Source organism: Saccharicrinis aurantiacus, assembly GCF_001660705.2.
GTDB lineage: Bacteria > Bacteroidota > Bacteroidia > Bacteroidales > Marinilabiliaceae > Saccharicrinis > Saccharicrinis aurantiacus.
The window spans coordinates 230,687-346,029 of the sequence record NZ_LYBV02000001.1 but is presented as its reverse complement, the minus strand read 5'-3'; the positions used below and the strand labels follow the sequence as shown (position 1 = coordinate 346,029).

The following is a 115,343-nucleotide window of genomic DNA, read 5'->3' as shown; positions in this document are numbered from 1 at the left end:
CTTTTGAAGCTGACAAAAAATTTGCAGCTCGTCTTCTTGAAAAGGTAATTGCATATTTTGAGCCAATTTATCCAACATTCGAAGAGCAAAGTATCTATTGGAATGATGAGGTTGAATTTGTTTTGAGTATGGTTGTTAAAACCATAAAAGGCATAAATGAAGGTGATGAATCCATTAGCTTAATGGGACAATTTAAAGATGATGACGATGAAGACTTTGTAAAAAGATTATTCAGAAAATCAGCTGTAAACCATTCAGATTACCATACACTTATTAAAAAACACTCAAAAAACTGGGATGTAGAGCGTGTAGCCTTTATGGATATTGTACTTATGGAAATTGCTTTAGCAGAGATTGTTGAATTTACCAACATTCCATTAAAAGTTTCTATCAACGAGTATCTAGAAATTGCAAAACACTACTCCACAGATAAAAGTAACGTTTTTATTAACGGTATTCTCGATAAAGCTTTACAAGAATTAGAAGCTGATGGCAAAGTTAAAAAAGCCGGTAGAGGATTAATTGATAATAAATAACTATTATTGTGCGAACCTTAATTGTATTTCTTCTAAGCTTAGTGCTAATTTCGTGCGGAACTAGTGCTAAGGAACAGAATAAAATAGCTACAAAGTCAATTCAAAACCAAACAAAAATTAAGTTTGATAAAGAGTTACATAATTTCAATTCAATAAAGAATGGTGAAATTGTGGGATGTTATTTTAAGTATACGAATACAGGGGAAACACCATTGCTAATTAATAACGTTAAACCAGGCTGCGGTTGTACAACAGTCAATTACACAAAAGAACCTGTATTACCAGGGGAAGAAGGTGAAATTGAAATACGATTTAACAGCAAGGGTTTCTCAGGCAAGCAATACAAAATAATCAAAGTAGAGGCCAATATACCCAATCAATTTATTGAGTTGGTCATATCGGCTAATGTTATAAATTAAACTAAATTTTTTGAAATGAACTTACAGTCGTTTTTATTACAAGCAGCCCCAGCAGAAGGGCAAAGCGTTGTAATGCAATTATTGCCATTTATATTAATTATTGTAGTTTTTTACTTTTTCATGATTCGTCCACAGATGAAACGTCAAAAAGAATTAAAAAAATACCGCGAAGAACTTAAAAAAGGTGATGCAGTAATTACTACAGGTGGTATTTATGGTAAAGTAGCAGAGATTAAAGAAGCGCATGTTAACGTTGAAATTTCTAAAGGTGTGGTTATCAAAATTGATAAATCTGCCATTATAATGGATATGTCTGACGCAAATGCGAAACGATAATTTTTTTTTAGAAAGCCAATGACTAAATTTATGGAGTCATTGGCTTTTTTTATGCCATGAATTATTCTTATTATAAATATTATGGCTATAAATTTCAGATATCATCCTTACATTACCATCAATAAATACTATTTATGAGGATGAAGCACAATGTTGACAAATTAAAAAATTGGAGAACATACCTTGTTTCAATTTTAAAGAAGATAAAAGAAAATAGAGACCTATTTATTTACCTCATATTTTTCTTAATTGCCACTGCATTATGGTTCTTAAATGCATTACGTAAAGAATATGTAACGAATATTTCGTATCCTATTAAATATTCGAACTTACCTGATGATTATATTTTACATGGCACTACCGATGATAGATTACAATTAAAAATCCGTGCTCAAGGATACTCTTTACTCCCCTACTATTTTGGTAAAGATGAAGCACCGCTATTCTTAAGTGTTTCAAATTTCAAATTAAAATCAGAAGGCGAAAGTCAATTTGCTTACGTGTTATCACGCGAATACCTTAATGCTGTATCATCGCGCCTAGCCAATAATATTGAATTAATCGAAATCTTTCCGGATACCCTTTCCGTTTCACTTGATAAAAAGCAACGGAAAATTGTTCCTGTTAAACACCAATCAACATTTACATATGCAGCAGAGTATTATCCTTCAGGAAATGTTGACATAGATCCAGAAAGAATTGAAGTGTCTGGACCTTCTTCAATAATAGACACACTTAAATTCGTTGAACTTATTCCTAAGGATTTCGCTAACCTAAAAGATTCTATTGATGAGTTTGTTGCGATTAGGCCAATTAAAAATGTAATTCTAAATCCTGAAAAAGTTAATTTAAATTTACCTATTGAACCCTTCACTGAAAAGAAGATAAGTATACCTGTATTAGCTATTAACCTACCCGACAGCTTAAAGGTGAGAACATTTCCTGCAAAAATAAACTTAAGTTGTAGAGTTCCGGCGAGTAAATTTAATCAAATTGATGACGTTCTGTTTCATGCAGTTATTGATTATGATAATTTTACCGGCGAAGGTTTACCTGATAAATTAAAAGTTAGATTGCTAAGGCAACCCAAATGGATTAACACAGTTAATTATTCTCCTCTGTTTGTTGAATGTTTATTTGAGAAAAAATAATGTTAAAAGTTGGAATTACCGGTGGCATAGGTAGCGGAAAAACTACTGTATGTAGGATATTTGAATCATTAGGGATACCTGTATATTATTCTGATTTAGAAGCTAGAAATCTAATCGATAAAGACTATACAATTATTAGCCAAATAAAAACACTTTTTGGAGCGAATAGTTATGCCGATGGCAAATTAAACCGCCCTTTTATCTCAAATATAGTTTTTAAGGATAAGCAAAAATTAGATCAACTAAATAAGGTTACCCACCCTGCTGTTGCATTACATTTTAAAAAGTGGTATCAGCAACAAACAGCTCCGTATATTCTTAAAGAGGCAGCTATTCTTTTTGAAAGTGGAGCATACAAAACCGTAGACAAAATAATAACCGTAACTGCGCCCATTGAGATACGAGTAAAGCGCGTTATTGAGCGCGATGGAATTAGTAAAGAAGAAATACTTGATAGAATAAATAATCAGATGAACGATGCCGAAAAAATTGCACGTGCTGATGAAGTTATTTATGCCGATGATACGCATCTTGTAATTCCTCAAATATTAGAAATAGATAAAAGATTAAGAAAATAATGAAGAAATTTAGATTATCTGGAAGCTCACTACTTGGAGCTGGATTAGGATGGTGGTTATTAGGACCCGTTGGCGCATTACTTGGTTTAGTTTTTGGATCAATTGAATTTGACGAGCGCGAAGCAGAACAATATGAAGGCAACCCACGAGATGGATTTGTTGCATCACTTTTAGTTTTGATGGCAGCTGTTATGAAAGCCGATGGTAAAGTTGTAAAAGCAGAACTTGACTATGTAAAACTATACTTAGTTCGTTCGCTTGGAGAATCACACGCCTCTGATGCATTGTTATCATTACGTGAGATATTAAAACAAGACATTGATACAAGACAAGTTTGTAACCAAATAGCGAATCATGTTGATTATGATTCAAGAGTTCAACTTGTTCATATGCTATTTGGCGTAGCAAGTTCTGACGGTAATATTCCAGAGAGTGAAAGAAATGAAATCGCGTTTATCGCAAGAATGCTTCTCATTTCTTTGCCCGATTACAACTCTATTGAGGCTATGTATTACAAAAATGTAGATAGCGCATATAAGGTACTTGAAATAGCAGCGAGTGTTTCTGACGATGAAGTGAAGAAAGCTTACAGAAAGATGGCGGTTAAATTTCATCCTGATAAGGTAGCTCACTTGGGTGAGGAATTTCAACAATCAGCTAAAGAGAAGTTTCAAAAGGTGAATGAAGCTTTTGAGCAAATTAAAAAAGAGAGAGGTATCAGATAATTGTACCAAATATCATATCTCATATTTTTTAAGTTTTAAACCTAAAAAATTGCACATTGTTTTATAAAACTTCTATTTTTGCAGCAATTAATAAAGTTGAATAATTAAGAGGTATTACCCTTAATAAAATAATAAACATGAGTGAAATGTTAAAGGGAGTTCTTGCAGTATCAGGGCAAGGAGGATTATTTAAGTTAGTATCACAAGCAAAAAATAGCATTATTGTTGAGTCATTGCTTGATGGCAAAAGAATGCCAGCTTACGCAACATCAAGAATCAGTGCACTAGAAGATATTTCTATTTTTACTGAGGAAGCTGATGTTAAGTTAGCTGATGTTTTTAAAAACATCTCTGATAAAGAAAATGGTGGAGCATCAATTAGCCATAAAGTATCGGCTAAAGAACTAAAAGCCTATTTTTCTGAAATTTTACCAGATTACGATCAGGATAGAGTTTATGTTTCTGATATGAAAAAGGTAATTATGTGGTATAACTTACTTCAGGAAAAAGAGTTATTAAACTTTGATGCTGTAGAAGCAAAAACAGAGGAGAAGGAAGACTAAGCTTCTCCTTATTTAAAATATTAAATACCGAAAGAGGTATTTACAGAAAAAGGCTGCAAGATTAATTCTTGCAGCCTTTTATATTTATGCATTACAATACCTCTAAAACTTAAAACCCACTTTAATTAAAGGCTGCGTTAAAAAAGATGTATTATGCGAATAAGTACTTTGAGCTTCTAATCCTGTTTGGTGATAAATATTCTTAGTAGTTTGTAGGTAAGAAGCTGCTTTAATTTCAACTCCTAAGAAAAAACCTGGAGCCAAATAATAATCTACACCTCCAACTAAACTACCTCCAAACCCATACGATTCACCTTGGCGAGTATCATAAGTTGGTAGTACTTCACCATTATCATCAAGACCTCTATATCCATCTGTTAATTCTAATGAACCGTAGATAAAATTACCTTGAATTCCGATATAAGGATTTAAGCGATCAATACCTGTTACAAAATAATAATCAGCCCCTAAATCAACATAGTAATTTTGTGTGTTTCTTCCTTCTGTCATTGCATACGAAGGCACACTTGCACTCGGGTCATTAGAACCAGTTAAATCATCAATACCTTCAATATAATCTTGAGAAGGAGCACTTGAAATCATTCCAGCACCACTTAATCTAACTGCAATTTGCGACGTTACAAAATACTTAAACTCAACACCAATAGCATTAGATACATCGTTAGTATAACTACTTATATAAGTTGGTTGAGATAAATAACCTGTATTATCGTAATTATTAACGGTTCTGTTAACGTCATATTCGCTTACATAGCCGTAATTTACTTTGCTACCCAAGTTAAGCGAAATTATTTTATCGCCTGCTTTAATACCATAGTCCTGAGCAAAAGCAGAAACAGATAGCATTAAAGCCATACTTGAAATACCTATTTTTTTAATGAAATTCATAATCTAAAATTTATTTTACCCTCACTACAAAAGCACTAGGTATTAAATGATTAATTATTTCACGATTGAACCTATTACAATTCAATCGTGGTTCTATTTGTGTAGAACATTATTGTATTGGGACTAAGAATCATAGTCCCAATAATATCAATCATTATAAACTTAAAAGATCATCAATTTCAGCTTTAACACTTGCTGCTTGATTTTCTAAAACCTCAAGCTCTACCTTTAAAGTAGCAAGTTCTATTTCTTTAGTTTGAGTTAATGCTGCCCATTCTATTGCATTTATTTCAATAGCCTGTAATTGCTCTTCAACATCAATTAAATCTTCTTTTGCATCACGAATTAATTCTTCAACATTTTCTTTTGTACCATATAGTGCGTCTATATATTCGTTGTTGTAATTATGATTATCCTTAACTAAAGAAATTTCTGTTCCCTTATCAGCAACTGCATCATTAGCATCTTCATATAATTGAACTGCTTGAGTATAAGCAGTAGCAGCATCTAAATAATCTTGTCGTGCTACATCATAAGTAGCTTTGCGATCTGAAACACTCCAATATGTAGATAAATAATCTCTAACTTTTACAGCAAAAGCTTTTTGTGCGATATAATCAGCCTCATCATCAGTTCCTGAAGTAGCATCAATCATATCTTCGTAATATTTTAAGCTATAAATTGTGCTTAAGCCATTTACATAATCATTTAATTGATAATCTAACATTAAAACAAAATCAAATGTTTCTCCATCTTCATCCTTAAGACTTGATAAAGAAACAGATTTAACATCTGTAGTATTGCCTAAATCAGTTACATAATCTTGATTTGCTTTAGCTACATAATATAGATCATTTGCTTCATCCATTGCATCTTCTAAGTCATCCATTGCGTCAGATGCATTATCTTTATCATCTTCCGCTTTGTCAGCTGAATTCTGTAATAATACTTTCTCCTCTTCTAATTTAAGAATCTGGTTCTCAAAATCGATTGAATCAACTCTAGCAGCTAAATAAAGCTGTTCGTTATCATTAGAAACATTAATAGCTTCATAATCAACAATCCATGCTTCAATAATTTCTTTTCTACCTTCTAATTCCGCTTTATTTAGCTCGATTATTTTTTTATCTTGCTCACTAGATAGACCAAAACCTTCATATATCGCATAGTAAGCTAATTCAGTTTCTACACCAATAATTTCATTTTGTTTATTTACGATATCACCTAAGAATCCAGCATATTCATCTTTTAATAAAGTTAAAGCCTCTCTATTCTCAACACTAGCAGCTGCAATTGCTACTTCTAATGAAGTTGTAGCTGCAATCATCTTTTCTTCAGCTTCTAAAAGTGCGATATTTGCCTCATTAGTTGCTTTTTCTATAGCTGCATTAGCCTCTACTAAAAGTGCTTGTTGTTCTGCTTTTTGAACCTCTAATTGCATTTCTATTAGAGCAATCTCTGCTTCAGTCTCGGCACTAGCTAAATCTAACTCTAACTGTTTTGTTTTAAGCTCAATTTCTTTAATTTGGTTTTCTAATAATACATTCTGTAAAGTAGCTTGGGCTAGCTCTGCATTTGCGCTTGCTAATGCAGCATCAGCTTCCGCTTTTAATCGTTCTGATTCAGCTTTTGCTGTAATTAAATCAGCTTGTGCAACTCTCATAGCGTTTACTCCATCAGACTCTGTATTATCAACACAATTTGTGAATAATAGGCCTAGTGCTAAAGCACTCATCGGAATAAATGATTTCAACTTGTTCATGGTTTAAATTTCTTTTGTTATGTTTAATATTGCTTGCAAAAATAAATACAGAAAGAATATAATACAAGCTGGTAATTCATGGAGTAATATAAAACTAAATGAAAATAATTAACCTTTCACAAGGCAAGTATTGAAACCCAACACATTATATATATTCAATAAAATTTAAAAATAACAAAAACTAACTCCCTATTTAATAAGACTTAAGACCACTTAAACAACATCAATTTTAACAAATAAAAACACATACAGATTGATCCATATTTATAAATATGATAATTTCATCCATAAAATTGCACCATTCATCAGGACAATAATTACAAAAACCATCAAGGTTCATACAATTTAACAATAACTACCTATATACTAATGATAACTTATTAACATAACTCAATTTAAGAATCATTTCTGACTAAAAACGTCATTTTTTGCTTTTATACAGATAAGCAACTGAAAACATTGATTATTAAAAAAAATACCTGTCCCTAATTTCATTTCGAAATTAAAAACAGGTATATAATCCGTAATTTATTTTATTACTCTTTTATTTCAAATGCAAAATCTGCTCTTAGATTATTTAGCATTGCATCAATAGATACCTCACCAGATTCATCTCCCACTCTAACTAAGGCTGTGGCTATTCCAGCTTCACAAATAATAGGTCCAACATTTAAAACCTTGACGTCAGCATTTGTGTCGATATGCAATTCTCCTTCAAAGTTAGGCACGATAGTACCATTGGCATCAACTGCTGCAACGTATAAAAATACAACATCATTTAAGTTGGCTTGAGGTGCTTTACCACTTTCGTCAACCCAAATTTTTAAAGCCGTAGCTTTACCAGGTGTTTGTACTATATTGTCAGCGACTTTTTGCTCAGTTAGATACCCCTCTGCACGCAACACTCCGGGTTTAAACGCCCCTAAATTAAATGTAAAAGGCGGATGGTTTAAGTTTTTTGTGATACTATCAGCATCAGGCAATTGTTTTGCTATAAGTTCATTATTTAAATAAAGTGCAACCTCATCGCAATTGCTATAAACTTTTAGATCTAAAGGAGATTCTTCGTTCCAATAACTAGCAATATCTAATATTATTGTATCACTTACATCCCTCTGACTCTGATAAAATGAGAATCCAAACTTTGGCAAACGAAATATATCCATTACACCTGATGATTCAATATTATCATGATATCCTCTATTGTAATCATACATTACCCAATAACCATCGCCAAAAGCAGCAGTAGCTAGGTTATCATTATAAGCTTCTTGCCAATTCGTAGCTTGTTGTAACATTCGTTTTTCTCCATCACCTCGTAGCTGACGGCTACTTTTTTCGGCCCTCATAATATCATTAAATTGATGCTGGTTTAAACCTGGGTTTTTAGAGTGATATTCCCAATCTCCGTATTCTGACACAAAATAAGGTTTAGCCTGAATTGAATCGTAATGATGCATTATTCTGTGCTGACGAGCCTGAAAGTAGATATCATAAACATCATTCATCCAACCACAAGAATACGTTAAAGCGGATGGATACTCAGCGTGTACAATATTGTGTAGTTTTTGCATGAAAAATACGGGCATCTTAGTTTCATTAAGAGATACCTCCCATGATAGAACCGATGGGTGATTACGATCTCTGCGCACCAATTCAGTTGCTGAACGGTAACAATATTCTCTGAATGAATCACTATCGAGATAATATTGCCAACCTAAAATAGCATCAATGGTAATTAAACCAAGCTCGTCACATGCATCCATAAATGCGGAAGAATGTGGATAGTGAGATAGACGAATACAATTAAAACCTGCATCCTTAATTTTTTTAGCATCTCGAAATTGGGCATTGTCTGATAAGGCATACCCAATAAATGGATATTCTTGGTGCCTATTTACTCCCCTTAAGTAGGTTTCAACACCATTTATATACAATCGATTTTCTTTAAACTCAAATTTTCTTATTCCAAAACGATTTATTTCTTCATCAACAATATTTCCGGCAATCAAAACTTTGGTATGCACTGTATATAAATTTGGTTCGTCAGGCGACCATAGAGCTGGCTCTTCAATACAAAACTGCTCAACGAACTCAACAGATTTTTTAGATCCTATACTTTGACTCGAAGCGAACTGAGTTTGAATCTTTTCTCCATTAAAAGATATAACATGCTCAAGAGCTACCTCTTTATCGTGATAACTTTCATTATTAATGTGCGTTTTTATGTTTACAGATGACCTATCGGAAGAAACTTCTGGTGTTGTGATAAATATTCCACCTCCTGCTACTTTATCTGCTAAAATAGGATGTGAGATATGCACCTTCTTTTTAGTGATTAACCAAGCATTACGATATAGCCCGCCGTACATATTAAAATCAAGCTTAGCAAGTGGCTTAGGCCCTGTTATGGCATTGTCTGTATTATTTAGTCGTACTGCAATTAAGTTAGACTTCCCTTTTCTAACATACTTAGTAACATCAATAACAACAGGAAGGTAACCTCCCTGATGAACAGTCAGCAGCTCACCATTCACCCAAATTTTAGAATGATTCATCGCAGCTTCAAGCTCAATAAATATCTGCTTCCCCTTAGTTTCTGGCACCTCAAAAGTTTTTCTGTACCAACATGTACCTTGCCATTGATCATTTACCACTAGAGGTTCGAGATGAGCTGTATGGGGTAAGCTAACATTTTCCCAATCAGAATCATTGTAATCACTTTTAAATAAAGATGACTCAGAGTCTGCATCGTCTAGTAGCTTAAATTTCCAATTACTATTAAAGTTTAGTTTTGCTTCATTCGGATTTTGACAGGATGAATGAAGTATTAATAAAGCTATAATTATAAAATAAATATTTTTCATAAATATCAATTTAGATTCAATGTTTTATTAAAATCAAAAACATTGTAGTTGCCAATAATAAGGTTCAATAAAACATTGCAATTTCGAGGGTGAAACAATAGCATGCTTCACCCATAATAATCTTATATCAAAAACATCATCAAATGATTGATATAAATTGTTTCTATAAAGATTCTATTGCTTCATAAAATATCAATGTAGCTATGGCTATAGCTCAATTTTATTCATCGTAGAATCTATAAATAATTCAATTTCTTATCATTCATTCAATAATGCATTTGGTATTATTTTTTCTTCTTTGCCTTCATGGCCTTTTTATATTCGGTTGTATACTTCTTAAAACCAATCTCAACTCCTGCCAGCATTTGTTCATAAGCGTCTGGTTTTTCTGTCTTAAGCCATTCTAAAACATCTACTGATACAGGAGCAATAGGTTCGTAAATATTATTAACGGGTACGTACTCTGAGTCGAATTCTTCCGTAGCTTTTCGCATTTTACTCAACTGCTTTGCATATTCAGGATTATTCGCGAGGTTAACTAGTTCTTGAGGATCATTCTTAAGGTTGTACAACTCTTCTTTTGGCTTTGTTGAATTAAAGAAGAATTGTTGCGTTTTAGTAAGTTTTCCTTCTTTATTCAATTCGCGCATAATATGCACTGCTGGGCGATAAAACTCAAGATAAGCTTGGTGTGCATCCCACGCTAAGTCGGTTTTATCATTTCTAATATACTTCCATTCACCATCGGTAATTGATCTCATTTTTTCTTCCACCTCATCCCAAAGATCTCGGGCACCATAGGAATACTCGCGCTTAAATTTCTTATCAAAAACAGGCATCCCTGTCATATAATCAGGAATTTCTACCCCTGCCCAATCCAAAACAGTTGCAGTAATGTCTGTTGCTGAAACTACATCTTTACGCACTTTTTTTCCGGGTAAACCTTTAGGATTATATGCAATAAAAGGAATATGTAAACCTGGATCATTTAAATACCCCTTTCCTTTTATGTTACATCTACCATTATCCCCAATAAAAACAATAATGGTATTGTCGGCAAGGCCTTTATCTTCAAGTTCCTTCACAATCATTCCAACTTCGCCATCCATGTACTCTACCTGGTCTAAATACTTAGCCCAATCTAATCTAATCACTGGATGATCTGCCAAATAATCTGGTAATTCAACATCATCTGGATTGACAGGATGAGCTGATTTTTCACGGATTTCATTCCACCAATCGCCACGATGTGTAACTACTAACTGAATATGAGCATAGAAAGGCTGATCTTGTGCTTCAAAATTATCATACTTATCAAAAAGTCCGAATTTTGATTTACCATCCCACTCACCTAAGGCTTCAGTTTTAAAATTACAATCTATTTTGCGTCCATTCTTCATCACACTATGGTGACCTAAAATGCAAGTGTATCCTGCTTTACGCAGATGATATGTAAATGGCTTGAACTGCTCATCCAAAGGTACATTTCTGTTACTTCTGTGATTTCCGGCATTTATTCTCACTTGGTGCGTACCAACCATCATAGCTGAACGACTAGGCGAACAAATAGGGTTGGTTACAAAACACTCATCAAAACGTACACCTTGTTCTGCAAGCTTATTTAAATTTGGTGTCTTTACAGCTTTCATGCCGTAACACTCTAAATCGATACTCATATCCTCAGCCATAATCCAAATGATATTAGGTTGATTTTTAGCTGACATATTTAAAACTGCAGCTAAAAGAAAGGATAGAACTATTAGACTTTTCTTCATCGGTTTATAAATTATAATGTGTATTCTTTTCTGCTATACAGAAAAGCCTAAGCTGTTAATAACAACCTAGGCTTTAATTATTTAAAAAACTCTAGAAACTTACTTTAGGATTTTTAGGAACTGCCTCATCTTCCCAATCTTGCAACTTCTTTTTTAGTGGATTCGCAATTTTAGGGTTAACAAAAATCAAGTTACTTACTTCGCTAACATCTTCTTTCAAGTTAAAAAGCTCATAATTTCCGCTTCTATACTTAATCAGCTTCCAATCGCCTGAGATTATTGCAGCGTACTGATCTTCGTAAGAACGATAAAAGAATAAATCTCTATCAGCAACTTCTTCACCTCTAATCAATGGCATTAAACTAACACCATTTACTTGAGGATCTTTTTGATCTTTACCTGAGGCAATTTCTACCAATGTTGAATAAACATCTAAGGTTTGAATTGGAACCTCGCATTTTACAGGCTTAGTAACTCCTGGATAATAAATAATAAAAGGAACACGTGCGCCACCTTCACCAAGTGTGTTACCACCATTCTTTTTACCTCTCAAAGGGTAATTTGTAAAGTATCCTCCTTGATCTGAAGTAAATAAAATAACTGTATTATCTGCAATTCCTTTTTCTTCTAATGCGGCACGCACTCGCCCTACTGATTGATCCATAGCCTCAACCATAGCTCCATAATTTGCAAAACGCTTTTCCATACCTTTTGCTTCATACTTTTCAATTAATTCCTTTTTTCCAATATGCGGACCATGAACATCGTAATACCATAAATTAAGCATAAATGGTTGTTTCTTTTTGTAGTTCTTTATTAAGTCAACTGCTTTATCAGTTAATATATCAGTTAAATATTTGTCCTTTGGAAATTGACCTTCTTCAAATGGACTAGCGTATCTGAAATAAGGCTCGTAATAAGAAGTTGGATGACCATGATTACTTGTTCCAAATTGCTCATCGAAACCTTGGTGTATTGGGTGATATTCTTCGTGACCTAAATGCCATTTACCCACAAACATATTATAATAGCCATACTCTTTTAAGCGCTCTGCATAGGTAATTTCTTCAAGTGGCAAACGAGTTATTGATGGTGTTTGCGCTGGATCTCTCTGCCATAAATGATACTTATTTTCATTGCGCCCTGTTTTTTTATCTTCCTCAGAAATATGACGAACCATTTGAAAGCGTACAGGCTCTTTCCCGGTCATTAATGATGCTCTTGAGGGACTACAAGTAGGCGTTGCAACGTATGCACGCTCAAAGTCCATACCCTCTTCACTTAACTTATTAACATTGGGCGTATCAAATAATGGATTGCGGTAACCTAAGTCGGCCCATCCTAAATCATCAACAAAAAGTACTACAATATTTGGTTGATCTTGTGTTTTTTTAGCGAAGCTGCCAACAGCTATGCATAATACAATTGCTAAAATGAATAATTTCCTCATCCTGATATATTAATTTAAGTTATTCTTTAGTGAATAGTTTATTTATTTTATCAACGTAAAGTAATTCAATTTTGCCTAGCCCATTGTGTCCATAAGTACGTTCTGTGTACCTGAAAGTAAATAGCCATAGTAGGTATTGTACACGTTAGTACAATTACCCACAAAAAAAGTCCTTACAATTAAAACCTGTAAGGACTCGATAATCAGATTATTTTAAAGTTTATTCTTCAATTTCTTCTACAACTGTTTTATTTATTTCTATTATGCCAGGTTCTAAACCAACAGCTGATACTGTAAGTTTTACATCGCTAGGCTCCTTGCCCATTTTTAGAATTAAAAGACACTTGCCATTATGCGCAAAACTTTTTGTTTTATCCGGATAAATAGGTGCTCGGTTCATATTTCCATTTGTTACACCAAGTATTTTAGCATCGCCTTCAATCTCAAATCGAAGCACATCGGAATAAATTGGAAGAACAAAATTGTCCTGATCAACAACTTCAACCTCAACATGAACTATATCCCATGACTCTGGCATTTCATTATCTGCTTTAACATTAACTTTTTCAGCTATTCCTGCTGTATGAATCTCGAACTCGCAAACCTCTTCTCCTTTTATCTTACCTATAGCTTTAACTACTCCAGGTTTATAAATTACATCTTTCCATTTCATAATATGATTTAAAGAATCGGCCATTTGTTGCGTTCCAACTTTACGTCGGTTTACGTATAAATCAATTTCATCACAGTTAGTGTAAGTTACCAAGTTTAATTGATCTCCTTTTAAAAAGTTCCATGCCTGCGACATTGAAGGCCAGCCCCAACGACCTGAGTTTGAAAAATCATCAGGATCATCGTCGTACACAAAAATTTCTACCATAGGCTCTTCAGTCCATAAGGATTGGTAAAAACGCCCCCTTTCCTTAATATTTCCTCCAATATCGAGAAGTCCACTATCAGATCCGATTTTTGGAAATTTCTTCGACTCTCCTAGGTAATCAATTCCAACCCAAAGAAATAATCCGGCATTGAAATCATTTTCGAGCACATCAAACCACGGACTCCTTTCGTTGTTGGCAAATCTCTTTTCAGGATCACTTGTGAAGTAAGTATAGCTCTCTGTACTGATATAAGCTTTTCCTGGTTTACGCTCTCCAATTTCACTGCACCATTGCTCTCCATAATTAAGTGCAATTAAATCCATATACTTGCAACTCTCAATAATAGCATCAACTTTTGCAGCAACATCAGTATCCTTTCCCCTTTCCATTCCTGAAACTACTGGTCTGCTTGGGTCCAATGATCGTACATAGTTACAATACTTTTTTAAGCCTATTGTTTGGCGAATATCTTCGGGCGAATAATTCTCATTTCCTACACTCCAAATTATAACTGAAGGATGGTTATGATCGCGGGCAATGGTACTGGCAAAATTCTTTTTCCATTCCATTTCGAAGAATGGATTTGCCCATTTTTCATCATCCCATTTATCAACAAATTCATTCATAACCAGAAAACCAAGTTCATCGCATAAATCCAAGAATTCAGGAGTTGCAGGATTATGAGCAGTACGAATTGCATTACATCCAATTTCTTTCAAATTTTCAAGCCTTCTGCGCCAAACAGCCTTAGGCACAACTACACCCAATGGACCACCATCCATATGCACACAAACTCCTTTTAGTTTTATATTCTGCTCGTTTAATAAAAAACCTTTATCTGCATCAAAACGGATGGTACGCACTCCAAATTCTGATGTATAATCATCAATTATTGTATTACCTTCTTTTATTTGAGTAACAGCAGTATAAATATTAGGTGTTTCAAGCGACCATGGAAAAGGATTACGAATTACGATGGCACTAAATTTCTCAACCGATTCAAATTGACCAATCTCGAATGGCTTGGTTTTTCTAAAACCTACCTTAGTTCCTTCAGGCGTATATATAGTAGTTTCTAATACTATTTTTTTGCTTTCGCCCATATTTTCAATGACGGTAGTAATGTCAACTTCTGCCTCTTGATTATTAACGGTAGGCGTTGTTATGTATGTTCCCCAATGCTTTATGTGTAAAGGATTCACTTTATTTAACCACACATTTTGATAAATCCCAGAGCCTGTATACCACCTTGCATTAGGTTGATCAGAATTATCTACACGTACAGCAATTGTGTTTGGCTTATCAAAATGAAGGTAATCTGTGATATCGTAATAAAAACTTGTATACCCATCGTATTGTACACCTACATATATATCATTAATCCAAATTTTTGCATGTCGGTAAATACCGTCAAATTGCAACTCAAAATGCCTTCCTTCTTCTTCCGGTAAAAGCGAAAATTGTTTTCGATACCATCCGATTCCTCCGGGAAGCCATGCATTTCTGCCACTCAGTTTTTTAGAAAAATCAGCTTCAATACTCCAATCATGAGGTAAACTTAACTCCCTCCATGTGCTATCATTATAAGTGCTACTGCTATAAGCAATACTATCACCTAAACTAAACTTCCAGTTATAATTAAAGCTTTGTCGCTGACGAACAGGATTATCCTGAGCATTAACACTAAGAAATAATATACTTAGTAAGGATACTAATAGATATTTACAACTATACATATTGTTTTTATTTGGACTATTTGGGAAACCCAATTTAGGTTTCAAATATTTATATTAATAACTAATAAAGTTAATAACTAGTTCAGATTTATTTTTAGTTTTTACGGTATGCTATTTAACACTTATTATCTTCATATATAAGCATAGATGATTTTTAAACTGCAAACCATTATCAATAATCACACATTCAACAACTTAATCATTGCACCTAACAATATCCTAGAAATTATTGAGAATTCAAAACATAAAAAAGCCCTAATCTGATATTAACAAATTAGGGCTTTCAATAATCAGGCCTACAATTATGATTACCTAACTATCTTTCAATTAATCTTCATTTATTATAATTCTTTATCCATACTAAGGTGTTTTATAATAAACCGAGCTCCTGAGTTTCTAAAGCTCTCAACAAGCAAGGTAGAGGTGGTAATGCAGTTACAGCATCACTTAATTCGCGTTTCGCATCTACCTTACTTCATGTTGATTGCGATTTATCTCTAATTATGGCTTCTACCAACTTTGGAAGAAATCCATTTATTTCCGTTATACGTTTAAACTTGGTGTCACTAAGCAACAGGTCTTCATGAATATCTAACAATATTTACGTACAAAGACCTACTATTTAAGAGTTACGTGTGTAACTCACAAGCTTTTGCAACTTTGCAAGACAATTTTTTTCCACCTTCAATACTCAAAAAGTAAACACCCGTTTTATTATTTGCTTTCACATATGTTCTAATATTTACTTCATCAAAATCTGAAATTAGTGCAAAAGAAGGTAGGTTCTTCGGTCTTATCTTTTCCATTGTAAAAGCCACAACAGAAACCCAAGGTTTTCCGCCATAAAGGTCAATTTCAAGTTCTTTTGGAACAAACTTTTTCAATTCAGATAACTCTACTTGCCAATGAAGAAATATTACGTTATTCCATTCTTGATAAAATTTCCATTTTTCAGTCGGCATTTTCCAAGGCCTGCGTTCAGTCGTATTTAATATTTCTCGGATTGTCATTTTTTAAAATTAGCTAACGGTGAGTATATGAGTAGTGCGGGATTTAACCCACAACTGTCTCAAATAACTAAGTAGCCAAAACTACGATTTTACAGTTAACTTTCAAATTTTAATTAGCACGTCAAATCGTAGTTTTAGCGGGGCTACAATACCGCACAAACCTCCATAAACACTGCGTTCCCCGCATTACTTATGATGCATTGTTACAAAACGTTATTCTTTACAAGTCCATATGGTATCTTTCCTTTCTTTTGGGTGATTACAATACCACATATTGGGATTATCTACGGAACGGTGATAACTATAAAATGCGATACAGTCCTCGCTACAATCACCATTTCTACCTGTGCCATCACCATATATTTCGTGCTTTTTATCTTCTCCATTATGCATATAATATTGGGTGCAAGGAGTTTCTTTGAAGAATGATATATAGAAACTCTTGATATCTGCTGTGGTATCACAAACAAAAGAATCGGTTGCTAAATAACTACGATTGTATAAATAATCTATTATAATGCTGTCATAGATATAGTTCTCTTTCTGTTTTTTTAGTAGAACAGTTTCATTTAAACTATTGAAACCATAAATTTTCGTAAGATGTCCCAATCTCATTATATCATTTTTCATTCTTTCCTCTGGAGTACAGGAAGCTAAAACTATAACTAAAATAAAAATAACTATTTTCATAAGTCTCTTTACAAGGATTTAAAACTAGGTAAATTATCAATTCTCTCTTTTGCTTGTTTTGTTTTTATAGCCTCTCTCTTATCATTACGCTCTATTTTCCCCTCATTTATATTACCTTGAAATTCTTTGGTAAAAGTCATTTTAGTTATAAATGGTTTGTATCCTCTTAGGTGTTGTAATGCAAACCAAGCAGCAAAGGCTTCCTTTGCTACAGGAATAGTATTAGGGATATCTTCAATATCTGTAATGTCCAACCCAAAGTGATCCCATAAGGTTACCTCATAGCTTACTTTATAGTTATCATTGTCGAACTGAACCCCTGATATATATACTTCAGTTGCCCATATATCATTTAAAGCAATCGTTTCCCCTCTTATAGTATCTAAAAGAGAACCAAATGTTGGTTTTGCAAACTTTGCTCCTTTCGCTGTTGTTTTACCTTTATCTCCTCGGTGTTGATAGGTGTAATCAATTCCAGTTTCAATTATGTTGGATAATTTTCCTTTGCTTATCTTTATTTGCTCGGCAATAAAATCTTCTACATTTGAGCAATATTCCAATGTACTTTTATGGTTTGCTATATCTTCTGTTAATACAGAATCTTCATAAATACCTCCTTCGTTGCGTTTGAATTTGGCTATCATTCGTTTTATATTTCCTTCAAGATTACCATAGGAGTAACATAGTGTAGCCCAATCTTCAAAGGCTTTAAAAATATTCTCGTCACTTGTGTCCCAAAACATTAAATTGCCTTCGTGATAATCTTTAACATCCTTACCTGATGCTTCAAAAACCCAATTCTCAATTAACCAAGCTCTGGCATTATATATTCTTTCTTTTGAATAAATGGCTTTAGGATAATTGGCCTTATCAAATTCATCAGCTATTTTCATCATTTTTGCATTGTTTTGAGCATCAATATCTCTTTGTACATTAGCAAAATGGTCAGAACCTTCAGATGGACTTGAATAATTAAAAGGCTCATCAAATGGATTTTCTTTTAAACCTTCAATATTTGCAAAAGCTGCATGCTTATCAACATCAAAACCACTCTTAATATATTCCTTTATAAATTGTTTGACAGAATCTACATCATATACATTATCTATGGTTTTAGTCGCAACCCCTTTGCCATATGTCAAATCCTGTGAAATATTTGTTCCTGATGGATTTAAGCCTGGAACTTTAAATCTGTCAACACAAAACGGAAACGAAACTATCGGAACTTCAACACTAACCCTTTCAGCAGGACTTACTACATAAGCATATATCCTTATCTTTTTACCTTTTTTTGCTTTGTATTTAAAACATACAACTTTCTTATCATCTAAATATGGATTCTCACCTTTTTTATATTCTAAGTCAGTTATTTCTCCATCATCAATTTTTTCCGCCCACCAAATATGTTTTATAGGTGACATAGTAGATTTTTGAAATTCCGTAGCCTTAAAGATATACTCTTGCCCCTCTATCATTTCTTCAACAAGTTTTCCTTCTTCAATAAATGGTCCTTCTACTTTTTTCACTAAAGGCTTTGGCATTTTCAATGAAGTACTTTTACATGTTTTATCGTTCTTGGGCTCTCCATTTATGCTTACTGTAATTGTCAGTTTACTAAACTCTTCTTTCTTCCTTGGCGGGTTTTCTTTTTCCCGAATTTGAATCGTATTATCACTCATTACTTTATTGTTTGCAGTCTGTTTTAATGTTTTGTAACTAATTATATCCTCACCATATGCGTATATCATTCTACCGTATGTTCTATATACTCACCCTATGCATATATCATCATAGAGTATATCTGTATACTCACCTTAAATGGCAATATATACGCAAGTGGGATTACACAATTTGGCTATGAAAATAGCAAAACTTTAATTATGTACATCTACATATGTTAATTTAGAACTAAAATAAAAATGCCTTTATCACATATTCGGGTCGTCTAAAGCTGAAAAGGTAAGGTATGAGGCTGTAAAGTTGGGGTATGGTAGCAAAAAGCGACTCTTTGTCAGTAAAAGGCGAGGTATGATCATAAAAAGGCAAGGTATGGTGGTACAAAGTTTAGGTATGGTGGTAAAAAGTGACTCTTTGTCAGAAAAGTGAGTTTTCTTAACTTAATGACATTGAACGCGCGAACGTGTGGGGTATTCAAAACATAAAAAAGCCCTAATCTGATATTAACAAATTAGGGCTTTCAATAATCAGGCCTACAATTATGATTACCTAACTATCTTTCAATTAATCTTCATTTAATATTTTTCTTTATCCATACTAAGGTGTTTTATAATAAACCATCCTCCTAAAATAACGGCAAGTCCAATTCCAACAGAAATAGATAAAACATAAGGCAATCCAAAACCTTCAGGTGCCACTAAAATATAGGTTGATACAACGGCCGTCATAAACATGGATGGTATTAATAAAAACCACGCCTTTTTCTTTACCGTATGCATATATACTGTTGCTGCCCATAAAACAATTGTTGCTAATACTTGATTTGCCCATCCGAAATAACGCCATATTACCGCAAAATCGATTTGGGTTAATGCTAGAGCCACAATAAATATAGGTATGGTTACCCATAGTCTTTTAAGTAAACTACCCTGATTTAAGTTTAAAGAATCTGCGATAGTAAGTCTTGCACTTCTAAAAGCCGTATCTCCCGAAGTTATAGGTGCAGCCACTACTCCTATTAATGCCAAAACTCCACCTATCTTGCCTAACATGGTATTACAAATGGTATTAACTGCCCATGCGGCATTATGACCAGGCTCGGCCATTGTTGCACCTAATTCACGCACACCACCAAAAAATGCCATGGCAACTGCAGCCCATATTAATGCAACAATACCTTCAGTTATCATTGCTCCAAAGAAGATTATTTTACCATCTCTTTCATTGGAAATACAACGAGCCATCAATGGTGATTGCGTGGAATGAAAACCAGATATAGCTCCACATGCAATTGTAATAAATAACATTGGAAAGATTGGGTACTTCTCAGGTGACGGATGAAAATTTTGAAAAGAACTTATATTCAAATTAGGAATGGTGTAATCCTGATAAAGAATGGTTACCAATAAACCTACAGCCATAATTAATAAGGACATCCCAAATAAAGGGTAAATTTTTCCTATTAGTTTATCAATAGGAATCATGGTTGCTAATAGGTAATAGGCAAAAATTGCTACCATTATTACGGTTAAATCTCCACCTGTTATGCCCTGCAATATTGTGGCAGGTCCTTTAACAAACACAACACCTACAATGATTAGTAAACCCACTGAAAATATTCGCATAAATTGTTTAACACTTAGGCCTAAATACTTGCCAACAATTTCAGCAATACTCTCTCCCCCATGACGAATGGAAAGCATACCTGAGAAATAATCGTGCACAGATCCTGCAAAAATACATCCGAATACAATCCACAAAAAGGCCACCTGCCCCCATAAGGCACCTGCTATGGCACCAAAAATTGGCCCCAGACCAGCTATATTTAAAAACTGAATTAGAAATATTTTACTCAACTTAAGAGGTACAAAATCAACACCATCGTTTTTGGTAATGGCAGGAGTTGGTTTATTTGGATCGGCGCCAAAACATTTTTCAATATAGGTTCCGTAAACAAAGTATGCAACTATGAGAGCTGCGATACAAATTAAAAATGTGATCATTTTTCAATAGATTTTAGATTAACTATAATTTTGTTAGAGTCTATAAATAGTCTTTATTCTTTTTATAAAACTTATTAAGCTGCTTTGATTGTTCCTTATTAAGCTGTTGATTAATTAGAAAATAATAAGCTCTTCGGGCTACAAGAATTTCCTTATCTAAAAGTAAAAATACATTTTGAAGCACCTCACTGTTTATTTCATTTTTATCTTCAATTAAACTAATTAACAAATCTACTTCTTGATAATTGAGATAATCGGCTAATTGAGAACTGAGTTTTGTGTAATATCCATTAGGGATTGAATAGCTAGTCTTTCGAAGCGAACTAAGATAAGAAACGCGTTGCTTTGAATTTGCCTTTGGCATTAATGCATCAATCATATTAAAATAAATATCATCAGGAGCTCCTTCTGCGTATTTAACAAACTCATTTAAATTTACTTTTGATGCCTGAGAAGAATAAGCCGTCATCTGACGTATAATTTTCTCGCCATAAGCCTTTCTAACTGTGAGATGCTTTATGGCAAATGATTGATAAGCTTCACTATTATTCAATAAATGTAATAGCTGATTTGAGCTAATATTTTTGGCTGTAATTTCTTGAATTTTATCTTTTATACTACCATTAGCCCAATGCCAAAGGGTATAACAAGTTAAACTTGAACCTTCAATGGTTGAACTTTCATCTAAATCAACAATGGTTGCTCCAGAAATTGCATCAATTCCTTCTTCTATGTGCCTTGAGTAAGAAGCTGTAATTTCATCAATCTTCAAATCTTTAAAGGGCGAATTTTCATCATGAAGAATGCGATCTAATTTTTCGTAATCTGTTTTTACAAAAGCCTCACCTTCATATTTCTCAAGATATACATCTGGCGGTAATTCGTAACGAAGGTATTCGCCAATACTATTCCAGTAAATTGTAACCGGATCAATTTTACAAACCTCATCATAACAATAAACTGATTTCACCACTGCATAATACGCAGAGGGCATATTATTACTGTCTTTGATTACCCTCAAACCAATAGAAGTACCTTTTTCGATGCTCCCTGGGTGACTTATGGTAACTCGATAAGAATCAGAATTGGGTGTATCCTGAAAAGATGAAAATTGCCATGCTGAGGACAATATTATTACAATTAGACACTTTACAAAAACACAAACTCTCATACTCAGTTAATAAAAAAGGTGTGTGCAAGCACACACCTATAAGCTTTAATCAGTTAATTAAGAATAACAACGAACTTCGTAAAGTTTTGCATTTTCGTATCCCCAAGTTTCTTCAAACTTTATACGAATAGCTGTTGTTTTAACTTGTTCAAAATTGGTCTTCATCAAGCGTGTAATATTATCCTCTATTTTCGCCACTTTAATCCACTTCCCTTTTACTCTAGCCTCAATACTTGCAGTCTTTATAAGTTCTGGTGGCACGGCTTTTATTTGTCCTTGTCTTGTATACTTTTCAGGATTTTTATGCATCATCATTTTACGCGACACAACAGTTTCTCCTTTTAATTCAACCTGAGATATCTTAACAGGTTTTTTCCATTCTAAAGTTAATTCGGCGTTTAATCCTTCAGCCTCCCAATGGTGTATTGCATCTTTCCTATCGCGCGACATACCATCAACTAGCAATTTAGTATCGCCCGAAAGCGTTGATGAACCAATAATTGCATCGGCTATTCGAGCCAAATCATTAACATCCTTAGCTGGTCGTTTAGGTATAAATGCATCATCTCTTAATAACTGCTCTTGCAACTGATTGATATGTTTATTGCGAATATCGCGAGGATTTAAACCTTTAGCTACACACATTGCGGCAGCTGTTCCGGTGGCCTGGCCCATTGTGGAACAGGTTCCAATAATACGCGTAGATGATAATGCCATGTGCGTTACACTAACATTTCTACCTGAAAGGGAAAGGTTATCAATATTACGCGAATACAAGGCTGAGTATGGAATTTGGTACAACTCTTTAATCCCTTTATGAAAATAACTCGCCGGTTGAGATAAATCTTCAATCCCGCCAGGATTGTGTTCATCAAAAGACCATCCGCCAAAAGCTACGGCATCATCAAATATTTTACCCGATGATAAATCAACCTGATTTAAAAGCGTATCGCCTATAAAACGACGCGACTCGCGACGACCAGGAATTGAACCTACCCAATCCAATGCTATATTTTCGGCCTCAGGGTGGTTTCCTGAATTTTTAATGTAATCCCAAACGCCATAAAAATAAGCCATTAACTTATGTCTGATATTTTCGCGGTCGGCAATAATATCGAACTCATTACCCACTTCAACCCACCAATAACCTTCTTTAACTTGCTTAATTCTGCGGTGTTTATCTTTAAATGCAGCTTCATAATCAAATGGAATTGCATAATCAGGAGCTTTAAAAGGTACAGGAACTCCCATATCTTTTGTAACCATCATAATACAATCGCCCATTGTCCAACCATCGGCTTTTTCAGGTGCATGATCTTCGCCAAATTCAGACTTTGACTCGCGCCCTGTTCTATACTCTGCACCAGCCATGGCAGCTAACAAGCCATCGCCTGAACAATCGATAAATTGCTTGGCATTTATGGTAAATTCTGTTTCGTTAGTACTTCCCCAGCAAATAGCACTTTTAATAACATTCCCATCCATTGTAGCGTCAATCGCTTGGGTGTTTAGCATTAAGGTTAAGTTTTGCTGACGTGTTACAAATCCGTAAAGCACATGATCCCAAATAGGATAAGAATCCTGAGGGTTATAAACCCAGTTTTCAATTAATATTTCTTCAACAATACCCGACTCACGTTCCTTATGGCTTCCTTGATTTACAGTAACACGCATTTCACTAGATGCATTTCCTCCTAAAACAGGTCTATCTTGCACTAAAACGGTTTTGGCGCCATTACGAGCGGCCGAAACAGCTGCTGAAATACCTGCCATTCCGCCACCAATTACAGCAACATCGTATTCAAGGGTTTGCTTACGATCAGGCTTTGCCATTTTGCCGGTAGCAACTTGGTACCATTTATCATTTTTTCGGTCACCTAAAAGCTCAGGAGCAGGGGCTGCTTTACCAATAACAGGAACCATAGTTGCTGCTACAGCACCCGCGCTTGCCTTCTTAAAAAAATCTCTTCTTTTCATGTGTTTAATATTTGCTTTCGTGTGGGCTTTTGATGCATTTCTTCAAATCCAATAGCATACCTCTAAAACTCTAAAGTGGTATCTTTTTAAACCGAAGATTTACTTCATAAAAACATTTTTTTCATTCATTAACCATCCTGCAAAAAACTATTGCTTAAAATGGTTTAACAAAAAAGGCAAATGATGCGCACAAAGACTTACTCGTACATAAAGACTAGTTACTCCCGAGTAAAACAGGAACACAAATCACTATAATACATGCATCTATGAAAATAAATATTGTTAAAACACGATTCACAAAATAATAAGAACTTATTCTTCTGACAGCTTATTTTTCATATACTGACTTGGAGAAACTCCGTATGTATCCTTAAACATTTTATTAAAATGAGCACGACTTTTAAAACCAGTTTGTTCAAAAGTTTCTTGAACAGATAAACGCTCATTTATCATTAAAAATGCAGCTTTCTTAATTCGGTAAGATTTTAATAATTCGTATGGTGTTTGATTGGTGAGTGCCTTTACTTTTTGATAGAAAAAGGTACGATTTAAAAATAATGCACTTGCTAAGCTATCGAGTTCAAGCTCTGTATTGGATAAATTCTCATCTAATAATTCGTAAAGTTTTGTGAGGAAAGAATTATTCTCTGATTGTTTATCTCCTCTATCTAGTTTTAAAGGAACTTCCATTTGAAAACGCTCCCTTAATTGTACTCTGCTCTTTAATAATGCATCGATACTTGTAACCAAATACTGCATATTAAATGGCTTTTTAATATACAAATCTGCTCCTTTTTCTAATCCCTTTATTTGATCGTTAAGAGAAGACGAAGCGGTTAGTAAAATAAAAGGGATATGATTGGTTTTTATTTCTGCTTTTACATTTTTACAAAGCTCAAACCCATTTAAATTTGGCATCATTAGATCACTAATAATAATATCTGGCCATTGATGATTCATTGCCTCCAACAAGCGTTGTCCATCTTCAAAGGCTTTTATATTATAAAACTGGCCTAAGGTATCTACCACAAAACGACGTAACTCAGTATTATCTTCAGCGAAAAAGATGAGCGCATCTGCGAAATCAGAATTCACCTGTATATTTTCATCCTCAGTATCTCCCGACAGGAAACTATAGGTGACAGAACTCTTTTCAGTGGATAACACCTCATTTTCCATCTTCTTAATAAGGTCAATATCCTCATTTTCAACAATGGGTAATCGCACTGTAATACATGTTCCTTCCGACAAAACGCTTGATGCACTAATGCTTCCATAATGCATCTCAACCAACATTTTTGCAAATGCCAAACCAATGCCAGAACCACCTGCATAAGACTTACCTGCTTTACCAGCCTGGTAAAAACGATCGAAAATAAAAGGCAATGCATCGGGATCTATCCCACAACCAGTATCCGTAACTTTAAATAACAAATCGGAATTACTCAACTCAAACTCAAATACAATAGTATCACCAGAATCGGTGAACTTAAGTGCATTGTTTAATAAATTATTAATTACTTTTTCTAACTTATTTTCATCGGCCCATACATATACATTACTTGGTCCCTTTAAAACAAGCTTTTTATTATCGGTGGTAGCAACAAACTCAAATTGACTGACTAACTGTTTTATAAATTCATCGAATTTGAAATGCGACTTTTGTAACTCTAACTGATTGGCATTTGAACGTTGAAAATCGTGAACCTGATCAACCAACTGTGCTATTTTTATGGATTGACGCTGAATCATATCAAGCTTATCCTTAATATTTGGTTGTGCCTTAAACCGATCGAGCAAAACACCTACTGGTCCAGATATTAAAGTAAGTGGCGTTTTAATCTCGTGCGAAATATTAGAGAAAAATCGCAGTTTTGCATTGTTTAAGTCTTCTACATTTTTCTTCTCTAGTTGCTCTAATTCAACCTTGTGGTTTAACTGAATTAATTTAAATCGGGTTTTAACCGCAATATAGATTCCTAGAACTATTATAAACACCACTAATAACCTTACCCACATTAACTCCCACCATGGAGCCTTAATTCTTATATGCAAAGTTTTTGCCTCTGACCATTCTTTGTTAATGTTTGAAACTCTCACCTCTAAGGTATAATCGCCATGAGGTAAACCGTTGAAATTAATATATCTCTGACTGGTTCGTTCTTCAATCCATTTTTTATTCAGAGGTAAGAGCCTATATTGTAAATAATGTGAATTAGGAGCTGATAAGTGTAAAGGAATTGCCTCTATAGAGAATACATTTTCGTTATAATTCAATTCAATTTTATCAAGCTCATTCAATCTTTTATCCAATAGAACTCTATTTGCGACAGTATCTCCAGGATGAATAATTCTATTATTGAGTTTTAAAGCACCAAATTCGAGGTTCGGAATATCTTTTTTAGTATTAATATCATCGGGGTTAAAGTAGAAAAAGCCCTTATAACCCGAGAAGAACATTGTACCATCCTGAAGTTTAGCAGCCCCCAATCGAAATGAATTAAAGGGTAAGCCATCATCGGTATTTAATTTGGTAATAGCCGCATTATCGGTATTTAATATGTTTAAACCATTATTTGTGGCAACCCAAAGTGTATTGTGTTTCGTAAGAATACTTCTTACAATATTATTGCTCAAACCATCGCGCTCAGTAAAGGCCTTAAAACTAGTTTTATTATTGTTTGTTTTAAGCTCGCACAAACCACCACCCTCAGTGCCAATCCACAGCTGCTTATTAGGTAATCGTACAATGGATGTAACAAAATTACTAGGTATGCTTAAGCTATCGTTTGGAATATTTACGAACTGCTCAAATGCAAATTCGTCCTTATCAATATTCGTAATTCGAACCAAACCTTCATAATATGTAGTTAGCCATAAATCAGGATATAGTGGATCTACATATATGTTATTGATATGATTAAATGACTTCTCCTTGAAAACTCCTGCCTCTTTTAATGATAACACATCAACACTTTCACCAACCACAATTCTGAAAACATCACTCTCCGTAGCTAACCAAATTTGCCCTTTATCATCTTCACTAATAGCTTTAATACTATTTAAAGATGGAAATTGAGCGGTTAAATTAAACAAAACCTCTCCTGTTGCATCAACTAAATATAGATATTGCGTACCCACACAAACCCATTTTCTATTATTCGAATCGATAAAAACTTTACTAATTTGTTTCTTCAACCATTTGTAGAAGTTAATATCTGATGACTCAAATTCGTTATTTTGCTTATTGTATTTTATGAGTTTACTATTGCTTGCCAGATAAATTGAACTAGAGTCTGATTGAGTAATATGCTGAATTCTATCAACTCTAAAATTTTCATTTGACGAATTGATATATTTATAGATATTGGGCTGATACGAATATTGAAACACTCCCATATCAAAACTGCCTACCCATATACTATTATTACTAAGTTTTATAATACTGCTTACCCTACTAATTCCTTTTGAAAGTTGTTGCTTTAATAAGGTTTGATCTTTCAATATTGAAGATACATCATCAACAAATAATAAACCCGAGCGCAAAGTACCTAGCCAAAAACTATTATTTGCACCTTTCAAGATTGAAGTAAAACAATAGTCTTTCTCAAATTGATTATGAACCAACCATTCACCAGACTTTTTTTCATTTTGGAGATGTATAATTCCATTAGAAGAAGCTAACAATAAGTTGCTATCATTAAGAAATACTAAATCTTGAATTTTTCCGACTGATGATGTTTCAATAAGTCTGCATGTTTCTGAAGCCTTATCAAACTCTATTAAGCCCTTTGAACCTCCATAGTAAATATTGGACTGACTATTCTTTCCGCAAATAATGTAACCCAAATCATCTGAAAACGATATTCTGTGAGAAAAACTATAATCAGATTCGTATACTAAAATCCCACTCTTTTCTGTAGCACAAAATATCTTATCGGTTAACTTATCGAATACAATGCTCCTAACTATAAGACTTTTTGATGCATAAGCTTTGGGTGTTTGAAGCGTAAAGAAGAAATCTTTTTCGTAATTGTATACAGAAACACCATACTCGGTACCAATCCAAATATTTCCTTTTGCATCCTCGCAAAAAGATCGAATGCGCCTGCCTGCTAAAATTTTCTTGTGAGGTGTATTTTTGTAAACTTCAAATTCGTAACCGTTATATCTATTCAGTCCGTTATAGGTACCAATCCAAACGTATGATCTACTATCCTGAAAAACAAGGGTTACTCCATTATCCGATAGACCATCTGCTATGCTATATTGTTTATTAAAATTAAGTGTACTAGATGCACTGATAGGTTCTATTGCTAAACAAAGAAATATAAGGATACACTTAATTAAAAGATGAGATTTTTTGAACATATAATCGCGAATGGTATTGATCAGTAAAAATATTGAAATTATCTAAATATTTACTCATTCGGCATCTAACATCAAGAAATTTGGGCCATCTCAAATCAAACATTAAAACATAGTTCGAAGTGTACGATCCTTCTTCCTGCAACTCGTGTCATTTAGTACAAGAATTTCTTTTTCTTCTTTTTATTTTGCTTAACCGAATATATCTGCGTGCCTTTAGTTTTACCTTTGAGCTTTATATTTCCTACTTCCTTAAAATCAAAACCATCTTTCGGATCTAAGCCTTCGTACAATAGCCCTGATAATAATATACTCTGCTTATATTCATTGCACATAGATTCAATACGAGCCGCAGTGTTTATAGCATCTCCATTATACGATATGTCTCTTTTTACATTACCCACCTGAAGCACCATAGTATCACCATAATGTAAGCCGGCTTTAAACTTAGGTTCAACATCGTATCTTTTACTATAATATCTTTTACGCCTTTCAATAACTCTTAAAAAAGCAAAATAGGCTCTTATACAATTATTGTTTCTTGTTCCACTCTTTTTGCTCCAAGTTATAATGGCCCCATCACCCAAGTACTGATATATTTCGCCCTCATAATTATCAACAATTGCGAGGTCGTTAAAAACATCTTGCACCAAATGACTAAAACGCTTATGCCCGAGTTTCTCCGCCAGTGTAGTTGACGATTTCATATCAACAAACATAAATATTCTCTTTTCTTCGCGCGGTTTATTTAATTGCCCTGTAACCCAATACCGAAAGTTGGCAACTCCAATTTTTTTATACATCTCTTTAAAGAGGTAATTGATAATAAAGGCAATGGCAAAAAATACCAGAAGTTTGATGTGATACAGGGTAAGTTCAGGTGTTAAAGCTGCAAAGTCTTCAAGTGATCTGATTTCGGCAACCAGTTTATAATTTGTGGTGGAAAAAAAGATTACTGCATAAGCTATAAAAACATAAAAAACGCCCCTTGGTAATACAATCATAAAATTTGGAAGTTTTCGCATTACTCTATCTGAAAATAGAGATTCAGAAATGGCAATTAGCGTTGCAATAATATAAGCTACACTAGATATTTGCAAGTATACAGGCAACTCTGATTCTTCAACAACACCGCTAAAAAAGTTAGAGAACAATGAAGCATCTCCCGTAAGGAATACGAAAAGGAATAAAGCCAAATTCCAAAAAGCCAAATGATACCAAAACAAACGCCATACTTGCCTTCTCCAAATTTTTATCTTTTCCCGTAGAAACATAGAATATTAATGAACATGTGTGCACAAGTCTACCTAAAAAAGTTTTTTTTGTTGCAGAAAACTTGTTAAAAAGCAACATGCAAATGTTCGCTACTCCATAAGTAATTCATTTATAACACATCTTTCAAAGCTAGAGATATCATTCCCCCTACTTCAATATTCATTTGCCCCCCTAGGTATAAAACAATTCAAAGCATGTCTAGTTTTTATCTATTCACACAAGAAAACCATACTCAGCTTTATGTGGTAGTATTGCACAAGACAAAACTTAAAAGAAATAATACATGAAGCTTTCAAATTTATTAGTACTAATCTTAGCGATTGCTTTTGCATCCTGCCAACAGCAAGAAAAAGTAGAGCGCGAAACAGATTTCAATTTCGATTGGAAATTTAGTCTTCAAAAAGACACTACCATTCCAACAAAAATTCCGATGGCTGATGCCGATTGGAGAGATATTCGTTTACCACACGATTGGAGTGTTGAAGCATCTTTCGATTCTACTTTAGAAGGATGTACTGGTTACCTACCAGGAGGCGTTGGTGTATACCAAAAACATTTTGCTACACCTGTTGATAAAAACGAGAAAAGCACTTTTGTGTTATTCGATGGTGTTTATAATAACGCTACATTTTGGTTAAACGGAACCAAACTAGGTGAAAACCCTTATGGATACTCTCCTGTTTATTTCGACTTAACGGATTTGTTAAGCTCTGACGGAAGCGATAATATTATTACCGTTCATGTTGATCACTCAAGATATGCAGATAGCCGCTGGTATACAGGTAGTGGAATTTACCGTAACGTAAAATTAATTACCGTTGATAAAACACGCATTCCAATTTGGGGTACTTACTTAACAACTCCTGAGGTAAGCAAAGATGAAGCTACTGTTAAATTAGAAGTAAGTGTAGAAAACGACTTAAACAATAAAAGTGAATTTACTATAACTACCCAACTTATTAACAAAGCGGGTACAGTTGTAGCAAGCGCTAGTCAAGATGCGCAACTGGGGAAAAAGAATAAAAAGGCCTTTACTCAAAACTTTAAAGTAAGTAATCCTGCGCTATGGACTCCTGATACACCTAATATGTATAAGGCCGTAACACAAATTTCAAAAAGCGGCAAAGTAGTTGATGAGTACACAACGCCTTTTGGTATTCGCAGTCTTCGTTTTGAGGCACAAAAAGGCTTCTTCTTAAATGGTGTTGAAACGGATGTTAAAGGTATTTGTATTCACCACGATGGTGGATTAGTAGGAGCCGCAGTTCCAAGAGGCGTTTGGGAACGTCGTTTTAAGGAGTTGAAAGCTTGTGGTGTTAATGCCATCAGAACTTCGCACAATCCTTTCTCAGAAGAGTTTTTAGACTTATGTGATGAAATGGGCTTCTTGGTTCAAGATGAGATTTTCGATGAGTTTGATTATGCTAAAGATAAGCGTCAGAACTATCACGATAGACACGATGATTATATTACTAGAGGTCATGACAGACATTTTCAAAAATGGGCAAAAAGCGATTTAACGCGTACTATTCTTCGTGATCGTAACCACCCTTCGGTTTTCCAATGGAGCATTGGTAACGAAATTGAGTGGACCTATTTACATTATCGTTATGTAACCGGTTTCTGGAAAGATCCTAAGCAACCACAAAACTCAGGTAAATATTGGGGAAGTGCTCCAATGTATGGTCCTGAGGAATTGAAAAAACGTTACGATAAAATTGAAAAAACAGAATACAAACTACACGAAACTGCACAGAAACTAAATGGTTGGGTAAAAGAGCTTGATCCTAGTAGAACCACAACTACCAACCTTGTGATTCCTCACGTGAGTATGGTAACTGGTTATGGACACGCCGTTGACGTTCCTGGTTTTAGTTACAGAAACCTTGATATTCCATGGTCGCAGAAGCATTTCCCTAACAAACAAGTAACCATTAATGAGTGCCCAGGAACATGGGACGATTGGAGAATGGTACTTGAGAATCCAGGGGTATTTAGTATTTATATGTGGACTGGTATTGGCTACATTGGAGAACGCCATGGTGATTGGCCATCAAAAAGTGGATGGTCTGATTTATTAGACATCGCAGGATTTAAAGTTCAAGGATGGAATTACTTTAAAAGCATTTGGGTTAACAAACCACATATTTCACTTGGTACATTACCATTGAGTGAATCAGGTTTTAAGAGAACTAGTATTTCAGGACAGCAGTTACCAGAAAACAGTGGTGCATATCGTTGGAGAGATTCAAACATGCACTGGAATTACGAAGAAGGCGAAATGGTAACTGTTGAAATTTGCTCAAACCACACAATTGCAGAACTATTGGTAAATGGTCGCTCAATGGGTCGTAAAAGTATGTCAGAATGCCCCGACCGTATTTTCCGTTGGACCATCCCATTCGAAGCAGGTACTATTACTGCTAAAGCAGGATTTGAAGGGCAAGAAGTCATTGCCGAATTACACACAACAACAAAACCTGTTGGTATAAGGGTTACTCCAGATAAATCAACATTAAAAGCTGACGCATATGATGTATCGCACTTAGTTGTTCAACTAGTTGATGAAAAAGGAAGAGAAGTAAAAACCGAGAATACAAAAGTTGAGTTTGAGATTGTGGGCGACGCTCGTTTATTAGGAGTAGATACTGGTGCTGACCATAACAACCAAGATTTCCAATCGAACTCTATAGTAACTGATAAAGGACGTTGTTTAGCAATTATTCAAGCTAATAAAACTAAAGGAACTCTAAAAGTAAACGTTAAAGCTGAAGGTTTTGAGACACAAACCATCTCTTTAGATTTGAAATAAAATTCAGATTTATATTAAATAAAAAAAGCTGCTCTATGCAGCTTTTTTTATTTATTAATGTCTTATCTAATTACTTATACTTCCCTACTTTATCATCTATAGTTACATCATTATTCAATACCGATTGAATTTTAACATAGCACATCACTTTTTCTGAACCTGCCAAATAACAAGCATTCTGAACATCCTTCACGATATTCATCAACTCTGGATATTTTCCTTCCATCACAGTTTCAAAAGGAGTTACAATATATTTCACTCCTGAGTTTTGAATAATCTCAATGGCTTTATCAACCAAATCATAAGAGTCTTTAGTTTTTGAAACCGGTAACACTTGTACCGCAATATTTACAGTATTCTCATTTATATAATCTTTCATAAAGTATATCTTTTATTAATTTCTGTTCACAAACATATTAATAATCCACATCTTCTTTAACAAAAACGCAAAATCACTACATATAGGTATTGCCATACTAATAGTAGATGTGTATTTTTGTGGTTCTCACTAAACCATCAAAAAACATATTTTTGAATTCTTAATGAAGTTATCAGATTTACAAACAGGAGAGAGTGCAGTCATTGTAAAGGTTAAAGGCCATGGTGCCTTTAGAAAAAGAATCCTGGAGATGGGCTTTGTTAAAGGAAAAAAGGTTACCGTAATAAAAAACGCACCCTTTAAAGATCCCATTGAGTATGAGATAATGGATTATAAAATCTCTTTACGAAGAAGCGAGGCCAATTTAGTAGAAATTGTTACTAAAGAAGATGCGCAACAAATTCAAGAGACACCATTTTTCGGTACCATAAGCGATAAGATTCTACAAGAAACTGCTTTAGAAAAAAGAAAATCAATAAACATTGCTTTAGTTGGAAACCCAAACTGCGGTAAAACAACACTTTTTAATTATGTAAGTGGTTCAAAAGAGCACGTAGGAAACTATAGTGGAGTTACTGTTGAATCAAAAAAGGCGAACTTTACACACAAAGGATACAAATTTAACATTGTTGATTTACCGGGAACCTACTCGGCATCAGCCTACTCTCCTGAAGAATTATACGTTAGAAAACACATTATTGAAGAGTTACCTGATATTGTAGTAAACGTATTAGATACTTCAAACATTGAGCGTAACCTATTTTTAACTACCCAGCTTATCGACATGGATGTTAGAATTGTAGGTGCTTTAAACATGTTCGATGAGTTTGAGAAAAAAGGCGACAAATTTGAATATGAAAAACTAGGCGAAATGCTTGGTTTTAATTTTGTGCCAACCATTAGTTCTAAAAATAAAGGTCTTGATAAATTATTTGATAAAATTATTGATGTTTATGAAGATACAAACCATAACAAACGACATGTTAGAATTAACTATGGTAGAACAATTGAAGGTGCCATTGAAAAACTAAGCCAAGAATTTCAGCTTAGTGGAAATATACCAAACAACATATCGCATCGATTTTTAGCTATTAAATTGCTCGAACGCGATAAAGAACTATATGGAAAGTATTTAAATCAACCTATAAATAGTCACCTTAAGGAGATTACTGAAAAGGTTATTAAAGATATTGAAGAGGAATATAACGACACTTCGGAAACTATTATTACAGATGCCAAATATGGTTTTATTGCAGGTGCTTTAAAAGAAACTTATCAAGAAAGCTCTAAAACAAGGGTTCGCAGGTCAGAACTAATTGATGCTTTCTTAACTCATAAACTATGGGGTTTTCCTATATTTTTATTCTTTATGTGGCTCATGTTTCAGAGTACCTTTACTTTGGGGCAATATCCAATGAATTGGATTGAGTTAGGTGTTGAATCCTTAATGAACTTGCTAAACGGCATTATGCCCGATGGCTCGTTTAAAAGCTTACTGGTTGATGGCGTAATAAGTGGTATGGGCGGTGTAGTTGTTTTCCTTCCCAACATACTCATTCTGTTTTTCTTCATATCCTTTATGGAGGATTCTGGTTATATGTCGCGAGCCGCCTTTATTATGGATAAACTCATGCATAAAATGGGCTTGCATGGCAAATCTTTCATCCCATTAATAATGGGATTTGGTTGTAATGTGCCAGCCATTATGGCAACCCGTACTATTGAAGATAAAAGCAACAGGTTGATTACAATTTTGATAAACCCATTTATGAGTTGTAGTGCAAGACTACCAGTTTACATATTGTTTTTGGCAGCGTTCTTCCCTGAACATTCTGGTACTTTATTATTTGCCATATACGGACTTGGCATTTTACTAGCCATTATAATGGCAAATATTTTCAGACGATTTTTATTTCGCGAGAAGGACGTTCCGTTTGTAATGGAATTACCTCCTTACAGAATGCCTACTTTAAAAAGTACCATTAAGCACATGTGGAATAAAGGTGGCCAATACCTCAAAAAAGTAGGTAGCATAATTATGGTTGCCTCAATTATTATTTGGTTTTTGCACAATTATCCTAAAGATGTAGTTTTCTCTGAGGATTTTGAGGCTCAAAAAACAGAATTGAATAATCATTTTGAGAAAGAGGTAAACTATAATGAACAAGAAAGTGATATTAACAGTTTTACTTTAGAACACAGCAAGCAAGTTAACGAAATAAACAAACGCATTACGCTTGAGAGACAAGCGCATTCGTATATTGGTAGAATTGGAAAGTTTATTGAACCAACCATTCGTCCGTTAGGGTTTGACTGGAAAATTGGGGTTAGCATACTCAGCGGTGTGGCAGCAAAAGAAGTGGTAATAAGTACCATGGCTGTAATTTACCAAGCTGATGCAGATGATGAGACCAACTCACTAACCACTAATATTAAGAATGCCGAAAATGCAGATGGCAGTAAAACATTTACTCCTATCGTTATTTTTAGTTTCTTAGTTTTTATCTTAATCTACTTCCCTTGTATTGGTGTTATTGCTACAATTAAACGAGAATCAGGCTCGTGGAAATGGGCCATATTTACAGTAGTATACACCACAGGCTTGGCATGGTTAATGTCGTTTGCCGTTTATCAAATAGGAAGTTTAATACTATAGTTATGATACAAGATATATTAACCGGAATTAGTGTTTTAGGAGCCTTTATTTACGTAGCTATTTCGTTTGGAAAAGTTATTTATAACAGCTTTATAAGCAAAACTAGTTTGAGCTGTGGCGGTGGATGTTCAGGATGCTCAGCTAAAACAGAATTACTTCAGGAGGTGAAAAAATCGCATAAATACGAATCGCGAAAGTGGGAAATCGCTAAAACAAAATCACATTAACAAGTTGATAACACTAATCAAAGCTGAAAATTAGGATATTTGTATATGGCTTTTAAGAATTTAATAAAACGAGGTATTGCATTTTTATTGCTGGGCTTATTTTTAGTAAGTACTAGTGGTATGGTAATGTATTACCATTTTTGCCAATACTCTAACGAGGTTGTGGTAAGCGTTTATGTAGATTCTACGGCTGAGAGTTGTTCTGAATCAGCACATCATAAAATACACGAAGATTTACACACGTGTGCTGACTGCTGTACTGTTCATGAAGAAGATAAGTGTTGTGATGATCACCAAACTAACAGCAAAACGGCTAAGCTGGATATTCCTCTTTCTTTTTCTAACGAGGAAATAGCTATTGAGCCTTCAACTCTCGAATTGCCATTTGAGAATATTAAATTAGAATTAAGAAGCGAGATTGTTACTCAAAACAATTCTCAGTATTACAATTTTAAGGAACATAAACCTATTCCGATTTACGGTCGTGATTTGGTAACCTACCTGAATACATTTAAAGTTTACTGCTAATTATTTTATGAGGTAACACGTGCTGTGTTACAGAAATACCAACACACTTCTATGGTTGGTATAACAACCTATGCATATAATTATGCGAAGGGGATATTCTATTTATTTTTTTCTGTATTACACTGATTTTACCGTAAAGTGATTTTAAAATTATTAATGGTAATAGTTGGTATTAGAGTGGGATTTGGCTTAGGGATAGAAGCGGCATCCTTTGTGAGCCCTTTGGGCGAAACAAAGATATAGCGGATAGCCCGCCCCACAGGGGAAGCCCCTAACAGGTTTCTAAAAACAGAGGAGATTTTAACCACATAAAACTTATTAGCAAAATGCTTAAATCTATTATAACATTGAGTATTGTACTTTTTTCGTTTTCGGTATATGCCGAAGACTATAAAGGCAAGGTACTTGAGAAAAAAGACAATAAAGAATTGCCACTTATAGGTGTTAACGTTTATTGGGCGGGTAGTACAACGGGCTCAATTACAAATGCTGATGGCAAATTTGAGGTACCACATGCACCTGAAAATACAAACCTTTTGGTTTTTAGTTTTGTAGGTTACCAAAACGATACGCTAGAAATTAATAGCCATAAACCCATTACGGTTTATTTAAATCAGGGTGCGGATATTGAAGAGGTAACGGTAACACACAGAACGGCTGCACAGAGTATTTCAAAGCTTAGTCCGCGTATGGTGCAGAATATATCGGGTAAGGAGCTGGAACGCTGTGCTTGCTGTAATTTATCGGAAAGTTTTGAAACAAATGCTTCGGTTGATGTGGCTTTTGCCGATGCCGTTACTGGCGTGAAGCAAATTCAGCTTTTGGGATTATCGGGTCGCTATTCGCAAATAGCCATGGGCAATATTCCTACCCTAAGAGGGGCGGAAACGGCATTTGGTTTAGAATATTTTCCGGGTACATGGATGGAAGGTTTGCAGGTTTCGAAGGGAACGGCAGCCGTTAAAAATGGCTACGAATCAATCACTGGTCAGATAAATATTCAGTTAAAAGAACCTGATGGTAAGGAACGTTTGCATGTTTACACTTATGGGAATTTGGATGGCAAAGCGGAGCTAAACTTTGGATATTCTTTTGATTTAAATGAGAAATGGAGTACCTCGATAATGGCACATACCAATGGCAATTTCCGCGAAATGGATTTGAATAACGATGGCTTTTTGGATAAGCCGATGTCGCAGATGACCACTTTTATGAATCAGTGGAATTACGATAGCGATCACTTCAGTTCTAAATTTGGTTTTTCATACCTCAACGAAAAAAGAGAAGGTGGACAGGTTGGATACAATCATAACAATTACGCGTTTAACGACAGCGATTTATATGGTATTTATGTTGATGTGGAACGTTTTTCGGCTTATGCCAAAAATGGTTATATATTCGATAGAGAGGCTACCAGCTTGGGTACAATATTTTCGTACAATTACTTTGATAGAAATTCGTATTATGGTAACGATACTTATGATGTGCTGCAACAGAATGCTTATGCCAACATTATTTTTCAATCGTATATTGGCGACACACGACATACCTACAACACGGGTTTAAGTGTGGTGTACGATAATAATGATGCTATTTACAATGGTTCGAGAGATAATGTGGGTTATGAAGAAACTACCACAGGTGTATTTGCAGAGTACAACTACATTCCGAGTGAGAACTTTTCTTTTTTAGCTGGTTTGCGTTACGATTATAGTACGCTACACGGTAGCTTTATAACGCCGCGTGTTCATGCAAAATACAATGCCACGGAGCATATAACCTTTAGAGCAAGTGCCGGAAAGGGCTACAGAACACCTGATGCTATTGGTGAAAACTCGAAATACATGGCCAGTTCAAAATCTTTTAATTTTGATGAAAATTTAAAACAAGAGGAGGCTTGGAATTATGGACTAAGCATGGTAAGCGAGATACCTGTGGGTGAAAAGCATATTAATGTAAGTGTTGAGTATTATAGAACCGATTTTCAGAATCAGTTAATTGTAGATATGGATCAGAACACACACGAGATACATTTTTATAACTTAAATGGAGAATCATTCTCAAATATTTACCAGATTGAAGCTAGTTACGAACTCTTTAATCGCTTTGACTTGAGTGCTGCTTACCGATATAACGATGTACAAAGTACTTTTAATGGCGAATTGCAAGAAACGCCGTTTACTAATAAATACAAAGGCTTGATTTCGGCATCGTACCGAACTAATATGGATAAATGGCAATTTGATTTTACCGCGCAATTTAATGGCGATCAGCGTTTGCCATCAACCCAAGATAATGCCATTGAAAATCAACGCGAAGATAGATCAGAAAGCTATGTGGTTTTATTGGCTCAAATTACCAAGAATTATAAAAATTGGAGTTTCTATGTTGGAGGCGAGAATTTAGGTAGTTACACTCAAAAAAATGCTATTATTGCTGCGGATAGTCCATTTGGGTCTGATTTTGATGCCAGCAGAATTTATGCTCCTTTATATGGTGCAATGGCCTATGTAGGCGTTAAGTATATTATTGGAAAATAGACTTTAAGACATTAAAATAATAACTAATAAAATAATAAATCAATGAAAAATTTACTATTAGTATTACTATTTACACTTAGCGTTAACCTTGTAAGCGCAAAAGAAAAGGGAACTGTTAAACAAGTAACTTACGAGTGCAGTATTGATTGCCACGATTGTAAAGAAAAAATAATGAAGAATATTTCTTACGAGAAAGGCGTTAAGTCTATTCAAGTAGATATTCCTACCAAATTGGTTAAAATTAAATACCGCGACGATAAAACCGATAGCGATAAGCTTAAAAAAGCACTTGAAAAGTTGGGTTACGAAACTAAAGTTGTACCAGCTAAGAAGGGGTAACTACCATATAAATTGAAAAAAGAGGCTGTCTCAATATAGAATGATTCAGCCTCTTTTTTTGCCTTCCTTACTATGCTTGATAAAAATGGCACTAGCTTGAAAAAGCACAACAATAGTTTTTTCGAAAACTTTTGTGCCATTGATTTCTATCAATTATCCGTTCAAAATATCCCCATAAGGACTTCTGCTTTCTTTGGTAAATAATGAAGTAATTTTGGATGTTGGATTTACAATTCTCTCTGCTTCAGGATTCCATTTTAACGAACCCTCTCCTGAACGCACTAAAATATCACATAAATGGCTAATGGTATCCGATCGAATAGCCGATTCAATAGGACTAACTGTTGGCGTCCCATTTTTAATGGCCTCAATAAAATTTCGCATATGATCAGAACTTTTAACTAATCTAATATCACCTTCCGTAAATTGGTGATTTAGCCACTCGGAATTACTAACATGAACTCCTTTTCTATCAACACTTACCCAGCCTTTACTGCCAAAAAATGTGGTTCCATGTCCCATAAAAGGTCTATACTTGCTCACAATAGGCTTGGCCACATCGTAACTACAAAAGTGCATATCAACCCCATTGGCATACTTTGCATGAATATCCCAAGAATTCATGGTATTAAAAATGTTATCCTCGGCAAAGAAACTTCCTGTACCGGAGTATTCTATTGGACTAGTTTCATCAGTGTTATTTCCCCACTGAGCAATATCTAAAGGATGTGCACCCCATCCAGCTACAAAACCAATAGCATAATCATCAATAAACCATGCGCCTTTATTTGAGGCCCTGACTTTTGAATACGGGCGTTTTAATGCTGGCCCTTGCCATAAATCGTAATCAAACCCTGCAGGAATAGCTTCCGCTTCAGTTGGTATAGGTGCAAAATTATTTTTACCACTATCGCACCAGGCTTCAATACGCTCAAGTTTACCTATCACTTCATTTCGCGTAAGTTCACAGGCGTGCCTAAAATTTTTACCAGAACGCTGTTGCGTGCCATATTGAAATACTACACCACTATCATTAATTGCCTCTCGCAGTTTCTGACCTTGCGGAATACTAAGTCCAACTGGTTTTTCAAGATATACATGCTTTCCCGCTTTAGCAGCAGCAATAGCGATTGGCACATGCCAATGGTCGGGTGTTGAAATAACAACAGCATCCACATCCTCTCTATCTAAAACATCTTGAAAATGATTATATGCCTTACATCCCTTATAAGATGTTAAACCTTTTTGCTTTGCATAAAACTCATTTACCTTTTGAGCTTTAACTGTTCTTCTATCTTCATACGGATCGCAAACAGCAACCAATTGGGCAATAGCTGCCAACTTTAGAACTCCCACAACATGGTTACTTCCTCGGCCACCAACACCGATTGAAGCCACGTTAACTTTTCCGTTAATCGATTTCTTTTTTGTATTACACGAACTAAAAATTGAAGGAATTATCGCAGTACTTGCTGCAATAATTCCGGTATTTCTAATAAAATTTCTTCTTGAAATATTCTTTCCGTTAATAGTCATATCAATTGTTCTTTATAATTAAATAGCACCTAGATTTTTCAAAAACTGAAAGCTTTTTAAAACAGCTTCTTCACCCGCAATTTCAAGGGTTGTATAACCATCAAACCCCGATTTTACAAGTGCCTGATAAATGGATTTGATATCGATGACCCCATCACCCAAGGCGGTAGCTGACATGCCGCAACCATAAACTTTGCCTCTCTGCTCTATCATCTCCTCTGGCAGATCTTTCCAATGTACATGTTCAATTTTAGAACCTAGTTTCTCAATCATTTCTAAGGATTCCCCTCCTCCTAACCATAGGTTACCTGTATCTAGGTTAATACCTAAAGCATCGGAGTTACAACGATCTAGTACATCACTCATCAAATCAACGGAATCAGTAATATGACCATGGGGTTCTAAAAGAATTTTAACGCCATAATCTTCGGCAAACTTTAAGGGTTCGTATAATTTTTCTGTTATTGAAAAGATCGATTCTGATACCGTAAGGTTCTTACCAAATGGTGTTTTAGCATCTCCTTCTGCTGTTATTACATGCTTAACTCCAATGGCACCCGCCATTTTTACCGCCTTAATTAATTGTGCAGTACCATAGCGCGATGGAGCTGTTGGATCTAACAAATTGGCATGCGCACAAATACTTGATAAGGACAGGTCTCTCTCCTGGAACATGCGTTTTACATCAAATGGATTGGCATCAAGGCTAGCCAAAGCGGTAAATCCATACTCGGCACCTAAACAAGCACCGTCCGAATTATCTGTTAAATCGGCACTTGAAAAGCCCCATTCCTTTATCTGGTCGATCTGCGCATCGAGTTTGCTAAAAGGGTTAATTAACGCAAAACATCCTACTTTAATTGCCATAGAAATAAATTTAAATTGATTTGAGTTTTAATAGTAGAGCAGTAAAACTTAATAATTACTAATGGTTTACTGATGTAGATTTTTTTATTGTAACACGTATTCATCATAAATCTGCTGAATATGATGTTGGCTTAAGTCTTTATTATTCACTAATAATCGATATTTTAGTGTGAATTTTTCTCCTTTCTTTAGTACAAGTTTGTTGCTAAACAGCACTGCCGGACTGAAATAATAAAAAGGCACTTCTGGATTGATTGTGATATACCATTTATTGGGATGATTCATATTCTCAGGATGGTCGAGAATCACCAAAGATGCTGGCTTTCCTAATACACTCTTCATCTGAAAATTAATCCATTTTGAAGTGCTACCATGTAAGTTATTCTGTTCTGATTTATCGTTAATAGCCACCACATTGCTCAGTTGGGTATTTAAACGAGCTGAAAAACCCGCATATCCACCAAAGGCTTTGCCCTTATCTTCACCTAAAATTGGTGTTCTATCCAAAACTACCTCATCCGCCATAGCGATGCTTGTGCTTTGCCAATCGATATAATAATTTCCATTTTCATCAGGAGGTGATACTTTTATGATACGATCTTCTCGCAGAATATCAGCTTCGCCTGGTAAATGAAATCCAATACTTAATTTGAATTCAGCACCAAACTGTTTTGTTTTTGTATAGGATACTGTTTTTATCTCGGTAGTACCTTCTGATATACCTGTTTTGCGGTCTTCTTCCCAGTAGTTTATTCCGTTAATATATTTCCAAGAGTGCCATATTCCTCTATGCCAAGGGTGATCTAATGGCTTTAGCGCTGTTAACAATGTTCCATCAGAAGTTGAAAGCGGATGAAAATAAGGCTTCCCCTCATCCACATCAAGATTGTACTGCCAAACTACCCTCTCGTTATTCATTAATGATAAACTACTTTTCTCTTTCTTCCAAGATAATTTGGTATAAGCGCTTGGGGCTTTAAGTTCATCTGGGATAGCTTGTTTTACCTTTCCGGTGGCGGCCCATTCTGCACCACGTAAAAGCAAGGTTTTAAACCCGATGTTTTTCATCACCTGCTCATTGTGCCCCAAAATCAGATTAAACGAACGCCCTTTTGCATAAGTACGCTCAAACATAACAGGCTCCATTTTATCCATCCCCTTATTACTTTTAGGAGCAAATGCTTCGCCCAAAACATTACATGTATTTGTATTATACATATTAACCCATAGCTCATCGTGAATAAAAAAGTTACTCATCCCTTTGGTAATAGGATGATTTACATCCCTAATATTCACTTCAAACTGGGCCATTTTACCATGCCTGGTTCCTTTTCGCCAACTCGCTCCAGATAATTCCTGAAAGGCCTTCCAATCTGTATGCGCACTGCTAGCTGAGTGGATAAAAAGAATACCACCTCCTTGCTTTATAAAATTAAGGATCGCGCTTTTTGTTGTTTCAGACCACTTGCAATTCTGATTTGGAAAATCATTCCAATTACTCAATATAAGTTGGTAATCACTTAGCATGTCAGTATTTATTTGTTCGGGCTTCTCGGTAACAACCACCTCAAACAACTGACTATTTGTAAGTATATTTTTAAGGGCTGGTGTAGTTTTTTTCCAGTTATGGTTATTATTTCCACTCAGCAATAAAACTTTAATTTTCGACTTTGCTTCAACCTTTATTAAGGGTATCCCAATAAAAAACCAGATTAATATAAATGCAAAAAAACACTTCCTCATCGCGCTAACTACTTATGTGAATTTTGTTTAAAATAAGAGATCCTAACACTTGTTATTTAATGTCTACAATTATAATTGTTTAGTGATACAAAATATTCCATTATCTTACACTGAAATATTTTACAACACCTATTATCCTATTCATGAACGATAATACACTTTACACATCTACCGATGGTATAATTCACAATCCCGATTCGTGTGAACCATTAGAGCAAGCATGGCTAAATAATGAGATAGAGTTGCAAGCTTTAAAGCGCGGAACGTATGCCGGATATCCATTAAATGACAATGATCTTACAAGCATAAAAAATATCGGTTATTGGAATGCAAGTAAAAAACAAATTTGGGGTTTAGATTGGCATAGAAATGAAGGTATTGAAATTTGCTTTTTAGAAACTGGTAGTCTTGAATTTGAACTTAACCAACACATCCATCATCTAAGTCCAAATACCTTAACCATAACACGCCCTTGGATTCCTCACAGATTGGGTAACCCTAATATTGACTCAAGTAAATTACATTGGTTTATTATTGATGTTGAAGTGCGCCAACCGCATCAAGAATGGATTTGGCCTGATTGGATTATTCTCAATAAAGAAAACCTCAATACGCTCACTAACATCCTCAGAAGAAATGAACAGCCTGTTTGGAAGGTTGGGCCCGAAATAAAAAAGTGCTTTGTTCAAATTGGCCATCATATTAAAGAAAATAAAAAAGCGTTTTTAGACTCTAAAATTAAAATCCTCATTAATGAGATACTTATTCTGCTTTTAGAGTTATTTACCCAAGAAAAGCCCCTATTGAATGATTCACTTATTAAAAGCCAACGAAGTGTAGCTATATTTCTTAAAGATTTAGATTCGATGCTTACAGAACCTTGGAGCCTAAAAAGGATGGCTGAATATTGTGGCCTTGGGAGTACGCAATTCTCAAAGTATTGTCACGAAATTACCAACTCAACACCTATGAACTACCTTACTCAATTAAGAATAAAAAAGGCCCGCGATCTTATTATTGAGCATACCAATAAATCAATAACCGAAATTGCTTTCGATTGTGGTTTCTCTTCGAATCAATACTTTACACAAGTTTTTAAGAAACATTATAAAATAGCTCCTATGGAATATAGAATAAGTAAGTTAAGAACTCCAAAATAGGAATTCCGCCCTTACTTACTAATATATTAACCTATACCTTAATAAACTTAGCTAAGCGCTTATTATCAATAATAATATAATACATACCCGCTATTAATACGCTCACATCAATACTATTTGAATTCACAAATCCATTTATAATTGGATTGCCACTTGCGTTATAGATGGTATAATTATTACTATAACTACTGTTGCTAAAGTGCAATTTATCCCCTGTTACTGGGTTCGGGTATAATTGAATTGTTTCATATTTATGGCTAGCAATACCGTTATCCATAGGATTAATCCAACAAGTATCACTGATTACTTCATTACCTTTATTTATATAAGCCACAATACCCACTTTGTCTTCTTTTAGCAAAGTCACTTCGCCTGCGCTAGATACTGTTGCGACATCTTCATTTAATGATTTCCACATGGGTGTTATTGGCGTAACCCCCAAGGGATACACATTACAGTGTAAATTAATTTTCTTGTTTAACTCTACATTAGTGTCAATTTGTTTTATGGCAATACTGTCAACTTCACCTATTTTTGATGTATTTATTAAAGCAGTATAAGTACCTGATGATTCGCACGAGCACCACACTCTGTTAGGATTTCCTGTATCAAAAGCAATAGACCCAATCATCATACTTCCGCGACCCGTATTAAATTTCGTCCAAGCGCTATTATTGTTTTCAGAACCTCCGCTTAAGGAATAAAAAGTACCTGCATCCTTTTTATTATTTCCTGTGGATTCGCGCGTAACTACTAAAATATGCTCTGCATTATTCGGACTAGTTCGCACTATTGATGCAAATGGATGTTCAAATATCTTTTGCCAATCTGAAACCGTATAATTTCCGTTTGCGTTATAGTCGGCAACCCAAACACCGCCTTCGCCCCAATTTGAAACATCACTTTCGCCTCCGCCAGCTATAAATATTTTACTACCCATTCCATCATTTGTATGAATCCAAACATCCCATAAAGATTTTATGCCTTCAGGAATTAATATTTCAGACCATTGAGCACTCGCATTCCCTGTTCGGTAAAGTCCTCCTTCTACCCAACCTGATTCTCCTGCCGGTGCACGATATCTTTTTACGGCAGCATATAAACAATCCTCATCCGAAGGGTCAATAATTAATGCTTTTACACTGGCACTATTATTTCCTCGCGTTAAACCCGAAGCATTTCTACCTCCTGCTGTTTTTGGCAAACCGCTATTCATACACATCCAGGTGTGTCCTTCATCATTACTCTTATAAATCCCTTTTTGAGAATCCGGATTAAAAATTTTCACCTGCCCCATTGGCCGATTATCTGTATCAATAATTTCAGCAATGGCATACATGGTCTTTCCATCTGAAGCAATACGCAAATCAGACCAATACGCACACTTCATGTTTGAGATAATTGTGGTATTGGGCACTTCAATTGGTTCTCCCATTATTTCGTGTTCAGTTTCACCTACAGTACATTTACTAATATCTCCCGTGCGGGTAGACATATAATAAAATATATTAGGATCTGTGGGATGACTAGCCAATGTGGATGGCGATAAAATTGGCTGACCAGGAGCCCACTTGGGACCTATATCTATTAGCTCAGGTACGCGTTTTACGCCTACAATACCCGGATAATCAGGATGCGTTTGCGTAGTAGACTTATAAGCAGAAGCTTCGTATTGAAGTAAAAACATTTCTCCTGGGCGTTGAATATCAGGCACAACCGAAAATGCACCTGTATTGGCATTGCCATGTCCGTAAAACAAATCACCATCTTGTGTATTATCTAGGCTAAGCCATTCATCCTCATCAGCATTATACTTTATAGTTAAATATCCCTTAATGGCACTTGCATACAAGGTTCCGTCAACAGCAATGGCCATTGAGCGCACTCCACGCTTGCCATAATTAACAAAGTCTGGGAATTTTTTATCATGCACACCAATTTCAACATTCTTATTTAAATGCTCAGGCTGTTTATCTTTCCAATACGCATCATTGGTAAAACCATTACCTGGGCGTAAAGCAGCATACCAACTATTGCCTCCATCTTTAGAAGCCCATACAGAACCTGTGATGAGTTTAGCTATAGTACCTCCCCATACAGACATGTAAACTTTATTAGGGTCTGTGGGATCGCATATTATATCAGCATAATCATGCAAATAAGACTCTGGTATTCCAACCAATTCCTCTTCGCCATTTGAATAGCCAAACCAAGCCTTTACCATTGATCTGTAATGCGTTTTATTAATATCTAAGGTCGATAAATCAATGTGCAGGCCTTCTGTTTTATCAAACCACCCAGAATTAAGGGTAGCTATTTCGGGAGTAGTACTTTTAAAAACACCTCCATCTGATAAAAGTATATTATCAACTACCTGATAGGTTGTCTGCTTCAAAACAAAAACACTCAAGACACTACCGTCCCATTGAAAATCGGCTCTTGAACATCCCGCTGATATTTTTAACCAAGCTGCAGATGCATTATCCTTACGGTAAAAACCTGTTGAAGTAGCAGCAAATAGCATATCAGGATAGTTTTCAGTATCGGGATGACAAAATAAATCAAATACTGCCGATTGTGCATCCATTCCATTGTCCGACACAGCTTCAATGGTTCTTGAGCTTGTAGTAATGTTAGTAATTTTCCAAACCTTGGGCTGGTTAACATCAATATTAGTGAGTGGGTTTGTATTTACCCCCGTACGAAGGTATCTGTTAGCAAGTCCATTGGCCACATACCATGTTCCCCCTTCTGTGGGATGCGCTGCTGCAGTATACCAAACAGAGTTTGGCTCTTCACCAGATGCGTAATCGTTTATGGTACTAAATGACTTCCCTCCATTGGTGCTAAATTGAATGTCTTTCTGACGCAGATTCAAAACAATATTATTGTCCTTAAAATCGCTCATCACACATTCATCACTTAAGGTATTGCGCCAATTCCATACTCCATCAAATGGGATAATACTCTCCCAATGTTTTCCACCATCGTTAGATAAATAATCATTACCCATATCGGGTGCTACCCAAACTTTTAAAGGATCAACTGCATCGGTATAAATGGCGCGGTTACTCCCTGCCATTCCCGGAGCCACTTGTCGCCAAACTCCTGAAACATCTTGGTTGTAATGCGGTAAATCCACAAGATTAACTTGAGCATGAACAATACTGAAAATGTTGGGCAATAGCATCGCTAAAGATAAATAGAGTAGTTTAAGAGTTCTTTTCATGGGAAATATTTTTTCGTATTAATTATGGCTCTGTATCTCAAGCACAATAACATTCGCTTTTTCTTTCTTCAAGAAGTATATTTTTAAATTATTTAGCTCGTACTATGTCCTAGTAAAATTTATCAAGCTCATGTTCCCAAAAATGGAGAACTAACGAATATTTAATTCGCAATAATACTTCCTGATGATTCAAAGCTTTAAATATTTAAAAAAATAATTGAGGGATATTTTTTATTGATAAGAGTGGTAAATATTCCATTTAAAAAAGAAATGCCCATTGTATATTAATACTATAGTCTGGTTTATACAGCATTAATCAAATCATTAAGGTGCGGATACAACTTGCCCTTAATGTTAAATGTATACACAAAATGCAAATGAAGCTTGCCCTTGAGTTAACAAGGCATATTCAACAAAAAAGGTACTTGCCCTTAATGTAAATAAATGCCTAAAGTTGAAATGAGCCTTGCCCTTGAGTTAACAAGGCATATTTAGCAAAAAAAGTGCTTGCCCTTAATGTAAACGCATGCCTAAAGTTGAAATGAGCCCTGCCCTTGAGTTAACAGGCATATTTAACAAAAAAAGGTACTTGCCCTTAATGTAAATGAGCCCTTACAGCTTAAACTAGCTTGCCTACGGACTTTATTTGATGCCTTATGGCTCAATTTCCGTAAATATCTTACTAAACTTTGCGTGTATTGGTGCCGATATGCTGAGTGCTTCATCACTAATGGGGTGTTTAAACTCAATTTTATGCGCATGCAAGTATAAACCCTTCCCCTTAAGGGCTAAATTTTCCTTGGCATAAAGTAAGTCGCCCAAAATAGGATTACCAATATGTAACATATGCTTGCGCAACTGATGCCTTCTGCCTGTATGCGGCTCTAACTGAACCAAATTCAATTGCGCAAAACGAGGCGATGCTACACTTTGAATCACTTTGTAAGTGGAGTGCGAGGGCTTCTCGTCCACCGGCTCTTTTATTTCGGCATATGCAGATGGCATTGCTCCAATGGTGATGGCTAAATAGTATTTCTGAATTTCTTTGTGCTCAAACATCTTACTGAGCGCAATTACCATGCTCGCCGTTTTTGCAACTATCAGAACTCCGCTAGTGGGATAATCCAGTCGGTGCACCGGTTGTGCTCTGTTTAAAGCATCTGATAAATTACTTTTTGAAATGTGATTGGATAGAGCATTTTCGAGCGTCCACTTTTTATTGCCACTTACCTCAATGCCTGCAGGTTTATTAATTACAGCAAAATATTCATCTTGAAAAAGAACCTGGAGGGGAATATCAATTACTGGTTTGGGTTTGGATAATAAGGGTTCGAGCAGTTGAATACGCTCGCCACCGCTAACAAAATCGGATGTTTTTCCAATTTTACCATTCAATAGAACTTGATTCCTCTTGATGGCTTTTTTTATCCCACTATTAGTGGGATAACTTTTAAACCTACCCAAAACATATTCAGATAAACGCTGCTTATCTGATAATATTTCAACTATGTGGGTTTCTATTATATTTTGTTTCGAAGCTTCGATAATTACGAGATTACACCTGAACCTATCAACTCATCCTCAACATACCAAGCAGCAAACTGACCCGGAGCAATACCTCGCTGTGGCTGATCAAATACCACATACATACCATCCTCACGGCGATGAATGATACCCTCCTGCAAAGGCTGACGATAACGAATTCGTATTTGTAATCTTCGACTTTCTCCAACTTTTAATTTTTCGTCAGGGCGAATCCAATGCAACTCATCTTTATCAACCTTTAAAACTTGTCGGTATAAACCTGGGGTTTGCTTACCCATACCAACGTATATTTGATTGTAATCGATATTTGTACCTATAATAAAAAGCGGCTCAGGAAAACCACCAATATTTAAACCCTTACGCTGACCAATAGTATAAAAATGTGCACCTCCGTGCTCACCAACTTTTTTACCATATTTAGGATGAAACATAAAAGGCTTCGATAACTCTTCTAATACCTCATCAGTAGGGTTATCAATTGCTTGTTGCCAATCTCTTTTGTAAAGATCAGAATCATTATCAATTAAAAAAACCTTCCCTTTTTTAGAAGTTAACTTCTGCTGCAAAAATACAGGCAAGTCAACCTTACCCACAAAACAAATTCCTTGTGAGTCTTTTTTATGCGCTGTAATTAAGTTCAACTCATTGGCAATTCTACGTACTTCGGGCTTTACAATATCTCCAACAGGAAACAATGCCTTAGACAATTGCTGCTGCGATAACTGACAAAGGAAATAACTCTGGTCTTTATTGGTATCGCTACCTGCCAATAAACGATGGTATTCTTGTCCATCTTTCATAATGGTTTCCTTACGACAATAGTGACCAGTAGCTACATAATCAGCACCTAATTCAAAGGCTTTATCTAAAAAAACATCAAACTTAATTTCTCTATTACAAAGCACATCGGGGTTTGGCGTTCTACCTTTCTCGTACTCGCTAAACATATAATCGACCACACGCGCTCTGTACTGCTCACTTAAATCGACAAAGTGAAAAGGAATATCGAGTTTTTTGGCTACTGACATGGCATCAAAACGATCTTCAAGCCATGGGCAATCCGACTCAAGCAAACCAGTTGTATCGTGCCAGTTTTTCATAAACAAGCCTATAACTTCGTACCCCTGCTCCTTAAGCACGTACGCTGCAACACTTGAATCAACACCACCTGATAAACCTATAACTACCTTCTTCTTTTCCATGAACTTTACTTCTTTATTCTGATAATAAGCCATTAACAAACCAATACAATATGTACCTATTTGAGAATTAGCGCACAAAGATACAATAATTGAACCAATTACAATCAGCAAGCTATATAAAAGAAAAAGCTTGCTCTAGAATACTAGCAGCAAGCTTTTTATTATCTTTTAAAAATAAGGATACTATTATTGAAGGTATGCAGCTACTTCCATGGCCGACTTTTGGTTAACCTCCAATGCCAATGTTTTATGATTTACTAAATCTACAATTGTTCCTATAAAACACAAACCTCCTGTAAAGAAATACAATAATCCCATTCCAATTTGATTTGCATAAAAACGATGAATGCCTGAAAAACAAACAAATCCGGCTAAAGCCAATAACAAAAATGTTTGTGGATCTTTTCTGCGTACACGATACACATTAGCAAAACTTTTAATTTGCTCATCGTCTTTGTCTTTTAACAAGTTATCTATGAACAGAGCTTCTTCTAGATCAACTTCAGGTAATAAGTTAATAATTTTCATGTTTTTTTTTAATTGTTTAAAGTCCGCATAAAACAACCCAAACTTAAATACAAGCACCAACAAGTGCTCAATGGCTTAGAATTATTTCACGATGGTCTGTTTATTTATAAATAATGGGTTCTGCCTAAAAATAATAAAAATACGATACAATAACATAAGAATTGCAAAAGCTCCCAAGGGATGATAACTAAAGGCTTGCAAAAAATCGCCTCTTAATGTACTCGATATGGAATGGCCGATACCACAACCCGGACAAAAGTCGAAACCTAAATTGCTTAATAAACAAAAGGTATAATGCTGCTCTGCCGTCGGATCCATATTAGCCAAACTTATTAGAGCTACTATCCAAATCAGTGCTTCAAGGTGAAAGCGCTTAGGTGTAAATTGCAGGTTACTTAATGTCATCTTTGGTGATTATTTACTAGTAAGAAAAACTACTACCCCCTAAAAACTCTCTTATTATAGAAGTGGGAGGGATGTTCTTCTCTGCCATCTGCTTAAAATAACTAAAAAAATAAAGCAGTCTGTTAGCCTCAGCAAATTCAGCTTTATTATTTTCTACCTCTAACAATATAGGCTCGGCATAATGCTTTAAAATTGATAACTCATACAACAAAGCTGTATTAAACATCACATCGGCTTCTTCTTGATAAGGGAAGATATGTTTTTCTTCTCCCCTTCGAACACTTTGCCATCTTGAAATGGTATCTGCCGCAGAATAATTTCGATACCTATAATCTCTTACTATTCGTCTGATTAATCTATTGTCTGTAGTAGGTATCCTATTATGGTCATCAATATTAATAGCCGTTAAAGCAGATACGTATATTTTAAATTTATGACTATCCTTAATTGAGTGTGTTAACTGAGGATTTAAACCATGAATCCCCTCAACCACAAGAATTTCCCCTTCGTGTAGCTGCATTTTTGTACCATCGTAAAAACGTTTTCCTGTTTCAAACGAAAATTTAGGCACTTCAATCTCATCGCCCTTAAGAAGACTACTTAGATCGGCATTGAATTGTTCTACATCAATGGCTTCTAGTGCTTCAAAATCAAACTCGCCATTTTCATCAAGTGGCGTGGCTTCTCTATCTACAAAATAATCATCCAACGACAGGTTCTTAGGGCGTAAGCCATTTACCATTAGCTGAACAGCAAGCCTTTTGCTAAAAGTTGTTTTACCGCTAGACGAAGGTCCACTTATTAAAATAATCTTCACCTCTTCTTTTCGCTCGGCTACTTTATCTGCAATCTGGCCAATCTTCTTTTCATGAAAAGCTTCAGACACTTTAATTAAAGTCTCAGAATCACCATTTCTCGAAAGCGCATTAAGATCATTGATATTTGTGATATTCAAAACCTTATTCCAATGGCTATACTCCTGAAATATCTCAAACATCTTATTCTGAATCACCAAAGGCTCCACCTCTTCTGGCGAGAAACGCTGTGGTAATAACAACAAAATTCCTTTATAATATTTTTGTAAATCAAATACTTTCAAATACCCTGTGGAAGGAACCAAATGGCCATAATAGGAAGCCGCCTTTTCTTCTAATGTATAGTAAGTTGAATAACTTTGTCCTCGGCTGGTAATTAAACCAGCTTTATCAATAAATCCTTCTTCAACAAAGATATCTCTAACAGTACTTGCTTCTTCTTCAATACACTGAAAAGGGATATTGCGCTTCACCAAATTACGCATACACTCGTATACTTCAGCTACTTTTTCAATATCAAGTTCATCGGTGTTAGCCAACTTACAATACACCCCTTTGGATACGGAATGCTCAATTCGCAACTTAGCACCTGGAATGGTTTTTTCCAAGGCCACAAATAATAGAAACGATAAACTACGTATATACATACGCATCCCATCAGGATGTGTTATATCAATAAACTCAATTGTTTTAGGATGAAAGAGCTCGTAATCTAATCGCTCTAACCTATTATTAACTAATGCCCCCAGTATATCACTTTGTAGTGTAATATTTTCTCTGTTAGCGATCTCTTTTAATGTTATTCCACGATCAAGCTCAATATAATTATTACTATTGATGCACTTTACTCTTATATTCCTTGCCATAGTTTAAATCATTTCAGTTCAGAAAAACTTTAGAAAAGCAAATTACATAATTTTAGATAGTAAACGGGCAGCTTTGGCATAATTATATCGGTATAAGAACATATATGCCGCTAAACTTTCGCAAAATAAAAGAGCTTTGTACTTTTGCCCATCAAAGCTTTACTGACTGATGAAATAATTAAATCACAGTAAAGGGTAGTTGTAAATAATACCAGGTATCTGGATTTTACTAATTTTAGAGAGATGAGAAAAAGGGTTTTATTGGGTATGAGTGGTGGAGTGGATAGTTCGATGTGTGCATGGTATTTGCAACAAATGAACTTTGAGGTAGTGGGTATCACCTTTAACACACTTTCGCCTCTTTCTTCAGAAAAGTCAACTCAGTTTATTCAGGATGCCAAAGATTTGGCAGCCAAACTAAAAATTGAACATCACACCATTGATGTTTATGATGATTTTAAACGCGAAATTATTGACTACTTTGTTGATGAATATGCTGCAGGACGCACACCAAACCCTTGTGTACGTTGCAACGTAACCATCAAATGGAAGCTTCTTTTAGAATATGCTGCCACATATAATTGTGATAAAATTGCTACGGGCCATTACGTTGATATTGCTGTACGCAATGAGTTCTATCACATCAAAAAAGGTCAGGATCCTAGTAAAGACCAATCGTACTTTCTATGGAACTTATCGCAAGAGATATTAAGTCGCTGTGTTTTTCCCTTGGCTAAGTACAATAAAAAGGAAGTGAAATTGAAAGCTGCGGAACTAGGTTTTGCACGTGTATCTACAAAAAAAGAAAGCATGGGTGTGTGCTTTTTACAGGGCGAAGATTACCGAGATTACATTAAAACTAATAAACCAGAAAGTACGGGAAATATACCCGGCTGCATTGTTAATGAAGCTGGAGAAAAGATTGGCACACATGAAGGAGTGGCCCATTATACTATTGGACAAAAAAGAGGTTTAAACCTTGAGAAAAACCATGGAGAATACGTAGCCAAAATTAATGCCAACGAAAATACGCTTATCACATCGCCTAAAAATAAACTCATGTCTGATTCCATTATCATTGATGATTTTATGAGCTGTGATCCGAACTACTTTAACAGTGAACAAAAAGCCGATGCGCGTATTAGAGGATTAGATGCTGTAGCTCCAACACCATGCACTATTAATAAGGTAGAGAATAAACTACATATTAAATTTTCTGAACTAGTTTGGGCTCTCACTCCCGGACAATCGGTGGTTTTTTATGAGAATGATATTGTTATGGGTGGTGGCTTTGTGAATGAGGTGGAATTTAAATGAGAGTAATAGACATAAAAAACCCGATAAGTAAGATTACTTATCGGGTACCCTCCAACAGAATATTTAAAGCTCCTTAATTATACCATTTATAAAAACTGATGTTTCTTTCATTATAATCCGCATCTTCCTCTACGTAAAATCCATATTGCTCTATATATTCAACGTCACCTTCAGTCTTATATAAAAACACATAATAAAGTAAACCATTATCTTTCTGAAATGGGATACCACTAATTGTAACAACCCCATCATTATTTGTTTTACCAGTCAATTTGGCCATACCCTTTAACCAAGAAATAGTTCTATCTTCTGAATCTAGATCCCAATACTTATCATCTACCTTACTTGTTAATACAATCACCTCAGTATTTGAAATTGGAACATATTCATACTCATACTTGTCCTCATTATAAACTTCAGTTGTAAAAGTTAATTTAGCTTCTGTTACATTAGATAATGGATCTAGAACAACCTCTTTACCTTTATTTGCAATCACCTGCGTTACTATATTATCTGTATAAACAAGATTGTCTTTTTCGTAGACTGCACTTACATTGTATGTACCTTCTAATAGATCACCTACGTTGTAAGTACCTTTTTCATCTGTAGAGTCGTTTAATAATTCACCATCCCAATTATTAACAAAAAAGTTAGTATTAGGTAAAACCTCACCTGCAGTATCAACAGTTTTTACTTTAAGAGTACCTGCGTTGTTAATGTTAATGTTTAAATCGTCTTTCTTACAAGAAGAAAAAAATGCTACTGCGCATGCTAAAAAAAATAATTGTTTTTTCATTACAAAAATGTTTAGTGTTAAATGGCCTTAGATAGCCTAATTTTAAAAAGGAGGCAAACATAACATTTTATATAATACAATACAAAAAATACATGACTATTATCATATTATTATCAAGCAGGTATTCATACGAAACACATAATCAATGGTTAAAAGAACTAATTATTTACAAAACGCTTTTAACCTTATGGCAAGCTTAAAAAGAATGATATATCTAGAGTGTTAAAATAATCCACTATTGATTTTATTACCAAAACGAACTGAGTTATACGCGCAGTAGGGATAGGAACGACAGTAGATATTACTATAGGATAGCTAATCTTTACTAGATGGCTTTTCCTAATGCTAAGGCACCAACTTACTGGCTTTATACCAAGTGGTAGCCCTTTATGGTTTGGGTTTAGGCAGCTTTAAGTGGCGGATGCGACCGCAGGAAGCCCACGCACCGACCATATAAAAGCTGACAACCAAAGTATCTACTATAGTGGAAAGCCCGTTAAACTGCCCTGTTAATTAATTTGAAAGGTAATTACACGTTTTGTTTTAGCGGTAATTTTATATCTATCATCTCCTCTATCGCCAATAATCCAAATAATATCATCTCCTGATAGCAACAACCAAGCATCTTCTTTTTGCTTAAGAGAGTATTTTTGATCAATAAAGAAGTCACTTAGTTTTTTAAAGTTCTTCATACCCAAAGGACGAAACTGATCGCCATGTTTCCAACGCCTCACAGTAAGAGGGTATTCTAGTAAATCGGCATCAAACTGACCAATGGTTGAATCTTTTTTAATAGTATAATCGGCTGCTTCAATATTTGAGTTAATATCAATTTGGAGTGGATCAGTTATGGATTTTACCGAACTGTCAATAAAGAAAAGCGACTCGTCGATACCTTCTTCTTTTGGTAAAACGATAATATTGAAACGATCGATGATTAAACGATGTGTGCGCGAAAAAAATTGTTTACCTGAACTTTTAGTATTGAGGCAAGTGGCAATTTCTTTTATTTGACTGCTATTAAAAGTAAGTGGTTTTAGCAAATCGAATAAAAATAACAGCAAATGGTCTAATTCATTTAAGTGCTTGCGAGAGATGAGCATTTCGCCGTCTTGATCAACTACAATTCGGTTGCGAATAGCCTCTACTGAAGAATCTTTTATAGCTTCTACTTGTGACAGAACATCCATATTTTGCATCATGGTTTCGGCAAATGACGGATTGATTTGTTTGAACAGAGGGAGAATCTTATTTCTTATTTTATTTCGTGTATACACCGACTCAAGATTACTAGAGTCAGTGACATATTGAATATGTTCTTGCTTACAAAATTCCTCGATCTGAGTGCGTGTAAAGGTCAATAAAGGACGAATAATATTCCCAACTTTTGGCTTGATACCCGTTAAACCTTTAATACCTGTACCGCGCGTTAGGTTTAAAAAAAAGGTTTCGATACTATCATCTTTATGGTGGCCTGTGGCTATATAGTTGGCTCCCTCATTTTCTATTAATTTATTAAACCAAGCATATCGAAGGTCGCGGGCAGCCATTTCAATTGAAACTTTATGTGTTGCTGCATATTCTTTAGTTTCAAAATGCTCTACATATAATTTAATACCTCGATGTTCGCATTGAGTGCGCACAAAATCTTCGTCTGCATCAGATTCCGAGCCTCGCAAATTAAAGTTACAATGCGCTGCGATAACAGGAATATTGGCTTTCGACAATAGATGCAACAATACCATAGAATCAGCCCCACCACTTAAGGCAACTAATACTTTAGCGGAGTCTTTAACTTGGCACGACTCATGGATATATTTTTTAAACTGCTGTAACACCTTCTGAAAATTTTATTGGTAAAACTACTTAGCACGCAACACTTCAAATATAGCTTTTGCTTTTAACAGACACTCTTCATATTCCTCTACAGGATTGCTTTTTGCGGTAATGGCACTTCCTACCATAAAAGATAAATATTCTTGAGCACTATTGTATAATATACTTCGGATAATTACATTGAAATCAAAATCTTGATTAGGTGTGATGTACCCCATAGCACCTGAGTAGGCCCCACGCTTAGTTTCTTCGTACTTCTCAATTAATTTGGTTGCTCTTAATTTTGGAGCGCCAGTCATTGAGCCCATTGGGAAAGTGGCCTTAATTACATCGAATGCAGTATTAGAATGATTAAGTTTTGCAGATACCGTTGATATCATTTGAAACACCTGCTTGAAGGGATAAATTCCGCACAATTCATCAACTTTCACACTTCCTCGTTCTGCTATTTTTGATAAATCATTACGCACTAAATCCACAATCATTATATTTTCTGATTGCTCCTTAATGCTTTCTTTTAGTTTCGACTTATTCGCCTTATCTACCTCAATATCTGCAGATCTTTTTGCTGTACCTTTTATTGGCTGAGTAATAACCTGCTGAGCTCGTTTACAAATATACCTTTCGGGCGATGCACAAATTATATGCTTATCCTTCATTTTAAAAAATGAAGAGAAAGGTGTTGGCGATACTGAATGTAATGACTTATAAATTGAAAATGGATCTATTTTAGTGTGCTCAGCATAAAACTCCATACAGTAATTCATCTCATAGATATCTCCTCGATGAATATGATCTAAAACTCCTTTAACTGATTTTAAATAAGCAGTTTTATTTACTCGCTGTTTTATTTTGATAGATTTATTTTCATGCTCCTCAGTAACTACATTCTTTATTTCATCAATAATCGAGAGTACCTGAGCTTCTGTATCACAATCGTCTAAATATGAAAATTGCCAACTATTGCTATTACATAAAAACAAAAATCGTGGTTGAAAAAAGCTGGTATTCTCAAACTGTAAACCATCGTGATTAACCGAGTATATATGCTCTAATTCATTTTTTAAATCATAGGCAAGGTATCCTAAAGCCCAATCGCCTAAATCAAAAGCTTCTTTTACTTTCTGTAATCCGCCGGTGAACGTTTGCAATGCTTCAAAACCCGCAATAAAATCATATGCAGAATAACTTTGTGATGATTTATAATTGCAACTATCATATATAGCAGAAATCTGATGTTTTTTAAGATAAAACAAAAGTTGTTTTTTGAACTGTTCAGAGTCTTTAACTATAAAAGAAACATATTTACGCATGCCGCAAATTTACTTAAAAATGGAGTTGGCACAATAGTTATGCAAATTGAATGCATAAAAAAAGCACCTACTGTAAAGTAGATGCTTTAATATGTATTTAAGATTATCTAATTAGTCTCTTTTTCCTAAATAATCTGAGATTCCTTCTTGTGAAGCTGTTAAACCTTCATCTCCTTTATGCCAATCAGCAGGACAAACTTCTCCATTTTCTTCGAAGAATTGTAAAGCATCAATCATACGTAAAGTTTCATCAACGCTACGGCCTAATGGCATATCGTTAACTACTTGATGACGAACATCACCAGCTTTATCAATTAAGAAAAGACCGCGGTAAGCCATTGGTGTTCCTTCAAACACAGTTGCTCCTTCTTCGTCATAATCGTACTCACCAGCTAACACATCATAGTTTAAAGAGATAGTCATTGCATTATCAGCAACTAAAGGGAACTTAACTCCTTTGATACCACCTTCTTTTTTCTCAGTTTGTAACCACTTCCAGTGAGAGAAAGCAGAATCAACAGATACACCAACTACTTGAGTATCTCTTTTTTCAAACTCAGCAATTTTATCTTGGAAAGCAATAATTTCTGTCGGACAAACAAATGTAAAATCAGCTGGGTAAAAGAAAAGAATTACGTTCTTTTTACCTACGAATTGCTCAAGAGAAAATTTCTCAACCATTTCTCCACCATTTACAACTGCTTCTGCACTAAATACAGGGGCTTTTTTTCCTACTAATACTGCCATAATTTCTATTTATTATTTTGTTTGTTAAATCTGTTCATTGTTTAATTACACTTCTCAAACAACACTATTTTGAAAATGTTTTTGCGAAATTCACTTTTTTAATAAAAAAATAAAGTCCTGAAATTATACCTCAACAAATCAACAAAATACACTGAAATTATTTTTGTGGTTGCACCGATAAATCAATAATTTTTAAAATAACTTCTACTGCTTTTTCCATACTTTGCAGTGGTACAAATTCGAAACGCCCATGGAAATTATGACCTCCTGCAAAAATATTTGGTGTAGGAAGGCCCATATAAGATAATCTTGAACCATCCGTGCCACCTCTAATTGGTTTAACCAAGGGATCAACACCTACTAATTCCATAGCGAGTTTAGCACTTTCAACAATCTGAAAAACAGGCTCAATCTTTTCACGCATATTATAATATTGGTCGTTGATTTCTAACTCCACAGTGCCTGCACCATATTCTGCATTTACTTTATTTACAATATGCTGAAGTTCTTTTTTTCTATCTTCAAATCTATCCGCACGGAAATCTCTGATGATGTACGACATCTCTGTTTTTTCAACATCACCATTAAAATCCATTAAATGATAAAAACCTTCATATCCAGTTGTATGCTCAGGAGTTTCATGACGAGGTAGCATTGTAATAATTTGGTTGGCAATACGTATTGAATTACGCATTTTATTTTTTGCATAACCCGGATGAACCATTCTACCACGTACCGTGATTTTTGCACCCGCGGCATTAAAGTTTTCATATTCCAACTCCCCAATCTCTCCTCCATCAAGAGTATAGGCATATGATGCACCAAACTTTTTCACATCAAAATAATCAGCACCAGCACCTATTTCCTCATCAGGTGTAAATCCAATTCTGATATCACCATGTTTAATGTGTGGATTATTCATTAAATATTCAGCAGCGCTTACTATTTCTGTCACCCCGGCTTTGTCATCAGCTCCTAATAAAGTCGTTCCATCTGTTGTAATAATGGTTTGACCTTTGTAATTGTTAAGCTCTGGAAATTCAGATGGCGATAGGCGTATATTCTTTTCTTCATTAAGAACAATATCGCCTCCATCATAATCTTCAACGACTTGAGGATTTACATTACGACCCGAGAAATCAGGACTCGTATCCACATGTGCTATAAATCCAATTACGGGTATCTCAGCATTTATGTTCGATGGTATGGTTGCCATTACGTATCCATTTTCATCAATACTGGCATCACTTAAGCCAATAGCTTTTAGTTCCTCTACTAAATTTTCTGAAAATTTAAACTGATTGGGTGTTGAAGGAGTCAATCCGGTATTCGGATCAGACTGAGTGTCAATTTTTACGTATTTTAAAAATCTATCTAATATTGTTGTCATGATACAAACTATTATGTAATATTTATAAGGGGTTCGAATGTATTTCGATAAATGATTATATAAAATTACTTGTTTAAGTAAGAAAACAAAAAAGGGAACAACATAATCGTTGTTCCCTTGATAAATATCATGTAAGTTATGATACTATTAGTATGCTTTTGCAAATAAAACGCGTTGCTCTGAAGGTTTTCCTGAATAAACACAAACACCAGAAGTTTTATCTCCCTCCAAAGGAATACATCGAATGGTTGCTTTAGTTTCCTCTTTTATTTTCTGCTCCGTTTCAGAAGTTCCGTCCCAATGCGCTAGGATAAATCCACCTTTTTCTTCAAGAACACTCTTAAACTCCTCAAAGGTTTCAACCGGAGTTGTTTTCTCTGCTCTAAAATCTAAAGCTTTTTGGTAGATAGTTTCCTGAATCTGCTCCAATAAATCAGCAACGTACTCATCAACACCATCCATATTAACCACTTCTTTGGTTAAAGTATCTCTACGCGCAACCTCTACTGTTCCATTTTCTAAGTCGCGCATTCCAACAGCCAAACGCACAGGAACACCTTTCAGTTCGTATTGTGCAAATTTCCAACCTGGCTTACGATTATCAGAATCATCAAACTTAACTGATATACCTCTCTTTTTAAGATTCGCAACTACAACATCAACCTTTTCTGTAATTTTGGCTAAATCTTCTTCGCTTCTATAAATAGGAACAATGGCAACTTGAATTGGAGCCAATTTTGGAGGTAATACCAATCCATGATCATCAGAATGTGCCATTATTAAGGCACCCATCAAACGAGTTGAAACTCCCCATGACGATGCCCATACATAATCTTCATTACCCTCTTTAGTCGCAAATTTCACATCAAATGCTTTTGCAAAATTTTGTCCTAAAAAGTGAGATGTACCTGATTGTAATGCTTTACCATCCTGCATTAAAGCTTCGATAGTATAAGTATCTAAAGCACCTGCAAAACGTTCATTAGCTGTTTTTACTCCCTGTACAACAGGAACTGCCATGAAGTTTTGAGCAAAATCAGCGTATATTTGAATCATAGTCTGAGTTTCCTCAATAGCTTCTTGTTTTGTAGCATGTGCTGTATGACCTTCCTGCCATAAAAACTCAGCTGTACGCAAAAATAAACGCGTACGCATTTCCCAACGAACCACATTAGCCCATTGGTTACATTTTATAGGAAGATCTCTATAAGATTGGATCCAATTTTTATATGTATTCCAAATAATTGTTTCTGAAGTTGGACGAACTATTAATTCCTCCTCTAACTTGGCCTCTGGATCAACTACGACTCCTTTGCCATCAGGATCATTTTTTAAACGGTAATGAGTTACAACCGCACATTCTTTAGCAAAACCTTCAACGTGATCAGCCTCCTTGCTTAAGAAAGACTTAGGAATAAATAACGGAAAGTATGCATTCTCATGACCCGTTTCTTTAAACATACGGTCTAATTCTTGTTGCATTTTTTCCCAAATTGCATACCCATACGGTTTAATAACCATACATCCTCTTACTGCAGAATTTTCTGCTAAATCGGCTTTTGCAACTAACTCATTATACCACTGAGAATAGTCGACACTTCTTTTTGTTAATCCTTTTGCCATCTATGTAATAACTTATTATTTCAACATTTCTAATCAACTTTTGCAATCTATATGCAAATGCGAAAAATAAAGCACAAAGAAACAAAATTTAGCGCACTAATTAAACCTAAGTGTTATATAAAAACATATTGCCAACATGATTACTCTTCATCGGGCTAACAAAAAGTTTAATTTAGCTGAAAATTCACCTTTATCCCTCGGCAATGTATATACGTAAAATAAAAGTAAGATAGTAACAAGTACTTTAGGCAGTTTTTATTTTCAATTTAATATATTTACATCGTTCAATGCTATAAATAAAAACCAATAACTTTATGTGTATGGTATAATTATTGCATATAAACCAAATAAATCCTATTTTATTTGACCCAAAAACGAACGCTCATGAAAGTTAATTTCTATATATTATCCGTCATAACATTTACACTAGTAAGTGCTTGTTCATCTAGTTACAAATACTCTTCTGGGGTATATGATGATGATCTATATTATAATGCAAAGGATAAACCTGTAACTGTAGCGGAGTCATATTCTCCTTTGCCAAAACCAGACAGTGAATTAAAAAAAGAAGAAAATCGTAATTATTCACAGCTTCAAAATGAATACTATAGTTCTGATAGAGCTGAAGAAAATGAAGATTTAAGGGATTTTACTGCTATACAAAGCGAATATGCATCTATATTAAGTAATGATAGCATACAAGAAGTTGATTCACTTTTATATTACGATGATAATACGGGATATTGGGTAAATGAATTTAACGGATCGCAACAAGATAAAGATTACGCAGAAAGAATAGCTAGATTCCATGGTCCTATGGTCGGAATACCATATTGGTCACCTATGTATAACGATGTAATATTTAATAGTGGCTTTAATTATAATGTTTATGTGGATGGGGATTACGCTTATGTTTCGCCAGACTGGAATAATAGATATTATAATAATTGGCGCTATGGACCTACATCAAGCTGGGGCTTTTATGGAGGCTTCAATTACGGGTGGGGATATCCTGGCTATGGCTACGGTTACCCAAATTATGGATGGGGATATCCAGGTTACGGAATGGGATACCCGGGTTATGGATGGGGTTATCCTGGCTACGGATGGGGACACCCATATCCACCAATGTATGGAGGTGGAAATAATCTTATAGCAAGAGAAAGGGCTCCACGCTATTCTTCAGGATCAAGCCATGGCTCAAGAACATCAGGTACTGCTGCTACAAGAGGTAATAGAGTATCTACAGTTTCAAACAGCACGCGTACATCTTCAAGCACTCCATCAAGAGCTACAAGAAGTTCAAGTACGATGCAACAAACTAGGCAATCATCAAATACTACAGGAAGAGCAACTCGCGCTTCATATACTCCATCAAGTTCAGTAACAAGAACTAGCAATAGTAATGCAAATAGTAGTAAAGCCAGAGTAGGCTATACACCTACCTACACAAGAAGTTCGTCAACAAACTCAAGGAATACGCGTAGCACCTACAATACAAGGAGTTCAAAATCAGAAAGTACTACCACAAGAAATAATAGTTCAACAAGGCAAAGTAATAGTAATTACAACACTGGTAGTTCAAATAATTACCAACCTTCTCGCTCAAGCAGAAGTAGTAATACGAATAACTCTAATTCAAGTTATTCAAACCAAAGTAGATCTTCAAGCTACTCGAGTCCGAGTAGAAGCTCATACGGCGGTAGTTCTGGCGGATCATCAGGCGGATCTTCCGGTGGATCAAGAAGAAGTAGATAATAACTATGTAAAACCTAAACAGTATGATGAATAAAATAAAAACACTAGTGTTGTTATGCATTTTAAGTGTATCTGCATATTCACAAACATATTTAGATGCTTTAAGATATTCGCAACCTCAATACCAAGGTACTGCCCGATTTATGTCGATGGGAGGAGCCTTTGGTTCTTTAGGTGGAGATTATAGTGCTATTGGGGTTAACCCAGCTGGTATAGCAACATACCGCTCCTCTGAGTTTTCCTTTACTCCATCCTTAATCATAAACTCTACTGATGGTGATTTTAATGGTGGAGACATTACTACTGATGGGAAAACTACTTTTGCCATAAATCAAATTGGATATGTAGGCACCTTCAAGCCAATGCGCGAAGTTAAAAAAGGAATTGTTAGTACGCATTTTGCAATTGGATACAATAGAAATAATAATTTCAATTACAAATCAATGGCGTCCGCAGCTAATTATGGAAATTCAATGACAGATATGTTCATGATTAATGCCAACAATGGTAATTTTGATTATAGAACAGATCTTGCGAATAATACTTATTTGATTCCTTGGGTGGATGACAATTCTAATCCAAATGGAGGATATTATACGAACAACCTATACGGAGATGATACTGTTGATCAAACACGTATTCTTGAAAAAAGTGGTAACAGTAGTGACCTAAATATTTCAACGGGGGTAAATATCAGCAATGTTTTACAATTAGGTGCCTCCTTCAATTTTAATATGTTATCGTATAAGGAAAGGTCGAACTATTACGAACAATATGCACAAAGCAATGGAGAACCCCATCCTGATGTATTTTCTCAATACCGCATGTACGATTATTTAGATGTAAGAGGCAATGGCATTTCCTTAAAAGCAGGATTTATTCTTAAACCTTTACCATTTCTAAGAATAGGCGGATCTTTCCATTCCCCTACTTGGTACACAATAAATGAAGATTATGGAAGCCAAATTGACGCCGATTTCCATTCTCATCCATCAGAAAGCCAAAGAAGTGATTTTTATACAGATTATAAATTTACCTCTCCATTAAAAGCCATTGGTAGCGCATCTTTAATCATAAGTAAATTTGCCATATTGAGTTTTGATTATGAATACATAGATTACACTGCTGCTCAATTTAAAAGTACTACTAACGATTTTGGAGAGATTCAGTATTTAGATAATATCAATAAGGTAATTGAAGACACTTACACTCAATCTAATAATTTTAGAGCTGGTGTTGAAATACGATTTAATCCTCAATTTAGCTTAAGAGGTGGAGCTTCGCTTCAAGCCTCTCCATTTAAAGATGAACCTTATGATAATGAAATTAAAAGCTACACTGGTGGATTCGGGTACCGAGTAAATAATTTCTTTATTGACTTTGCTTACGTTTATTCTCAATATGGATTCAGCCAATACAATTACAATTGGGATACTGAGTACGATGAGGGTTTTGGTGCGCCAACTAAAGGAAATTATAATTCCACTGACCATTATGCTGTGATGACAATGGGTTGGAAATTCTAAATTGTTATGTAACTGCTATAATCAACAAAGGGTATTCATAAAAATGAATACCCTTTGTTGATATAATACTATTTAATTCTAAATATGAATAACTTCATCATAAGCAGCTGCGGCAGCCTCCATAATTGCTTCTGACATTGTTGGGTGCGGATGAATTGCCTTAACCAACTCATGACCTGTTGTTTCTAGTTTTTTAGCCACAACCAATTCCGCAATCATTTCTGTTACATTTGCTCCAATTAAGTGAGCTCCTAGTAACTCTCCATATTTTGCATCAAAAATTAGCTTCACAAAACCATCTTTATGACCAGCTGCACTTGCTTTTCCTGAGGCAGAGAATGGAAATTTACCAACCTTTAATTCATGCCCAGCTTCTTTAGCCGCTTTTTCTGTCATTCCAACAGAAGCAACCTCAGGTGTTGTATAGGTACAACCAGGTATGTTTCCATAATCAATTGCCTGAACCTTCTCTCCTGCAATTTTCTCAACACAAGTAATCGCCTCAGCAGATGCCACATGTGCTAAAGCCTGCCCCGGAACAATATCTCCAATCGCATATACTCCAGCAACAGAAGTTTGATAAAATGCGTCTACCTTAACCTTACCTTTCTCAACTACTACTCCTACTTCCTCAAGACCAATACCTTCAATATTTGGACTAATACCAACTGCAGAAAGCACCACATCAGCTTCATGAACTTCTTCGCCTTTTTTAGTTTTGATAGTTGCTTTAACTTTAGCACCACTTGTATCTACGCTCAATACCTCAGAAGAAACCATCACATTAATTCCAGACTTCTTAAATGATCTACCTAATTGCTTAGATACTTCTTCGTCTTCGAGTGGTACAATATTAGGAAGATACTCAACAAGAGTTACTTTTACACCAATTGAATTATAAAAGTAAGCAAATTCACTACCTATAGCACCAGAACCCACAACAATCATTGATTCAGGCTTTTTATCAAGCGTAAGTGCCTTTCTGTAACCTATAATTTTCTCACCATCCTGTGGTAAATTTGGCAACTCTCTACTACGTGCCCCAGTAGCTAATAGTATATTTTTTGCATTAACATCTTGTTTTGAGCCATCGTCTTTAGTAATCTCAAGAGTTTTACTATCCTTAAGTTTACCAAATCCATTGATAACATCTATCTTATTTTTCTTAAACAGAAACTGAATACCTTTACTCATTCCATCAGCAACACCTCTACTTCGCTTAACCATAGCGTCAAAGTCTGCCTTTGCCTCACCTTCAATTTTAATCCCATAATCTTCGGCATGTTGTAAATATTCGAATACCGATGCACTTTTAAGTAAAGATTTTGTAGGTATACACCCCCAATTCAAACAAATTCCACCTAGCTCAGCTCTTTCTACAACAGCTACTTTCATTCCTAATTGAGAAGCTCTAATGGCTCCAACATAACCTCCTGGGCCACTTCCTAGTACTACTAAATCGTATTGCATATTATTCTATTTGTAATTATTTTGATTAAAATGATTTCCTCATTTTTGGGATATCAATAAATTAACAATGTGTTTATAAAAAGGTTGATTGATTTAATAAAAAAGTCAGGAGATTTTATATTTCACTCCTAAATTAATCATAAGGTTTAGAGATCGCAATTTATATTTAAAAGTTAAACCTATTTAATTTTATTAGCAGAAAAAGTTAAAGAGATGCTAAAATACAATCTAGTAATTTGTTTTTCTGAAGCTTTTAGTAGATTTGTGTAACTAATTCAAAAAATTAACCTCTTTGAAATAAAAGGTATTAGAAAAATAAAATCATATGAAACACCTAATTTTAAGCCTAATGGCTTTATTTATTGTATCAACAACATGGGCACAGAGCGCTAAACCTTCATTCTCATTTAATAAAACGTTACACGATTTTGGTGCAATAAAAGAAGCTGATGGTAAAGTCTCTTACAAGTTTACCTTTAAAAACACTGGTGCTCAACCTTTAGTAGTACATAACGTAAGAGCCAGTTGTGGTTGCACAACTCCTGATTGGTCAAAGCAACCTATTGCTCCTGGTGCTAGTGGTTATGTGAAAGCTACTTTTGATCCGAAAAATAGACCTGGTAATTTTAACAAAACCATTACTGTTACTGCAAACACAGATCCTGGCAACACCGTTTTAAGAATTACAGGAAACGTACAACAGAGAGAAAAGACTTTAGCTGATATCTATCCAAGAGAACTTGGTCCTCTTAGGCTTAAAACATCTCACCTAAGCTTCACAAAAATCACTCCTCAAGGAAAAAAAACAGAGGAAATAGAAGTTATTAACGATTCTAAAGAGGCAATTAGTATATCTTTTGGTAGAGTACCTAATCACATCACGATAACTGCATCTCCTGCGAAATTAGCTCCAGGTCAGAAAGGAAAGTTTATTGCAAGTTACGATGCTTCTAAAAAACAAGACTGGGGTTTTGTTTACGATCAAATATTTGTGAACATCAATGATGAAGTTGACTATAAGAAACGTATTAGTATTAATGCTAACATTCAAGAAGACTTTGCTAATTGGACGGATGATCAGAAAGAAAATGCTCCTAAAATTAGCGTTGATAATAAAATATTTGATTTTGGCGAAATCAAACAGGGAGCCAAAGCAGAACATACATTTGTTATTACAAATAGCGGAAAATCAAACTTGATTATTCGTAAGGTTAAAGCATCTTGTGGATGTACAGCCGTTACTCCGGATAAAAAAGTAATTGGTCCTGGAGAAAGTACAAATGTGAAGGCTAGCTTTAACTCACAAGGAAAAACAGGTCGACAAAATAAGTCTGTAACTGTTATTACCAACGACCCTATGGCTAGTAATATATTACTTAGAGTACAAGGTAATGTTAACTAAAACATCTTTTAAAACATAGCTTAGGGAGTAATACATTCTTGTGTATTACTCCCATTTTTGCTTTATAGTACAATATATTAATTATAGCATGTCAAAAATAAATATTGAACTTAAATGGGTTTCTGAACTTCTCCTCCTTGAAAAAGAAGAAGACTTAAAACAGTATCAACATAAAATGGCGAGTACATCAATTGTGCAACGGCGAAAAGAAGGTGTATGTTGGTATCCCGTCAATATTGAGCGAACGAGCTATAATGCAGGGGAACGTCTTTTAATTAGAATTACCAGACCAATAGAACACAAAGACAGCCATATTTTTCAATCGGGTAAACTCGTAAGTCTTTTTTCTAATAACGGCACAAACTCCGAAGCTAAAAATGCAGTAAGCGGGGTTATTAACCGAGTAAAGAAAAATGAAATGATTATCACCATTAATGGTGATAATGAACCTGATTGGATTAGAGATGGCAACATAGGGGTACAACTACTGTTTGATGAAAACGCCTACTTTGAAATGATTCGAGCACTAAATATCGTAATCAATACGGAAGACGAAAGATTAACTACTCTTAAAAAAATCCTCTTATCTGATTCCGAGGCATATTTTTCAGACGATTTTACCATAGAACAAACAGAGAATAAACTTAATAGCAGTCAAACTGCGGCTATCAACCTTGTCCATAAAGCGAAAGATATTGCCATAATACACGGCCCTCCAGGCACCGGAAAAACAACTACTTTAGTAGAATCGATAAAACAAACTTTGAATTACGAAAAGCAAGTGTTAGTATGCGCTCCTAGCAATGCTGCTGTTGATTTACTTGTTGAAAAACTTCATAATAAAGAATTAAAAGTAGTAAGAATAGGACACCCTGCACGAGTAACAGAGGAGATTTTAGACCTAACTATTGATGCTAAAATTGCCAATCACAATAGCTATAAAACACTTAGGGCAATAAAAAAACAAAGTAATGAGTGTTACAACATAGCACACAAATACAAACGCAACTTTGGCTCTGAAGAGCGCGAACAAAGGCGCTTACTTCTAAAAGAATCTAGCAAACTAAAAGACGAAGCAAAACAACTAGAATATTATATCACTAATGATGTTCTGGACAAAGCGCAAGTAATTGCGTGTACTTTAGTTGGGGCTTCCAACTTTCAAATTAGAGATAGAAAATACAACACCGTATTTATTGATGAGGCAGGACAAGGTCTTGAACCAGCTACCTGGATTCCGATTACAAAAGTGAATAAAGTGATTTTTGCTGGAGATCACTTTCAACTACCTCCTACTGTTAAGTGCTTTGAAGCTGCAAAAAAAGGACTAAGCGAAACCCTTTTCGAAAAAGCTTTTAAACGAAATAAAGCTGATGTAATGTTGCAAGAGCAATACCGAATGCATAAAAACATTATGCAGTTTTCGAACCAGTACTTCTATAATAATAAACTAGAAGCAAATGAAGCTGTAAAAAACTGGAAGTTATTCCCTGAAGATTCTGAAATTGAATTTATTGATACAGCAGGTTGTGGATTTCAAGAACAATCACAAAAAGAAAACAAGAGTTCTTTTAACCCCGAAGAAGCCAATCTATTATTAAAGCACTTTACTAATTATATTGAGAACCTTGAGGCAATCAATTATAATGAAGAAGAAATTTCAATTGGAATTTTATCACCCTATAAAGCACAAGTAAATTACCTACAGAGTATATTTGAAGGAATTAACACAATACACCCACAACTTAAACTATCTATCAATACTATTGATTCATTCCAAGGTCAAGAAAAAGACATAGTTTATATAAGCTTGGTTAGAAGCAACGACAAATGTGAGATAGGATTTCTATCTGATTACAGAAGAATGAATGTAGCTTTAACAAGGGCAAAAAAGAAAATGGTAGTTTTAGGAGATAGTGCGACTATTGGAAATGATAAGTTTTATGGCGCATTTCTCGACTACATTAATGACATTAACGCATATAGAAGTGCCTTTGAATACTTATCTCTTTAACGCCATTTGCGCAAATATTTAACTTATCCCATCACAGCCTGCAATTAAATAATGGATTTCTTTTCAATGTTCTAAACAATACTGATATTCCGCTCATGAACGACAATGAGGGTAACAGGCATTAATTTTCATTTCGCTTTATACTGTAACTGCACAGCTGCTCAAATATACATTGTTATCAAATTATAAAGGAATAATATTGACCCAAAATAACAAATGCGCTAATTATAACAGACATAACCAGAATGACCTAAGCATGATGTTTAACAACATGTTAATATATGTAATTTTGATTGTTTAATTGGATTCATTTTAAAATATTGCAAGAGAATTCATCACACAATCACCACCTATTCCTATTTTCTATATCAAGCTAATAGGTGATCATATATCAAGAATAGAATATCATAACCTGCCCTTATTTCAACTCTGTTGATTCTCATTTTACTATTGGTAATTGTATAACACCAAAGTGTTATTGTACAACAAAACCACTAGTAGTATTTTTGTATCAAACAAGTGAAATAATAATATACTTTAGTCTAAAAAGAACCTGTAATGCTAACGAATATAAAATTCAGTATTTAAAACCATCATTTCGGTTTTTATTATTGATGTTTCAGTATTATTTAATGAAGATTTAGTAACAATTACTATAAATTTCGGGATAAGATTTATAATTAAAAATAAGCAATCTTTTTGATGAACTAATATTGTTAAAAAATGTTTAACAGATCGATTAACACATAGGATTATATCTTTTTTTTATATCAACCTATAAAAAGATTGTTTATTCATTATCAAATTTATAATTTGGAATCTGATTTAAAATTGTTGAGAACGAGTGAAATATAAATACTTGTATTATTTAAATTTAAATAAATATCATGCAGTCAAAACTCCAGGAACTTACTGATAAACTTTATGCCGAAGGGGTTCAGAAAGCCCAGTCAGAAGCTGAAGCAATTTTAGCGAAAGCTAAAGCTGATGCTGAAAAGGTATTAGCAGATGCTAATAAAAAGGCAGAAGAAGTAGTAAGCGAGGCTAATACAAAAGCCGCAGAAATTACTAAAAATGTTGCATCAGAGTTAAAAATGAGCTCACAACAAGCCATTTCATCACTTCGACAGCAAATTGAAACCAGCATTACATTAAAAGTTGCAGAACCTTCAGTAAAAGAAGTTTTTGGAAATGCTGAGTATCTCAAAGAAATTATTGTAAAAGTTGTAGAAGGATGGACAAAATCTGGAAACTTCGACATTAATTTAGCTTTAGCTGAAGCAGATAAAACTGAAATGGATAAATATATCTCCAACAGTTTGTCTAAAGAATTAAACGCAGGTTTATCATTCGAATTCAACAAAGGAATTAAAGCAGGTTTTAAAGTTGGACCTAAAGACGGGAGCTACGTAATCAGCTTTACTGAAGGCGATTTCCAAAACTTCTTTAAAGGATTCCTTCGTCCAAAAACAAATCAGTTATTATTTGAGGAGTAATTAGTATGGCAAATAAATACTATTGTTTGGTTGCCGGATTACCTGATATATTATTGGGTGATAAAAAAACTACGTATACTTCATTAACGCTTCTAGAAGCTTTAAAGGAAGAGCTTGCTGCCAAGGATATTGATATGGTACAAGCACTTTACTTACCTTTTGATCATAGAAACTTGCTTAACCTTATTTATAAGGAAGAGAAAGAACACGATCCGCGAGGTGTGTACACCACTTTAGAGTTAGAACCATTAACAGATAAGAAACATCTTGATACACTCGAAGATGTATCCTTTCCCTCATACATGGTAAGTTTTGCCAATGAGGTTCTTAATGCTGAAGAAGCAATTGATAAAACGCAAGCCGAGATACTATTAACACAAAAGTATTATGCATACTTGCGCAATTTCAATAACCTTTTCTTAAATCAATATTTGGATTTTGAAGTCAATCAAAAAAATATTTTCACAGCCTTAAACGGTAGAAAATACCAAATAGATGTAGAAAAGGAGCTAATTGGAGGTGGAGATATTGTAGAGGCATTGGCAAAAAGTCGTTCGCGCGATTTTGGTTTAGCCGGAGAATTAGAATATATAGAGCCTATGATTCAATTATTTGAGGAGTCAAATATTTTGGATCGTGAACTAAAGATAGATCAATTAAAATGGGATTTTATTGAGGATGCTACATTCTTCAATTACTTTACCGTTGAGCGCATTATGGCCTTTGTTTATAAACTATTTATGGTGGAACGTTGGTTATTACTATCTGAAGAAGAAGGCAGAAAGCTATTCAAGAGATTATTAAATGAATTGGAAACAAGTTACGAGTTTCCTGAAGAATATAAATTAAGCCATGGAAAGAAATAATAAAACCATCGGTAAGGTAGCCGGTATTATTGCCAACCTCGTTATTGTTGAGGTTGATGGACCTGTGGCCCAAAATGAAATCTGTTTTATTCAGCATCCAGAAAGTAACCTGATGGCTGAGGTAATTAAGATCTTGGGTAAAAACGTTTACGTTCAGGTTTTTGAAAGTACCCGTGGGCTAAAGATTGGTACAAATGTGGAGTTTGAAGGACACCTTCTTGAGGTAACTTTAGGTCCTGGTATCCTTTCTAGTACATACGATGGACTTCAAAACGATTTGAATAAAATGGAAGGTGTTTTCCTTAAAAGAGGGGACTACACCGATCCGTTAAATCGTGAAAAGAAATGGGATTTCACGCCAATTGCTAAAGCAGGAGATGCTGTTGTAGCGGGAGATTGGTTAGGAGAAGTTCCTGAAAACGGAATGCCACACCGCATTTTAGTTCCTTTTAAATTAGAAGGTTCTTACACTGTTAAAAGTGTTGTTGCTGCTGGCGAATATACTGTTGATGAAGAAATCGCTGTGATTACCGATGAAGAAGGTAATGACATTAAATTAACTATGGTTCAGAAATGGCCTGTTAAAAAAGCGGTTAAAACCTATAAGGAAAAGCCACGTCCGTTTAAATTATTACAAACGGGAACACGCACAATGGATACCTTAAATCCAATTGTTGAAGGTGGTACTGGTTTTATTCCTGGTCCTTTCGGTACGGGTAAAACTGTATTACAGCACAGTATCTCTAAATTTGCCGATGCTGACATTGTAATTATAGCAGCTTGTGGTGAGCGTGCCAACGAGGTAGTGGAAATCTTTACTGAGTTCCCTGAGTTAGAAGATCCAAAAACGGGTCGTAAACTGATGGAGCGTACCACCATTATCGCCAACACATCTAACATGCCGGTAGCAGCACGTGAGGCTTCTGTATATACAGCAATGGCATTAGGAGAGTATTACCGTGCAATGGGACTAAAAGTGTTGTTAATGGCCGATTCCACTTCGCGTTGGGCACAGGCACTTCGTGAGATGAGTAACCGTTTGGAAGAACTTCCAGGACCGGATGCCTTCCCTATGGATTTAACGGCAATTATCACAAGTTTCTACGCTCGTGCTGGTTTTGTATACTTAAATAACGGAGAGTCAGGTTCTATTACATTTATTGGTACGGTATCTCCAGCAGGGGGTAACCTTAAGGAGCCAGTAACAGAATCTACGCGTAAAGCAGCTCGTTGTTTCTATGGTCTTAACCAAACTCGTGCCGATGGTAAGCGTTATCCAGCAATCGATCCAATCGATAGTTATTCTAAATATTTAGAGTATCCAGAGGTAGTTGAAAATTTGAAGGAAACAATTGGCGAAAACTGGTTAGATAATGTCAATAAAGCCAAAACACTTCTTTTAAGAGGTAAAGAGGCGCAAGAGCAAATCAATATTTTAGGTGATGATGGTGTACCATTAGAATTTCATGAGCGTTTCTGGAATTCAGAATTAGTAGATGCCGTTATTCTTCAGCAGGATTCATTTGATAAAGTTGATGCTAACTGTCCTTTACACCGTCAGAAATTCATGCTTGAGAAAGTATTAGATGTTACCGAAATGAAGTTCAGCTTTGATTCTTTCGAAGATGTAAATGTATACTTCAAACGTATCATCAATACATTCAAGCAAATGAATTACTCTGAGTGGGAGTCTGATACATTTAAGACTTATTCTGAAGAGCTTGAAGGAATCATCAAAGAAAGATTAAATTAATTTTTGAAAATTATACATGCATGGAAACTCAAGCATTTCAAAAAGTATATACTAAAATTACGAACCTTACCAAGGCTACCGTAACACTTACAGCAACTGATGTAGGTAACGAAGAAATGGCTTTGGTGCACGGACGTATGGCTCAGGTAGTAAAAATCATGAAGGATGAAGTTATTCTTCAGGTTTTTGAAGGTACTGAGGGTATTCCTACTAATGCCGAAGTGGTATTTTTAGGCCGACCACCGCAAATTAAAGTAGGTGAGCAACTAGCCGGACGATTCTTTAACGCTTTTGGTGATCCTATTGATGGTGGCCCAGATGTAGATGGAAAAGTGATTGATACAGGTGGTCCATCGGTGAACCCAGTTCGTCGTAAACAACCATCCGATCTTATCGCAACAGGTATTGCGGGTATCGATTTAAATAACTCATTGGTAACAGGACAGAAGATTCCGTTCTTTGCCGATCCCGATCAGCCGTATAACCAGGTAATGGCAAACGTGGCCTTAAGAGCAGAAGCGGATAAAATTATTCTTGGAGGTATGGGATTATCTAACGATGATTACCTGTATTTTAAGAATGTATTTGATAACGCAGGTGCCCTAGATCGCATTGTGAGTTTTGTAAATACAACAGACGATGCTCCGGTAGAGCGTCTTCTAATTCCTGATATGGCACTTTCTGCAGCAGAATATTTTGCTGAGGAAAAGCAAGAGAAAGTATTGGTTCTTTTAACAGATATGACGCTGTTTGCCGATGCCTTATCTATCGTATCTAACCGTATGGATCAAATTCCATCTAAGGATAGTATGCCGGGTTCGCTGTATTCTGATTTAGCTCGTATTTACGAAAAAGCAGTGCAGTTCCCACATGGTGGTTCAATTACCATTATTGCGGTAACAACGCTGAATGGTGGAGATATTACTCACGCTATTCCGGATAACACAGGTTATATTACCGAGGGACAATTATTCTTACGTATGGATTCTGATGTAGGTAAAGTAATTGTAGATCCATTCCGTTCTCTATCTCGTTTGAAGCAGTTAGTAATTGGTAAGCAAACACGCGAAGATCATCCACAAGTGATGAATGCAGCTATCCGTTTATACGCCGATGCTGCTAATGCAAAAACAAAACAGGATAATGGTTTTGATTTATCAGATTACGATGAGCGTACCTTGAAATTCGCGAAGGAATATTCTGAGCAAATATTAGCTATCGATATTAATATCGACACCGAAAAGATGTTAGACACCACTTGGGATTTATTCCAAGATAACTTCAAACGAGAAGAGGTTGTTGTGCGTCAGGAGTTTGTTGATAAATACTGGAAAGAATAGTTAATTAGATATAGAAAATGGATAATTAGATAATAGACAAATAGCATTGATCAGTATCTAAGAGTCTCTTATCTCTTATCTAAAATCTAAATTAAATATATGTCCGTAAAGTTTCAATATAATAAAACCTCTCAGCAAATGCTGGATAAGCAGCTCAAGATTCGTGAGCGCGCTTTACCTACGCTTCAGAATAAAGAAGCAGCATTGCGTATTGAGGTGAAGCGAGCCAAAAAGCAAGCCACAGAGCTTGAAAAGGAGCTTGAAACACAAATGGCGGACTTAGATAAAATGTCTCGTTTATGGGGCGAGTTTGATACCGATATTATTTCTATTGAGGATGTAGTTCTCGAGAGTAAAAAAATAGCCGGTGTGCAAACTCCTGTTTTAACAGACGTAGTATTTAAAAAAGAGCCATTTGCGCTGTTTAGTAAACCAGTGTGGTTTTTAGATGGAGTAACAGTTGTAGAAAAACTGGCAAAAATTGCCATTGAGCGCGAAGTCTTTCTTAGAAAGATGGAATTGCTTGATGTAGCTCGTAAAAAAACTACTCAGAAAGTGAATTTATACGAAAAAGTACAGATTCCAGGATATAAAGATGCCATCAGAAAAATTAAACGATTCCTTGAAGATGAAGAGAATCTTTCTAAATCGGCACAGAAAATTGTGAAAAACCGACAGGCTGCACAAGCCGCATTAGCAGAAATGGAGGCGGAATCATGATTCAAGCAATGAAAAAGTATTCGTTCTTAGTTTATCACAAAGACTATACGCCTTTTTTAGAGAAATTACGTTCTCTAGGTGTGCTTCACATAGAAGCGTCGGAAAGTGAATTAAGCGACGAAAATGCAGCTAAAATAACTCGAATAAATCACATCAAAGGTATTGTGCGTGATCTCGAATCTCGTGGAAGCGAGAATGAGTCGAAAGCCCTAATTACCGATGCTGATGAATTATTGAAAGTTATTGAGGATAAACAAGAGGTATCAAATAATCTATCTCAAGATATTGCATCTCTTGAAAAGGAATATGATAATATGATTCCTTGGGGAGAATACAATCCGCAATCTCTAGCAGGTATTAAAGAGGCTGGATATAATGTTCAGTTTTTTGTTTGCGAAGAGAAAAATTGGGATGATGATTGGGCTTCAAGTGCTGACATAGAAATAGTAAATCAGGATAATGGTGAACTGTTTTTAGTTGCGCTTACCAAGGGTGATCAGAAATTGCAAGATGCCAACTTGGATGAGGTAAGTATTGAGTATCCGATTTCACATTTTCAAAAGCAAATTACGCAAGAGCGTGAGGAGTTTGAACGATTAAATCGCGAGTTGGATGATATAAGTGCTTATGCTCCCGAGATTCTGAATAATAGTATTGCTGCTATTGAGGCAGAACTTGATTTCTCGAAAGCGGTAAATAGCGGTGATAAAGTGGCTGATGATAAGTTGGTGGTTTTATCGGGTTGGATACCTGCCGAAAACGAAACAGAGTTCGACGCAGAAGTAGATCAATTGGGTGTTATCTATTTATCTGAGGCACCAACGCCAAAAGATGAGATGCCAATTAAGTTAAAGAACAACTGGTTCTCGCGCTTATTTGAACCAATTGGGGATTTATACACACTACCAAAGAGTAGTGAGTTAGATCTTACACCGTTCTTTGCGCCTTTTTACATGCTGTTTTTTGGTTTTTGTTTAGGTGATGCAGGTTATGGTGCTTTAATTATGCTAGGTACTTTATTTGGCATGACAAAAGCAAGTCAAAAAGTAAAACCTTTGTTGTGGTTAGGATTCTTTTTAGGACTATCTACTACAATTATGGGAATACTTGGAGGTACTGCCTTTGGTGTTATGTTTGCTGAAATGGAAGCAACATCGAGCTGGCTTAAATCATATCAAACATGGATTTTATCTACGGATAACTTGATGGTACTGTCCTTAATATTAGGGTACTTCCAGGTTATATTTGGTATGGTAATTAAAGCCGTAAACTTAAGTAAGGGATATGGTTTTAAATACGCTATCTCACAAATTGGATGGATATTAATTATTGGTATTGCATTACCAGCCTATGGTTTAGGTATGCAAGAAATGATTGATGTTTCGTTGGCCAATACTATTGCAGCAGCAGTAGGTATTATTGGAGCAATACCAGCACTTTTCTATAATACTCCGGGTAAAAATCCTTTATTAAATTTAGGATCTGGATTATGGGAAACATACGGTATGGCATCAGGTTTATTGGGCGATGTTTTATCTTATATCCGTTTATTTGCCTTAGGTTTATCAAGTGCAATTTTAGGTAATGTATTTAATATGTTGGCCTTTAATTTGTCGCCAGATATTCCAGTGGTAGGTATTTTAGTAACAATCCTTATTTTAGCTTTTGGTCATAGTTTAAATTTCTTTATGGCACTGCTTGGTAGTTTTGTTCACCCATTACGATTAACATTTGTAGAGTTCTACAAAAACGCCGGTTTCGAAGGTGGAGGCGAAAAATACGCACCTTTCAAAAAGTAATTTAGTTTAAGAATAATATAAAATTTATAAAAAATAGAAATTATGGAAGCAATCGTTTTAGCTTACATCGGAATTGGTTTAATGGTAGGTTTATCAGGTATCGGTAGTATCTACGGAGTATCTATCAGTGGTAACGCTGCAATTGGTGCAATGAAAAAAGATGCATCTGCTTTTGGTAACTATATGGTACTTTCAGCTTTACCATCAACACAGGGTCTTTATGGTTTCGTAGGATTCTTTATGATGCAACCAATGGTTACTTCAGGTGATGTTTCATGGACAACTGCTGCAACTGTATTTGGTGCTTCTTTAGCAATGGGACTTGGAGGTTTATTCTCAGGTATCCGTCAAGGTCAAGTTTGTGCTAGCGGTATTGCTGCAATTGGTTCAGGACACAAAGTATTTGCTAACACTATGATTTTAGGTGTATTCCCTGAGTTATATGCAATTTTAGGTCTTCTAGTTGTGATTTTATCGGCAGCTTAATAAGCTTATAAAATATTCTTTTTTATTAACCTCGATGGCTTTAGTCATCGAGGTTTTTTTGTTTATAACAAATCGGTCTTATAGATAAAGTGTATAAGAATCTGGCATGCAATACACATAAGAAGAACCAGATCATAGCCTATTGATTTACAATACTTTTACCACATTATCACTCAAGACAAACAGCTGGTTTACTATATACAAATTCTTTAATACTCGGCTGCGACTTTGCAAATATACTATCAGCAAAACTGCATGCTATTCCGCTGCAATGTGTCATATGACTATCTGCAAAAACAGAAATTAACAGGAAGCTATTAAAACCAATAAAAAAGCGAATTGATTAATGAAACCAATTCGCTTTTGTACTATTTATAAATTCTATAATATTTTATCTTATTCTATCCATTGACTTTATTAATGCTTCATCCTTAATGATACCACGCATTGCTAAGAAATTTAATATTGCAGAGGCAATAGGAAATACCATTGTCACTCCGTAAGTTTTACTCGTTGCCATTAACTCTTTCATACCAACAATACCAAAATAATATACCATGGCAGTTACCCCTAATAACAACCCTATATTAGCTGCACACAAACGAATCTGCACCATTCTTTTTTTAAATAAAAAGATATTAACTAATGAAATTAAAGGAGTTATAAATAAAAGTATACTAAGTGCTAACGTTGATGTCACCTCAGGCATGGCAGTATTAGTAACTGAATAAAACCCTTTAAAATTAAGAGCATAATTAGCTGTTTCACTCATAAAATCAATTTGATTGGCAAACAGCATTGACAGACCAAATAATGTGGCTATTAGTAAGTAAATGGATTGTATTCTTTGAATCATAATTTTAAATTTTGCCAAAAATAAATATAATACTCAGAAGTAAAAAGATAATATCTCTAAAGTATGTATAGATTGTTGATAAAAAACCGAATTATATGGGATATCATCATTATTCTATTTGCTACTATTTATTAACTTTCAAGCTTCAATCAATAATTAATCATTTAAGGATTCAGTATGGACAGAAGAATTGAAGAATCTGAACTTATAATAAACCCTGATGGGAGTGTTTTTCATTTACACTTAAAACCAGGTGAAATAGCTCAAAATATAATTTTAGTTGGCGACCCTGGAAGAGTTGAAACGGTAGCTTCGTATTTTGAAACTATCGATATCAAACGTCAAAATAGAGAATTTGTTAGTGTTACAGGAAGCTATAAAGGCACTAAATTTACCGTAGTGGCAACTGGCATTGGCACTGATAATATTGACATAGTTATAAATGAGTTAGATGCTCTAGTTAATGTGGATTTTAATACTCGATTCGTAAAAGAAGAGAAAACCACACTTAATTTTGTTAGAATAGGTACTTCGGGTTCCTTGCAAAAAGATTTATCTGTTGATAGCTGCCTACTGTCAACTAAGGCAATTGGCTTTGACGGTTTACTTAATTTTTACGCTAATAGAAATGAAGTTACTGATATAAACTTTGAGCAAGCCTTTAAATCTGAATTAGATTGGAGTCATTATTTAGCATCACCTTATGTAGTAGAAGCCTCACAAACACTTTTAGATAAGTTCTCAGAAAACAATTTTGAACAAGGAGTAACTATATCTGCACCTGGATTTTACGGACCTCAAGGTCGTGTAATTCGCTTACCCCTTGCCGATGCTGATATCAATGAGAAAATATCTAACTTTAGATTTGATGATGAACGCATTACAAATTACGAGATGGAATGTTCTGCAATTTATGGCCTCTCAAAACTATTAGGGCATAATGCAGCCACCGTATGTGCTATTATTGCCAACAGAAAAGCAGGAACCTATAGTAAAGATTATAAACCCGTAATATTTGACTTAATCAAAAAAGTATTAGATAGTTTGGCACAATAACAAAAAAATATTCATATTTGGTATTAATATAACAATTAGCTGTAAACCAAACGTCAACAACACATAAGTATAAATGCAGTAAATTATGGATAAGAGTAAAGTAAATGCATTAATATATTTATTGGATGATCCAAGTAAAGACGTGTTTAGCTCGGTTGAAAAAGAATTACTTAAGTCTGAAATAGACATAGTAGATGAACTCGAAAAAGCTTGGGAACATTCTCACGATGACGTTTTTCAACGAAGAGTAGAAAATATAATTCATAGCCTACAGCTAAGAGACGTTAAGCGCTTGCTTGAAAAATGGCACATTGAAGGTGGGAAAAGCTTATTTTATGGAGCTTTCCTTGTTGCTAAGTTTCAGTACCCCGAGCTTAATTACGACGATCTTAACACCAAAATTGAAAAATACAAAAAAGACGTTTGGCTTGAGATAAATGATCATCTAACATCTCTTGAGAAAGTAAGAATTATAAATCATGTTCTTTTCGACCTGCATAAGTTTGTTAGAAATAGTACAAACTTTTACTCTCCGAAAAATTCATTTATTAATGATGTTCTTGAAACAAAAAAAGGTAACCCAATATCTCTTTCAATTATTTACTCTGTAATTGCACGCAGACTAGGGTTGCCAATATTTGGCGTTAATCTACCTAAAAACTTTATACTTTGTTTTTTAGATGAAAATGCAAGTTTAAATTTCAACCGGAAAGATAAGGTTATGTTCTACATTAATCCGGTTAATAAAGGTGCCATATTAGGCCAACGAGAAGTTGAGTATTTTATAAAGCAGCAGAAATTAGAACAAAACGATAGCTATTATTTGCCCTGCACAAACATTGATATAATTAAACGTGTGCTTCTTAACTTGCTTTATGCCTATAAAAATGAAGGCAACGATAATAAATCAGACGAGATAAAAGATTTACTGACAATCTTTCAATAGACTGATTTTAGCCATTTTCTTATTGTCTTTATACGATTACCTTTGAGGTCAAAACTCAATTATAATTATGTCTGTATTAAATTCACTAGAGCCCAAAGTAGTTTGGCATTACTTTGAGGAAATATGCCAAATACCCCGCCCTTCAAAAAAAGAAGAAAAGATTATTTCATATCTCATTTCTTTTGCAAAAAATCAACAATTAAAATATAAGCAAGATGCCATTGGCAATATACTCATATCAAAACCTGCTACACAAGGTTTTGAAAAGATGAAATCTGTTTTATTACAATCGCATATTGACATGGTTTGTGAAAAACATAGTTGGATTAATCATGATTTTGAAAATGATGCCATTAAGCCTCAAATAGTTGATGGATGGGTAAAAGCAACAGATACTACACTTGGTGCTGATGATGGGATTGGTGTTGCTGCTCAATTAGCTTTATTGGCATCTGATAATATACAACACGGCCCAATAGAATGCTTATTTACAGTTGATGAAGAAACTGGCTTAACCGGAGCTTTTAACTTAGAAGAAAATTTCTTTGAAAGCTCTATTCTACTCAATTTAGATAGTGAGGACGATGGTGAGTTGTTTATCGGATGCGCAGGAGGTATTGATACAGTTGCTAAATTTAAAATAGCCAACCATGCCACCCCTAACAATATGTTCCCTTTTAAAATTAGTATCGCGGGCTTAAAGGGTGGCCATTCGGGCGATGATATTGACAAAGGTTTAGGAAATGCAAATAAGATATTAAATAGGTTTCTTTGGAAAGCTTCCAAGGAATTTGGACTACGCCTAAGTAAAATTAATGGTGGTAACTTAAGAAATGCAATCGCCAGAGAAGCCTTTGCTATAGCTGTTGTTCCCCAGCATCAGAAAGAACCTATTCGTGTTGCTTTTAATATATTTAGTGATGAGATTCAAACAGAATTGAATCAAATTGAACCTACGGTAAAATTAGAATTAGAATCTTGTGACCTGCCTACTAGTATAATCTCTGAAGAAGATCAACATAAGTTACTGAATTCAATTTATGCATGTCCGCATGGAGTGATATCCATGAGTAAAGATATCAAAGGTTTAGTTGAAACGTCAACAAATCTGGCTGCAATCAAACAAAATGATAATCAGATTGAGATTACAACAAGCCAACGTAGTTCTGTAGAATCTGCGAAGTATGATATTGCATCAATGGTACAAAGTGTATTTGAATTAGCAGGAGCTAATGTTACACATGGTGATGGTTATCCGGGCTGGCAGCCAAACACAAATTCGGAAATACTGAATATTACAAGAAACTCTTACGAAAGACTCTTCAACGAAAAACCTATTGTAAGAGCAATTCATGCAGGATTAGAATGTGGTTTATTCCTTGAGAAATATCCTAATTTAGATATGATATCAATAGGCCCAACTATTAGAGGTGCCCACTCTCCTGATGAAAAGATAGAAATAGATACTGTTAAAAAGTTTTGGGAACATTTATTAGATATTTTATTAAACATTCCAAAAGTCTAGAAATTATTAGGTTGACAACAATGTCAGCCTTTTTTTTGCTACAACTTAACCTTTCTAATAATAAAATTAACTGGAAATACTTCAATACAGGGCTATTAGCCAATAATACTGAGATTTAATCATATAAAATTACAGAGTAATCTTAATAATATTTTCATTCGTCAAAGCAAAGCTTTAATATCACTCCCACCATTCAGATCTAAACATCTAATTACAAGTATATTAACTCCAAAACAATACTTATGGAAAGATCCGAAATTAAAGAGTATTCATTGACTTTAGGTATACCTAGCACTAAATTGCGGTGGTAAGTAATTAAAAATGTAATTAATTAAAAACCTGAGAAATATGAAAAAGTTATTTTTATTAGTTGTAGCTGTTGCTATGATAGGGATGTATTCTTGTACAAAGGATAATAATGGTAATGGCCCTGGTAGTGAAACAGAAACGGGTGTTGCTGGATTTGGGGATCGCGTTGCCGAAGATGTTGAAGTTGGAGAGAAATTTCTACTCCCTGAAGGTGTTGAAATAGTAGGTGGTATACAAGGAATTACTCCTATGTATGCAAACCTTAAATCAACAAGCGATGATCCATTAACATATGATGAAATAGATGAAATGTACGGGTTAGGAGGTCAATTTATTACCTTAGTAATGCAGTTTGTTAATGGAAATGATGATCCAACTGAAGTTTTGTTTAAGCCAGGACTAATTTTTGAAATTGTAGATGGTTTAGGTTATGACATTACTGAATTCCAAAGAGGAATGATACTCACTCAGATGTTAGTAAATTTGGATGGTGGTGAAACAAAAACAGTTGCACTTAATCTATTCTGCTTTAACAAAGGATTAAACGGGAGTGCTTTCTCTGTTGAATACAAAGCTGTTGGTGTAACAGAAAATGAGTTAATGTTAGACTTACTTTTCTATGTAAATAACGAAAGATATGATTGGTTAGGAGATACTAATGATGTTTTACTTGGAGAAATTAGCATGGGGCAATTAACTAACGAAGAAGCTGCCATATTAATTGCAAATATTCAACAGTTAATCTGGTGGATTACTGACCATACACATCCTGATGCATTAACAAAAGAGGAAGTTCTTAGCAAACTAAATGAGTTAGTTGGTTCTCATACATAATAGAAAAATAATAGTAATAAAAAATGAGGCTGTTTCAGAACGAAATGGTCTCATTTTGGTTTTGTACGTTTAGTCAGCATTATATCATTTGGTATCATGTAAAGCACTATCTGAAAAACTATGTGGTTGAAACTACCAAGGGGATGACCCTTCGGTAGTTTCTATTTACACAGTTTTTCTGATAGTGCTAATAATCGTATTATTTAGGTATACCTAGCTTTGTTAATATATCTGATAGAAAACACCAACGAGTAATTGATGATTGAATTAAATTAATAGCCACAAAACCTGCTAGATATAACCAGTTTATATTTACTATTATTGCCAAAAGCAAACTAATTAAAACCATTACTCCTGCAACAGCTCTTACAATTCTTTCTTGCATAATATTATCCTTATAAAATTATTTGTTTATACTATTTTACTTCTATAGCCTTATTTACTTCGAGAATATAAACACTAAATACTTTATTTTTAGCTGAATCTTCATATTCCGTTAATACCTTAAACAAACTACTTGATTGTTCTTCTGACATTAGAGAAACAAAGGCAATATTTTCAAGACCAGCAGTTCCTGTTCCAAACCAATTACCCAATCGGTGTTGGTCTACCATTCGCTTAACTCCCTTCATTTCAATTTCATTATAATAAGGCACCTTATATTCGCTAAATATTTCTTGCAGTTGTTCTCTGTACTCAATAACTGTTGTTGCGATTAGTAATTTCATAGTTAAATGTTTTTATGTTTGATTATTGCTCTTCAACGATCTCTTCTTCTCTTTTTTCTGAAAGCTGTTCTATTCCATTTTCCAATTTATTTTTCTCTGTCATGTAGTAAATAAGAGGTACAATTATTAAAGTGAGAACCGTTGAGGCAATAGTTCCTCCCATTAATGAAATGGCTAGACCTTGGAATATTGGGTCGAACAAAATAACCACAGCTCCAATTACAACAGTTCCTGCTGTTAATAAAATTGGAGTTGTACGCACTGCACCTGCTTCAATTACAGCCTCTCGCAGTGGAGCCCCTTCTGACAGCCGGATATTTACAAAATCAATTAACAATATGGAATTCCGAACCATTATACCAGCTAGCGCAATCATACCAATCATTGAAGTTGCCGTAAAGAATGCTCCCATCATCCAGTGTCCCCCAATAATCCCAACCAATGAGAGAGGTATCGCAACCATCATAACAAAAGGCACCTTCAGATTCTGAAACCAACCTACAATTAGCATATATATTATAATCAGCACTACGGCAAAAGCAGTTCCCAAATCGCGAAATACTTCATAGGTAATTTGCCATTCGCCATCCCATTTTATACTATAATTATCCTCTGTAAAGGGTTGGCCATTATAAAATTCCTCAATAGAGTATCCCTTGGGAAGTTCTATTTCATCCAGTCGCTCACTCATATCCATAATAGCATAAACAGGACTCTCTAGGTCTCCTGCTACATCAGCAGTAACATAAACCAATTGTTTTTGATTTTTTCGGAAAATGCTCTTTTCCTTAATACTCTCTTTTATTTTTACCAAATCTCCTACTGATACCATTTCACCTCGTTGAGACTTAAGTGTAATCATTTTTAAATCATCAATACTAGTTCTACTATTCTCGGCTAAACGAAGTGTAATTCCAACCTGTTGATGATCATTTTCTGCATATAGGTGTGAAATAGTTGAACCACGAAGCGCCATATGCATAGCCTGAATTATTTGCTGAGGAGCTACTCCTGCCAACATCGCCTTTTCTTTATCCACATCAAACAAGAATTCTTTCTGATCATCCTCAATCATCCAATCAACATCAACTACACTTTCTGTAGATTTAAACAGACTTTTTACTTGTTTGGCTACGTCCATCTGAGCTTCGTAATTTGGACCATATATTTCGGCTACAAGTGTTGACATTACAGGTGGTCCTGGTGGTACTTCAACTACTTTTACATTAGCATTGTATTTTGTACCAATCTCTTGCAAACCAGGACGAAGCTCTTTCGCAATATCATGTGATTGAAGATCACGTTCTTTTTTTGAAACCAAGTTAACCTGAATATCAGCAACATTTGATCCTCGCCTTAAATCATAATGACGAACCAATCCATTAAAATTAATTGGAGCTGAACTTCCAACATAAGTTTGATAATTTAATACCAAATCATGACTTCTAACATAAGCAGCCAACTCCTTGGTTACATTAGCTGTTTGTTCTAAAGTTGTTCCTTCAGGCATATCAATTACTATCTGAAACTCGTTTTTATTATCAAATGGTAAAATCTTAACAGTAACGGCTTTAAATAAAAACAAGCTAACGGATGCAAAAAGCAATAATGTGACTCCTCCAATAAATATCCAACGCTTTGTTGGACTTTCAATTAGAGGACGCATTGTTCCATTATACAGTTTATATATAATTGTTTTTTCAAGGGAATAATCTTTTGTTTCATCTTCCTTCCCATCATCATGCCTTAATAAACGATATGCCAACCAAGGCGTTATCATTAAAGCAACTAATAAAGAGAACAACATGGCAATAGATGCACCAATAGGCATTGGGCTCATATAAGGCCCCATCATACCCGATACAAATACCATTGGTATTACAGCAGCTATAACGGTAAATGTTGCTAAAATAGTAGGATTACCAACTTCATCGATAGATCGCAGCGCAGCTTGCCAAAACGGTAATTGACGCATTTTAAAATGCCTATGCATATTTTCAGCGATAATAATTGAATCATCAACAACAATACCTGTTACAAATACCAAAGCAAATAAGGTAATTCTATTCAAGGTGTAATCCATAAAATAATAACTGAACATAGTCAATGCAAATGTTATTGGTACAGAAATAAATACCACTAATCCACCACGCCATCCCATGGCTAACATTACAACAAAAGTTACAGCCACAATTGCACCCAATAAATGCATTAACAATTCCCCAACTTTATCAGAAGCTGTTTCACCATAATTTCGAGTAACACTTACATTAATATCTGAAGGAATCAATTCGGTTTGAAGCACTTCTATTTTTGTCTCAATCTGCTGTGCTAAACGCATGGCATCAGCTCCTCTCCTTTTAGCAATGGAAATAGTTACAGCAGAATACTCATCCTGATATTTAACCATTTTATCACTAGCTTTACCATACCCAAACGCTACATAAGAATTTGGTAATGCTGGCCCATCAGTAATAGTAGCAACCTGATGCAGATATATAGGTGAATTTTGATGTACACCAATTATCAAATTGGCCACCTCTTCTGATGTTTCGAAAAACCTACCTGTTTGAACTAAATACTCTTGGTTATTCTGGTTAAACTTCCCTGAAGAACCTTGCTGATTTGATGCCACTAATTGCTGCGAAATTAACAAAGGATCGACATGATAAGCACTCATTTTATCTCTATCTAAAATAACCTGAATCTCGCGATTACGACCACCAATAACCTTTGTTTCTGATATATCTGTAATCTTTTCAATCTCTGATGTTAATTCTTGAGCAACACGCTTTAATTGATAATCATCATAAGAGCTGCTCCACAAAGTCAAGCCCATTGCCGGAACATCATCAATAGAACGGGTTTTTATTAAAGGAAGTGTAACACCCGCAGGCATACCATCCATATTTTTAATAATCTCGTTATAAAGTTTTACTAAACTTCGTTCTACATCCTCGCCTACGTAAAACTGAACAATTAACATGGCTTGTTCAGACATTGATTGAGAATATACATATTCAACTCCCTTAACATTTGAAATAACCTTTTCAATGGGAGTTACAATTTTTGATTCTATTTCTTTTGGGCTGGCACCAGGGTAGCCTATAAAAATATCAGCAATTGGAACATCAATTTGAGGTTCTTCTTCGCGTGGGGTTAGATATGAACTGTAAATACCAATTATCATAAACGCTACCATCAATAATGGTGTGAGTTTAGATTTTATAAACATGCGGGCTAGTGTCCCGGCAAATCCTGTTTTCATAATGATTCTGATTTTATGTGCGGAATTCTAGTTTACCTGAATTTTTGTACCATCAAAAAGTCTTTCTGTTGATGATGTTATAAGTATATCATTAATTGAAAGACCTGATATAACCTCTACTTTAGCACCGTAGGTTTTTCCTAAACGAACCCAACGTAATAAGGCCTGATTTGATTTACTTATGGTCCAAACTCCATTTAGTTGACCTCGCTCTATTACTAATTTTTCATCTACCAACAACTTTCTTTCCTCACCTTTCAAGTGATTTACTCGAGCAAATAATCCACTTCTTATTAACGATTGTTGAATCTCGTTTGGTTGTAAACTGATACGAACCTCGAATTGGGTACCAGAAAAACGACTTGAAGGACTAATATGGGTTATAATTCCTGAAATAGCTTGATTACTAGCATCAATCCACACCTCTGCTTTATCACCTTTCTCTATTTTATAAATTTCTATTTCCGGAACTTTAGCTCTTACTTCATAAAGACGTGGTGCCTCAATTGCTAACAAAGGCATTCCGGGATTTGCCATATCTCCAGATTCGATAAACTTTTGGGTAATTACACCTGAATAAGGCGCAGAAATATTTGCATAAGAAAGCATTTCATCAACCTCATCCTTGGCCTTTTTTGCCACTTCAAGGTGTGCTTTAGTCATTTCATAATGCACTGTGATGTCATCTAATTCTTTTTGAGTGGCACTATTACTTGAAAATAAATTATTGATTCTCTTAAAGTCATCTGTTGCATGCTTAAAAGCCGATTCTGCTTGTAAAATATTAGCTTCTACTTGCTGCTTTTTTGCTTTAATATCATTGCTTCTAATAGAAACCAATAACTGTCCTTCTTTAACCACATCGCCTTCGCTAACATAAACTTTCTTTACTTGCCCTAGCAAACGAGTGCTCAATGTTGACTGGTTAACTGACGCAACAGTTCCGGTATACTGAGATATTTTAGAAACGGTTGATAATTGAACGGTTTCGGAAGTTACCAACATAGCTTTGGTATCCTTTTCTGATTCTGAGGAGTTTCCTCCACAAGCTTGAAATAATACAGCAAGCGTTGTGAATATGATTACATTTAGAGTTCTCATTTTTATAATATTTTTCATTTTTACATAAGAATTATTCAATAGCTGATTCTGAAGAGAGTAATTGGTAATTAAAAACAGCCACATTATAGTTATAGATAGCATTCAGTCTTTTTAAAAGACTCTCTTCTGCTTTTGTTTCTGCCATTAATAGATCTGAAGTTTTCTCCAAGCCTTCTTTATACCTGTTGGTACGAATTCTTAAGGATTCAATTGCTTCATCAGAAGCCATGTTGTAGCTTATTAATTGGCTTTCGGCAACAATTATTTCTCGTGCAGCCTGCGATAGCTCAAGGTTTCCTTTATCTAAAAACTCCTCATAAGAGATTTGGGCTTTGTTGTAGTTGGCTTTAGATAATTTATATTTGCCAATGTTTTTTCCTCCATTAAAAATACGCCACTGCAACTTAACACCTACCAAATAACTATCAGAGCCAAACTGGCCGAAATCAGCGTTGTACATATTATAGGCACCAAATGCATTGATTCGAGGTGCAAACTTAAACGATTCACTTTTCCTTATACTTTCATAGGCTCCCAAGCCATAACGCATTGCAAGCACATCTGATCGATTATTTACGGTAGTTACATTGTTAAAAGAAAAGTATACTTGCACAATAGAATCAGATACTAAAACTGGCGTATTAATATCTCTCCCAATTAAAAAATTTAGTGATTCTTGTACTGATTTAACCTTATTTTCAGCTTCAATAAGCTTGGCTTCTTGCTCATACTTAATTACTTTAATTGACATTACATCAGCATCTTTTAAGTATCCCTGCTTTATATTATTCTCTGCAGTTTCTAGATATAATTCTGTTGTCTTTTGAGCTTTCTTTAAAACATCAACTCTATTTAATGCCAATTGTAAACCAAAATAAGTCTGCTTAACCAAAAGGTTAATGTATGCTTTGGTATACTCCGATTTCATTTCAGTAGCTTTTAGTTGGTTACTCGTTGCTTTTCTTCCAGCCCAAGCGTCAAGATTAATCAATGGTTGTTCTACTAACACCTGTGTGTGAAAATTATTGGTAGAACCTGGATTGTTTAATATAGCCGGATTAAAATCTTCAGCACTTACATTCTGTTGTTGTAACTTGAAGCCAAATGCATTCAGTGGATCATTGGTAGAAAAGTAAGCGCTAGACACATCAACTGATGGTAAAAATGCTGCACTTGTTTGCTGGTTATTTGCTTTTGCAATATCAACCTCAGTAAGAGATTTTTGAATTACCCTATTATTAGCAGAAGCTAGGCTAATTGCTTGCTCTAAGGACAACAACCTTTCAGTTGCTGCTTCTTGAGCTTCTGCAACTATTCCAATACATAACATGCATGTAATAGCAAATTGTGTTATTAGTTTTGATTTCATACTTAATGTTTGTTATTTATTTCATCAAGCTTCATTGTCACTTGATAATTTAAACACAAACATATATCTAATTTTCTACATATACAACTTTCTAGATGTTTAGATATTTAAAGGTTGCCATATCTAACTATAATGCAATGCTTTATATTGATAAAAAACTTGAAGGTCCCTAATCTTGAGAATATGTATTAAATAGGAAGTACTAAAAAGTCAAAAGCCCCGTACCTGTGGGAGTGGTATACGGGGCTTTTAATATTCAAAATGTGTGAATTGGGTAATATCTTTTTTGTGATATTACGATGCTAAAGGTAAAAAGTTACCGAATAGACTAATTTTTACCATCCCCCTCCTAATGCTTTGTACAGAAGTATATAAGATGTCATTTCATCTAAATAGGCATCGTTCAACGAAACTTCTGCATCAAATAGTAAACGTTGTGCATCTAGTACATCTAAATAGTTAATTACTCCATTAATATATTGCAGATTTGCTAACTCTAAATATGTACGAGAAGAATTTTCAAGCTCTTTCATCAATGCTCGCACTTCTTTAGCTTTATAAAATGTAGTTATTGAATTGTTTGTCTCCTGAAAAGCACCCAAAACGGTTTTCTCATATTCAAAATATTGTTGCTCAAAAGCAGCTCGGCTTGCCTTTAGTCTTGCTTTATTAGCCCCAGCAGCAAAGATTGGCGCTAAAATATCTCCTGCAAAATAACTGTATGGGTTGGTCAAAAGATCACTTAAATCCTTACTCTGCATACCGTATTGCGCTGTTAAAGTAATTTTAGGAAATAAGTTAGTTAATGAAACACCAACATCCGCATTAGCGGCAATTAAAGTTTGTTCCGCCATTCTTACATCTGGTCTTCTTTCTAGAAGATAAGAAGGCATCCCTACAGGGATAGAATCTTGTATAATATTTTCTGTTATATCCACTTCAATATCATATACCGTCGGCATCTTACCCAACAATAGTGCAAGCTGATTCTGTTTTAATACAATGGTTCTTTCCACTTTAGGAATAAGTGTCATCGTTTTCGCATATTCAACTTCAGCCTGGCGCAAAGATGTTTCAGAAGTTAAACCTCCTTCAAAACGGAGTTTAGCTAAATCGACCCCCTCTTGCCTCGCACGCCCTGTTTCCTTAATTATTTGAAGTTCTCGCTTGGAAGCAAATAATTCAAAATAAGTTTGCGCCACATTAGCTATTAAAGACATCTTAACAGATCGTTGTGCTTCAGTTGTTTTAAGATATTCTGCCATAGCAGCCTCTTTTCCCCAGCGAATATTTCCCCATAAATCGAGTTCCCAACTCAACTCTGCACGTAAACGATTAATATCGCTAGTCCCTGAATAATCAATATTTTCCTGGTACTTTTCTCCAAACACTGATACTTCAGGAAACATTGGTGCTGCAGCAATCCGTTTCAAAGCCATTGTTTGACGAATTCGCGCTGCAGCTATTTTCATATCCTGATTATTCTCCAAAGCAGTATGTATCATATTTACAAGAATCGTATCCTTAAATAAAAGATACCATTTTAAATCTGCTAATGATGCGGAGTCATTTGCTTGCACTGTTGTTATCGCATCGGGTATATCCATTTCTGGTGCTTGGTATTCTTTACCAACTTTACATCCTGTAACAATAAACAGTGCGAATGATATAATATATAGTAGTTTCATCTAATTAGATTTATTCTTACGTAAACGACTGATTCCCTTATTAATCATTACAAAAAAGAAAGGAACTAATATAATACCAAAGGTGATGGAAGCTAACATTCCGAAAAACACTCCTGTTCCGATAGAGTGCCTACTTGCAGAACCTGGGCCTGATGCAAATACCAATGGCAACATACCTAACACAAAAGCAAGCGAAGTCATTACAATGGGTCTAAATCGTAACTTAGCAGCTGTTATGGCCGACTCAACCAACTCTACCCCTTTTTCCATTTCTTGTTTAGCAACTTCTACGATCAATATGGCATTTTTTGCAGACAGGCCAATTAGCGTAACCATACCTATTTGGAAATAAATATCATTATCGAGACCAACCACCCAAATACCTAGGAATGCTCCTAGCACTGCAATTGGAATGGATAGAATAACTGAAATTGGAATCAACCAACTTTCGTATTGTGCTGCCAGAAACAGAAATACAAAAATAAGAACCAATGACATGATAATTCCAATTTGGCCCCCAGCTTGCTTCTCCTGAAAAGAAATTCCACTCCACTCATAACCTATATTACTAGGGAGTTTTGTTCGTACTATTTCTTCGAGTTTATTCATCGCTTGACCAGAACTATAACCACTGCCTGATTCTCCTCTGATAACTGCGGTGCTGAACATATTAAATCGTTTTATACTACCTGGACCGGCACTAAAGCCGAGTGTTCCAACAGCTGTAACCGGTACCATTGAACCGTTATTTGTTTTAACAAAAAACATATTCAGGTTTTCTTTGGTAAGTCTGTAGTTTTCATCAGCCTGAAGGTTCACTTTATAAATACGGTTAAACATATTGAAATCGTTAACATACAAAGACCCTAGATAGGCTTTCATTGTTGAAAATATATCAGAAAGGGGTATCCCTAAAAATAACGCAGCTTCTCTGTTGACATCGAAGTTAACTTGAGGAACGTCTGCCTGTAAATTAGAAGAAACTCCCTGAAGTTCTTTTGAATGACTCGCGTAATATAACAAGGTGTCATTAGCCGCAACCAAATTCTCCCATGTTGCTCCTGCTCTTGCCTGCAACTGCATCTCAAAACCTCCAGAGGTTCCTAGGCCCGGAATTAATGGTGGTTTCGATATAAAAATACGTGCCTCCGGATAACGATAAAGTTCCTCTCTAATATTATCAATAACAGCATTCAACTTCAACTCATCCTCTTCGCGTTCTGACCAATCATTAAGTAGTACCGTTAATTTTGCTCTACTTTGCGATGTTCCCAAACGAGGACTATTTCCTGTAATATTCTCAACTGCCTTAACTGCCGGATGCTTCAATATATAAGCAACAGCTCTCTCTGTAACTTCAACAGTACGTTGTAAAGCAGCTCCCTCTGGTAAATCAATCTCAACAGTGAATTGCCCTTGATCTTCCTCAGGAATAAAACTTTCTGGCACCAATTGAATAGCGACAAAAATAAATACTATTACCAATCCGAAAGCAACAAAAATTCTCTTGGGTTTAGCAACTGAAGCCGATATATATCCGAGATATTTATTATTCCCGGTTTCTAATACCTTATTAATTCTTTTGAATAGCCAATTGGTTTGTCCGCTAGCAGGTTTTAAAATAATAGCACATAAAGCCGGACTCAACGTTAAGGCCACAACTGTAGATAATAGAACTGAGACAACTATAGTAACCGAAAATTGTTTGTATAACTCGCCTGATATACCACCTAAAAAACTTACTGGTATAAATACCGCCGCTAGCACTAGAGATGTTGCAATTAAAGCTCCTGATAATTCTTTCATCGCCTCATGCGTAGCTTCTCGTGCAGATAGTTTCTTTTCTAACATTAAACGTTCCACATTCTCCACAACAACAATGGCATCATCAACCACAATACCAATGGCCAATATTAATCCTAGCAAGGTTAAAAGGTTAATGGAAAATCCAAGAGCAAGCATTACCCCAAAAGTTCCTATTAAGGATATGGGAACAGCAATAATTGGTATTAAAGTAGCCCTCCAGTTTTGTAGGGATAGAAAAACTACCAAAACAACTAGAAACAAAGCCTCTAACAGTGTGATGTAAACTTCCTTAATTGACGAAATAATATAATCTGTCATATCATATGGCACATCATACTCGATACCTTCAGGGAAGTTTTTACTTATTTCTTCCATCTCTGCTTTAACTCTATCAGCAACTTCTAGAGCATTAGCCCCTGGTAGGAGATAAATAGCTAAGATTGCAGCATTCTCATTATTAAAACCAGATTCTTGATTATAACTAGATGCCTCTAAATTAATAGTTGCTACATCGCGCAAGCGAACAATACTTCCATCTTCACTGGCTCGTAGTACAATATTTTCGAACTCCTCAGGAGTTGTTAATCGACCGGGGGTAGAAATAGGCATTGAAATATCAATACTATTATTCGGCTGTAATCCCAACTCCCCTGCAGCGGATTCTCTATTTTGATCCTTTATGGCAGAAGATAAATCACTTACGGTTAGACCATAACTTGCTAATTTATCGGGGTACACCCAAATACGCATTGAATAATAACGGCTTCCTACATTGGAAACTCGTCCTACCCCAGGAACCCGCCTTACAATATCTAATATGTTTAAAGTTGCGAAGTTACTCAGGTATATTTCATCGAACTTCGGATCATTCGAGGTAATGCTTATCGTTAATAATTGCCCTGCTGCTTGCCGTTCTACACTAATACCATTTTGAACTACTTCGGCAGGTAGACGAGATTCAGCCAACTTTACTCGATTTTGAACTTCTACCGCGGCAATTGCAGGATCAGTACCAACCTCAAATGTAATATCCAATGATAAACTTCCCGAGTTAGAACTATTAGATTCCATATACAACATTCCTGGTGTACCATTTAATTCTTGTTCTATTGGTGTTGCAATTGCCTCAGAAACTGTTGTGGAATTGGCACCTGCATAGCTAGCTTTTACTTTTACAAGGGGCGGTGTTATTTGAGGGTATTGATCAACGGGCAATACTGAAATTGCAATTACTCCTACCAATACTATCAGAATGGAAATTACCATCGAGAAGACTGGTCTATCTATAAAAAATCCAGGCTTCATATATTATTCCTCCTTTTTAAATTGGTAAATAGTATCTGATTCAGCAATTGGCAACATCTTTATACCTGGATTTAACTTGTGCTGTCCTTCCACCACAATATTGTCGTAAGACGATAAACCTCTGTTGATCACTATCTCATTCTGCAGTTCGGCACCTGTTTCTACAAATCGTTTTTCAGCAACACTATCATTTCTCATTACGTAAACAAACGCCCCTCCATCTTCAATAATTAAAGATTTACGTGGGATAACAACCGATTTTTCTAGTACATCAATCAACAGTTTTACCTTGGTAAACTGCCCTGGCAAAAGTACTCTTCCTTCGTTCGGAAGTTCTGCCCTCACAATAAAAGTACCCGTTTTAGTATCTACTTCAGGATTTGTAAAGTCTACAATACCCTTAATCGGATAAACCGTATTATCAGCCAATGTTACTTCTATGGTAGGTTTCCACTTTTTAGTGGTATCCAATTGTGATAAATTTACATTACGTTCTTTACTTCGCAGGTAATCTAAAGCAGTTAAACTAAACAAAACAGCAACTGTATCCGTCTGAAAAACTGTTGTTAATAAGGAAATACCAGAACCTCCTACTAAAGCTCCAATATCAGCCTTCCTCTCTCCTACTCTTCCGGTTAAAGGAGAACGCACTGCAGTAAAACTCAATTGAAGCTCAGCCTGAGCAACATTGGCTTCACTAATGGCAATATTGGCTTCTTCTGATTCTAAAGAAGATACCGCGTTATCAAGATCGAGCTGACTGGCTGCATTTTTTTCGTATAATGGTCTTAATCGCTGTACATCCCTTTCAGACTTAGCCCTAGCTGCATGTGCTTGCTTTAATTTTGCTTTTGCCTCATTGAGCTTTGCTCTGTACATGGTAGGATCAATTTCAAATAGAAGCTCTCCTTCCTCTACTCGTCCTCCCTCTTCGAACAACCTTTTTTCCAAGAAACCCTCAACACGGGCTCTAACCTCAACATGTTTAAATGCGCGTACCCTTCCAACGTACTCTCCATAAAGTTCAACATTCCGAACTTCGGGTGAATCAATACGCACAACTGGTGCTTTCTCAGGCAATTCTTTACAGGAAATAATTAGTAATAATAAGGTAAATATTACCCCTGCCTTGCTAATTGTGTGTTTTATAAGCATAAAACCTTAGTATAGTAGTGAATAAAATGTTTCTGTAGCGTAATAGTAATTACTCAAATATCATTCCTTTTATTGAGTATTTCAAATAAGCATTCTGTTAATAAGAAATCCTATATTATTATATGATTGACATTAAGCAATTAAACCCCAAAGCTAATAAATAAGTATTACAATTCTTAATCTACATTTAACATATAAATCAATCATCGCTTCGTATTGATATTATTAATTGGCTCGGATAATAAAAGTAATTCAGATTATTAAGCCTTAATAAACTCGTTACAATTTCATACTTTTGTAATTTATAAAAAACCATAGATAATGCAGGCAAAAACTTTATTAATCACTCCACCTTTTACACAACTGAATACTCCCTATCCTGCAACAACATACCTAAAAGGTTACCTTAACAAAATTGGCAAGCTTTGTTCTCAGGTAGATTTAGGAATAGACCTTATTCTGCAAATATTTTCTGCCGAAAAATTAGAGTCTCTTTTTAATATTGCCTCAAATAAGGAGCAATCCTATACTGCTAACACAAATAGAATAATAGCACTACAAGATGACTACATTGGCTGTATTGATGCGGTAATCCAATTCTTACAAGGTAAAAATAACACCTTAGCCCATACTATATGTAGTCGTAATTTTTTACCCGAAGCGAGTAGATTTAATACGCAAGAAGATATTGAATGGGCTTTTGGAGCCATGGGTATAATTGATAAAGCCAAGCACTTATCCACACTCTTTCTTGAAGATTTATCTGATTTTATAATTGAAGCTATTGATCCGCATTTTGGTTTTAGCAGATATGCAGAAAGAATAAGCTCTGCTGCAGCATCATTCGATCCTATATATGACGAATTGATAAGTGACAACACTCCAATCATTAGTTTACAGTTAGAGATACTTCAATCTATAATAGAGCGTGAAAAACCACAACTTATAGGCTTTTCTATTCCCTTCCCTGGCAACCTGTTTTCTGCACTAAAGTGTAGTCAATTTATAAAGACTCATTATCCTGAAATTAAAATTAGTATCGGTGGAGGGTACCCAAATACAGAACTTAGGCAAATACAAGATATACGCTTATTTGAGTTTATCGATTTTATAACTTTGGATGATGGAGAAGCTCCACTAATCAATTTGATTGAACACATCGAGGGGAATAGACCTATTAATCAATTAAAAAGAACTTTGATATTAAAAGGTAAGTCTATAGAATATATTGATGCCTCAGATACTAAAGACATTTCGCAGCGAGAAGCCATAACACCTTGTTACGAAGGCTTATCTATAAAAGATTACTTATCAGTAATTGAGATTACAAACCCAATGCATAGTTTGTGGAGCGATGGAAGGTGGAACAAACTAACGATGGCGCATGGTTGCTATTGGGGCAGGTGTACTTTTTGTGATACAACTTTAGATTACATCAAACGCTTTGAACCATCTACAGCAAAAGTATTATGCGATAGAATGGAGGAAATGATTAAGCAAACTGGTGAAACGGGATTTCATTTTACCGATGAAGCTGCTCCTCCTGCTCTTATGATTGCCTTGGCCCAAGAAATTATTAAACGTAAATTATCAGTTACTTGGTGGACCAATGTTAGGTTTGAGAGTTCTTTCACAGAGGATGTTTGCAAATTATTAAAGGCATCGGGATGCATAGCGGTATCAGGAGGAATGGAGGTTGCTTCCGATAGAATTCTATCACTTATTAACAAAGGGGTAAGTGTAAGTAAAGTTGCTGTGGTATGTAATAATTTTACGCTATCCGGAATTATGGTTCACACCTACCTGATGTATGGATTCCCAACGCAAACCGAGCAAGAAACGATTGACTCATTAGAAATTGTCCGTCAATGCTTTGAGGCTAATATTGTGCAATCCGGATTTTGGCATCAATTTGCCATGACATGTCACAGTCCTGTGGGTAAAAACCCTGATCGTTTCATGGTAAGTATTGATCAAGAAGAAACGAACTCTTTTGCAAATAACGACCTTTATCACACTGACCCAGAAGGAGCAAAACATAAGATGTTTAGTGAAGGGTTAAAAAAATCTTTATTTAATTATATGCATGATGTAGGCTTTGATCTCCCTTTGCAAGAATGGTTCGATTTTAAGGTTCCTAACGCAAGTATAAGTAAAGACTATATTTACTCATCCATTGAAAATTACGAAGGCGAGGAACTTAGTCCCAATAAAAAAATAATATGGCTTGGTGGTAAATGTACTGCTAATAGATATAATAAGAAGAATAAAAAAGGAAAGAACATAACACTGCTAAAACTAAGTATTTTCACAAAAAAAGAAACTCTTATATTTAGCGTAAATGAGAAATTAGGCCAATGGATTATACAACTCATTGACGAATTATTGCTTGGAAAAAAAATTACCTTTGGGGAATTTGAAGATTCATATATTAATAAAGAAATTGGCGACTTTGACCTGTTTTGGGAAAGTGAGGCTTTCGAAAAATTAAGAGAGGCTGGTTTGCTTATTATTTAACAAACACTTTTCAAACATTTTTCATCGATAAATATTTAAAATCAAATGAAACGAACATGTAAAATTTAATTATCCAAATTGACACACAGGTGGATGATTAAATTTATTTGTGAGCCTGCCTAACGGAAGACAGGTTCCATTTGACCATAGAAAAATAAATTATAAACACATGAAACAATACATAGCTATAGCTCTACTTATTTGCTGCACCAGTTTAATCAAAAGCCAAAATATAGAAGCTTTTTTAATTCCTCAACCAAAGACTCTTGAAATTAAAAATGGACAACTGAACCAACAATTAAATACACAACTGCCCACTGAAGAATTGTACCAATTCTTGAAATCACTTTGTGCTTTTGATTATGTGGGTCAAATAACGCATTTCACAAGCCCGTATGCACAACACAGCATCTCATTTTTATTAGATGATTCAATAAATACTAACGATGCTTACACACTTGATATTGATTCTGCCAGCATTAGTATTAAAGCAAAAAACTTAGCTGGTTTATACTACGGTAAACAAACTCTGCAGCAACTCATCAGCTATAGCGAAACGACTCAGCAAAACATACCAGCACTGCATATTAGCGATGCGCCAGATTTTGAACGTAGGGGCTACATGTTAGATATAAGTAGAAATAAGGTTCCTACAATGGAATCTATTTTTAAATTAATTGATTTGTTAGCCTCATTAAAAATTAACGAATTTCAGTTATATACAGAACATACATTTGCTTATAAAAACCACAAAACGGTTTGGGAAGGATGCAGCCCTATAACACCCGAAGAAATTCAAATAATAGACCTATACTGTAAAAGTAAGCATATTGATTTGGTTCCTAATCAAAACTCCTTTGGGCATATGGAAAATTGGTTACGACATGATGAATACTTGCATTTAGCAGAGTGCCCTGAAGACTGTAAAACCATTTGGGGAATGCGCAAAAGAACAAGTCTTAATCCCCTTGATCCTAAATCTTTAGAGCTCATGGAAGAACTTTATGCTGAATTATTGCCAAACTTTAATAGTAAATATTTAAACATAGGATGCGATGAAACAGTTGAATTAGGTTGTGGGGAAACAAAGGAGATTTGTAAAGAAAAAGGCAAAGGAACAATCTATCTTGAGTATCTTAAAAAATTAAATAGTGCTGCAAATAAAAATGGCGTGGAGTCTCAATTTTGGGGTGATATTGTTTTAAACCATCCTGAATTAATTAAAGATATCCCCACTAATATGACTGCAGTAATTTGGGGCTACGAAGCTGAATATCCTTTTGAAACAAACCTACCAAAATTTAAAGATGCAGGTTTAGATTTTTACGTTTGTCCGGGAACCTCAACTTGGCGCTCCCTAATAGGTAGAAATAAAAATGCCTTTGAAAATCAGCGACGAGCAGCTTTTTATGGTAAAGCAAATGGTGCCAAAGGTTATTTAAATACCACTTGGGGTGATTATGGCCATTGGCAACCTCTTTCTGTTGTTTACCCAAGCATAATGACAGGTGCTGCTTATAGTTGGAATTCAGATGCCGATCCGAAAATCAATCTCGAAAATCAATTAAACACCTACGTTTTTAAAGATAAAACAGGAAACACTGCTAAAGCTGTTTTAAAACTTGGAAATGCTTATTTAAAAGCTGAGATACCTTCGGGCAATGCCAATGCTTTTCATTTAATGCTACGCAGATATGCTTGGACCATGAATGGTCAATATCAAACAAAACATTTAAAAGCTAAAAACTTAGATAAGGCAAATAAAGAAATTGATGATGCCCTATTAATTCTTCATGAAGCTTCACCTAGTTCAGATTCTTTAATTGTAATAGATGAGCTGAAACATGCAGCTGACATGGCTAAACATGGTATTATGCTAGGAAAGGCAAGATTAGCCGCCCCTAAGAAATCTACTGAAAACATATCAAGGGCAGAACTTGAAGAATTAATTAATGATATTAATATTATTATTGAAAATCACCAAAAACTTTGGCTTCTTAGAAATCGAGATGGCGGTTTACAGGAATCACTTGGAAATTTGAATGACTTAAAAGAATATTATCAAGAAGCTTTAAATAAGAAATAAACTTTTATAAAATCAAGATGAGTTACGTGTTAATAATATTCAGGCTCATCTTGATTATGAAAACTTTCAAGTATCTGTTTTATGTATACTTTATTCGAAGGCTTGAATTTCGACAATGCATAATCAACTGTAGAAACAACGGAAGAATTACGTTGTAATTTACCGAGTAAAAGTTTAAACAAAGTTACCATAACCACCTGATTTGCCTTAGATGCAAGCCAAACCGTTTGCTCCTCTAAGATATGTGGATATTTCCTATTCACATATACATAATATGCTTTTACAATATTTATCTCATTGAAAAATTCAGCTGACCTAACATCAACTAAAAAAGAATAATCAGACTTATAATTAGGATTCAATTGAATGGAATCAATTGTACTGATCACATTTTTTAAGGTAATTCTCCCTTCAACCTTCACTATAGTAAGTTTTTCTTGACTCAAGAAAGTAACCTTAAAGTTGTATGCTGGCTTCATGTGAAATGGGTTTAAGCGGGTTTGTATTAAATTTAATAACGTTCTTCTATAAGTAAATATGTTCAATAATAGTATCTATTATTGAAACTAATTACCAATAAGTTAGAATATTATGACGATATAATAAAATTATACAAGCAAAAAGTAGAATTAATAATTTAAACTTAAATATGATTTTGCATATTCCTCTGTTGAGCATATTTGTACCTTTTCTCCTTGCACACCTAATATATGCTTAAACAGCGTTGCAAAAACTACCTGTTTTGGACTACCGGATATGAATATAATTTTGTGATTACTTATACCCGTATAATATTTAGTTAAAAAAGATGCGAAGGTATTTACCGTCGAGATATTATCTGTATAATCCACCTCCCTGCAATCCATTAAGATACCACATGTTGGATACTTTTTTATACATATTAATAATTCTTGCAATATTGCAATGGCATTTTTTAAATGTAACTTATTGTATAATCGGACAGACAATATGTTATCTCTTTCATCGAAAGAGTAGGCGAAATGGTATTCTACTTTCATGGGTACATCATACGATTCAAATGATACGATGTTATAGTTAAACTGTTGGACTTACATACAAGCAAATAAATTGTTGATTAATGACATTATTATGTACACAAAATTTACTCTTTCTTCTTTTCAAACAACGGCAACTTATCGTTTGGGAATCGCTTACCGAACTCTTGCCAAAAACTACTCACTTCTGTCTTCATCTCTTTGTGTAAGAATAATAAGCCAATAAGGTTAGGTATAGTCATTAAAGCAACTGTTATACCCGACATTGTCCAAATAATTGTGGTATCAATAAATGACGCAAAGAAAAAGCCCAATACATAAACCAATCTGTAGTACTTCACACCTTTTACGCCGAATAAGAATATTATAGCCCTACTACCATAATACGACCACGATATTGCTGTTGAGAAAGCAAAAAGTAATAAGCCAATGGCCACAATATATTGGCCCCAACTACCAAACCAACTTTTGGTGAAGGCCAATGCTGTTAGTGGCGCACTATGCATTAATGATTTTCCCTTTAATGTGATTCCTTTAGATTTTATTAAGATTCCTTCTTCTACTTGCAGCTCACCGCTAAATAATTCTTTTCCCTTAAAAATATGGACCGATTCTGCCAAAGAACGAGAGTGTATAATAGATACATCATTTTTTATTTCTCCCTCAACCACATCAAGAGAACCTGTAAATAATGGTAAAGATGCCTCCCCCATTACATGATTACCGAGAGTTTGTTTATCTGAATCGCTAACATCAGAATAAACACCGTCTATTATTTCAATATCCGACTTTTGAAATACATTCTGATGCTTTTGATTCCACACTCCAGAAGATAATAAGGTCAATCCCGTTAAGGAACAAATTACAATAGTATCAATAAATGGCTCTAATAATGCTACTAATCCTTCAGAAACAGGTTCATGAGCACGCGCTGCAGAGTGTGCTATTGGTGCTGAACCTTGTCCGGCTTCATTAGAAAATAGGCCTCTGTTTACACCTCTATTAAATGCGAATGAAATGGTAGCACCTAAAAAACCTCCCGTTGCTGCCGAGCCTGTAAATATATCAGCGAAAACAGAAACCAATGATGGCCAAATATTCTGATAATTATAGATTATAACAGCAAATGCTCCTACAAAATAAATGGCTGCCATTGCAGGAACTAACTTAGAAGTTACGTTAGCGATTCTTTTAATTCCTCCAATTATAACTACTGCCAATAATATCGATAATACTATCCCTGTGGCAATATGAGGTATATTAAATGTACTATTTAATGAATTTGAAATACTGTTAATTTGAGGCAAACTTCCTGTTCCGAAAGACGAAAAAACAGTAGCTACAGCAAAAATAACTGCCATAAGCGTACCTGTTTTAATAACCTTTCCGGATCTAGTGGTAAAATTCAATCGGCTTTTCATGTAATACATGGGTCCGCCTGATATGGTGCCATCTTCGGCCTTTTCTCTATACTTATGAGATAGGGTTACTTCAACAAATTTGGTTGTCATACCTATAACAGCTGTAAGCAACATCCAAAATAATGCTGCGGGTCCGCCTAAATAAACTGCATATGCAACACCAGCTATATTTCCGGTACCCACTGTACCTGACAAGGCAGTAGTTAAAGCTTCGAAATGTGATGTATCTCCCTCATCATCTTCTTTATCAAATTTACCTTTAACAATTTGAAACGCATACTTTAAATACCTGAATTGCGGAAATCCTAAATACATGGTAAAAAATAATCCTGTACCTAATAAAAGGTATACAAACCAATTATGACTACCTATATAAGAATCGATGAGTAAAAGAAATTCATTTAACTCTTGCATAAAACACTTTATTTTTGGAGATGAGCTACAAATATAAGGGTGTTGATACTAAAAGAAAGTTTTTAGGCGCATTTTTAAACAATTTATCAGATCAACTCCCTGTTTTATCACAAAATATTACTCTTTATCCTATTACAAAACAGCTATTAAACATATAATAACTATTTTGCGAACAAATTACCCTAATTTATCATCTTATTACACAAACATGGATATTAACTTAATAACCAAACTTGCAGCCGCTGGTGCAATGGGCGTAAGTATATTTTGCATCATTAAAGTTTATGAACTATTAAAAGCAGAACAGAAGAAAGATAATCCACGTCCTACATTTTTAAAATCTATTTACGTATCAATGGCTTTTGCTGTGTTAATGACAGTATTATCATTAGGAATAGAAATAGTACGCCATAACATTGATGCTTCTGATGAAAATATAGAAGATCAGATTAGTGCTATCGCAACCAACCATTACTATTCACTTAATAAAAATGGAAATCCAGAAGCAATAAAACTTTCATACAACAATACCCTCCATACCTTAAGTGAAGCTTTGCCAGATAGCTGCCTCAAGAATTGTGAGCTAAAACTTGAAGCTTTATCTGATAACAAGCATATTGCCGTTAAGAAAACTGCTCAGAAAACCATTACCTTTGGTTATGTTAGTAACGCTGAAATTAAAACTAAGGCATTAAGTTTTCTTCCTAAAAGAAAAGCCCTCAGCGCACCCGAATTATGGACACTTGGAATGGCGTATTCGCCCAATAATACTTCTAATATTATTAAATATAAACAGAATGAAGATAAGGCTTTAGCTGTAGAATATTTTTCGATGTTGATTCAGTTAGATGATAAAGAATCAAATACCAATAAAGAAAAAGCCATTAAATTATTAATACAGCCCGAACTAATGAGCCGCTTAAAACCCAATCAATATACATCATTGATTAAAGCGTTAAAATCGGGACACAGAGCTACTCCATGGGATAAATATGAATTAGCGCAAGTATATTTAAGTCGATCGTGGCAAACTTGGAATAAAGATAACTCTAACACAGACTTCAACAATTATCAACAACTGCTAGCAGATTATAGAAAATACTATGAAAACAATAGTTGGATAAGAGATACCGTTAAATATGCCAATGAACACAAATGGTATCAAGAGAGTAAACCTCTTTAGTACAAGTTTGATTGAATTTGCAACTCTCATCCATAACTATAAAATATTCCTCTATAAACACAAAAGGGAAATGGAGTACCTGTTCAATACCAATACTAAAACATATGGAATACTAGTTTACTTAGCTCAAACTACAATAAATTGATTTCATAACAAGCCAAGGCTTTAGCTAGCACTTATAAAAACCAATTAACGAATAATTGCGAATACCTTTTATTTACAGTACATTTGCGCCAAATTCTAGCTTATCACAAATGTGAAAAAGAGTTTCATTAAGGAAATCATTGAATAGAGATATTTAACTGCCCAGTATATTAGTCACCCCCTCTGTTTTTTGTTCGATAATACATTGTTTGTCGAATGCCTTTTTACTTTTCTTATACATTAACCAATTATCTATACAGCAATGGCTATTTATTGTAGCCCATTTATTAACGAATACAATTTGGTTTGAGCAAAGACAACAAAAGAAAAAAACTAAGAAGCGACGAAAAAACATTATGGGGTATCAAAACCAATGGTCCTGTTACCATAACATCTTTAATTGTTGTGTTAGGATTGGTGATTACCACAATAGCTGTTGGCACCCCCATTAAAGATTGGTTTGATAAAGCACAAACCAACATAGCAAACCAGACCGGATGGTTTTTTATTTTGTTTGTAAATGTAATACTCGCATTTGCCATTTACTTATTCTCGGGACGATTCAGACACGTTAGAATTGGCGGTAAAAATGCTAAACCTGAGTTCTCAACTTTATCATGGTTGGCTATGTTATTTAGCGCAGGTATGGGAATTGGATTACTCTTTTATGGTGTAGCTGAACCTATTCTGCATTTTGCTAGTAACCCAATGGTTGGCAATAGTGAAACCTTTGAACAGTCGGCAAAAATGGCTATCAGTATAAGTTTTGTGCATTGGGGAATACACGCTTGGGCATTATATGGCATAGTTGGGGTTTCAATGGCTTTTTTTACTTTTAATCTAAAATTACCACTAACTATACGTTCGGTTTTTTATCCTATAATTGGCGATAAAATATATGGCCCTCTTGGCGACATTGTTGATTCCATTGCTGTAATGGCTACCATATTCGGATTGGCCACATCTTTAGGATTAGGAGCCCAACAAATCAATTCAGGCTTGAGTTATCTATTCGATATTCCTAATTCATCGTTTGTACAAATAGCTATTATCATAATCATCACTTTTTTTGCCACATTATCTTTGGCACTTGGCTTAGCTAAAGGGGTACGGTTTTTAAGTGTGTGGAACATGCGTTTAGCTGTTACTTTACTTGTTTTTATGCTTGCCGTTGGCCCTACCATTTTTTTACTAAATGGGTTTGTTGAAAATACAGGACACTATATCACCAACTTTATAAAACTAAGTTTTTGGACCAATACATACCATGCCGATGTTAATTCAGTAAACACGTGGATTAATGATTGGAATGTATTTTTTTGGGCATGGTGGATTACTTGGTGCCCTTTTGTAGGCATTTTTATTGCTCGCATTTCGAAGGGTAGAACCATACAACAATTTTTACTTGGTGTTATGTCAGTACCTGTGGTGTTTACATTTTTATGGTTCTCTGTTTTTGGCGGTAGTGCACTATTTCAAGAGCTATTAGGAAATCATAATATTACTGCAGCAGTTAAAGACAACATATCAACTGCTATTTTTTACTTATTTGAACAATATCCTTTATCGTCGGTAGCCTCATTTGTTACCGTTATACTTATTGCATCGTTCTTTATTACCTCATCCGATTCAGGATCGTATGTTGTAGATATCTTAACAAGCGGTGGCAGACATGATTCTTCTAAAAAACAGAAAGTATTTTGGGCAAGCATTGAGGGTTTGGTAGCTTCTACTTTATTAATTGGCGGTGGACTTGTGGCACTACAAACGGCTATGATGTTAACAGGTCTGCCTTTTGCTATTATATTAATTATAATGTGTGCCAGCTTATACAAAGCTCTGAACGAATATATTAAAAAGTAATGCTTACAAGCTATTTTGTATAAAGTGCGTTTTTGATGAAGATTGCCCATATGCAATTCATATAACTTTATTATACCATTACTTTAAACCACAATAAATGTTGTGGTTTTTCATTTACATTAGCCGTAGCTACTATATAATACCACTTAGACCATGCTACAAGGTACTTATAATGAGCAGAAGTGTTGTTAATTAAAGCAACATTGGAGTTAATGGGCACAACATTAATGTTAATTGCAGTAAAATTGTTTTTAGTTAAAACAATATTGTACTTAAACAGAGTGGAATTGTTATTAGCAACAACAATATTAAAGTTAATTGAAACAAAATTATTGTAAGTACAAGTAATAATAAACTTAGCTTTGGTGAACTAAAAAAATAGCTTTGTGCTAACATATCTTCAATCTACTTCCTTTTAATTTTTGTATCATCAATATTATTCATTTATACGCCACATCTACATCATTATAGTATACTACATATCAATACGGTATCAATTTAACAAGATGAACTTTTCTAAATAAAATAAAAAAGTGCAATTATTTTTATGGAATTGATATAATGCCTGCATCCTATATTCGAAAACAAAATAATTAATTAAAAAATAAAGGATTATGAGACAATTAAACATTATTGCAATTCTATTAATGATAGGAATAGGAACACAGGTAACTGCGCAAAATAAAATTAATGTAAACGGCATTGCACAGGTTAATGAAATACCTAAAGAAATAATTGTTAGCATTGACCTAAGTATTAAGGACAGCTTATATCAGGTATGTTTTGATAACTCATTGCAGGCTCTTGAACAATTAAAAAGTCATTTTAAAAGCAATGGAATTAATCCGAAGAACATCTATACTAAAAATCTAGTGGTTAACGAAAATTATGAATGGCAGAAAAATAAAAAGGTTAAAGTAGGCTACTCTTCTACCATTAACTTAGAACTAAAAGAAATATATACACAAAAGTATTCAAAAGCTTTATTGAATAGTTTGAATCAGGAAAATTTAGATTTAAACTATAGGATTAGCTTTGGCTTTACGGAAGAACAGAAAACAAAATTAAGAAAAGATGCGCTTCAACTAGCCATTAAAGATGCCACAGAAAAGGCTGAAATAATTGCACAAGCATCGGGCTTAAAACTTAGCGGTATTGCCAATATTACCTACGGAACATCGCCATCTGTAAACCCGAGAACAGATATTGTTTATGAAAAACAATTAATGAACAGCTCAAGCAACAGAAACTCGGCAGGTGTTAACCTAAACCCAAAGGAACAGATGATTCAAAAAACGGTTTATATTGAATGGAATTTTACTGAGTAATTACAAAACTTTAAAGTATCAGTGAATTAACATTCTGCTTTCATTACACGTATTCGCTTTTTGTAACTATTCAGTAGTAAGACAAAAGTATAAAGACAAAAGACTTAGGATGTTACAACTTTTCTTTTTTTAAGAACGTTAAAAAAAATAGTGCTATTAATGAAATTGCAGCAAAATAGTATCCTTTTTATAACAATAATAAAAACTTTAAGTATTTGATAATCTTTATACTTTTGTCTTTATACTTTATACTGAATAGTAACCGCTATTTATTACGCAACAAATACTTGTAAATAAAAACCACTTGGTGTAGCCTTTAATTGTTAAGGCATTCTTCTAATTCACTTACATCACACAATAACAATAATAGCTGCTCTTAATAACCAGGGCGGCTTTATTTAATAACAAACTTACATAATATCAATTCGTAATATACTATATGTGGCATTGGGTACGTTGTTAAGATACAATTACTAACCCTATAGTATGAAACAACTTAAGCTTATTGCATGCTGCTTATTATTTACTTCGGCACTAAGTGCTCAAATATGCGGTTACACCCGTAAAAACACCAAACCTCGAAATATGTATATTTCGGTAAGTACAGGAATTAGCTATGCGATAATTGATTTAGCAAGAGGTGATATAATGTCGGACTTTATGTATGGCTTTGGACCTATGTTAGACATTAAAATTGAGCGTAATATGGGTAAGCACTTTTTTGGGCACATCATTTTTAATACGAAAACAACCATAAACCCCCTATTAAAATTACAAGGAGAAAGGATAAGCTCGGATTATAGTTCTAATTTTGATGAATTCATTTTAGGAATTGGAGGTAAATACCTCAATAACATTAATGGAGTATATTTCTCAAGTTCGCTGGGCATAACAAATTTTCGCTATCGCATTAAAGTAAATAACCAAAACAACATAAGTAATATTGGTGCTGCAATTCAGTTTACACTGGGTAAAACTTGGCAAATAAATAAACGGTGGGCCTATAACCTTGCTTTTGCCTTTAATAAAACGCATGTGAATAGTACTAATTTGCAAGTTATGCCCTTTGATAAAAGTTATGACATAATAAATAGTAATAGTTTTAGCATTTTATTAGGAGTTACTCTTAATTAAGAAAAGCCGAGTACTTTATCATCAAAGATAAAATACTCGGCTTTTTTTAAATTTATTATCCAGCTTAGGCTGATTGTTTTTCGCTTCTGCCCTTTAACTTTTTAAACCACATAATATAACCCGATATTGGTAAATAAGCGGCAAACATAGACAGAATAAACGCGAATATTTTCGATTTCAATCCTAGTATCTCTCCTGTATGAATAGGCTTTATCATACTTCCCACTTTTTGATATAGCGGTCTATCTTTAAATAAATCAACTTTCATTAATTTACCTTTATCCGAAAACTTAACATCATCATATAACTGAGCACCCAACAAATTGTGCGTATTCTTTTTACGTATGGTTGGTGAACTTATTCCCTTACCCGAAAGCATAACGCTAAGGTCGCCCGTATAATTTAAATGCTGATTAGCCTCTGCAAGTAAAACATCTAAGTTAACTTCCAGTGCCTTTTTCTTTTGTTGATTTCCTCCTGATGGTTTACGTTGCGATTTTTGATTATGACTGTGAGATGCCTCTTGTCGCAACTCTGCCGGTTTTAAAGAGTTAACCGTAATATCCTTAACCCATCCGTAAGTAAAAAAGATACCAGTCCATGCCACAACTATTAAAAAAATAAATGCATACATCCCCATGTTAATGTGCAAATCTCTATTCCAAACACTAAACTTGTATCTAAACCCAAAAGAGAATTTATTTCTCCAAGCATTCTTTTTACCTGTTTTAGGAAACCAAAGAATTAAACCGGATATCAATAATACCATAAAAACAAGTGTACAGGCAGCTGTAATTTGTCGGCCCAGTTTAAAGTTTTCCATATTAAACCAACGATGTAAAAACATAATGGTATTAAAAAACTTTGGCACACTTGGCGAAAGTTCACCAATAATTTCGCCAGTTTCTCTATCGGCAAAGGCAGTTATTCCGGCTTTACCTCTTTCAGTAAACTGAACTCTGATATTATGATTGGTTTTTTCGGGAATAGTAATCTTATGAGGCGTTTTATCATAAGAAGCTTCAAAATTAGCCTGCACCACATCGATACTTACAATGGATTCTGCAGGAGCCTCGCGATGAATAGAACTATATACCGACAAATCTTCTACCTCGTGCTTAAATACATACAAAGCCCCTGTAATGGCAATAAAACAAATTACCCCACCAACGATTAATCCTAACCAAAGGTGCAATAGAAATAAAATATATTTAAAGGTACTTTCGCTCTTCTTCTTTTTACGAAGTAAGGCCTTTTTAAGTATGGATTTTGTAGTAGAGTGATTCGACATTGTATTTGGAATGATAAAATTTATTTACTAAAGATAGTGGATCATTTTTCAGTGATTAGGATACATAAGAGTATGTAAATATAAATAACCAAAGTTTAAAACTCTGGTTATTTATTTTTAAGTTGTTCTAGAAAATTCCTTCAATAAAGATATTTCCTTTATCTAATGATAATCCTGTTTCAAAAGCATCTGGATCAGTAGAATCTATATCGAAAATATAAACATACGGATCAGACTCGCCACTTGAACCAACAGGACTAATGGCCATATAAAATTTACCATCTTTATCTATTCCATGCTGATAAGCAAATAAATCAGATAATGGCACATTCATTTTTATGGCTGTTTTCTGATTCATATCAATTCTAACTACACCCCAAGTATTATTCTCATCGGTCTCGCTAAAAAACTCAGCCGACATATAACAAATTCCGTTTCCAACATGGTACCAGTTGTTTGAGTTAAATGGCATACCTAATTCTTCACTTACATTAAACTCCCAACTATCATCGTACTCACCATCTTTTAAACGTACAATAACTGTAGCATCTTCAGCCTTTTCTGATCTGTTTGCCTGGTACACATAACCATCAATAGCATGCATATTTTCGCCACGGTAACCATTGGTATTTCCGTTAGCCTTTTCTGAACGAATATACTTTGGGTTTTTAAGAGTTGGATAATCCAATACAATTGTATGAATACCTGTTAAGTCAATACTTTCATCTAACTGACGACGACCAACACCATAGTAAATTTTATCATCTAAAACAGTTGGAGCATCGATACGGAAAGGATAAGATTGCTCATCGATATCCCAATCGGTAACAGGTAACGTCCATGTTTCCATAATTTCAGAAATAACTACTTCCGGAATCTGCACACGCGTAACATACATACTCCCTTTTTTTGTGATGCCGTTACCGGGATCTTCAACATCTTCGGTATTAATATTATGTATTAAAATACTTTGTTCGTTAATTTTCCAAGGACGCACGTGAGGATTACCACCCATAACTGGAGCAATATCAAGCTCGCGAACTTGTGTATAAGTACCATCTTTATAACTTAACTTTTTTAAGTATCCACCGCCATAATCAAAAACATAAACCCAACCAGTATTATCGGTAAAAACTCTGGCTGAACGCACCGGGTTTAAGTGATATCCGTTTCCTTTAAAGGTTAAACTACCTTCTTCAAGGTTATCTGCCGGAGCAATATATACTTGCGCATCGTCGCCATCGAAACGTGCGGTTATATGATTCGTTTTTACTGTTTCTTTTTCTCCTCCATTATTCGGACCATCCGAATCATCGTTACAAGCAGTAACAAATAAGGCTAGCAAAGCTATAGCAGCAAGTTTTAAGTTAACTAAGTACTTCATTATAATTGTTTTTTATTATTTAATGATTAGAAAATTCTATATGACAACTTTAGGTAGAATGCTCTACCGGGTTTTTGAATGGCAAAATTATCGAATGCCATAGTGTTAAATATGTTTTTACCATCGAGACTGATGGTCATTTTTCTATCAGCGAAAGTATAACCCACACTTACATCGTTAATAAACTGGCTCGGTACAATAGGTTTATTCTGATCACCTATTACATCCCAATCAAAATGAAACTCATGAACGTAAGATGAATACCAGTTTATGGATAATCGATCGCCATTTTTAAATAAGTCTGATTTGGTATATCCAGCACCTGCGCTGAATGTTAACCAAGGCACATTAGGCTCCCTTGAAAGATAGTGTAGGTTTTCTGATCCGTTATCGGCGTATTTCTCCATAAAGCGGGAATCTAAATAATACCCCTGCACCATGAAATGCCATTTTTGTTTGATACGATAATCAAGCTGCATTTCGATACCTTTAGAAGTTACATGACCCAAGTTTTCGTAAACCGAATAACTATCACCGCTCTGAACTACTACATTACGTCGGATACGATCAATAGTATTACGATAAAATAGGTTTGTATTCAGATTTACAGAACTGTAAGTATTATCGTACAAAGTAAAATCGCCACCCAAGTTAAAATTGTAGCTTTTCTCAGGCTGAAGATCAGTTGACTCCACTATTTCTCGCGCTGCATTTCCGAATACCTCATTGGTACCAACCAAGCGAATGGCCTTTTCAAAGGAAGCACTTACTCTTACTCTATCACTTACATCGTAGCTTGTGGTTGCCCCATAGCCCCAATTATTATCGGCTCTTGAAAAATGAATGGTATCTAAAACATTATCATTCATTTCAACCTTATCTTGTTGCAAATAGTTATGATAGTGCTTTACAAAGACTGAGTTTCTCATTTTGTCTTCAAAAAGTGTATTCTGATAAGTAAAGCCCGTAATCTGTTTGTTTACATTATTAGTGCTTCCAAAATTTCGTTGTTCGGCTTCTGCCATTTCATCATCCGAAGAACGCACAAATTGATTGTATGAATAGCTTAATGCTAAGGAGTGGTTTTCTGATAGACTATAAAAAGCTGACAAACGACCTATGTAATTATCGTTGTTATCAACATTTAAAGTTGCCGTACCACTTTCTCCTGGCAATGGCGTTACGCCGCCTACAGGAGGAATAAGATTTCCGTACCAATCGTATTTATTGCTTGTGGTATCGGTTAATGCGCGTTGAGATTTAACGTACTGAAAATTTCCTGTAAGGTTAAGCCCCTCGGTAAACACATCTTTTTTACTATAACTTACACTTGGAGCTACAGTCCAGCCTGTGGAATAACGCTCGCCATAAGGCGTTATCATTCGTGGACCATGCTGAATTTCTTTATAATCTTCAGAAGCATTAATGGAGAAAAAAAGCTGGTCGGCCCATTTTTTATCAGTAACACCTACATCAGCCTTAATACCGTACGACTCGTAAGCATCATTAAAGCGCTGTACTTTTTCTCCCGTTTTTATTACCGCTAAATAATCAGGGTTTCTTGAACCATCAGGCAAAAACTCTCTGTAATCTTTAATTTTTATATCGTCAGACCACACTGAGTAATTATTATCAGAATAATTATAAAAAGCAGACATACGCGTTGTTAAACCCGTTTTTTTATCGCGCCAAGTTCCGGCTACATCTGCCCTGTGCGTATTAAAAGATCCCACTGAATAAGATGCATCTAAGGTGTAGTTTTTTTGTTGCATGGAGGGCATTTGCTTTGTAACCACATTTATGGCACCTCCCATGGCATCGTTACCAAACTCAACTGGAACAACGCCTTTATATACATCGATACGCTCAATTAGCGATAATGGAATACTATTGATTGAATACGAAGAGCCAAATGATTCCATTGGAACACCATCAATAAAAATTCGGACTGCACTGCCCGACAGACCATTGATATTATAGCTTGTTTCGGAGCCTAAACCACCATCTCTTCTAACGCGAAGTCCGGGAGTTTGGTCGAGCACCTCATTAATTTCTAAATTTTTACTTTGAAGCTGTTTGGTATCTACAGAACTAACAGCAAAACCACTACGCTCTATTTGAGCTGCCTTACTTTCGCCTTTTACAAATACCTCGTTTAAGTTATGGTTCGATTCTTTTAAAACCGCATTGGCAATTACATGCAGGCTATTATTCAATTGCACATCTATAGATACTTGCTCGTATCCCATGCTATTAATTAGCAACTGTACCTTGCCCTTTGAGATATTATTTAGAGTAAACTCACCATTCATATCAGTAGATGTTCCTACTGATGTATTTGCAATTACTACTGTTGCAAATGGAATTGCTTGTTTTTTCGTATCTGTTATTTTTCCTGACACGGTATAAGTCTCTGCTGCCACACAAAAACCACTTACAAAAACCAGTATAATTAATAAATAAAATTGCTTCACCTTTCTTCTTTATTTTATTGATACAAAGAAGCGGCTATCTTAAAATTTTAACAATCCCCTAAAGAGGGGAATATGCCTAATCAGGTAAAATCAGAACTAACGCAAGGGAATATCAGCACACACAAACACCGCTACATAGCACTGCATTACAGCTTATTAGAAGCTTTATACCTATTGGAAACATAGGGGAAACGATGCACAAATCACATAGTTACAAGTCGTCCTATTGGAAGGTTTTATTTACACAATCCCCA

The 115,343-nt window shown here is 34.9% G+C and carries 81 protein-coding genes (1 of these 81 cut by a window edge); 36 read left to right on the top strand and 45 right to left on the bottom strand.

The window, feature by feature from the left end:
- The 7 genes from nusB to A8B35_RS01275 all read left to right on the top strand — a co-directional run.
- Window positions 1-536, top strand: partial view of a transcription antitermination factor NusB gene (nusB, locus tag A8B35_RS01305; RefSeq protein WP_075601786.1) — the 3' portion only. It extends 412 nt beyond the left edge of the window; 536 of the gene's 948 nt are visible here — the last part of the coding sequence; its start codon lies off the left edge, out of view; the stop codon is at window positions 534-536.
- An 8-nt stretch (window positions 537-544) separates the two neighbouring features.
- Window positions 545-955, top strand: a complete 411-nt coding sequence (locus tag A8B35_RS01300) for a DUF1573 domain-containing protein (protein ID WP_222844077.1) — start codon at window positions 545-547, stop codon at window positions 953-955.
- A 15-nt stretch (window positions 956-970) separates the two neighbouring features.
- Window positions 971-1,291: a preprotein translocase subunit YajC gene (gene yajC, locus A8B35_RS01295; RefSeq protein ID WP_075601784.1), complete on the top strand. Its 321-nt coding sequence runs from the start codon at window positions 971-973 to the stop codon at window positions 1,289-1,291.
- A gap of 134 nt (window positions 1,292-1,425) precedes the next feature.
- Complete coding sequence (locus tag A8B35_RS01290; protein ID WP_083634257.1) at window positions 1,426-2,442, top strand: CdaR family protein; 1,017 nt, start codon at window positions 1,426-1,428, stop codon at window positions 2,440-2,442.
- Entirely contained in the window at window positions 2,442-3,020 is a 579-nt protein-coding gene (coaE, locus tag A8B35_RS01285) for a dephospho-CoA kinase (RefSeq protein WP_075601782.1), read from the top strand. The genes A8B35_RS01290 and coaE overlap by 1 nt, the downstream gene beginning before the upstream one ends.
- Window positions 3,020-3,745: a TerB family tellurite resistance protein gene (locus A8B35_RS01280; RefSeq protein WP_075601781.1), complete on the top strand. Its 726-nt coding sequence runs from the start codon at window positions 3,020-3,022 to the stop codon at window positions 3,743-3,745. The genes coaE and A8B35_RS01280 overlap by 1 nt, the downstream gene beginning before the upstream one ends.
- A 137-nt stretch (window positions 3,746-3,882) precedes the next feature.
- Window positions 3,883-4,308, top strand: coding sequence for a DUF5606 family protein (locus A8B35_RS01275; protein WP_245820760.1), 426 nt, complete (start codon window positions 3,883-3,885; stop codon window positions 4,306-4,308).
- 102 nt (window positions 4,309-4,410) lie between these two features.
- On the opposite strand, the gene A8B35_RS01270 is transcribed toward A8B35_RS01275, so the two are convergent.
- From A8B35_RS01270 to A8B35_RS01205, 14 genes are all read right to left on the bottom strand, one after another.
- Window positions 4,411-5,217, bottom strand: a complete 807-nt coding sequence (locus A8B35_RS01270; protein WP_075601780.1) for a BT1926 family outer membrane beta-barrel protein — start codon at window positions 5,215-5,217, stop codon at window positions 4,411-4,413.
- 154 nt (window positions 5,218-5,371) lie between these two features.
- Window positions 5,372-6,970, bottom strand: a complete 1,599-nt coding sequence (locus tag A8B35_RS01265) for a coiled-coil domain-containing protein (RefSeq protein ID WP_139314779.1) — start codon at window positions 6,968-6,970, stop codon at window positions 5,372-5,374.
- Between the two features lie 545 nt (window positions 6,971-7,515).
- Window positions 7,516-9,846, bottom strand: a complete 2,331-nt coding sequence (locus A8B35_RS01260) for a glycoside hydrolase family 2 protein (protein ID WP_075601778.1) — start codon at window positions 9,844-9,846, stop codon at window positions 7,516-7,518.
- A gap of 284 nt (window positions 9,847-10,130) precedes the next feature.
- Window positions 10,131-11,621, bottom strand: a complete 1,491-nt coding sequence (locus A8B35_RS01255) for a sulfatase family protein (RefSeq protein WP_075601777.1) — start codon at window positions 11,619-11,621, stop codon at window positions 10,131-10,133.
- 91 nt (window positions 11,622-11,712) lie between these two features.
- Complete coding sequence (locus tag A8B35_RS01250) at window positions 11,713-13,071, bottom strand: sulfatase (RefSeq protein WP_075601776.1); 1,359 nt, start codon at window positions 13,069-13,071, stop codon at window positions 11,713-11,715.
- Between the two features lie 220 nt (window positions 13,072-13,291).
- Window positions 13,292-15,688, bottom strand: a complete 2,397-nt coding sequence (locus tag A8B35_RS01245) for a glycoside hydrolase family 2 TIM barrel-domain containing protein (RefSeq protein ID WP_075601775.1) — start codon at window positions 15,686-15,688, stop codon at window positions 13,292-13,294.
- Between the two features lie 629 nt (window positions 15,689-16,317).
- Entirely contained in the window at window positions 16,318-16,698 is a 381-nt protein-coding gene (locus A8B35_RS01240; RefSeq protein ID WP_083634256.1) for a YqjF family protein, read from the bottom strand.
- A gap of 213 nt (window positions 16,699-16,911) precedes the next feature.
- The gene (locus tag A8B35_RS01235; RefSeq protein WP_222844076.1) at window positions 16,912-17,328 is read right to left on the bottom strand and encodes a hypothetical protein; all 417 of its coding nucleotides are present in this window, start codon (window positions 17,326-17,328) and stop codon (window positions 16,912-16,914) included.
- Between the two features lie 68 nt (window positions 17,329-17,396).
- Window positions 17,397-19,136, bottom strand: a complete 1,740-nt coding sequence (locus A8B35_RS01230) for a DUF3289 family protein (RefSeq protein ID WP_075601773.1) — start codon at window positions 19,134-19,136, stop codon at window positions 17,397-17,399.
- Window positions 19,137-19,640: 504 nt separating this feature from the next.
- Window positions 19,641-21,068, bottom strand: coding sequence for a carbon starvation CstA family protein (locus A8B35_RS01225; protein WP_075601772.1), 1,428 nt, complete (start codon window positions 21,066-21,068; stop codon window positions 19,641-19,643).
- A gap of 40 nt (window positions 21,069-21,108) precedes the next feature.
- On the bottom strand, window positions 21,109-22,239 hold the full coding sequence (locus A8B35_RS01220) for a hypothetical protein (RefSeq protein ID WP_139314777.1): 1,131 nt from the start codon (window positions 22,237-22,239) through the stop codon (window positions 21,109-21,111).
- A 57-nt stretch (window positions 22,240-22,296) separates the two neighbouring features.
- Window positions 22,297-24,216, bottom strand: a complete 1,920-nt coding sequence (locus A8B35_RS01215; RefSeq protein WP_075601770.1) for an FAD-dependent oxidoreductase — start codon at window positions 24,214-24,216, stop codon at window positions 22,297-22,299.
- A gap of 312 nt (window positions 24,217-24,528) precedes the next feature.
- Window positions 24,529-28,587, bottom strand: coding sequence for a hybrid sensor histidine kinase/response regulator transcription factor (locus tag A8B35_RS01210; RefSeq protein WP_075601769.1), 4,059 nt, complete (start codon window positions 28,585-28,587; stop codon window positions 24,529-24,531).
- 152 nt (window positions 28,588-28,739) lie between these two features.
- The gene (locus A8B35_RS01205; protein ID WP_075601768.1) at window positions 28,740-29,858 is read right to left on the bottom strand and encodes an adenylate/guanylate cyclase domain-containing protein; all 1,119 of its coding nucleotides are present in this window, start codon (window positions 29,856-29,858) and stop codon (window positions 28,740-28,742) included.
- A 284-nt stretch (window positions 29,859-30,142) separates the two neighbouring features.
- On the opposite strand from A8B35_RS01205, the gene A8B35_RS01200 reads away from it, so the two are divergent.
- A complete protein-coding gene (locus A8B35_RS01200; protein WP_075601767.1) occupies window positions 30,143-32,671 on the top strand; it encodes a glycoside hydrolase family 2 TIM barrel-domain containing protein in 2,529 nt (842 codons plus the stop codon).
- Window positions 32,672-32,741: 70 nt separating this feature from the next.
- Here the strand turns inward: A8B35_RS01200 and A8B35_RS01195 are convergent, their stop codons facing one another.
- Entirely contained in the window at window positions 32,742-33,050 is a 309-nt protein-coding gene (locus A8B35_RS01195; RefSeq protein ID WP_075601766.1) for a thiamine-binding protein, read from the bottom strand.
- A 163-nt stretch (window positions 33,051-33,213) separates the two neighbouring features.
- On the opposite strand from A8B35_RS01195, the gene feoB reads away from it, so the two are divergent.
- The 5 genes from feoB (at window position 33,214) to A8B35_RS01170 (ending at window position 39,340) form a co-directional block, all read left to right on the top strand.
- Window positions 33,214-35,706 (top strand): ferrous iron transport protein B, encoded by a 2,493-nt coding sequence (gene feoB, locus A8B35_RS01190; protein WP_075601765.1) that lies wholly within the window; start codon window positions 33,214-33,216, stop codon window positions 35,704-35,706.
- Window positions 35,707-35,708: 2 nt separating this feature from the next.
- Window positions 35,709-35,933: a hypothetical protein gene (locus A8B35_RS01185; RefSeq protein ID WP_075601764.1), complete on the top strand. Its 225-nt coding sequence runs from the start codon at window positions 35,709-35,711 to the stop codon at window positions 35,931-35,933.
- 45 nt (window positions 35,934-35,978) lie between these two features.
- Window positions 35,979-36,461: a hypothetical protein gene (locus A8B35_RS01180; RefSeq protein ID WP_075601763.1), complete on the top strand. Its 483-nt coding sequence runs from the start codon at window positions 35,979-35,981 to the stop codon at window positions 36,459-36,461.
- A gap of 326 nt (window positions 36,462-36,787) precedes the next feature.
- The gene (locus A8B35_RS01175; protein ID WP_075601762.1) at window positions 36,788-39,001 is read left to right on the top strand and encodes a TonB-dependent receptor; all 2,214 of its coding nucleotides are present in this window, start codon (window positions 36,788-36,790) and stop codon (window positions 38,999-39,001) included.
- A 42-nt stretch (window positions 39,002-39,043) separates the two neighbouring features.
- The gene (locus A8B35_RS01170) at window positions 39,044-39,340 is read left to right on the top strand and encodes a heavy-metal-associated domain-containing protein (RefSeq protein WP_075601761.1); all 297 of its coding nucleotides are present in this window, start codon (window positions 39,044-39,046) and stop codon (window positions 39,338-39,340) included.
- A gap of 153 nt (window positions 39,341-39,493) precedes the next feature.
- Here the strand turns inward: A8B35_RS01170 and A8B35_RS01165 are convergent, their stop codons facing one another.
- The 3 genes from A8B35_RS01165 to A8B35_RS01155 form a co-directional block, all read right to left on the bottom strand.
- The gene (locus A8B35_RS01165; protein ID WP_075601760.1) at window positions 39,494-40,876 is read right to left on the bottom strand and encodes a Gfo/Idh/MocA family protein; all 1,383 of its coding nucleotides are present in this window, start codon (window positions 40,874-40,876) and stop codon (window positions 39,494-39,496) included.
- Between the two features lie 18 nt (window positions 40,877-40,894).
- The gene (locus A8B35_RS01160) at window positions 40,895-41,743 is read right to left on the bottom strand and encodes a sugar phosphate isomerase/epimerase family protein (protein ID WP_083634255.1); all 849 of its coding nucleotides are present in this window, start codon (window positions 41,741-41,743) and stop codon (window positions 40,895-40,897) included.
- An 84-nt stretch (window positions 41,744-41,827) separates the two neighbouring features.
- The gene (locus tag A8B35_RS01155) at window positions 41,828-43,486 is read right to left on the bottom strand and encodes a DUF6807 family protein (protein ID WP_075601759.1); all 1,659 of its coding nucleotides are present in this window, start codon (window positions 43,484-43,486) and stop codon (window positions 41,828-41,830) included.
- A gap of 143 nt (window positions 43,487-43,629) precedes the next feature.
- Between A8B35_RS01155 and A8B35_RS01150 the strand changes: the two genes are divergently transcribed.
- Window positions 43,630-44,646 carry an AraC family transcriptional regulator gene (locus tag A8B35_RS01150; protein WP_075601758.1) on the top strand — a complete coding sequence of 339 codons (1,017 nt, stop codon included), beginning with the start codon at window positions 43,630-43,632 and terminating at the stop codon, window positions 44,644-44,646.
- A 31-nt stretch (window positions 44,647-44,677) separates the two neighbouring features.
- On the opposite strand, the gene A8B35_RS01145 is transcribed toward A8B35_RS01150, so the two are convergent.
- From A8B35_RS01145 to A8B35_RS01120, 6 genes are all read right to left on the bottom strand, one after another.
- A complete protein-coding gene (locus A8B35_RS01145) occupies window positions 44,678-47,875 on the bottom strand; it encodes a T9SS type A sorting domain-containing protein (protein WP_075601757.1) in 3,198 nt (1,065 codons plus the stop codon).
- Window positions 47,876-48,529: 654 nt separating this feature from the next.
- Window positions 48,530-49,339, bottom strand: a complete 810-nt coding sequence (locus A8B35_RS01140; RefSeq protein ID WP_222844075.1) for an RluA family pseudouridine synthase — start codon at window positions 49,337-49,339, stop codon at window positions 48,530-48,532.
- A gap of 83 nt (window positions 49,340-49,422) precedes the next feature.
- Complete coding sequence (mnmA, locus tag A8B35_RS01135) at window positions 49,423-50,655, bottom strand: tRNA 2-thiouridine(34) synthase MnmA (protein WP_075601755.1); 1,233 nt, start codon at window positions 50,653-50,655, stop codon at window positions 49,423-49,425.
- A 153-nt stretch (window positions 50,656-50,808) separates the two neighbouring features.
- Window positions 50,809-51,150, bottom strand: coding sequence for a TM2 domain-containing protein (locus A8B35_RS01130; protein WP_075601754.1), 342 nt, complete (start codon window positions 51,148-51,150; stop codon window positions 50,809-50,811).
- 81 nt (window positions 51,151-51,231) lie between these two features.
- Window positions 51,232-51,555 (bottom strand): DUF2752 domain-containing protein, encoded by a 324-nt coding sequence (locus tag A8B35_RS01125; protein WP_075601753.1) that lies wholly within the window; start codon window positions 51,553-51,555, stop codon window positions 51,232-51,234.
- A 16-nt stretch (window positions 51,556-51,571) separates the two neighbouring features.
- A complete protein-coding gene (locus A8B35_RS01120) occupies window positions 51,572-53,236 on the bottom strand; it encodes a nucleoside kinase (RefSeq protein WP_075601752.1) in 1,665 nt (554 codons plus the stop codon).
- 243 nt (window positions 53,237-53,479) lie between these two features.
- Between A8B35_RS01120 and mnmA (A8B35_RS01115) the strand changes: the two genes are divergently transcribed.
- The gene (gene mnmA / locus A8B35_RS01115) at window positions 53,480-54,553 is read left to right on the top strand and encodes a tRNA 2-thiouridine(34) synthase MnmA (protein WP_075601751.1); all 1,074 of its coding nucleotides are present in this window, start codon (window positions 53,480-53,482) and stop codon (window positions 54,551-54,553) included.
- Between the two features lie 73 nt (window positions 54,554-54,626).
- Here mnmA (A8B35_RS01115) and A8B35_RS01110 read toward each other — a convergent pair whose 3' ends face one another.
- From A8B35_RS01110 to proS, 6 genes are all read right to left on the bottom strand, one after another.
- On the bottom strand, window positions 54,627-55,349 hold the full coding sequence (locus A8B35_RS01110; RefSeq protein WP_075601750.1) for a carboxypeptidase-like regulatory domain-containing protein: 723 nt from the start codon (window positions 55,347-55,349) through the stop codon (window positions 54,627-54,629).
- A gap of 509 nt (window positions 55,350-55,858) precedes the next feature.
- Entirely contained in the window at window positions 55,859-57,187 is a 1,329-nt protein-coding gene (gene tilS / locus A8B35_RS01105) for a tRNA lysidine(34) synthetase TilS (protein WP_075601749.1), read from the bottom strand.
- A gap of 24 nt (window positions 57,188-57,211) precedes the next feature.
- The gene (locus tag A8B35_RS01100; RefSeq protein WP_075601748.1) at window positions 57,212-58,498 is read right to left on the bottom strand and encodes an anthranilate synthase component I family protein; all 1,287 of its coding nucleotides are present in this window, start codon (window positions 58,496-58,498) and stop codon (window positions 57,212-57,214) included.
- A gap of 111 nt (window positions 58,499-58,609) precedes the next feature.
- Window positions 58,610-59,245 (bottom strand): peroxiredoxin, encoded by a 636-nt coding sequence (locus tag A8B35_RS01095; protein ID WP_075601747.1) that lies wholly within the window; start codon window positions 59,243-59,245, stop codon window positions 58,610-58,612.
- A 157-nt stretch (window positions 59,246-59,402) separates the two neighbouring features.
- Window positions 59,403-60,635, bottom strand: coding sequence for a peptidase T (pepT, locus tag A8B35_RS01090; RefSeq protein ID WP_075601746.1), 1,233 nt, complete (start codon window positions 60,633-60,635; stop codon window positions 59,403-59,405).
- 147 nt (window positions 60,636-60,782) lie between these two features.
- Entirely contained in the window at window positions 60,783-62,258 is a 1,476-nt protein-coding gene (gene proS / locus A8B35_RS01085; protein ID WP_075601745.1) for a proline--tRNA ligase, read from the bottom strand.
- A gap of 384 nt (window positions 62,259-62,642) precedes the next feature.
- Here proS and A8B35_RS01080 point away from each other — a divergent pair, with 384 nt between their 5' ends.
- Both A8B35_RS01080 and A8B35_RS01075 read left to right on the top strand, forming a co-directional pair.
- The gene (locus A8B35_RS01080; protein ID WP_075601744.1) at window positions 62,643-64,016 is read left to right on the top strand and encodes a hypothetical protein; all 1,374 of its coding nucleotides are present in this window, start codon (window positions 62,643-62,645) and stop codon (window positions 64,014-64,016) included.
- A 23-nt stretch (window positions 64,017-64,039) separates the two neighbouring features.
- The gene (locus tag A8B35_RS01075; RefSeq protein WP_075601743.1) at window positions 64,040-65,542 is read left to right on the top strand and encodes an OmpP1/FadL family transporter; all 1,503 of its coding nucleotides are present in this window, start codon (window positions 64,040-64,042) and stop codon (window positions 65,540-65,542) included.
- Between the two features lie 78 nt (window positions 65,543-65,620).
- Here the strand turns inward: A8B35_RS01075 and lpdA are convergent, their stop codons facing one another.
- The gene (gene lpdA / locus A8B35_RS01070; RefSeq protein WP_075601742.1) at window positions 65,621-67,012 is read right to left on the bottom strand and encodes a dihydrolipoyl dehydrogenase; all 1,392 of its coding nucleotides are present in this window, start codon (window positions 67,010-67,012) and stop codon (window positions 65,621-65,623) included.
- Between the two features lie 325 nt (window positions 67,013-67,337).
- On the opposite strand from lpdA, the gene A8B35_RS01065 reads away from it, so the two are divergent.
- From A8B35_RS01065 to A8B35_RS01025, 9 genes are all read left to right on the top strand, one after another.
- Window positions 67,338-68,414, top strand: a complete 1,077-nt coding sequence (locus tag A8B35_RS01065) for a DUF1573 domain-containing protein (RefSeq protein ID WP_075601741.1) — start codon at window positions 67,338-67,340, stop codon at window positions 68,412-68,414.
- Window positions 68,415-68,502: 88 nt separating this feature from the next.
- Window positions 68,503-70,428 (top strand): AAA domain-containing protein, encoded by a 1,926-nt coding sequence (locus tag A8B35_RS01060; RefSeq protein ID WP_075601740.1) that lies wholly within the window; start codon window positions 68,503-68,505, stop codon window positions 70,426-70,428.
- A gap of 887 nt (window positions 70,429-71,315) precedes the next feature.
- Window positions 71,316-71,924 (top strand): V-type ATP synthase subunit E, encoded by a 609-nt coding sequence (locus A8B35_RS01055; RefSeq protein ID WP_075601739.1) that lies wholly within the window; start codon window positions 71,316-71,318, stop codon window positions 71,922-71,924.
- A gap of 5 nt (window positions 71,925-71,929) precedes the next feature.
- The gene (locus A8B35_RS01050; RefSeq protein ID WP_075601738.1) at window positions 71,930-72,790 is read left to right on the top strand and encodes a DUF2764 family protein; all 861 of its coding nucleotides are present in this window, start codon (window positions 71,930-71,932) and stop codon (window positions 72,788-72,790) included.
- Window positions 72,777-74,543, top strand: a complete 1,767-nt coding sequence (locus A8B35_RS01045) for a V-type ATP synthase subunit A (RefSeq protein WP_075601737.1) — start codon at window positions 72,777-72,779, stop codon at window positions 74,541-74,543. Before A8B35_RS01050 ends, A8B35_RS01045 begins: the two co-directional genes overlap by 14 nt.
- A gap of 20 nt (window positions 74,544-74,563) precedes the next feature.
- Window positions 74,564-75,883, top strand: a complete 1,320-nt coding sequence (locus A8B35_RS01040) for a V-type ATP synthase subunit B (protein WP_075601736.1) — start codon at window positions 74,564-74,566, stop codon at window positions 75,881-75,883.
- 99 nt (window positions 75,884-75,982) lie between these two features.
- Entirely contained in the window at window positions 75,983-76,603 is a 621-nt protein-coding gene (locus A8B35_RS01035; RefSeq protein ID WP_075601735.1) for a V-type ATP synthase subunit D, read from the top strand.
- 8 nt (window positions 76,604-76,611) lie between these two features.
- On the top strand, window positions 76,612-78,402 hold the full coding sequence (locus A8B35_RS01030; protein ID WP_139314776.1) for a V-type ATP synthase subunit I: 1,791 nt from the start codon (window positions 76,612-76,614) through the stop codon (window positions 78,400-78,402).
- 42 nt (window positions 78,403-78,444) lie between these two features.
- Window positions 78,445-78,888, top strand: a complete 444-nt coding sequence (locus tag A8B35_RS01025; RefSeq protein ID WP_075601733.1) for a hypothetical protein — start codon at window positions 78,445-78,447, stop codon at window positions 78,886-78,888.
- Window positions 78,889-79,279: 391 nt separating this feature from the next.
- Here the strand turns inward: A8B35_RS01025 and A8B35_RS01020 are convergent, their stop codons facing one another.
- A complete protein-coding gene (locus tag A8B35_RS01020) occupies window positions 79,280-79,744 on the bottom strand; it encodes a DUF4293 domain-containing protein (protein ID WP_075601732.1) in 465 nt (154 codons plus the stop codon).
- Between the two features lie 177 nt (window positions 79,745-79,921).
- Between A8B35_RS01020 and A8B35_RS01015 the strand changes: the two genes are divergently transcribed.
- The 4 genes from A8B35_RS01015 (at window position 79,922) to A8B35_RS01000 (ending at window position 84,414) form a co-directional block, all read left to right on the top strand.
- Entirely contained in the window at window positions 79,922-80,800 is an 879-nt protein-coding gene (locus A8B35_RS01015; RefSeq protein ID WP_075601731.1) for a nucleoside phosphorylase, read from the top strand.
- A gap of 85 nt (window positions 80,801-80,885) precedes the next feature.
- A complete protein-coding gene (locus A8B35_RS01010; RefSeq protein ID WP_075601730.1) occupies window positions 80,886-81,746 on the top strand; it encodes a transglutaminase-like domain-containing protein in 861 nt (286 codons plus the stop codon).
- A 67-nt stretch (window positions 81,747-81,813) separates the two neighbouring features.
- Entirely contained in the window at window positions 81,814-83,271 is a 1,458-nt protein-coding gene (locus A8B35_RS01005; protein WP_075601729.1) for an aminoacyl-histidine dipeptidase, read from the top strand.
- A gap of 348 nt (window positions 83,272-83,619) precedes the next feature.
- A complete protein-coding gene (locus tag A8B35_RS01000; RefSeq protein ID WP_075601728.1) occupies window positions 83,620-84,414 on the top strand; it encodes a hypothetical protein in 795 nt (264 codons plus the stop codon).
- Window positions 84,415-84,613: 199 nt separating this feature from the next.
- On the opposite strand, the gene A8B35_RS00995 is transcribed toward A8B35_RS01000, so the two are convergent.
- The 8 genes from A8B35_RS00995 to A8B35_RS00960 form a co-directional block, all read right to left on the bottom strand.
- Window positions 84,614-84,799, bottom strand: a complete 186-nt coding sequence (locus A8B35_RS00995) for a YgaP family membrane protein (RefSeq protein WP_075601727.1) — start codon at window positions 84,797-84,799, stop codon at window positions 84,614-84,616.
- A gap of 31 nt (window positions 84,800-84,830) precedes the next feature.
- Entirely contained in the window at window positions 84,831-85,142 is a 312-nt protein-coding gene (locus tag A8B35_RS00990) for a hypothetical protein (RefSeq protein ID WP_075601726.1), read from the bottom strand.
- 22 nt (window positions 85,143-85,164) lie between these two features.
- Window positions 85,165-88,410 carry an efflux RND transporter permease subunit gene (locus tag A8B35_RS00985; protein ID WP_075601725.1) on the bottom strand — a complete coding sequence of 1,082 codons (3,246 nt, stop codon included), beginning with the start codon at window positions 88,408-88,410 and terminating at the stop codon, window positions 85,165-85,167.
- Between the two features lie 27 nt (window positions 88,411-88,437).
- Window positions 88,438-89,511, bottom strand: a complete 1,074-nt coding sequence (locus A8B35_RS00980; RefSeq protein WP_075601811.1) for an efflux RND transporter periplasmic adaptor subunit — start codon at window positions 89,509-89,511, stop codon at window positions 88,438-88,440.
- A gap of 31 nt (window positions 89,512-89,542) precedes the next feature.
- Window positions 89,543-90,880: a TolC family protein gene (locus A8B35_RS00975; RefSeq protein WP_075601724.1), complete on the bottom strand. Its 1,338-nt coding sequence runs from the start codon at window positions 90,878-90,880 to the stop codon at window positions 89,543-89,545.
- Between the two features lie 335 nt (window positions 90,881-91,215).
- Window positions 91,216-92,568, bottom strand: coding sequence for an efflux transporter outer membrane subunit (locus tag A8B35_RS00970; RefSeq protein WP_075601723.1), 1,353 nt, complete (start codon window positions 92,566-92,568; stop codon window positions 91,216-91,218).
- Window positions 92,569-95,679: an efflux RND transporter permease subunit gene (locus A8B35_RS00965; RefSeq protein WP_075601722.1), complete on the bottom strand. Its 3,111-nt coding sequence runs from the start codon at window positions 95,677-95,679 to the stop codon at window positions 92,569-92,571.
- 3 nt (window positions 95,680-95,682) lie between these two features.
- Complete coding sequence (locus A8B35_RS00960) at window positions 95,683-96,834, bottom strand: efflux RND transporter periplasmic adaptor subunit (protein WP_075601721.1); 1,152 nt, start codon at window positions 96,832-96,834, stop codon at window positions 95,683-95,685.
- Window positions 96,835-97,155: 321 nt separating this feature from the next.
- Here A8B35_RS00960 and A8B35_RS00955 point away from each other — a divergent pair, with 321 nt between their 5' ends.
- Window positions 97,156-99,351: a B12-binding domain-containing radical SAM protein gene (locus A8B35_RS00955; protein WP_075601720.1), complete on the top strand. Its 2,196-nt coding sequence runs from the start codon at window positions 97,156-97,158 to the stop codon at window positions 99,349-99,351.
- A gap of 169 nt (window positions 99,352-99,520) precedes the next feature.
- Window positions 99,521-101,437 carry a beta-N-acetylhexosaminidase gene (locus tag A8B35_RS00950; protein WP_075601719.1) on the top strand — a complete coding sequence of 639 codons (1,917 nt, stop codon included), beginning with the start codon at window positions 99,521-99,523 and terminating at the stop codon, window positions 101,435-101,437.
- 29 nt (window positions 101,438-101,466) lie between these two features.
- Here the strand turns inward: A8B35_RS00950 and A8B35_RS00945 are convergent, their stop codons facing one another.
- Window positions 101,467-101,916, bottom strand: a complete 450-nt coding sequence (locus A8B35_RS00945; protein WP_075601718.1) for a hypothetical protein — start codon at window positions 101,914-101,916, stop codon at window positions 101,467-101,469.
- Window positions 101,917-102,560: 644 nt separating this feature from the next.
- Entirely contained in the window at window positions 102,561-104,288 is a 1,728-nt protein-coding gene (locus A8B35_RS00935; protein ID WP_075601716.1) for an alanine/glycine:cation symporter family protein, read from the bottom strand.
- A 208-nt stretch (window positions 104,289-104,496) separates the two neighbouring features.
- Here A8B35_RS00935 and A8B35_RS00930 point away from each other — a divergent pair, with 208 nt between their 5' ends.
- The 4 genes from A8B35_RS00930 to A8B35_RS00915 all read left to right on the top strand — a co-directional run bounded on the left by A8B35_RS00930 (window position 104,497) and on the right by A8B35_RS00915 (window position 109,940).
- Entirely contained in the window at window positions 104,497-105,471 is a 975-nt protein-coding gene (locus A8B35_RS00930) for a hypothetical protein (protein ID WP_075601715.1), read from the top strand.
- Between the two features lie 450 nt (window positions 105,472-105,921).
- A complete protein-coding gene (locus A8B35_RS00925; protein WP_075601714.1) occupies window positions 105,922-107,478 on the top strand; it encodes a BCCT family transporter in 1,557 nt (518 codons plus the stop codon).
- 614 nt (window positions 107,479-108,092) lie between these two features.
- Window positions 108,093-108,806 carry an SIMPL domain-containing protein gene (locus A8B35_RS00920; RefSeq protein WP_075601713.1) on the top strand — a complete coding sequence of 238 codons (714 nt, stop codon included), beginning with the start codon at window positions 108,093-108,095 and terminating at the stop codon, window positions 108,804-108,806.
- A gap of 486 nt (window positions 108,807-109,292) precedes the next feature.
- On the top strand, window positions 109,293-109,940 hold the full coding sequence (locus A8B35_RS00915; RefSeq protein ID WP_075601712.1) for a hypothetical protein: 648 nt from the start codon (window positions 109,293-109,295) through the stop codon (window positions 109,938-109,940).
- 64 nt (window positions 109,941-110,004) lie between these two features.
- Here the strand turns inward: A8B35_RS00915 and A8B35_RS00910 are convergent, their stop codons facing one another.
- The 3 genes from A8B35_RS00910 to A8B35_RS00900 all read right to left on the bottom strand — a co-directional run bounded on the left by A8B35_RS00910 (window position 110,005) and on the right by A8B35_RS00900 (window position 115,089).
- Entirely contained in the window at window positions 110,005-111,231 is a 1,227-nt protein-coding gene (locus tag A8B35_RS00910) for a PepSY-associated TM helix domain-containing protein (RefSeq protein ID WP_075601711.1), read from the bottom strand.
- A 127-nt stretch (window positions 111,232-111,358) separates the two neighbouring features.
- Entirely contained in the window at window positions 111,359-112,615 is a 1,257-nt protein-coding gene (locus tag A8B35_RS00905) for a hypothetical protein (protein ID WP_075601710.1), read from the bottom strand.
- Window positions 112,616-112,641: 26 nt separating this feature from the next.
- Window positions 112,642-115,089 (bottom strand): TonB-dependent receptor, encoded by a 2,448-nt coding sequence (locus A8B35_RS00900; RefSeq protein ID WP_075601709.1) that lies wholly within the window; start codon window positions 115,087-115,089, stop codon window positions 112,642-112,644.
- Window positions 115,090-115,343 lie beyond the last annotated feature (254 nt).

Coding starts and splice junctions, on each gene's coding strand:
- yajC (WP_075601784.1), top strand. CDS start 971: ATGAACTTACAGTCGTTTTTATTACAAGCAGCCCCAGCAGAAGGGCAA.
- A8B35_RS01290 (WP_083634257.1), top strand. CDS start 1,426: ATGAGGATGAAGCACAATGTTGACAAATTAAAAAATTGGAGAACATAC.
- coaE (WP_075601782.1), top strand. CDS start 2,442: ATGTTAAAAGTTGGAATTACCGGTGGCATAGGTAGCGGAAAAACTACT.
- A8B35_RS01280 (WP_075601781.1), top strand. CDS start 3,020: ATGAAGAAATTTAGATTATCTGGAAGCTCACTACTTGGAGCTGGATTA.
- A8B35_RS01275 (WP_245820760.1), top strand. CDS start 3,883: ATGAGTGAAATGTTAAAGGGAGTTCTTGCAGTATCAGGGCAAGGAGGA.
- A8B35_RS01270 (WP_075601780.1), bottom strand. CDS start 5,217: ATGAATTTCATTAAAAAAATAGGTATTTCAAGTATGGCTTTAATGCTA.
- A8B35_RS01260 (WP_075601778.1), bottom strand. CDS start 9,846: ATGAAAAATATTTATTTTATAATTATAGCTTTATTAATACTTCATTCA.
- A8B35_RS01255 (WP_075601777.1), bottom strand. CDS start 11,621: ATGAAGAAAAGTCTAATAGTTCTATCCTTTCTTTTAGCTGCAGTTTTA.
- A8B35_RS01250 (WP_075601776.1), bottom strand. CDS start 13,071: ATGAGGAAATTATTCATTTTAGCAATTGTATTATGCATAGCTGTTGGC.
- A8B35_RS01245 (WP_075601775.1), bottom strand. CDS start 15,688: ATGTATAGTTGTAAATATCTATTAGTATCCTTACTAAGTATATTATTT.
- A8B35_RS01240 (WP_083634256.1), bottom strand. CDS start 16,698: ATGACAATCCGAGAAATATTAAATACGACTGAACGCAGGCCTTGGAAA.
- A8B35_RS01235 (WP_222844076.1), bottom strand. CDS start 17,328: ATGAAAAATGATATAATGAGATTGGGACATCTTACGAAAATTTATGGT.
- A8B35_RS01230 (WP_075601773.1), bottom strand. CDS start 19,136: ATGATATACGCATATGGTGAGGATATAATTAGTTACAAAACATTAAAA.
- A8B35_RS01225 (WP_075601772.1), bottom strand. CDS start 21,068: ATGATCACATTTTTAATTTGTATCGCAGCTCTCATAGTTGCATACTTT.
- A8B35_RS01220 (WP_139314777.1), bottom strand. CDS start 22,239: ATGAGAGTTTGTGTTTTTGTAAAGTGTCTAATTGTAATAATATTGTCC.
- A8B35_RS01215 (WP_075601770.1), bottom strand. CDS start 24,216: ATGAAAAGAAGAGATTTTTTTAAGAAGGCAAGCGCGGGTGCTGTAGCA.
- A8B35_RS01210 (WP_075601769.1), bottom strand. CDS start 28,587: ATGTTCAAAAAATCTCATCTTTTAATTAAGTGTATCCTTATATTTCTT.
- A8B35_RS01205 (WP_075601768.1), bottom strand. CDS start 29,858: ATGTTTCTACGGGAAAAGATAAAAATTTGGAGAAGGCAAGTATGGCGT.
- A8B35_RS01200 (WP_075601767.1), top strand. CDS start 30,143: ATGAAGCTTTCAAATTTATTAGTACTAATCTTAGCGATTGCTTTTGCA.
- A8B35_RS01195 (WP_075601766.1), bottom strand. CDS start 33,050: ATGAAAGATTATATAAATGAGAATACTGTAAATATTGCGGTACAAGTG.
- feoB (WP_075601765.1), top strand. CDS start 33,214: ATGAAGTTATCAGATTTACAAACAGGAGAGAGTGCAGTCATTGTAAAG.
- A8B35_RS01185 (WP_075601764.1), top strand. CDS start 35,709: ATGATACAAGATATATTAACCGGAATTAGTGTTTTAGGAGCCTTTATT.
- A8B35_RS01180 (WP_075601763.1), top strand. CDS start 35,979: ATGGCTTTTAAGAATTTAATAAAACGAGGTATTGCATTTTTATTGCTG.
- A8B35_RS01175 (WP_075601762.1), top strand. CDS start 36,788: ATGCTTAAATCTATTATAACATTGAGTATTGTACTTTTTTCGTTTTCG.
- A8B35_RS01170 (WP_075601761.1), top strand. CDS start 39,044: ATGAAAAATTTACTATTAGTATTACTATTTACACTTAGCGTTAACCTT.
- A8B35_RS01165 (WP_075601760.1), bottom strand. CDS start 40,876: ATGACTATTAACGGAAAGAATATTTCAAGAAGAAATTTTATTAGAAAT.
- A8B35_RS01160 (WP_083634255.1), bottom strand. CDS start 41,743: ATGGCAATTAAAGTAGGATGTTTTGCGTTAATTAACCCTTTTAGCAAA.
- A8B35_RS01155 (WP_075601759.1), bottom strand. CDS start 43,486: ATGAGGAAGTGTTTTTTTGCATTTATATTAATCTGGTTTTTTATTGGG.
- A8B35_RS01150 (WP_075601758.1), top strand. CDS start 43,630: ATGAACGATAATACACTTTACACATCTACCGATGGTATAATTCACAAT.
- A8B35_RS01145 (WP_075601757.1), bottom strand. CDS start 47,875: ATGAAAAGAACTCTTAAACTACTCTATTTATCTTTAGCGATGCTATTG.
- mnmA (WP_075601755.1), bottom strand. CDS start 50,655: ATGGCTTATTATCAGAATAAAGAAGTAAAGTTCATGGAAAAGAAGAAG.
- A8B35_RS01130 (WP_075601754.1), bottom strand. CDS start 51,150: ATGAAAATTATTAACTTATTACCTGAAGTTGATCTAGAAGAAGCTCTG.
- A8B35_RS01125 (WP_075601753.1), bottom strand. CDS start 51,555: ATGACATTAAGTAACCTGCAATTTACACCTAAGCGCTTTCACCTTGAA.
- A8B35_RS01120 (WP_075601752.1), bottom strand. CDS start 53,236: ATGGCAAGGAATATAAGAGTAAAGTGCATCAATAGTAATAATTATATT.
- mnmA (WP_075601751.1), top strand. CDS start 53,480: ATGAGAAAAAGGGTTTTATTGGGTATGAGTGGTGGAGTGGATAGTTCG.
- A8B35_RS01110 (WP_075601750.1), bottom strand. CDS start 55,349: ATGAAAAAACAATTATTTTTTTTAGCATGCGCAGTAGCATTTTTTTCT.
- A8B35_RS01100 (WP_075601748.1), bottom strand. CDS start 58,498: ATGCGTAAATATGTTTCTTTTATAGTTAAAGACTCTGAACAGTTCAAA.
- A8B35_RS01095 (WP_075601747.1), bottom strand. CDS start 59,245: ATGGCAGTATTAGTAGGAAAAAAAGCCCCTGTATTTAGTGCAGAAGCA.
- pepT (WP_075601746.1), bottom strand. CDS start 60,635: ATGACAACAATATTAGATAGATTTTTAAAATACGTAAAAATTGACACT.
- proS (WP_075601745.1), bottom strand. CDS start 62,258: ATGGCAAAAGGATTAACAAAAAGAAGTGTCGACTATTCTCAGTGGTAT.
- A8B35_RS01080 (WP_075601744.1), top strand. CDS start 62,643: ATGAAAGTTAATTTCTATATATTATCCGTCATAACATTTACACTAGTA.
- A8B35_RS01075 (WP_075601743.1), top strand. CDS start 64,040: ATGATGAATAAAATAAAAACACTAGTGTTGTTATGCATTTTAAGTGTA.
- lpdA (WP_075601742.1), bottom strand. CDS start 67,012: ATGCAATACGATTTAGTAGTACTAGGAAGTGGCCCAGGAGGTTATGTT.
- A8B35_RS01065 (WP_075601741.1), top strand. CDS start 67,338: ATGAAACACCTAATTTTAAGCCTAATGGCTTTATTTATTGTATCAACA.
- A8B35_RS01060 (WP_075601740.1), top strand. CDS start 68,503: ATGTCAAAAATAAATATTGAACTTAAATGGGTTTCTGAACTTCTCCTC.
- A8B35_RS01055 (WP_075601739.1), top strand. CDS start 71,316: ATGCAGTCAAAACTCCAGGAACTTACTGATAAACTTTATGCCGAAGGG.
- A8B35_RS01050 (WP_075601738.1), top strand. CDS start 71,930: ATGGCAAATAAATACTATTGTTTGGTTGCCGGATTACCTGATATATTA.
- A8B35_RS01045 (WP_075601737.1), top strand. CDS start 72,777: ATGGAAAGAAATAATAAAACCATCGGTAAGGTAGCCGGTATTATTGCC.
- A8B35_RS01040 (WP_075601736.1), top strand. CDS start 74,564: ATGGAAACTCAAGCATTTCAAAAAGTATATACTAAAATTACGAACCTT.
- A8B35_RS01035 (WP_075601735.1), top strand. CDS start 75,983: ATGTCCGTAAAGTTTCAATATAATAAAACCTCTCAGCAAATGCTGGAT.
- A8B35_RS01030 (WP_139314776.1), top strand. CDS start 76,612: ATGAAAAAGTATTCGTTCTTAGTTTATCACAAAGACTATACGCCTTTT.
- A8B35_RS01025 (WP_075601733.1), top strand. CDS start 78,445: ATGGAAGCAATCGTTTTAGCTTACATCGGAATTGGTTTAATGGTAGGT.
- A8B35_RS01020 (WP_075601732.1), bottom strand. CDS start 79,744: ATGATTCAAAGAATACAATCCATTTACTTACTAATAGCCACATTATTT.
- A8B35_RS01015 (WP_075601731.1), top strand. CDS start 79,922: ATGGACAGAAGAATTGAAGAATCTGAACTTATAATAAACCCTGATGGG.
- A8B35_RS01010 (WP_075601730.1), top strand. CDS start 80,886: ATGGATAAGAGTAAAGTAAATGCATTAATATATTTATTGGATGATCCA.
- A8B35_RS01005 (WP_075601729.1), top strand. CDS start 81,814: ATGTCTGTATTAAATTCACTAGAGCCCAAAGTAGTTTGGCATTACTTT.
- A8B35_RS01000 (WP_075601728.1), top strand. CDS start 83,620: ATGAAAAAGTTATTTTTATTAGTTGTAGCTGTTGCTATGATAGGGATG.
- A8B35_RS00995 (WP_075601727.1), bottom strand. CDS start 84,799: ATGCAAGAAAGAATTGTAAGAGCTGTTGCAGGAGTAATGGTTTTAATT.
- A8B35_RS00990 (WP_075601726.1), bottom strand. CDS start 85,142: ATGAAATTACTAATCGCAACAACAGTTATTGAGTACAGAGAACAACTG.
- A8B35_RS00985 (WP_075601725.1), bottom strand. CDS start 88,410: ATGAAAACAGGATTTGCCGGGACACTAGCCCGCATGTTTATAAAATCT.
- A8B35_RS00980 (WP_075601811.1), bottom strand. CDS start 89,511: ATGAGAACTCTAAATGTAATCATATTCACAACGCTTGCTGTATTATTT.
- A8B35_RS00975 (WP_075601724.1), bottom strand. CDS start 90,880: ATGAAATCAAAACTAATAACACAATTTGCTATTACATGCATGTTATGT.
- A8B35_RS00970 (WP_075601723.1), bottom strand. CDS start 92,568: ATGAAACTACTATATATTATATCATTCGCACTGTTTATTGTTACAGGA.
- A8B35_RS00965 (WP_075601722.1), bottom strand. CDS start 95,679: ATGAAGCCTGGATTTTTTATAGATAGACCAGTCTTCTCGATGGTAATT.
- A8B35_RS00960 (WP_075601721.1), bottom strand. CDS start 96,834: ATGCTTATAAAACACACAATTAGCAAGGCAGGGGTAATATTTACCTTA.
- A8B35_RS00955 (WP_075601720.1), top strand. CDS start 97,156: ATGCAGGCAAAAACTTTATTAATCACTCCACCTTTTACACAACTGAAT.
- A8B35_RS00950 (WP_075601719.1), top strand. CDS start 99,521: ATGAAACAATACATAGCTATAGCTCTACTTATTTGCTGCACCAGTTTA.
- A8B35_RS00945 (WP_075601718.1), bottom strand. CDS start 101,916: ATGAAGCCAGCATACAACTTTAAGGTTACTTTCTTGAGTCAAGAAAAA.
- A8B35_RS00935 (WP_075601716.1), bottom strand. CDS start 104,288: ATGCAAGAGTTAAATGAATTTCTTTTACTCATCGATTCTTATATAGGT.
- A8B35_RS00930 (WP_075601715.1), top strand. CDS start 104,497: ATGGATATTAACTTAATAACCAAACTTGCAGCCGCTGGTGCAATGGGC.
- A8B35_RS00920 (WP_075601713.1), top strand. CDS start 108,093: ATGAGACAATTAAACATTATTGCAATTCTATTAATGATAGGAATAGGA.
- A8B35_RS00915 (WP_075601712.1), top strand. CDS start 109,293: ATGAAACAACTTAAGCTTATTGCATGCTGCTTATTATTTACTTCGGCA.
- A8B35_RS00910 (WP_075601711.1), bottom strand. CDS start 111,231: ATGTCGAATCACTCTACTACAAAATCCATACTTAAAAAGGCCTTACTT.
- A8B35_RS00905 (WP_075601710.1), bottom strand. CDS start 112,615: ATGAAGTACTTAGTTAACTTAAAACTTGCTGCTATAGCTTTGCTAGCC.